Genomic DNA, 108075 nt, shown 5'->3' with positions numbered 1-108075 from the left:
CGCGCTTGGGGCACAATTTTCGCCATGACCCTCCTTGCCCCTTTCCCCGCGGGTCGCCCCCGCCGACTCCGCCGGGACGCCTTCACGCGCAACCTGGTGCGTGAGCATTCGCTCTCTTCCCATGACCTGATCTATCCGGTCTTCGTCCAGGAGGGTGAGAAGCGGCGCGACGCGGTCGCCTCGATGCCGGGCGTCGAGCGCCTGAGCCTCGACCTGCTGCTGCCGGTCGCCGAGCAGTGCGTGGCACTCGGGATTCCGGTCATGGCCCTGTTCCCGGTGATCGATTCCGGGCTCAAGACACCGGCCGGCGACGAAGCCTTCAATCCCGATGGCCTGATCCCGCGCGTCGTCGCCGCGCTCAAGTCGCGCTTTCCGGAACTGGGCGTGATGACCGACGTGGCGCTGGACCCCTACACCAGCCACGGCCAGGACGGGCTGCTCGACGACAGCGGCTACATCCTCAACGACCCGACCGTCGAAGTGCTGGTCAAGCAGGCGCTCGCGCAATCGCGCGCCGGCGTCGACATCGTGGCGCCGAGCGACATGATGGACGGCCGGATCGGCGCCATCCGCACCGCGCTCGAGGCGCGCGGCGACGTCCACACGCGGATCATGGCCTACAGCGCCAAGTTCGCGAGCGCCTTCTACGGCCCGTTCCGCGACGCCGTCGGCTCGGCCGCCAACCTCGGCAAGAGCAACAAGAAGGTCTACCAGATGGACCCCGGCAACAGCGACGAAGCGCTGCGCGAGGTCGCGATCGACATCGCCGAGGGCGCCGACATGGTGATGGTGAAGCCCGGCATGCCCTACCTGGACATCGTGCGCCGGGTGAAGGACGAGTTCCGCGTGCCGACCTTCGCCTACCAGGTCAGCGGCGAGTACGCGATGCTGAAGGCGGCGGCGCAGAATGGCTGGCTGGACCATGACGCGGTGATGCTCGAAAGCCTGCTGGCCTTCAAGCGCGCCGGCGCCGACGGCGTCCTCACCTATTTCGCGCTGGACGCTGCCAGGCTGCTCAAAAAGTCCTGAGACCGGCCGCTTTCATGCGCATCTTCAAGATCGACGGCACCCAGGTCACCGAGCACGACGCCCTGGCCCCGATGGCCGCGCCCGGCGCCTGCGAGCGGGGCTACCTGTGGCTGTCGCTGACGCGCGAGGAGTTCCAGGCCTCGCTGCCGCAGGTGCAGGAGGTGCTGCAGTCGCTGTGCGGCACCCTGCTGCTCGACCTGCACGTGAGCGACCTGGTGAACGACCAGCTGCCCTCGCGCTTCGACTACACCTCGCAGTACGACCTGATGGTGTTCCGCCGGCTGGCGGCCGCCAATGGCAAGGAGCCGGCGCCGAAGGCCGACGCCTCCCCGCGGGGCGGTCCGCCCGTGCTGCGCCGGGTCGACACGCGGCCGGTGGGCTTCGCGGTGTTCGACCGGGTGCTGCTGTCGGTGCACCCCGAGGACGGCTCCGTGCGCGACACCTTCGCCGCCAAGCTGCTGGCGGCAGCGGCACCGGACGGCCGCGGCGCGGTCCCGGCGCTCGATGTCCGCGCCGTCTCGGCGCGCCTCCCTTCGGGGCCGGCCGACCTGATGCTGCGGGTGATCAACCAGATCGTCGACGCCTACCTCGACCTGCGGCGCGAACTGACCCGCCAGCTCGACCACTGGCAGGCCGAACTGATCGACCCGCACAGCCGCTTCACCAACTGGAGCGCGCTGATGGATTCACGCCAGTCGCTCTACCACCTGGACGAGATCTGCGAGGACCAGCGGGCGGCCATACAGGACTGGATCGACTCGCTCGAGACCCTGCCGGCGCCCGCCGGCGCCGGCGAGCAGCGCGAACGCGAGCTGATCATGGTGCGCAGCCGCGACGTGCTCGAACACATCGAGCGGGTGGTGCACCACGTGCGGCGCCTGGAGCAGAACGCCGAGACCGCGGTCCAGATGCATTTCAGCGTCCAGGGCCATCGCGCCAACGACATCATGCGGGTGCTGACCGTGCTGACCGCCGTCTTCCTGCCGCTCAACCTGATCGCCGGTATCTTCGGCATGAACTTCGAGTTCATCCCCCTGGTGCACAAGGCCGACGGCTTCTGGATCGCGATGGGTTCGATGGGCGCGATCGCGATCGCGCTGGTCCTGATCTTCTGGCGCAAGCGCTACCTGGCAAGAACCCGATAAGAGAACCACCGCAAAACGGAAAAAGCCCGGCGAAGCCCGGGCTTTGTTCGTGAAACACCGCGGAACCGGCTTCGCCGGGCCGCAGGTGTTGCCCCCGGCGAGGGGGCTGAGGAGCCGCGGCTCCAAGCCTGCCTGCGCAGGCTTGGACGGCTCCGAAGGGCCGCTGCGTCTGGCAGCGACTCGAGGCGGCTACACGCAGTGAGCCAACCTGGGGGAGTACTTACTTCCCCGCTTGAACGCGCGGCTCGGCCGTCTTGTTCATGGTCGAGATCACGCGGCTGTTGACGCGCGAGCCGGCGCTCACGTTCTGGTCGGGTGCGTTGGCGGTGGCAACGGCCTGGGCGCGCACGGCTTCCGTGTTGGCGACCGAGTTGAACGGTTCGGCGCCGCGCGAGCCGCGCACCACGTTCTGGTTCGGAGCGGCCGCGGTGCGGGCGGCTTCGGCGCTGACTTCGTCGCGGCTCTTGGCCGAAGCGCCGGCGTGCACGCCTTGGTAGGCTTCGGCGTGTGCGCCTGCGGCGGCGAGGAAGGACAGGGCGGCAGCGGCGAGGATGCGGGAGGTCTTCATTTCAAGTTCCTTGGGTTTCGTCGGATTTGTTTTCAAACCAGGCTCGCTGTCGCTGGCCTGTGCGGGCTAGTGTCCAGGCGAATCCCTAGGGGAAAACACCAGAAAAAGAGACACCGAGTTTCCTTATTCGAAACAATGAAGATTCCCCAGGCACCCAAGGAAAAAGCCGGCCCGCACTTTCGCGCGGCCGGCCCTTGGCAAGACAAGAATCGGATCAGAGGCCGGCTTGCTGCGTCACCGGGCGGGTGATGTTGTATTGCGACGGCACCACGCTGTTCACGAATGCCTTGCGGTCCAGGTTCTGGTTCGGCTCGTGCGCGGTGGCGACGGCTTGCGACTGGATCACGGCGCGGTCGGCCGATGCGGTGAGCGCCGGGGCGACGCGCGAAGACACGCCGTCGGCGTACGGGTTTTCGCTGCGAGCAGCGACCACGGCCTGGGCATTCACCTCGGCACGGCTGTTGGCCGACACCGGGGCTTGCACGCCCTGGTAGGTTTCGGCCTGGGCACCGGCGGCGGCCAGGATCGACAGGGCGGCGGCGGCGATGATCTTCGAGGTCTTCATTTCGATGTCTTTCATGGAGTGAGGAGAGCCTTGGCTCAGTGGGATAGAGTTTGCCTCGGATTTATAGGTAGAAACCCTATGAAATTGAATCAAGGTGTTCATCAAATCGAAACAATGGAGTGCCATGGACGGTCTCGAACTGCTCAAAACCTTTCGTGAGGTCGCCTTGCGCGGCAGCTTCTCGCGCGCTGCCACGTCGCTCGGGATGTCCAAGGCCAACGCCAGCAAGTACGTGGCGCAGCTGGAAACCCGCTTCGGTGTCCGGCTGCTGAATCGCTCGACGCGCTCGGTCAGCCTGACCGATGCCGGCCACCTGCTGCTCGAGCGCAGCAAGCCCCTGCTCGAAATGATCGAGCGCACCGAGTCCGAGCTGCAGGGCCACGCCGGCCACCCGCGCGGCCGGCTGCGGGTGACAGCGCCGCATGGGCTGGGCAGCAGCAGCTTTTCGGGACTGATCGGCGAGTTCATGGTCACCTACCCCGACGTGCACGTGAGCCTGCACCTGAGCAACCGGGTGATCGACCTGGTGGAGGAAGGCGTCGACATCGCCTTGCGGCTGGGCCGCATCCGCGACGAGAACGTGATCGTCCGCCGGCTGCGCCTGATGGACCTGGCGCTGTGTGCCACACCGGGCTACTGGGCCCGCCGCGGCATGCCGAAGAAGCCCGACGACATGCGCCGGCACGATGTCCTGACCTACTCGCTGGCCGCCGGCGGGCCGCAGCTGCCGTTCGAGGTCGACGGCCAGCCCTACAGCGTGCCGGTGACCAGCCGGATGGACGCCAACGACGCCGCGCCGCTGATCGGCGTCGCGCTGGCCGGGCTCGGCGCGATCTGCGTGCCGGTCATGATGGCGCAGTCGCACATCGAGCGTGGCGCGCTGGTGCCGGTGCTGAAGGATTTCATGCCGCGCGATCTCTGGCTGTACGCGGCCTATTCGCAGCGCCGCCACAACAGCGCCGCGCTGCGGGCGCTGCTGGATTTCCTCGAGGCCCGGGTGCGCGACCCCGAGCCGGTCACTTGATTCCGAACAGCCCCGCCGCGTTGCCCCAGGCGATGCGCTGCGCGACCTCGGACGGCAGGTCGCCGAGCCAGGTGCGGTAGCCGCGCATGATCTCGTCGTAGGCGCTCCAGCGCTGGTTGACCCAGGTGTCGGAACCGACCAGGAAGCGCTCCGGGTACTTCAGGATCAGCGCCCGCCATTCGGGGCACAGCGTGCCGCCGTCGCAGGTGAGGCCCGGCCGGTACGACAGCTCGCCCATCAGCAGCGGATAGCGCTCGAGCAGCGCCTGGACGCGCGCGACCGGCGGCCCGCCGATGCCGGTGTGGGCCCAGATCAGGCGCAGCGACCGGCCCCGGGACGGCGCGTTGGCCATCAGCAGGTCGATCGCCACGTCGTCCACGTGCGCCAGCACCGCCAACTGCCGCTGCTCGGCCAGCGCGATCAGCTTGCGGGCCACCGGCCCGTTGGCGTTGGCACTGTCGTAGAGATGGAATTCGCCCAGTCCACGGTAGGGTCCGCTCGCCGTGCCGCGGGCCAGTTCGGCCTGCACCATCTCGTAGATGCTGTCGTCGCGAAACCAGTTGTCGTAGTCGTCGCGGTGGCGGTAGAGCCGCACGAAGGGCACCACCGTCACGTCGGCGGCGCGCGTCTCGCGGGCGGCCGCGAGCGTCTGGGTGCCGGCGTTGGGGCGCGAGTTGGCGACGATCGCCCGAACGCCGTTGCGCTGCATCCGGGCCAGCGCTTCGGCCGGCGGATAAGGCCCGGCGTGGCCGTCCCAGGCTTCCTGGTTGTAGTGCAGGTGGGTGTCGAACAGTGGGCCGGCGTAGTCGGCCGCCCCTGCGCAAGGTGCCAGCAGCGCCGCCGCCAGGGCGAGCGTTGCGAAGCGAAGGCGCCCGCCAGCCACGGCCCGCGCGCCGCTCAGCCGAGGTGCTTGGCGAAGAAGGCCAGCGTGCGCTCCCTGGCGAGCTTGGCGGCCCCCGCATCGTAGGAACCGCGCTGGTCGCAGTTGAAGCCGTGGCCGCATTCGTAGACATGCACCTCGACCTCCGGATGCGCCTTCTTGAAGGCGTCGACGGTGTCGAGCGGAATCCAGTGGTCGTTGTTGCCGAAGTGGGCCAGCACCGGCACCTTGGGCTTGCGCGCCGTTTCCTCCGGGCTGGTCATGCCGCCGCCGTAGTAGGGCGCGGCCGCCGACAGGCCCGACACCTCGGCCGCCGCGCGCCAGGTCAGCAGCCCGCCCCAGCAGTAGCCGACGATGCCGACCTTGCCGGCCTTCGACGCATAGTCGACCGCCGCCTGCAGGTCCTGCAGCACGCCCGGTGCCGGCAGCGCCTCGACCGCGGTCTTGAGGCCGAAGCCGTTCTTCATGTCGTCCTCGGTGTAGCCCAGCTCGACGCCCTGCTGCACGCGGTGGAAGGTGGCCGGCGCGACCGCCAGGTAGCCTTCGGCCGCGTAGCCGTCGGCGACCGAGCGGATGTGCGAATTGACGCCGAAGATCTCCTGGACGACCACCACCGCGCCCTTGGGCTTGCCCGCCGGCTCGGCGACGTAGGCGGGAAAGGTGAAGCCGTCTTTGGCGGTGAGATCGATGAATTGACCCATGGTCATGCTCCTTGAGAGGTTGGTTGTTGTTTCAATGCGCGTTCGACGAAATCGAGCCGGTCCTGGCCCCAGAAGATCTCGCCGTCGATGACGTAGCTGGGGGCGCCGAAGACCTTGCAGTCGATGGCCTCCTGGGTGTATTCCTCGTAGCGCTCCTGCACCGCCTGGCTCTGCGCCTGGTCGACCCGGCGGGCGTCGAGCCCGCATTCTGCCGCCAGCGCCTCCAGCACTTTCGGGTCGGCGATGTTGCGCTCCTGGACCCAGACCGCGGCGAACACCGCGCCGCACAGCGACATGGCCCGCTCGGTGCCGTCGTGCACGTCGGTGGCGATGATGAGGCGGGCGGCGTCGTCGCTGGCCACCGGGAAGAACTTGGGCTTGGGGTTGAGCTCGATGTCGAGGTGCTTCGAGAAGCGCGCCAGGTCGACCAGCCGGTAGGCCTGCCGCTGCGGCGCCCGCTTGCCGAGCGGCAGGCCGCCCGAGACCGGGAACACGGAGCCGAAGTCGATCGGCCGGACGCGCACGGCGGCGCCGGCGGCCTTGGCGATGGCGGCGAAGCGCGCATGCCCGAGGTAGGTCCAGGGGCTGTGCGGCGTGAAGTAGTAGTCGATGGTGCGGCTCAAGAGCGTCTCCTCGATGATGTAATCCGACGCAGACGGTTTTAACTGACGCACGGCTTCCGTGCAGGAGGTGGGTTTTGGACCAGGTACTCCTGATCACCGGCGCCAGCCGGGGCATCGGCGCGGCGACCGCGCTGCAGGCCGCGCGCCGCGGCTGGGCCGTGGCGGTCAACTATGCCAGCAACTCGCTGGCCGCGGACGAAGTGGTGCGCAGCATTCGCGCCGCCGGCGGCACCGCGATCACGGTCCAGGCCGACGTCGGCGACGAGGCCCAGGTGATCGCCATGTTCGAGAAAGTCGACGCCAAGCTGGGCCGCCTGACGGCGCTGGTCAACAACGCCGGCGTGGTCGACATGCAGGCCCGGGTCGACCAGATGAGCGTGGCGCGGCTCGAGCGCATGCTGCGCATCAACGTGATCGGCAGCTTCGTCTGCGCCCGCGAGGCGGTGCGGCGCATGAGCACCCAGCACGGCGGCCGCGGCGGCGTGATCGTCAACCTCTCGAGCGCGGCCGCGCGGCTCGGCTCGCCGGGGCAGTACGTGGACTACGCCGCCAGCAAGGGAGCCATCGAGAGCTTCACGGTCGGGCTGGCCAAGGAGGTGGCCGGCGAGGGCATTCGCGTCAACGCGGTGCGCCCGGGCCTGATCGACACCGAGATCCACGCCTCGGGCGGCCTGCCCGACCGCGCCTTCCAGCTCGCCGCCACCGTGCCGATGAAGCGCACCGGCAGCGCCGACGAGGTGGCGAACGCCATCGTCTGGCTGCTGTCGCCCGAGGCCAGCTATGTGACGGGAACCGCCCTCGACGTCACGGGTGGTCGCTGATGGCCACGCCCGCGATGGACATGATCAAGCCGCTGATCACGCTGCTGGCCATCGTGAACCCGCTGGCGATCGTGCCTTTCTTCATCCACTACACGCAGGGCTGCACCGACCTCCAGCGCAAGCGCACGGCCTGGGTGTCGGCCTTCAGCGCCTTCGTCGTGATCGCGGTCAGCGCGCTGCTGGGGCTGCAGCTGCTGTCGTTCTTCGGCATCTCGATCGCGAGCTTCCAGGTCGGCGGCGGCATGCTGCTCCTGATCAGCTCGCTGTCGATGCTGAACGCCGAGCCGGCGGAGTCCAAGACCAACAAGGACGAGATCCGCGCCACCGAGGTCAAGGCCTCGCTCGGCGCCTCGATCGCGGTCGTGCCGCTGACCATCCCGCTCCTGACCGGCCCGGCCACGATGTCGACGGTGGTCATCTTCGCCGACCGCACGCAGCATGTCTGGGAGCTGGCGATCCTGGTCGGCTACGGCGTGGTGATCGGCCTGGCGACCGGCGTCACCTTCTCGCTGGCCGAGCCGATCGCGCGGGTGCTCGGCAAGACCGGCATCAACGTGATGACACGGCTGATGGGCCTGATCCTCGCGGCGCTGGCGGTCGAGGTGATGGCCGACGGACTGGGCACCCTCTTCCCGGTGCTGCACCGCGCGGCCTGAAGCGCTACAGCGCGACCAGCCGCGGCGTGATCGCGTCGCCCTCGATGCGCAGTTCGGCGACCGAGATCGGCAGCTTGAAGCGGCGCGGACCGGCGCTGCCCGGATTGAGGTAGAGCACCGGGCCGCGCTGCTCGGCCAGCGGGCGGTGCGAATGGCCGCTGACCACGACCTGGATGCCGGCGGCCACGGGATCGATGCGCAACAGCGCCAGATCATGGATCGCGAACAGCCGCAGGCCGCCCACTTCCAGCAGCGCCGTCTCCGGCACGCCAACGGCCCAGGCGGCGCCGTCGTTGTTGCCGCGCACCACGGTCAGCGGTGCGATCGCCGCCAGGGCGTCGAGGATGCGCGGATCGCCGATGTCGCCCCCGTGCACGATCCGGTCGCTGCCCTGAAGGAAGGCCAGCGCCTCGGGCCGCAGCAGCCCGTGGGTGTCGGAGATCACGCCGATGCGCATGCGGCCGCCGACGGCTCGGGTTTCAGCGGGCCTGGTCGACCCAGGCCACCAGCTCGGCCACCACCGCATCGCTGGCCGCGGCCAGCGCCTTGACGCCGCCGGGACCGTCGGCGGTCGGGGCCGGCTTGCGGGCGGTGAAACTGCGCTGGGCCAGCACCCGGTCGCCGCCGGGCTGGCTGCGGGTCAGGGTGGCGCTCACGCGGACCAGCCCGACGCTGCGCTCCGGCGATTCGAAGTACTGGCTGAACTCCTCGAGCGTCACGCGCAGGGAATCGGGCAGGCGGCCTTCGGTGCGGGCGATGGTGGCGCTCTCCTCGGGGCCGAGCACCGTATGGCCGGCCGACAGCCCTTCGCGCAGCCGCTGGCGCAGCAGCTGCGCCGGCGGCTGGCTCCAGCGCGACTGGCCGTAGGGTCGCAGTTCGTTCGAGTCGGCGTAGCCCAGGCGGTACAGCAGCTGGGTGCCGTCGAGCCGCGAATTGGCATCGACCTCGGCCAGCGCGATCATCGGCAGGGCGCGCGGCGCCGAGCCGGCGGCGCTGGCCGGCGGCGCGGCCGGCGCCGCCAGGCCGGGTCCGAAGTCGTAGAGGGCGGCGCGCGCGGGCTTGTCGGGCAGCGCGCCGCAGCCGGCCAGGCAGATCGCCGCCGCGAGGCCGGCCAGGGAGTTCTTCAGGGTCATGGACGTCATGGAAGGGGCCTTCACGGACTGGCGGACGCCGCCGGCGCCGAAAAGCCGGGCTCGCCCGGGCCGGCGACCACGCCGCCGTTGCCGAACAGCAGCGATTGCGGGTTGTCGCTGATGCCGTCGGCGGCGCGGCCGAGCCGGCGCACCGCGCGCGAGGTGTCGTCGGCGACCCGGTTCACGCGCGGCAGGGTCGCGTTGTTGAACGAATCGACGGCCAGGGCCAGCGACCTGGTGCCGTCGCCGAGGCGCTCGATCGGGCCGTCCTTGGCATTCAGGCGGGTCGCGGTCGCGTTGAAGCTGTTGGCGACCCGCGAGATGTCGGTGGCCGCGCCCTTGACCGCGACCATGGTGTCGCGGGTGCGGTCGACCAGCGGCGGCAGCGCCTTGAGCGCCGGGTTGAGCCCGGTCTTGACCGTGTTGTCGAGCGACTTCGTGAGCTGGTTGGCGCTGGTCGCGGCGGCCGCTATGTTCTCGAGCGCGTCGGCGATGCGGTGCTGGTTGTCGTCGCCGAGCAGCAGGTTGACCTTCTTGGTGACCTCCTCGACGCGGCCGAGAATGACCTCGCCACGGTCCTGCAACTGGGCCAGCAGCGAGGGCTTGAGCGGGATGCGCGGCGGATTGGCGTTGTCGGGCTGCAGCGAGACCTGCGATTCGCCCTTGTCGTCGAGCGCGATGAAGGCCAGCCCGGTGACGCCCTGGTAGCTCAGCGTCGCGAAGGTCGAGGTGGTGAGCGGCACCCGCTCGTCGACCGAGATGCGCACCCGCACGTTGCCCTTGACCTTGGGGTCGAAGTCGATCGAGCTGACCCGGCCGACCGCGATGCCGCGGTAGCGCACCATCGCCTGCGGCTGCAGGCCGCTCACCGCATCGCGGGTGGACAGCTCATACACGTTGCGCACCGTGTCGTCGCGCGTGAGCCAGACCACCAGCGCGACGAGCACGGCGACCAGGCCGAGCACGAAGGCCCCGGCGGCGATGGCATGGGACTTGTTTTCCATGGCGGCTACCTTTCAGACAGCGGGACCGGCCGGCTGGCGGCCCCTTCGTGCAGTGCTTCCATGGCGCGCTGGCCGCGGCCACCGAGGAAGTACTCGTGGATGAACGGATGCGGATAGGCGATCACGTCGCGGGTGGTCCCGGAGACGATCACCTTCTGGTCGGCCAGCACCGCGATCCGGCTGCTGAGGTCGAACAGGGTGTCGAGGTCGTGCGTGATCATCACCACCGTGAGGCCGAGCTCGCGGTGCAGTCCGCGCAGCAGGTCGCAGAAGCCGTCGGCGCTCTCGGGGTCGAGCCCGGCGGTCGGCTCGTCGAGCAGCAGCAGGGGCGGATCCATGATCAGCGCGCGCGCCAGCGCCACCCGCTTGATCATGCCGCCCGACAGGTCGGACGGGCTCTTGGTGGCCTGCTGCGGACTCAGCCCGACCATCTGCAGCTTGACCAGTGCGGCATCGCGGATCAGGTCGTCGGGCAGCAGCTTGAGTTCGCGCAGCGGGAAGGCGATGTTGTCGAGCACGCTGAAGGCCGAGAACAGCGCCCCGTGCTGGAACAGCATGCCGACATTGGCGGCGCCCATCGCGCTGAGCCGCGCGGGGGCGTGGCCGAGCACGGTGACCTCGCCCTTGGTCGGATGCTCGAGCCCGAGGATCTGGCGCAGCAGCACCGTCTTGCCGGTGCCGGATCCGCCGACCAGCGACAGCACCTCGCCGCGCACGATCGTCAGGTCGAGGTCGCGGTGCACCACCTGGTCGCCGTCGGGCGACCTGAACACGGTCCAGAGCTTGCGGATCTCGACCACGCGCTCGGCGTCAGGCGGGATGATGAAGGTCATCAGCGCAACCCCACGCCCTTGAACAGCACCGCGAACAGCGCATCGACCAGGATCACCACCGTGATCGAGGTCACCACCGAGGAGGTGGTGCCGCGGCCCAGGCTCTCGGTGTTGGGTTTCACCTTCATGCCGAAATAGCAGCCGATCAGCGCGATCAGGATGCCGAACACCGCCGACTTGGACAGCGCGAGGTACAGGTTGGACATCGGCACCGCGCGCGGCAGCGCCGACAGGAAGTAGGCCGGCGAGATGTCGAGCGACAGGTCGGCCGCGATCATGCCGCCGAACAGCGCCGCCATCGAGGTCCACATGCTGATCAGCGGCATCGTGATGGCCAGCGCCAGCACCCGCGGCATCACCAGCCTGAAACCGTGCGGGATGCCCATCACGCGCATCGCGTCGAGTTCCTCGGTGACCCGCATGACGCCGATCTGCGCCGTGATGGCCGAGCCGGAGCGGCCGGCGATCAGCACCGCCGCCAGCACCGGACCGAGTTCGCGGATCAGCGACAGGCCGAGGATGTTGACGATGAAGGTCTCGGCGCCGTACTGGCGCAATTGCTGCGAGGTCAGGTACGCCAGCACCACGCCGATCAGCAGGCCGACCAGCGCGGTGATCGGCAGCGCCGTGGTGCCGAACTGGTAGATCTGGCCCGAGAAGTCGCGCCACGGGCCGCGCAGCGGCGCCCGCAGCAGCTTGCCGACGTCGAGCACCAGCTGGCCGATGAGGCCGAGGAAATCGCGCGCCACGAACATCATGCGCGTCCCGTTGTGGGCGAAGTGCCTGAAGCGCTCGGCGAAGGTCACCGTGGGTTCGACCGGCGGGCTGCAGGTGTAGAGCGCGACTTGGTCCAGCACCGCCTTGTGCTGCGAATCCATTTCGAGCCGCGCCGGCCAGGCCTGGCCCCAGTGGTTCCACAGCAGCTGGGCGCCGATGTGGTCGAGCTGCTCGATCGGCCGCAGGTCCCAGGGCCGGCCCTGCTGCGCCGGCACGCCCTTGAGACTGTCCGACAGCGTGGTCCAGGCCGGCATCGACGACATCGCCAGCACGGTCCAGCGGCCGCTGGCGACGGCCCAGCGCCCGCCCGCCTGCTCGCGTTCGTCGACGCGCGGCTGCGTGCCCTGCGCTTCTTGCGCTTCGGCGGGCATCGGCGAATCGGTCGGCATGAGGGCGGCGGCAGGCGTAGAGCGAACGGAAGAACGCAGCATCGTAACCGGGTGCGTCTGCGCCCACGCTCCGGATTTCCGCCCCCGCGCGTAGGCGTTTCGCGCAACCCCCGGCGCTTTGCCACAATCGGCGGCTGGGCCGGATGGCCGCCGATTTCGATTTTTCTTCCCCCACTCGCCGGCGGCGCCGGCAGGAGAACGCCATGCAGATGAGCAAGACCCCGATCCACCATTTCGTCGGTGGCCGCATCGCGGCCCCCCAATCCTCGCGCACCCAGGATGTCTTCAACCCCGCGACCGGCGCCGCCACCGGCAGCGTCGCGCTGGCCAACCGCGCCGACGTCGATGCCGCGGTGGCCGCCGCCCAGGCCGCCTTCCCGGCCTGGGCCGACACGCCGCCGATCCGCCGCGCCCGCGTGATGTTCAAGTTCCTCGAGCTGCTCAACAAGCACAAGGACGAGCTGGCCCACCTGATCACGGCCGAGCACGGCAAGGTCTTCACCGACGCCCAGGGCGAGGTCACCCGCGGCATCGACATCGTCGAGTTCGCCTGCGGCATCCCGCAGCTGCTCAAGGGCGACTTCACCGACCAGGTCTCGACCGGCATCGACAACTGGACCCTGCGCCAGCCGCTCGGCGTGGTGGCCGGCATCACGCCCTTCAACTTCCCGGTGATGGTGCCGATGTGGATGTTCCCGGTGGCGATCGCGGCCGGCAACACCTTCGTGCTGAAGCCCAGCCCGACCGACCCGAGCCCCTCGCTGCGCATGGCCGAGCTGCTCAAGGAGGCCGGGCTGCCCGACGGCGTCTTCAACGTCGTGCAGGGCGACAAGGAGGCGGTCGACGCGCTGCTGGAGCACCCCGACGTGAAGGCCATCAGCTTCGTCGGCTCGACCCCGATCGCCAACTACATCTACGAAACGGGCGCCCGCCACGGCAAGCGCGTGCAGGCGCTCGGCGGCGCCAAGAACCACATGGTGGTGATGCCCGACGCCGACATCGAGCAGACCGTCGACGCCCTCATCGGCTCGGGCTACGGCTCGGCCGGCGAGCGCTGCATGGCGATCTCGGTGGCGGTGCTGGTGGGCGACGTGGCCGACCGCGTGATGCCGCTGCTGACCGAGCGGGCGAAGACGCTCAAGGTGCTCAACGGCACCAACCTGGCCGCCGAGATGGGCCCGATCGTCACCCGCGCCGCGCACGAGCGCATCACGGGCTACATCGCCCAGGGCGAGAAGGAAGGCGCCAAGCTGGTGGTGGACGGCCGCGGCTTCGACGCCAGCGCCGCCGGCGAAGGCTGCGACGAGGGCTTCTGGATGGGCGGCACGCTGTTCGACCACGTCACGCCCGAGATGCGGATCTACAAGGAAGAGATCTTCGGCCCGGTGCTGTCCTGCGTGCGGGTGCACGACCTCAAGGAGGCGGTGGACCTGATCAACGCCCACGAGTTCGGCAACGGCGTCTCCTGCTTCACGCGCGACGGCAACGTAGCGCGCGAGTTCAGCCGGCGCATCCAGGTCGGCATGGTGGGCATCAACGTGCCGATCCCGGTGCCAATGGCCTGGCACGGCTTCGGCGGCTGGAAGAAGAGCCTGTTCGGCGACATGCACGCCTACGGCGAGGAAGGCGTGCGCTTCTACACCAAGCAGAAGTCGATCATGCAGCGCTGGCCGGAGAGCATCGGCAAAGGGGCCGAGTTCGTGATGCCGACCGCGAAGTAGGCCGCGCCCGCCGCCGGCGGTGGCCGCATCCCCCATAACGACAAGAGACAAGCAAGACCAGAATGAGCGACACCACCTTCGACTACATCGTGATCGGCGGCGGCACCGCCGGCGCGCTGATGTGCAACCGCCTGACCCGCAGCAAGCAGCAGCGCACCCTGCTGATCGAGGCCGGCCGCAAGGACGACTACCACTGGATCCACATCCCGGTGGGCTACCTCTACTGCATCGGCAATCCGCGCACCGACTGGCTCTACAGCACCGAGCCCGATGCCGGGCTGAACGGCCGCACGCTGCGCTACCCGCGCGGCAAGACGCTGGGCGGCTGCTCGAGCATCAACGGCATGATCTACATGCGCGGCCAGTCGCGCGACTACGAGAACTGGGCCGCGCTCACCGGCGACGACACCTGGCGCTGGAACAACGTGCTGCCGGCCTTCAGGCAGCACGAGGACTACTACCTCGGCGCCGACGAAATGCACGGCGCCGGCGGCGAATGGCGGGTCGAGAAGCAGCGCCTGCGCTGGGACATCCTCGACGCCTTCGCGCAGGCCGCGCAGGAGGCCGGCATCCCGCACAGCAGCGACTTCAACCGCGGCAGCAACGAGGGCGTGGGCTACTTCCAGGTCAACCAGAAGGACGGTTGGCGCTGGAACACGGCCAAGGCCTTCCTGCGGCCGACCTGCTACGGCCGGCCCAACTTCGAGATGTGGGTCAATGCCCACGTGACGAAGCTGATCGTCGAGACCCAGGCCGACGGCAGCCGGCGCTGCACCGGCGTGCAGGTCTGGGACGGCCACGAGATGGTCACGGCGCACGCCACGCGCGAAGTGCTGCTGTGCGCCGGCAGCATCGGCTCGCCTCAGCTGCTGCAGCTCTCGGGCATCGGCCCGGCCGACCTGCTGCGCCAGCATGGCATCGAGCTGGTCGCCGACCTGCCGGGCGTCGGCGCCAACCTGCAGGACCACCTGCAGATCCGCGCGGTCTACAAGATCAAGGACGCGCCGACCCTCAACGTGCTGGCCTCTTCGCTCTATGGCAAGGCGAAGATCGGCATGGAATACCTGTTCAAGCGCAGCGGCCCGATGAGCATGGCGCCGTCGCAGCTCGGTGCCTTCACGCGCAGCTCCCCCGAGCACGAATGGCCGAACCTCGAGTACCACGTGCAGCCGCTGTCGCTCGATGCCTTCGGCGAGCCGCTGCACAGCTTCCCGGCCTTCACCGCCAGCGTCTGCAACCTGAACCCGACCAGCCGCGGCACGGTGCGCATCAAGAGCGGCAAGTTCAGCGACGCACCGGCGATCGCGCCCAACTACCTGAGCACCGACGAGGACCGCAAGGTGGCGGCCGATTCGCTGCGCGTCACGCGCCGCATCGCGGCCCAGCCCGCGCTCGCCAGATATGCGCCCGAGGAATGGAAGCCAGGGGTGCAATACCAGAGCGACGAGGAGCTGGCGCGGCTGGCCGGCGACATCGCGACCACCATCTTCCATCCGGTGGGCACCACCCGGATGGGCGCCGACGGCGACCCGATGGCGGTGCTCGATTCGCGGCTGCGGGTGCGGGGCATCCAGGGGCTGCGGGTGGTCGACGCCGGCGCCATGCCGACCATCACCAGCGGCAACACGAACAGCCCGACATTGATGATGGCCGAGAAGGCGGCCGGCTGGGTCCGCGAAGCCGCGGTGTGACTTGGCGGTGTATCAATTAGTTTCCGTTGGCGGGTAATCCCCGATGCACTGCCAAGGTGCGCCGAATTAAAGTATCGGTACTCGCAAACGGGCCAGCCCGCAGCGCGGGGGACCGAGGAGACAATCTTTCGGAGAACCAGAAAAAGATCACACAAGGCATCCGCACGAGATGCCGTTTTTTTGACAAGGCGCCGCTGGTCGGCGCCTTTTCTTTGGGCGATCGGCAAGCGGGGCTGCCGAGGGTGCGCTATCAAATCAATAGCAACCCGGAATGAGACAATCCCGCCCGCATGGAAACTCTGGTGCTGACCCTCGCCTCGCTGTTCGCGGGTTTCATCGATTCCATCGTCGGCGGCGGCGGCCTGATCCTGGTGCCGGCGCTGTTCAGCGTGCTGCCGGGCACCGCCCCTGCCACCCTGCTGGGCACCAACAAGAGCGCCTCGGTCTGGGGCACGGCGGCGGCGGCCGCGCAGTTCCATCGCCGGGTCGGCCTGCGCTGGCGCAACCTGCTGCCGGCCGGGGTGCTGGCCTTCGCGGGCTCGCTGGTCGGTGCCTGGGCCGTGACGGTGGTGCCGGGCGAGTTCCTGCGCAAGCTGCTGCCGGTGATCCTGGTCGCGCTGCTGGTCTACACGCTGGCGCGCAAGGACATGGGCGTGCACCATGCGCCGCGCTTCAGCGGCCGCGCCGAACTGCTCGCCACCGCCACCATCGGCGCCCTGCTCGGCGTCTACGACGGCTTCTTCGGGCCCGGCACCGGCAGCTTCTTCGTCTTCCTGTTCGTGCGCTGGCTGGGCTACGACTTCCTCAACGCGGCCGGCTCGGCCAAGCTGCTCAACGTCATGACCAACCTGGGGGCGCTGCTGCTGCTCGGGCTCAAGGGCCACGTGCTGTGGCAGCTGGGGCTGACGATGGCGGTGGCCAACGTGGCCGGCAGCGTGGTCGGGGCCCGGGTCGCCATCAAGCATGGCGCCACCTTCGTGCGCAAGGTCTTCATCGGCGTCGTCGCCGCGCTGATCCTGAAAACGGCGTACGACGCCTTCCTGCGCTGACGGTTCAGGGTGCGGCCGCGCTCTGGGTGGCGCTGCCGGCGGGCGGCCACGCGACTTCGCTGGCCACCCGGGGCTTGCCGATCGGCGCCGTCGCCTTGCCGATCTGGATCGCCGCCATGTCGGCCTCGCTCGGGTACTGGTTCATGAGCCAGTAGTCGAACACCCGGCGCGCGATCGGGGCCGCGGCGCCGGCGCCCCAGCCGGCGTTCTCCACGATCAGGGCGACCGCGATCCTCGGGTCGTTGACCGGCGCGAAGGCCATGAACAAGGCGTGGTCGCGCTGGTGCTCTTCGAGCGCCTTGGCGTTGTACTTGGTGTTCTGCGCCTGCGTCACGGCCTGGGCGGTGCCGGTCTTGCCGGCCGCCTGGTAGGCGGCGCCGGCGAACACGCCGCGCGCGGTGCCGCCGGTGACGACCGCGGTCAGGCCCTCTCGGACCACGGCGATGTCGGCCGGCCGGTAGCCGAGGTTGATGGCCGGCGGCTGCTCGACCGGCTTGACCTCGCCCGTGACGGTGTCGCGGATGCCGAGCACCAGGTGCGGCTTGTGCTTGATGCCGCCGTCGGCCACGATCGCCGTGGCCTGCGCCAGCTGCAGCATCGTGAACGCGTTGTAGCCCTGGCCGATGCCGAGCGAAATGGTCTCGCCCGCATACCACTTGCGCTGCTCGGGCCGGCGGTAGGCATTGCGCTTCCACTCGGTGCTCGGCAGCACGCCGCGCACCTCGCCGCCGATGTCGATGCCGGTGATCTGGCCGAAGCCCAGCGGCTTCATCGCGTCGTGGATCAGGTCCACGCCCATCTCGTTGGCCAGCGAGTAGTAGTAGATGTTGCTCGACAGCTGGATCGAGCGGCGCATGTCGACATTGCCGATGTTGCCCTCGGGGCTGCCGAAGCGGTGGCCGCCGAAATTGAAGTAGCCGGGGTCGTTGACCAGCACGCTGGGACCGCGCTTGCCGGTCTGCAGCGCCGCCAGCGCCATGAAGGGCTTGTAGGTCGAGCCCGGCGGGTAGGTGCCGCGCAGCGCCCGGTTGAGCAGCGGCTTGTCGAGCGATTCGCTGAGCTCCTTCCAGCTCTCGACGTCGATGCCCTCGACGAACAGGTTGGGATCGAAGGTCGGCTTGCTCACGAAGGCCAGGATCTCGCCGGTCTTGGGATCGAAGGCGACCAGCGCGCCGCGGCGCTCGCCGTACATGTCCTCGACCAGCTTCTGCAGCTTGATGTCGAGCGACAGCATGACCGTGTTGCCGGGCGTCGCCGGATGGGCGGCCAGCCGGCGCACCGCGCGGCCGCCGGCCGAAGTTTCCATCTGCTCGACGCCGGTCTGGCCGTGCAGCGTCTTCTCATAGCTCTGCTCGATGCCGAGCTTGCCGATGTACTCGGTGCCCTTGTAGTTGGCGAGGTCCTCGTCCTCCCAGTCTTCCATGGCCGTCTTCTCGGCCTGGTTGATGCGGCCGATGTAGCCGAGCACGTGGCTGGCGAGCTCGCCGTGGGGGTAGTTGCGGAACAGCCGGGCCTTGATCTCGACGCCCGGGAAGCGGTAGCGCTGGGCGGCGAAGCGGGCCACCTCCTCGTCGCTCAGGCGGGTGCGGATCGGCACCGAGTCGAAGCTGCGCGAGTCTTCGCGCAGCCGCTTGAAGCGCCGGCGGTCGCGCGGCGAGATCTCGAGCACCTCGGTCAGGGCGTCGATCGTGTCCTCGAGGTTGCCGGCCTTGGACGGCGTGATCTCGAGCGTGTAGGCCGAATAGTTGGATGCCAGCGTGATGCCGTTGCGGTCCAGGATCAGGCCGCGGTTCGGCACCACCGGGACGATCGCGGTGCGGTTGCTTTCGGCCTGCTCGGCGAGGTCCTCGTGCCGCACCACCTGGAGGTAGCCCAGCCGCGCGCAGAGCAGCCCGAAGCAGACCAGCACGACCGCGCCGATCACGAACACCCGCCGCCGGAAGCGGGAGAGGTCGGCGGCAACGTTGCGGATCTCGGTCATTTGGGAACTGGAGCTTAGGCCGCCGATCGGCCGCAGGCAATGGGCTGCGGAACGGCGGCGGGCAGGCTGTCAGAGTGGTCTGTTGGCGTCAGGTTCCGGCGTCCGGCGCTGCGGCGCCAAAAGAACCAGGCTGACCAGCGGCCACAGAGCCGCCTCCAGCGCCGGTGCCACCAGCAGCGACCAGCCGGGGAAGGCGCCGCCGCCGATCATCCGGATCGCGAGCTCGATCAGGTGCGACAGCGCGAACAGCGGCAGCACCTGCAGGGCCTGCGAGACCAGCGGGAACCACAGCAGGCGCCGGTGGATCATGGTCGCCAGGAAGCCGAGCGTGGTGTAGGACAGCGCATGCTGCCCGAGCATGGCGGCCTGGTGCACGTCCATCAGCAGGCCGAATACGAAGGCCGCGCCGATGCCGATGCGCGCCGGCTGGTGCACGCTCCAGAAGACGATCACCAGCGCCAGCAGGTCGGGCGTCCAGGCGGCGCGGCCGATCGGCACCATGTTGACCAGCAGCGCGACGACCAGGCTGGTCCACATGAACAGCGGGCTGACGGGCAGCAAGAGCTGCTGCTGGCCGGGGCGCATGATCATCGCGGACCCGCTTCCTTCTTGTCGGCCTTCTTGGCGGCCTTGGCGTCCGCCTTGGCATCGGCCTTGGCATCGGCCTTGTCGGCCTTCTTCTTGGCGGCGACCGCCGAGGGCGTGTTGGCCGGCGTCGGCTTCGGCACCGACTGGGACCCCGTGGGCGCCAGCACCAGCACGTAGCGCGCGGCCGTGACCTTGGCCAATGGCTCGCAATGGATGCGGGCGAAGGCCGAATCGGCACGGCGCTCGATGCGGTCGATCCGGGCCACCGGCAGGCCCGGCGGGTAGACCCCATCGACGCCGCTGGTGGTCAGCACGTCGCCTTCCTGGACATCCGAATTGGCCTGCATGAAGCGCAGTTCGAGGCCGCCGCCATGGGCGCTGGCATCGCCGAAGGCGACGCTGCGCGCACCGGTTCGCACGTTCTGGACCGGGATCGCGAGATCGCGGTCGATCACCAGCGTGATCTCGCTGGAGAACGGCTGCACCTGCGTCACCTGGCCCAGCACGCCGTGCTCGTCGATCACCGGCGAGCCGGCCGCGATGCCGTTCATGAGGCCCTGGTCGATCACCAGCTTGCGGGTGTAGGGGTCGGCGGCGTCATACAGCACCTCGGCCGCCCGGCCCGGCGTCTGCGTCACCTGGCGCAGCTCGAGCAGCGAGCGCAGCCGGGCGTTTTCCTGGGCCAGCGTGTCGGCCTGGCTGGCGCGCTCGGACTGCAGTGAGAGCGCCTTGCGGGCCTCGGCCTCGTTGCCCTGCGCGGTCTGCAGGTCTTCGAGGTAGCGGCCGCCGCCGACCACCAGCTGCACCGGCTTGAGCGCCAGCCACTGCACCGGATACAGCACCGTGCCGATCGCCAGCCGGATCGGCTGCACGAGGTGGAAGCGGGCGTCGGCCACCATCAGGAACAGCGCCAGCGCGCTGAAGAAGATCAGTTTGCTCAGCGCCGACGGCCCCTGGTTGAAGAGGGGCGGGGCGGTGCGGTCCAGAGTGCCGAGCGGCATGACGCGTTATGCCACGAGAGCTGCGCTGTTTGAAGGGTTGAAGGGGGTTGCGGCGAATCCGGCGCCGCCGGATCTTCACTCGCTGGTGAAGATGCTCCCGAGGCGGTCCATGCGCTCGAGGGCGATGCCGCAGCCGCGCACCACGCAGGTCAGCGGGTCTTCGGCCACCAGCACCGGCAGGCCGGTTTCCTCGGCCAGCAGGCGGTCGAGGTCGCGCAGCAGCGCACCGCCGCCGGTCAGCATCATGCCGCGCTCGGCGATGTCGGCGCCCAGTTCGGGCGGCGTCTGCTCGAGCGCGTTCTTGACCGCGGACACGATGTTGTTGAGCGGATCGGTCAGGGCTTCGAGCACTTCGTTGCTGCTGATCGTGAAGCTGCGCGGCACGCCTTCGCTCAGGTTGCGGCCCTTGACTTCCATCTCCTTGACTTCGGAGCCCGGGAAGGCCGAGCCGATGTTCTTCTTGATGACTTCGGCCGTCGGCTCGCCGATCAGCATGCCGTAGTTGCGGCGGATGTAGTTGATGATGGCCTCGTCGAAGCGGTCGCCGCCGACGCGCACGCTGCCCTTATAGACCATGCCGCCGAGCGAGATCACGCCGACTTCGGTGGTGCCGCCGCCGATGTCGACCACCATCGAGCCGCTGGCCTCGGACACCGGCAGGCCGGCGCCGATCGCGGCGGCCATCGGTTCTTCGATGAGATAGACCGAGGTGGCGCCGGCGGCTTCGGCCGCGTCCTTGATGGCGCGGCGCTCGACCTGGGTCGAGCCGCACGGCACGCAGATGATGATCCGCGGGCTCGGCGTGAGCAGCGAGCGCGGGTGCACCATCTTGATGAACTGCTTGATCATCTGCTCGGTGATGACGAAATCGGCGATCACGCCGTCCTTCATCGGCCGGATGGCCTCGATGTTGCCGGGCACCTTGCCGAGCATCGCCTTGGCCTCGCGACCCACGGCCTGGATCACCTTCTTGCCGTGCGGACCGCCTTCGTGGCGGATCGCGACGACCGAGGGTTCGTCGAGCACGATGCCCTTGTTGCGCGCGAAGATCAGGGTGTTGGCGGTGCCGAGGTCGATCGCCAGGTCGGTAGAAAAATACCGACGAAAAGCTCCAAACATTGTGGAATCCTCTGGGGCACGGCATGCGCGTCGGCAGGCCGTCGCCTTATTTTTGGTCGTGTGACGGGTGGTTTGAAAGGTTTTTGCGGCAAAAGCCGGCGCGTTCGCGGGGGTTGCGGCAAAGGCGGGATAATAACCGAATCCCCTGACAGCTCCGCGTTTCCGAGCCCTTTTGCGGGGTGCGAAAGTACCTCGATTCGGTCCGGAAACGCCAATTTTCGATGTCCCTCACCTCCACAGATATCGCCCGCATTGCCTCGCTGGCGCGGCTCCAACTGGCCCCCGACGAAAGCGAGCGGATGCGCGGCCAGATCAACGGCTTCTTCGACCTGGTCGAGCGCATGCGCGCGGTCGACACCACCGGCGTCGAGCCCCTGGCCCACCCGGTCGCCGCGATCGAGGACATCACGCTTCGCCTGGCCGAAGATGTGGTGACCGAGCCCAACAACCGCGAAGCCAACCAGCGCAGCGCGCCGGCGGTCGAGAACGGGCTGTTCCTGGTCCCGAAGGTGATCGAATGAGCGCCGAACTGCACCAATTGGGCGTGGCCGGGCTGGCCGCGGCCCTGCGCGAGCGCAAGGTTTCGGCGGTCGAGGCCGCCCACCACCACCTGTCGCGGATCCGCGCCCACCAGGATCTCGGCGCCTTCGTCGCGATCGACGAACAGCTCACGCTGTCCCAGGCCCGAGCCGCCGACGACCGCATCGCCGCCGGCTCGGCCGCGCCCCTCGAAGGCGTGCCGATCGCCCACAAGGACATTTTCGTCACCGCCGACCTGCCGACCACCGCCGGCTCGCGCATCCTGGCCGGCTACCGCTCGCCCTTCGACGCCACCGTGGTCCGCAAGCTGGGCGAGGCCGGCGCCGTGACGCTGGGCAAGCTCAGCTGCGACGAGTTCGCGATGGGCTCGGCCAACGAGAACGTCGCCGTGCCGGCCATCGGCTTCGACCACGCGGTGCCGGTGCGCAACCCCTGGGACACCGGCCGCATTCCCGGCGGGTCCTCGGGTGGCAGCGCCGTGGCCGTGGCCGCGAGGCTGGCACCGGGTGCCACCGGCACCGACACCGGCGGCTCGATCCGCCAGCCGGCCTCGTTCTGCGGCGTCACCGGCATCAAGCCGACCTACGGCCGGGCCTCGCGCTACGGCATGGTCGCGTTCGCGTCCAGCCTCGACCAGGCCGGCCCGATGGCCCGTTCGGCCGAGGACTGCGCCCTGCTGCTGTCGGCCATGTGCGGGCCGGACCCCGAGCGCGACTCGACCTCGCTGGCCCGCCCGGCGGAAGACTTCTCGCGCCAGCTCGCGGGCTCGCTCGACGGCCTGCGCATCGGCGTGCCGAAGGAGTTCTTCGGCGAAGGCGTGGCGCCGGGCGTGCGTGCCGCGGTCGATGCCGCGCTGGCCGAATACGAGAAGCTCGGTGCCCGCCGAGTCGAGATCACGCTGCCGCGCACCGAACTGTCGATCCCCGTCTACTACATCATCGCGGCGGCCGAGGCCTCGAGCAACCTGAGCCGCTTCGACGGCGTCAAGTTCGGCCACCGGGCCAAGAACTACCGCGACCTGGCCGACATGTACGCCCAGACCCGCGAAGAGGGCTTCGGCGACGAGGTCAAGCGCCGCATCATGATCGGCACCTACGTGCTCTCGCACGGCTACTACGACGCCTACTACCTGCAGGCGCAGAAGGTGCGCCGCATGATCGCCGACGACTTCCAGCAAGCCTTCGCGCAATGCGACGTCATTGCCGGCCCGGCCGCGCCCAGCGTGGCCTGGAAGCTCGGCGAGCACGGCGATGATCCGGTGGCCGACTACCTGGCCGACATCTTCACCCTGCCCGGCTCGCTCGCCGGCCTGCCCGGCATGAGCGTGCCGGCCGGCTTCGACGGCGGCCTGCCGGTCGGCCTCCAGCTGATCGGCAACTACTTCGCCGAGGCGAAGCTGCTCAACGCGGCGCACGCCTTCCAGCAGGCCACCGACTGGCACCTCCGCACCCCGGGAGGCTATTGACATGACGCAGCAGCAACAAAGCACCACCGAACAACTGCAGGCCGGGCGGCCGACCGGCCCGCTGGTCCGGGGCTACGAAGTCGTGATCGGCTTCGAGACCCACGCCCAGCTCTCGACCGCCTCGAAGATCTTCAGCCGTGCCTCGACCGCCTTCGGCGCCGAACCCAACACCCAAGCCTGCGCGGTCGACCTGGCGCTGCCGGGAACCCTGCCGGTGATGAACAAGGGCGCGGTCGAGCGCGCCATCAAGCTCGGCCTCGCGCTCGGCTCGACGATCGCGCCGCGCAGCGTCTTCGCGCGCAAGAACTACTTCTACCCCGACCTGCCCAAGGGCTACCAGATCAGCCAGTTCGAGATCCCCGTGGTGCAGGGCGGCTCGGTGAGCTTCTTCGTCGGCGACGAGCCCAAGACCGTGCGCCTGGTGCGCGCGCATCTCGAAGAAGACGCCGGCAAGTCGCTGCACGAGGACTTCGTCGGCCAGTCGGGCATCGACCTGAACCGCGCCGGCACGCCGCTGCTCGAGATCGTGACCGAGCCCGACATGCGCTCCACCGCCGAGGCCGTGGCCTATGCGCGCGAGCTGCACAAGATCGTCACCTGGATCGGCATCTGCGACGGCAACATGCAGGAAGGCAGTTTCCGCTGCGACGCCAACGTGTCGGTGCGCAGGCCCGGCGACAAGCTCGGCACCCGGCGCGAGATCAAGAACCTGAACAGCTTCAAGTTCATGCAGCAGGCGATCGACTACGAGATCCGCTGGCAGATCGAGGAGATCGAGGACGGCCGCACGGTCCAGCAGGCCACGGTGCTGTTCGACCCCGACACCGGCGAGACCCGCGCGATGCGCACCAAGGAAGACGCCGCCGACTACCGCTACTTCCCCGACCCCGACCTGCCGCCGCTGGCGATCGCCGCCGACTGGATCGAGCGCGTGCGCGCCGAAATGCCCGAGCTGCCGCGCGCGATGGCCGAGCGCTACGTGCGCGAGCATGGGCTGTCGGACTACGACGCCGCCCAGCTCACCCAGAGCCCGGCCCTGGCAGCCTACTTCCAGGGTGCGGTGGCCGCCGGTGCCAACGCCAAGCTGGCGAGCAACTGGATCACCGGCGAGATCGCGCGGCGCCTGAACCAGCAGGACATCGCGATCACCGAGGCCCCGGTGACGGCGCCGCAACTGGCCGGGCTGGTTGCGCGCATCGGCGACGGCACGATCTCCAACAATGCGGCGCGGCAGGTGTTCGACGCCCTCTGGACCGGCGAAGGCCAGGACGTCGATGCGGTCATCGAGGCCAAGGGCCTGAAGCAGATGAGCGATTCGGGCGCGCTCGAAAAGATCATCGACCAGGTGCTCGCGACCAACGAGAAGAACATCGCCGAATACCGCGCCGGCAAGGACAAGGCCTTCAACGCGCTGGTCGGCCAGGTCATGAAGGCCAGCCAGGGCAAGGCCAACCCGGCGCAGGTCAATGCGCTGCTGAAGTCGAAACTGGGCTAGCTAGCCCTGGGGCGGCTCACTTCGACTTCTGGGCCGCAGACGTGTTCGCGGCCCAGAGCGGCGCGAGCTTGGCCTGCTCCTCGTCGAAGCGCGCATTGACGCGCTTCTTCTCGTCTTCCTGCTCGCCGATGAAGCGGTTCTGCACTGCCACGCTGCGGGCGATGTCCTCGGTCCGGCGCCGCAGCGCGTCGGGCGCCTTGGCCGGGTCTTTCTTGTAGAACTCGAGCTCGTCGTCGACCCGCTTGCGGTCCTCGCCGAGTTCAACCAGCCGCTTGCGGGCGGCCTGGATCACGACGTCGATCTGCACCAGCGCCTCGGCGCGCTCCCGGTCGTGGGCCGCGGGGTTCGGGTAGCGCACCAGCAGGGCGCGCTCGCGCCGCCGCTCCTCGACCAGCCGGGCCGCCTGCAGCTGCGCCGCCCGTTCGCGGTCCTCGCGCTCGGCCTGCTCGCGCGCCGTGTAGGAGGGCTCGACCATGCGGCGGGTGGTGCCGCTCGGATTGAGTTCGCGCTGCTCGCGGTCGAGGCAGTCGGGAATCGGACGGTCGGCGGTGATCGTCCTGCCCTTGGCGTCGGTGCAGCTGTAGATGCCCGCGGCATTGGGCGCCCCGCGCGCGCCAGACCCCTGTTGCGCGTGCGCCATGCCGGCTGCGGCCAGCGAAAGGACCAGGAATGCCTTCAGTGCTTGGGTGCTCGCCAACATCAGTCCTTCAGACGGGTTGAATCAGCCCGCGCCGTAACGCGCCCGGTACGCCAGCACGTTCTGGCGGTGGGCGCCCAGTTCGTCGTCCGCGCGGCCTGACAGATACTGTAACAAGTCGTCAAGCGTTGCGATGGAAATAACTGCAAGGCCGAGCTGATTGCGTACATATTGCACAGCGCTGTGGTCCACGTCGGCGCCGTTCTCGGTCGCCTTCTCCTGCCGGTCGAGCGCGATCGCGACCGCGTGCGGGGTCGCGCCGGCGGCGCGGATGGCCGCGATCGACTCGCGCACCGCGGTGCCGGCCGACATCACGTCGTCAACGATCAGCACCCGGCCCTTCAGCGGGGCGCCGACCAGGGTCCCGCCCTCGCCGTGGTCCTTGGCTTCCTTGCGGTTGTAGGCGAAGGGCACGTTGCGGCCGCGGCGCGCCAGTTCGGCCGCCACCGTGGCGCCCAGCGGAATGCCCTTGTAGGCCGGGCCGAAGATCATGTCGAACTCGAGCCCGCTGGCGATCAGCCGGTCTGCATAGAATTCCGCCAGCCGGGCGAGCTTGGCGCCATCGTCGAACAGGCCGGCGTTGAAAAAATAGGGGCTGATGCGGCCGGCCTTGGTCTTGAACTGACCGAAGCGCAGCACCCCCGACTCCAGCGCGAACTGCACGAAAGCCTGCGCCAGTGCGCCGCCCTCTTCAATCTTCTCAGCCATAGGAATTCCTCGTGTTCAAACTGACCAGCCTCAACCTCAACGGCCTGCGATCGGCTGCCACCAAGGGCGTCGCCGATTGGGTCGGCGGACTGGGGCCGGATTGTATTTGCATGCAGGAGATCCGGGTCCAGGCGAGCGACATCGAGGGCCGCTTCGAGGAGATGGCGGGGCTCAAGGGGCACTTCCACTTCGCCGAGAAGAAAGGCTACGCGGGCACAGCGATCTACACGAAGCATGCGCCCAGCGACGTGGTGGTGGGCTGGGGCGACGCCGAGTTCGACGCCGAGGGCCGCTACCTCGAACTGCGCTTCGACACCCCGAAGCGGAAGCTGTCGATCATCAGCTGCTACTTCCCCAGCGGTTCTTCGGGCGAAGAGCGGCAGGCGGCGAAATTCCGCTTCCTGAAGGGCTTCTTCCCGCACCTGAACGCGCTCAAGCGCGAGCGCGAGTTCGTCCTCTGCGGCGACATCAACATCGCCCACAAGGAGATCGACCTCAAGAACTGGCGCGGCAACCAGAAGAACAGCGGCTTCCTGCCGGAGGAGCGGGCCTGGATGACGAAGCTGCTCGACGCCGGCGCCGATGGCGCGGGGCTGGTCGACGTCTACCGGATGCTCAAGCCCGAGACCACGGGCGACGCCTACACCTGGTGGAGCAACCGCGGCCAGGCCTACGCGAACAACGTCGGGTGGCGGCTCGACTACCACCTGGCGACGCCGAAGCTGGCGGCGCTGGCGCGCGAGGAGCAGATCTTCAAGACGATCAAGTTCAGCGACCACGCGCCGATCACGGTGGACTACGACTTCACGCTGTAGACGACGCTCAGCCTCGGCGTATCGGGGTGCGCCCCGCATGGCGCGCCATATGCACCTGATGCAGCGTGATCTTGCGCACCTCGGCCTGGCTGGTCTCGATGTGGGCGCGCAGCAGCATCGCGGCCTGATCGCCGCGGTTGGCGCGGATCGCCTTCAGGATCTTGGCGTGCTCGTCGTAGGTGGCGTCGATGCGCGGTTGCTTGGTGAAGTCGAGCCGGCGAATGATGCGGATGCGGTCGGTCACGTCGCGGTGGACGCGGGCCATCTCGCCGTTGCCGGCGGCAGCGACCAGCGAACAATGGAAGGCCTCGTCCCACTGCGCCACCTGCACGGTGTCGGCGCTGCGCTGCGCCGCCGGCACGAGCCAGATTTCGGCCAGCGTGTCGAGCAGGCTGCGGTCGACGCGGTGGTCGCTTTCGCAGAGCCGGTGCACGGCGGTGGTCTCGAGCACCATGCGAAGGTCGTAGAGCTGCTCGAACTGGTCGAAGTCGAAGGGCAGCACGCGCCAGCCGCTGCGGAACAGCACTTCGACGAAGCCCTCCTGCTGCAGCCGGAAGAGCGCCTGGCGCACCGGTGTGCGCGAGACGCCGAGACGCTCGCTGATCTCGTTTTCGGTGAAGCGGTCGCCGGGGACCAGGCTGAATTCGGCGACGTCGCGCTTGAGCTGCGCATAGACCTCGTCGGCCCGGGTGCGGAACACGGGATCGATGGCGGGGGGCTTGGAAGGAATTCGAACGGTCGACACGTAGGCCATGTTAGTGGGTGCCGAGCGCGGCCAGCAAGGCGGCGCTGGGCGCGGTCCAGCCGACGATGCCGCCCTGGGCACGGATCATCTCGACAGCAGCCGCCTTGAAGGCCGGAAAGTAGCTTTCGGTGCAGTCTTCGAGCAGCAGGCAGTCGTAGCCGCGGTCGTTGGCCTCGCGCATGCTGGTCTGCACGCAGACCTCGGTCGTGACGCCGCCGAACAGCAGGTGGCTGATGCCGCGCCGCTTGAGCGTCTCGTGCAGGCCGGTCGCATAGAAGGCGCCCTTGCCGGGCTTGTCGACCACGATCTCGCCTTCGACCGGCGCCAGTGCGTCGATGATCTGGTTGCCAGGTTCGCCCATGACAAGGATGCGGCCCATGGGGCCGGCGTCGCCGATGCGCAATGTGGGGTTGCCGCGGTTGCGCTTGGCGGGGGGGCAGTCGGAGAGGTCGGGTTTGTGGGCCTCCCGCGTGTGGACGACCAGGCCGCCCGCGGCTCGCCAGGCTTCGAGGGTTGTCTTCGTCGCGGGGACGATGGCTTCGAGCAGCGAGACGTCGTTGCCCAGGGTTTCGCCGAAGCCGCCGGGTTCGATGAAATCCCTCTGCATGTCGATCAGGACCAAGGCGGTCTTGGTGAGGTCGAATTCGTAGGTAAAGGGCTGGGCTTCTATCTGCATTTCCTGGCTTTCGACGATGTTTGGTTGTGGGCTTGTGGGCGGCGATGGCAGGCGGTATGCCCTGGGCCGGCCGACGTCACCGGCCGCTTCGCGGCTGCCCTGCGCTGCTCGCGGTACGCGGGGTCCGCGCAAACACGCTCCGCTTCGCTCCACTCAAACAAGCGCGGCCCTTTTTCCGCGCACCGCTGCGCTGCTCGGCGGTGCCTCAACGGCCGGCCCAGGGCATACCGCCCGCCACCGCTGAAACGTCGGGGTTGCATCGGCGTTGGAGAAGTTTGGATTGTTCGCACACCCCTGCGCCCGGCATGCGGTGCGGGACGGGCGATCCCCTCTGCGCCGCTGAGGAGCGCAGCTTCAGGCGGAAAAAGGGCCGCGCGTGTTTGAGCGAAGCGAGTTTGCGCGGACCCCGCCTGAAGCGAGCACCGCAAGGAAGCCCGAAGGGCCGGCGCAGTGGGGTCGCACGGCCCGCACCGCGTGCCGGGCGCCCGCCCCAAAGACAAGGAAGACCTCATGCAGCCACCGGCGCATGTTGATGATCGCCCCCACCCATGTGCGCCCCAAGCACATGCCTTTCAGCAGTCGCAGCATCCGTCTCGTAAACCACCCGCCCCTCGCTCATCACCACGATCCGGTCCGCCATCTCCAGCAGTTCGTCGAGGTCCTCGCTGATCAGCAGCACCGCGCCCCCGCGGGCCCGCACCTGAACGATGCGGCTGTGGATTTCCGCCACCGCCGCGAAGTCCAGCCCGAACACCGGATTGGCCGCGATCAGCACGTTGATGTCGCCGGCCAGTTCGCGCGCCAGCACGGCGCGCTGCACGTTGCCACCCGACAGGCTGCGGATCGGCGCGCCCTCGCCCTGGGTCTTGACGCCGTATTCCGCGATCCACTCGCGGGCCCGGCTGCGCCACAGCGGGAAGTTCAGCACGTCGGCGCCGAACGCCGGCCAGGCCAGCGGCGGCTGGTCGAAATCGCGCAGCGCCATGTTCTCGGCCACGCTGAGGTCGCCGACGCAGGCATTGCGCAGCGGCTCCTCGGGCAGGCTGCGGACCTTGAGGCGGCGGTTCTCCTCGCGCCTGGCCTCGTAGGGTTCGCCCATGACCGTGACGCGACCCGCGAGCCGCGGCCGCTGGCCGACCAGGGCCTCGACGAGTTCACGCTGGCCGTTGCCCGACACGCCCGCGACGCCGAGGATCTCGCCCGAGCGCACCGACAGGCTCAGGTCGTGCACCGCCAGCGTGCCACGGTCGCCCAGCGCTCGCAGACCCTCGACTTGCAGCGCAATGGCGGCGTTGGCCGCGGTCGGCTGCATCGCGTGCAGCGCACGGCCGGTCGGCGCAGCGGTATCGCCTTCGGCGGGCGGCGGCGCCTCGCCCTCGCCCATCATCGCCGCCGCGAGCCGCGCCGGGTTGGTGTCGGCCACCTGGCAGTGATGCACCGCCTTGCCGCGCCGCAGCACCGTGACGCTGTCGGCATAGGCCATCACCTCGCGGAACTTGTGCGTGATGATCAGCACCGTGCACAGGCCGCTCTTGGCGAACTCGCGCACATGGCCAAGCACCTCGTCGGCCTCCTGCGGCGTCAGCACCGAGGTCGGCTCGTCGAGGATCAGAAGCCGCGGCTTCAGGTAGAGCTGCTTCAACAGTTCGAGCTTCTGCTTCTCGCCGGCCGCGAGTTCCGACGGCCGCACGTCGAGGTCGAGGCTGAAGGGCGTGGTCGCGAGGAAGTCCTTGAGTTCGGCGCGCTTGCGCTTCCAATCGATCAGCGCCGGCGTCTTGCCGCCGGCCAGCAGCAGGTTCTCGGCCACCGTCATGCCGGGCGCCAGCGTGAAATGCTGGTAGACCATGCCGATGCCGAGGGTGCGCGCCACCACCGGGTTGGCGATGTCCTGCTCGCGGCCGTCGATCAGGATCGCGCCCTCCTCGGCGCGCTGGAAGCCGGCCACGCATTTCACCAGCGTGCTCTTGCCGGCGCCGTTCTCGCCGAGCAGCGCGTGCACCGTGCCGGGTGCCACGTGCATGGTCACGCGGTCCATCGCGGTGAAGCTGCCGAAGCGCTTGGTCAGCTCGTAGGTGTCGAGCGCCAGCGCGCCGGTGGCGGCGGGTGCGGGGTGGACCGGTGCGATCATCGTGCGGCTCTCCGTTCTACTGGGCGGGCAGCGCGTCGAGCAGCGCCGCCGACGTCGCATGGGCGCCGAACACGCCGCCCTGCATGGTGATCATCTTCAGCGCCGCCAGGTGGTTGCCGTGGTCGGTGGCCGCGGTGCAGTCCGACAGCAGCAGGCATTCGAAGCCGCGGTCGTTGGCGTCGCGCATCGTGGTGTGGACGCAGACGTCGGTCGTGATGCCGGCAAGGATCAGGTTCTCGATGCCGCGCGTGCGCAGCACCAGTTCGAGGTCGGTCGCATAGAACGAACCTTTGCCGGGCTTGTCGATCACCACCTCGCCCGGCAACGGCGCCAGCGCCGGGATGATCTCCCAGCCCGGCTCGCCGCGCACCAGGATGCGTCCGCACGGGCCGTCATCGCCGATACCCACGCCGCCGGCGCCGATCTGCCGCGAGCGCCAACGCTTGTTGGCGGGCAGGTCGGCGAGGTCGGGGCGATGCCCTTCGCGCGTGTGGATGATGTGAAAGCCCAGCGGCCGCAGCCGCGCCAGCGTGCGTGCGATCGGTGCGATCGGCGCCTGCACCAGCGACAGGTCGTAGCCCATCACGTCGACATAGCCGCCCTTGCCGCAGAAATCGGTCTGCATGTCGATCACGATCAGCGCCGTGTTGTCGGGCCGGAGCGCGCCGTTGTAGGGCCAGCGGTACGGGTCGGCGGAAACGTAGGTGGTGCTCATGACGGTGAACCCGATGTCGGCGGCGCCTGCGGCACCAGGGGATGCGCCTCGGGGCCCTTGTAGTTGCGGACCGGCGTCGCGAAGCCGAAGCCGCTGCCGTCGGTGACCTTGACTTGCTCGCCCCAGGGCAGCCGGTAGCGGCCGGCCGCCATGTCCTGCATGTAGGTGTAGGGGCAGTCCTGCGCGCCGCCCTTCACCGCCACGTAGCCGCGGTGATAGAGCTGGTAGATGTTGTTCTCGACGCCCCAGCCGGTACGGGCTTCGCGCACCAGGTCGGGCCGCAGTTCGGCCGTGATGATCTCGTCGGGCCGGCCACCGCCCTCGACCAGCACGGTGCCGTCGAAGTTGCAGAACATGGCCTCGCCCATCGAGTCGAAGGTGCCGTCGCTGCCGCACATGCAGACGCTCGCCGTATACGCCAGGTTGCAGAAGGCGTTGGCCTGGTTGGTGACGCGCCAGGCATGACGGATCGGCGCCGTGTAGCCTGCTGTGCGAATGATGATCTCGGCCCCCTTGTAGGCGGCCTCGCGCGCCATCTCGGGCAGCATGCCGTCGTGGCAGATGATCAGCGCCAGCTTGCTGCCGTTGGGCCCGTCGCACACCGGGATGCCGAGGTTGCCCGGCTCCCAGGGCTCGACCGGGACCCACGGATGCATCTTTCGGTAGTAGAGCCGGATGGCGCCGTGGTCGTCGACGACCAGCCCGCTGTTGTACGGGTTGCCCCCGGGGTTGGCCTCCATGATCGAGAAGCAGCCCCAGATCCGGTTGTCGATGCAGGCCTGCCGGAAGGCCGCGACCTCGGGGCCGTCGAGCGAGCACATGATCTCGGGCGAGGTGTCCATCGACAACCCGTGCAGCGCGTACTCGGGGAACACGACGAGATCCATCGTGCCCTGGTTGCGGCGCGCCTTGGCGACCAGGTCGCAGATGCGCCGGGTCCGCGCCGCCAGGTCGGCCGGGGTCTTGACCACCGGCAGCTGCAGCTGCACCAGGCCGACGACCACGCCCCGCGCCGATTTGTTGAGACCACCGAGACCGCTCATCGATCAGCTTCCTTGCTTGTTCATCGTGTGGACGAGAGTTCGCCCGGGCTGCCGACCGCCACGCTGCCCGGCTTGCAGGTCAGCACCAGGATCACCAGCGTGAGCACATAGGGCACGGTGTTGAAGAGGTGGTAGCCCCAGCCGACGCCGATCGATTGCAGGGCCGGCCCGATCGCCCCGGCGCCGCCGAACAGCAGCGCCGCGCCGATGCAGCGCAGCGGGCTCCAGCGCGCGAAGATCACCAGCGCCACCGCGATCAGGCCTTGCCCGCTCGATATGCCCTCGTTCCAGCTGCCGGGATAGAACAGCGTGAGCGAGGCGCCGCCGAGTCCGGCGATGAAGCCGCCCGCGGTGGTGGCCGCGATGCGCAGTCCGGCCACCGAGTAGCCGAGCGCCCGCGTCGCATTGGCCGAATCGCCGGCCATGCGCACCAGCAGGCCGGCGCGGGTGCGCGCGAAGCCCCACCACAGGAACACCGCCAGCACGATGCCGACCGGCACCAGCGAGTTGACCTGCAGCGCCGAACGGATCACCGGGTTGTCGCTCCAGTCGCCGAGCGGGATCGCCGGCAGCTGCGGCGCCTGCGGCTGGATCAGCGGCTTGCCGAGATAGAAGGCCAGGCCGGTGCCGAACAGCATCAGCGCGATGCCGGTGGCGACGTCGTTGACGCGGTCGAGCGAGCACAAGAGGCCGTGGAGCAGCGCGAGCAGCGCGCCCGCGGCGCCGCCGATCAGCACGCCGAGCCAGGCCGAGCCGGTGAGCCAGGCGCCGCCGAAGGAGGCCATCGCCGAGAGCACCAGCACGCCTTCGAGGCCGAGGTTGATGCGGCCGGACTTCTCGGTCAGACACTCGCCGAGGCTGACGAAGAGAAAAGGCGCGCCGACCCGCAAGGCGCCGCCGACGATGCCCGCCACGAGCGCGATCCACTGGTCGGCGGTCATGGTGCAACCTCCGCGCTGCGCGCTGCGGTATTCGACTTGGGAGCGGCCCGGCGTCTCATGCGGGCTCCTTGGTCATGCGCGGCTGCACGGCGCGCGGCATGCGGTTCTTCAGCAGCGTCTTCCAGTCGATCATGCGCAGCCCTTCGCTCGCGAGGATCAGTACGAAGGCCATGCCCTGCAGCACCAGCACCGAGGCATCGGGCAGGCCCAGCCGGCGCTGCAGCAGGCTGCCCGCGGCGCCGAAGCCGCCGAACAGGATCGCCACCGGGATCACCGCCACCGGGTTGTGGCGTGCAATGAAGGACACCAGGATGCCGGCATAGCCGTAGCCCGCGATCAGCGACGCGTTGGCGTTGGTGTGCACCGCCGCCACCTCGACCGCACCGGCGACGCCCGCGCAGGCACCGCCGATCCCGCAGGCGGCCAGGATCAGCCCGCTGGCCGGCAGGCCCACCAGCTGCGCAGTGCGCGGATTGCCGCCGACCACCCGCACCGAGAAGCCCGATGCGGTGGCGCGCAGCCAAAGACCGGAGACCAGGCAGGCGACGATGCCGATCAGCAGCCCCCAATGCACGTCGGAGCCGCCGATGCCGCCGATCCCGAGCCCTTCGGCGATCGAGCGCGTGGCCGGCTTGTTGAGGCTGGCCGGATCGCGCAGCACGCCCTCGACCAGGTGCTTGAAGAGCCCGATCGCGATGTAGGCGAGCAGCAGGCTGCTGATGGTCTCGTTGATGCCGCGGTACTGGCGCAGCCAGCCCGCCAGCGCGATCCAGGCGGCGCCGGCCATGGCGCCGGCCACGCACAGGGCCAGCGTGCCGACGAGGTTCGCGGGCAGCGGCAGCGCGTAGGGCAGCGCCGCGGCGGCCAGCCCGCCGAGCACCAGCGCGCCCTCGCCACCGATGATCACCAGCCCGGCGCGCGCCGGAATCGCGACGCACAGCGCGGTCAGCATCAGCGGCGCGGCGCGCTGCAGCGTGTTCTGCCACGAGAACCAGTCGCCGAAGGCTCCCTTGAAGAGGATGACCCAGACCTCCAGCGGACTCACGCCGGCGAACCAGACGAAGACGCCGAAGAGCAGCAGTGCCGCCGCGATGGCGAACACCGGCAGCGCGATCTCTTTCAATGCGTTGCGCATCGTCGGCTCGCGGGTTGAAGGCGGTCGCCGGTCAGCCGACCGAACCCACCACGCCTTCGACGAGGTAGTTCATCTTCTCGAGCTCGAGGTCGGTCTGCTTGAGCGCCTTGCCGGCCGGGATCACGACCACGCCCTTGTTGTCCTTCAGCCCGCCGGTGAAGATGTCGAAGCTGCCCGCCAGCATCTTGGCCTTGATGTCGTCGGCGTTCTTCTTCGCCGCGTCGGTCACCATGGCGCCGTAGGGCGACATCTTCACGTAGCCTTCCTTGAGGCCGCCGCGCAGGAAGTTCGGATGCGGCTTGTCAGCCTGGGCCGCGTCGACGATGGTCTTGTAGGCCGTGATCCAGTTCCATTCGGCGCCGGTCAGGTAGGCATTGGGCGCGAGCTTGGCCTGGCTGGCGTGGTAGCCGCAGACCATCTTGCCGCGCTTGGCGGCCGTCTCGACCACCACCTTGGGGCCGTCCACGTGCATCGTGAACACGTCGCAGCCCTGGTCGGCCAGGCTGTTGGTGGCCTCGGCCTCCTTCACCGCCATCGACCAGTCGCCCGTGAAGATCACGCTGCAGGTGATGCCCGGCTTGACCGAGCGCGCACCGAGCGTGAAGGCGTTGATGTTGCGCAGCACCTGCGGGATCGGCTTGGCGGCGACGAAGGCGATCTTGTTGCTCTTGGTCATGTGGCCGGCGATCACGCCATTGAGGAACTGGCACTCGTCGATGTAGCCGAAGAAGCTGCCGACGTTCTTCGGGTGCTTGCCCTCGGTCCACATGCCGCCGCAGTGCGAGAAGCGGACATCGGGATTCTTCGGCGCCACGGCCAGGATGTGCGGATCGAAGTAGCCGAACGAGGTCGGGAACAGCAGCTTGGCGCCGTCCTGCGAAATCATCCCGGTCATGGTCTTCTGCACCGCCGCGGTCTCGGGCACGTTCTCTTCCTCTACCACCTTGAGGCCCGGCATCTTCTTGAGCTCGGCCGCCGCCAGCGCATGCGACTGGTTGTAGCCGTAGTCGTCGCGCGGGCCGACGTAGATCACGCCGACGGTCAGCGGCTTCTGGGCGTTGGCCAGCGCGCTCCAGCCGCCCAGCGTGGTGGCGGAGGCCAGGGCGGCCAGGGACTTGAGGGAATCGCGACGGTTGAACTGGCTCATGGTGCTTACTCCAGGTGATGGGTGAGGAATCAGGGGGCCGGGATGTCCTGTCTTGGATACAAGATGGTGTGCATAAACCGTACCAGCGCTTTGGCGGCCAAATCGGCCTGCGGCGCGCCAGCCTTGTGCGGCGCGCTCGCCACTGCGGCCCCGGCGCCCCGTCTTTGTGCTCGCGGGGCGCTTCGCATGTCAGGCCAGCGCCGCCACGGGCGCATGCACGAGCCCCGCGGATTCGAGCGCCGCGGCCACCCGCAGCACCAGGTCTTCGCGCCATGGCGCGGCGATCACCTGCACCCCGATCGGCAGGTCGGGGTGGGCGCCCCAGACCGGCACCGCGCACACCGGCAGGCCGATGCACGAGATCGGCTGGGTCAGCAGGCCCATGTTGGGCCGCACCGGCAGCCGGTGGCCGTTGATCTCGAAAAACTCGGCGCCGATCGGCGTCGCCGCCGAGGGCGTCGCGGCGGCCAGCAGGACGTCGTACTGCTCGAACACCCGCGCCACCTGCTCGGCATAGAGCCGCCGCACCCGCTGCGCGCGCGCCACCCAGGCGGCCGGCAGCAGCGCGCCGGCCAGGAAGCGGTCGCGCGACAGCGGCTCGAAGTCCGGCGCGCGGCGGCGCAGGTCGGGCAGGTGCAGCGCCGCGCCTTCGGAGTTGGTGATCAGGAAGGCCGCGGCCCGGCCGGCCTCGACCATCGGCAACTCGACCGTGCGGCTGGCGCCCAGCGCCTGGGCCACGGCATCGACCGCGGTCAGCGCCTCGGGCTGGGCATGCTGGCGGAAGTAGCCGCCGAGCACGCCGATCCGCAGGCCCTGCGTGCCCAGCGCCAGCGCCGCGGCGACCGGCTCGGCCGCCCGCTGCGCGCAGCCGGGGTCGTGCGGGCCGCGGCCCTCGGGGCCCTGCATCGCGTCGTAGGCCAGGGCCAGGTCGCGTGCCGAACGCGCGAACGGCCCCAGGTGGTCGAGGCTGGAGACGAACGGGAAGCTGCCGGTGCGCGGCAGCCGCCCGAACGTGGGCTTGAGCCCGAACACGCCGCACAGCGACGACGGCACGCGGATCGAGCCGTTGGTGTCGGAGCCCAGCGTGAGCGGCACCTGGCCGGCAGCGACCGCGGCGCCCGAACCGCCCGACGAGCCACCCGCGATGCGGGTCAGGTCGTGCGGGTTGTGGCAGGGGCCGACGTGGCTGTTCTCGGTCGTGAAGCCGTAGGCGTACTCGTCCATGTTGAGCGCGCCGACCAGCACCGCGCCGGCGCTCTCGAGCCGTCGCACCAGCGCCGCGTCGTCGCGCGGAGGCGTGTGCCCGCGTTCGATCTTGGAGCCCGCGAGGGTCGCGAGTCCGGCGATATCGAACAGGTTCTTGACCGCGAAGGGCACGCCCAGCAGAGGCAGTTCGCGCGTTCGCGGTCCGTTGGCAGAGGCCAGCGAGGCATCGACCTGCGCGGCGCGCCGAAGCGCCCGCTCGCGCAGCACCGCGGTGAAGGCGTTGACGCGGCGATCGGTGGCCTCGATGCGGTCCAGGCTGGCCTGCACCAGCGCCACCGCGCTGACCGCGTTGCTGCGGACCGCGGCGGCCATCGCGCAAGCATCCTGGCGCAGCAGATCAGATGCGCTCATTGCTCTTTCTCCCGCGGCGACACCGGCGCAAAACTCAGCGCCGGCTCGTCGCGCTCGCTGAGCGGCACGGCATCGACCAGCGCGGCGAACTCGGCCGCCAGCGCGAAGTAGCGCAGCACGCCGGGCCGGTGGTCGGACCTGAGCTTCAGGCCGAGCGCGGCCGCCGATGCATCGACATAGGCTTCGATCTCCGAAGGTGTCATGGCGGACCTCCTAGCGGCGTACTTCGCGCTGGAAGATTTCCAGGCTGAGTTTCTTCATGGCCACGAAGCTGGCGGAGCTCAAGGTCTCGAGCGTGCGCGGGCGCTGGTCGCGGTAGTCGAGGATCTCGGCCACCTTGGTCGGCCGCTTGGTCAGCAGCAGCACCTGGTCGGCGAGGTAGACCGCTTCCTCGAGGTCGTGCGACACCAGCAGCATCGTGGTGCCGGTCTTCATGAACACCTCCTGCAGCTTCTCGCGGATGAAGAGGGTCATCTCGAAGTCGAGCGCCGAGAAGGGCTCGTCGAGGAACAGCACCTCGGGGTTGGGCGCCAGCGCCCGCATGATCGATGCCGTCTGCTGCTGGCCGCCCGACAGCTCGTAGGGGTAGCGCTTGAGGTCGAACTTGACGTCGAAGGAGGCCACCAGTTCCTCCATGCGGCGATCGACCTCGGCCTTGGAGCGGCCTTCGAGCTTCAGCGGGTAGGCGATGTTGTCGATGGTCCGCATCCACGGGAACATCGCCTCGCGGTAGTTCTGGAACACGTAGCCGATCTTGGTGTCCTTGAGCGACTTGCCGTCGAACAGGATCTCGCCCGAATCGATCGGGATCAGGCCGGCGATCATGTTGATCAGGGTCGACTTGCCGCAGCCGTTGGGGCCGAACACCGAGACGATCTTCTGCTTCGGGATGTCGAGGTCGAAGTTCTCGTACAGCGGCCAGCCGGCGAAGTACTTGGTCAGCCCGCGGATCGTGATGTGGGTGCCGGCAGGGCCCGGAACGAAGGCCGGCTTCGGCACGTCGGCATAGACCGGGCCGTTGATGACGTTCTCTACGGCTGCTCTCATCTTCCGCTCCAGTGCACGATGCGGCGCTCGGCCACGAGGAAAAGAATGTTGAGCGCATAGCCGAGCGCGCCCGCCGCGATGATCGAGGCGTACATGTCCTTGACGTTCATCACCTGCTGCGAGTTGATGATGCGATGGCCGAGGCCGCTGTCGGAGCCGATGAACATCTCGGCCACGATCACGATCACCAGCGCCATCGAGACCGCCGAGCGCAGGCCGACGAAGGTCGGCTGCAGGCTTTCCCAGACCAGCACGTCGCGGAAGATCTGCCAGCGCGATGCACCCATCACCTTGGCCGCCATGACCCGCTGCTTGCGCGCGTTCATCACGCCGTAGGCGCTGTTGAAGACCACGATCAGCAAGGCGCCGAAGGCCGCGATCGCCACCTTGTTGACGTCCGAGACGCCGAAGATCATGAGGAACAGGGGAATCAGCGCCGACGAGGGCGTGGAGCGGAAGAAGTCGATCAGGAATTCGACGCTGCGGTAGGCCCGCTCGTTGCTGCCGAGCAGCACGCCCAGCGGTACGCCGACGACGGCGGCGATCAGGAAGGCCTGCAGCGTGCGCCAGACCGTGACCGCGAAGTCGCCCAGCAGGGCGCCGCCGGCCAGGCCCGACAGCAGCGTGACCAGCGTGTCGCCCGGCATCGGCAGCAAGATGGCCTTGATGAGCCCGAAGCGCACCACCAGGTCCCAGACGATGAACAGCACCACCGGGCCGATGAAGGGCAGCGCCTTGACCCAGTGCGACTCGCGCGGCGGCGCGGAGGCGGCAGCATTTGCAGCCGGAGGCGACCAGGGCGCCGCTGATGAAGGCGTGCTCATGACCTCAGCCCTTGTAGAGCATCGAGTCGACCATCAGGCGCGACGAGAAGATGCCCTTGTCCGAGAACAGGTCGAAGAACTTCTGGAAGTAGGCGATGTCGCCTTGTGTGAACTCGTTGTACATGGTGTAGGCCGCCAGCGGCACCTCGCCGGTCAGCGGGCCCTCGATCGCGGTGTAGCCCTTGAGGTACTGGCGCGCCTCGGCCGGCTTGCTGCGCACGAAGGCCACGCCCTGGCCGTAGGCGCCGATGAACTTCTTCGCCGCCTCGGGGTTCTTCTTGATCAGCGCCGAGGTCAGCGAGGCCGAGCCGCCGAACCACGGCGCCATCGGATCGCCCAGCACGTACTTGGCGATCACCCCGGCCTCGAGCACCCGCGTGCTGCCGTTGAGGCGGCCGATGGTGCCGGTCGGTTCCAGCGTGTAGCAGCCGTCGACCTGGCCGGCGGCGAGCGCCGCCACGTGCTGGCCGATCGGGAGCTCGACCACCGTGGCGCCAGTGGCGCCGCCGCGCTCGAGCACCGCCTTGGCCAGCGTCACGTTCTGGATGCCCGGGCCCGAGGCGACCCGCTTGCCCTTGAGGTCGGCCATGACCTTGGCGGTGCTGGCGGTCGGCACCAGCACCTGGTCGAGCACGTTCTTCACGTTGCTGGGGTTGGAGCAGAAGATCTTGAAGCTGCCCGGCGCGGCGATCTCGCCGATCGCGATGTTGGCCGAGCCGGTGCCGTTGGCGCTGCCGTCGCAGCGGTCGGCCAGCATCGCCTCCATGATCTGTTGCGCGCCGGCGTAGCGCTGCACCTCGACGTCGAGGCCTGCGGCCTTGAAGTAGCCCAGTTCGACGGCCGAGTAGAAAGGCAGGCCGGCCGCGATCGGCCAGTAGCCAATGCGGATCTTCGGCGCGCCCTGGGCCCGCACGATCGCAGGCGCGGCGAGCACGGCCAGGCCGGCCGCGCCGGCCTGCAGCAGCTGTCGCCGCGAGGCCGGGGCGGCGAGGGTCAGGGGTTTCTTGCTGAGGGCCATGGCGTACTCCGGATGAAAGATTGAGGAAGAGATTCAGGTCGGCGCTGCGCTGCGCGCCGCGATGTAGGCGCGCCAGCCGCCGAGCGCGGTGATGTCGTCGGCGCCGGCCACCGCCAGCGCCTCGCAGACGAAGCCCTGGACGCTGCGGCCGTCGGCCAGCCGCAGGCTGCCGATGCCGAGCGGCGCCGGGATCAGGGCGACGAAGCTGCCGTAGTGCGCGAGCGGCATCTCCCAGATCTCGAGCGCGATCGCCGCGCCCTCGCCGGCCGCCACGCGCAGCAGGCCGGGCTTGGGCGGCACGGTGCCTGGCAACGCATAGAGGCGGTAGTCGGGCGAGGTGTGGGTGGCGGCGATCAGCCGGGCGCCGCGCTCTGTGAGCTGGCTGTTGAGCGGCATGCCCGACAGGTGGGCGCCGACCACCGCGACCTGCACGGTCGGCGGCGCCGCGATCAGCGGCAGCGGCTCGATCGCCGGCAGCGGCTCGCGGGTCGCGCCGAGCGGCAGCCCGGTGGCGTGATGGAAGCGCTGGCCCAGCTCGGCCAGCTGGAAGTCGCTGCCGGCGCGGCCGATCAGCGTGATGCCGAAGGGCAGGCCGTCGGCGCGCAGGCTGGCCGGCACCGAGATCGCCGCGTAGTCGAGCAGGTTCACGAAGTTGGTGTATTCGCCCAGGTTGCGATTGAGCACCACCGGGTCGGCCTGCATCGCCTCGATCGTGTAGTGGGCCGGCGCCGTCGGCACCGCCAGCACGTCGATGTCGTTCCACATCGCCGCGGCCTGCTGGCCGAGCGCCTGCAGCCGGGTGCGGGCGGTGACGAAATCGGCGGCGCTGTAGCGGCGGCCTTGCGCGAGGATGCTGCGCACCGGCTCCACCACCTCGGCCTCGTGGGTGTCGAAGAAATCGCGCACCGCGGCGTAGCGCTCGGCCACCAGCGCACTGTCGTAGAGCAGGGCCGCGGCTTCGGCCAGCGGCGCATAGTCGATTTCGATCGGTTCGCCGCCGAGCGCGCACAACTGGCCGATGGCCTGTTCGAAGGCCGCCCGCGACAGCGTATCGCCGAAGAAGTTCAGCGTCGAAGGCACGCCGAAGCGGAAGCCCGCGGGCAGCGGCGCGGTGGCGAGCGCCAGGCTGCGGCCGTAGGGGTCCTCGGGGTCGAAGCCCATCGCCGCCTGCAGCACCCGTGCCGCCACCGCCACCGTGCGGGCGAAGATCGAGACGCAATCGACGCTCTGCGCCGCCGGCACCACGCCGCGGGCGCTGAGCAGGCCGCGCGAAGGCTTGATGCCGACGATGTTGTTGAGACCGGCCGGCACCCGGCCCGAGCCCGCGGTGTCGGTGCCGAGCGCGAAGTCGGCCTGCGCGGTGGCCACCACATAGGCCGACCCCGAACTCGACCCGCCCGAGACATAGCGCGGATCGAAGCTGTTGGGCACCGGCCCGTAGGGCGAACGGGTGCCGTTCAGGCCGCAGGCGAACTGGTCGAGGTTGGTCTTGCCGAGCAGCGACGCACCGGCGTCGAGCAGGCGCTGCACCACGTGGGCGTGGGCCGTCGGCGTGCGGGCGAAAGCCAGGCAGGCGGCCGTGGTCGGCACGCCGGCGACGTCGATGTTGTCCTTGGCGGCAAAGCGCAGGCCGGCCAGCGGCCCCGCGCCGGCACCGGCCAGCGGCGACGCGAGCCGCGTGATCCACGCCGCGCTCGCCCGTCCTTCCACCCGCGGCCCGGCATCGCCCGGGCGCACCGCCTGTTCATGCACCATCATCAAGCATCCTGTCTTGTGTACAAGATGCCTTGCAAAGGATGTGCCAGCCGCAGCCGCCGTAGGCGCGCGGCAACCTTAGACGGGGCTGCCTTCGGGGTCTTGTGGTGGCCGTGCCTGCCCCGCGTGGGCGCGTGGTTGAATGCGATGACGCAAATCCTTGGAGCGAGCGTGGCGACAGCAAATCCCGACAACGTGCTCTTCTTCATCCCGGACATCAGCGGTTTCACGAAGTTCGTGACCGAGACCGAAGTGAGCCATAGCCAGCACATCATCCAGGAACTGCTGGAGCTGATCGTGGACGCCAACCAGCTCGGGCTGGAGGTGTCCGAGTTCGAAGGCGATGCGGTGCTGTTCGTTCGTCCCGGCGCGCCGCCATCGCTGGACGAGCTTCTGGCGCAGGCACGGAAGATGTTCGTGGACTTCCATTCACACATCAAGCGGATCGAGATCATGCGCACCTGCACGTGCGGCGCGTGTTCCAGCGTCCATTGCCTGTCGCTCAAGTTCGTCGCCCATTTCGGGCCGGCCAGGACCATGCAGGTCAAGGGACATTCGAAATTCATCGGCAAGAGCATCATCGTCGCGCACCGGCTGTTGAAGAATCAGGTGCCCGAGTCCGAGTACCTGCTGGTGAGCGAGGAGACGCTGAACCAGCTGGCCGACGGCACCGCGACGACCTCGTCATTCCAGTGCGGGAACTGCAGCTACGACGAGATCGGGGAAGTGGCGTATCGGCACCATTCGATGGCGCCGTACCTGGCCGAGGCGAAGGCCACGGTCACCGCTTCCCCCACATGAAAAGCGCTTCGCCAGGCGCGAAGGCCCACCGGAGAAAGGCTTCGGTCCCGCAGCCGCCCCCGCGCATGCGGGAATAATGCGAGGCCTCAACCTCCGCCACCGAATGTCCGCACCCCAGGCTGCCGAAGCCCCTCCTTCCCTGCCCTGGCGCGATGCGCTCAAGGTCTATCTCGAACCCGCCTCGCTGCGCATGCTGGCGCTCGGCTTCTCGGCCGGCCTGCCGCTGCTGCTGGTGCTGGGCACGCTGAGCTTCCGGCTGCGCGAAGCCGGCGTCGACCGCTCGACCATCGGCTTCCTGAGCTGGGTCGGCCTCGCCTACGGCTTCAAGTGGGTCTGGGCGCCGCTGGTCGACCGCCTGCCCATACCGCCGCTGACCACCCTGCTCGGGCGCCGTCGCGGCTGGCTGCTGCTGGCGCAGCTGGCGGTGGTCGCCGGCCTGGCCGGGATGGCCTTCAACGACCCGCGCGACGGCCTGCCGCCGCTGGTCTGGTGCGCGCTGCTGACGGCCTTCGGCTCGGCCACCCAGGACATCGCGCTGGACGCCTTCCGCATCGAGTCGGCCGCCACCCGCAAGCAGGCCGCGCTGGCCGCCTGCTACCAGACCGGCTACCGGCTGGCGATGATCTGGGCCGGCGCCGGCGTGCTGTGGGTCGCTGCCTGGGTCGAACTGCCCGGCCTCGCGGGCTACCAGAACGGCGCCTGGAAGACCGCCTACCTCGTCATGGCGGCATCGATGGCGATCGGGGTCGTCACGGTGCTGCTGTCGCCCGAACCGGTGCGCGTCGCGCTGCCGAAACCGAAGAACGCCGGCGAATGGCTGCAGAGCGTACTGATCGAGCCGTTCGCCGACTTCATCCGCCGCTATCGCTGGCAGGCGGCGCTGATCCTGTCGCTGATCGCGGTCTACCGCATCAGCGACGTCGTGATGGGCATCATGGCCAACCCCTTCTACGTCGACATGGGCTTCACCAAGGACGAGGTCGCGACGGTCAGCAAGATCTATGGCGTCGTGATGACGCTGGCCGGCGCCTTCGTCGGCGGCGTGCTCTCGATGCGCCTGGGGGTGATGCGGGTGCTGATGCTGGGCGCGGTGCTGAGCGCCGCCAGCAACCTCCTGTTCGCCGGGCTGGCCTCGCGCGGGCACGACCTCACGGCGCTGGTGCTGGTGGTGTCGGCCGACAACCTGGCCGGCGGCATCGCCTCGGCGGCCTTCATCGCCTACCTGTCGAGCCTGACCAACATCAGCTATTCGGCCACCCAGTACGCCCTCTTCAGCTCGCTGATGCTGCTGCTGCCGAAATTCATCGCCGGCTACTCGGGGGTCTTCGTCGACGCCTTCGGCTACAAGGCATTCTTCATCGGCACCGCAGCGCTGGGGCTGCCGGTGCTGGTGCTGGTGGCGCTGGCATCGCGAGCAGCCGCGAACGGCAAGGCCGCCGGCAAGGCGGCCGACCAGGCGCCCGCACAAGGATCTGAATTGGCGCCATAATGGCTCCAATTTGGAGGGAACTGCATGGCCAACCTGTCAGTCAAGGACGTTCCGGATGACCTGGCCGAGCGGCTGCGTCAACGCGCGGCCCGCAACCATCGCTCGCTGCAGGGCGAACTGATGGCGATCATCGAGCAGGCGGTGCGCGACGCGGATGACGCGCCGCGGCCTGCATCCGCGCCGGCACAGGAGGTGGGCATGGGCTGGGGCGGCCGCGCCATCGTGCGGCGCGGCGGCAAGCCGATCGAGCAGATCGCCGCCGAGCACCGCGCCCGCTTCCCGTCCCCGATCGACGCCGGCCCGCTCGGGGTCGACATCGTCCGCGCCGACCGGGACGCCCGTTGAGCGCGCCTGCGCTTCACGTGGCCGAGCCGCCGGCCGCCTATCGCCTGCGCCCGCCGATGGTGGTGGACTGCAGCGCGATCGTTGCCATCTTGTTCGATGAACCGGCGCGCGACGCCGCGCTGGCGCGCCTGGCCGGCCATGCGCTGCATGCGCCCAACCTGCTCGACCACGAGATCGTCAGCGTCGCGCTCAAGAAGCGGCGGCAGTCCTGGCCCGCCGACTCCCTGGCGCTGGCGCTGGCCGACTACGCCGGCTACGCCATCGACCTGCACCCCGTCGATCTCGGCGCGCAGTACGAACTGGCCGTGCGCTATCAGCTTTCCGCTTATGACGCCGCCTACCTCTGGCTCGCAGCCGAGCTCAAGGCGCCGCTGGCCACCTTCGACGCCAAGCTCGCCGCCGCCGCGCAGGCGCACCTGAGCGCCCTGCCCTGAACCGCCCGGCGGTGCAAGGTCGAGGCCTTGGCCGACTGCGGTGGGCGCCGTGCTGCTGGTAGGCTGTCGTGTTTTGGCCATCACACCCCGCCCAACGTGACACCTTCACGCATCCCCCCCTTGAAGATCAGCGCCTTCACCGCGACCTCGGCCGTCGGTGTGGGCAAGACCGCCCTCGCCGACGCGCTCGCGCAATCGCGCAGCGGCCTGCGGGCCAATGACTTCGGCGCCTCGCCACTGCCGACCTGGATCGGCCGCGTGGACGGCCTCGAAGAACTGCGCCTGCCCGAGGAACTCGCCGCCTGGGATTGCCGCAACAACCGGCTCGCCTGGCTCGGCCTGCAGGCCGACGGCTTCATGGAAGCGGTCGCGGCCGCCCGCAAGCGCTACGGCCCGACCCGCATCGCGCTGATCCTCGGCACTTCGACCTCCAGCATCGGCGAGACCGAGCTGGCCTACACGCAACTGGCCGATGGCGCCTTCCCCGCCGACCAGCAGCGCCCCAAGGTGCACACGCCGCATTCGCTCTCGCTATTCGTGCAGCAGGCGCTGGGCCTCGAAGGCCCGTCCGAGACGATCTCCACCGCCTGTTCGTCCAGCGCCAAGGTGTTCGCCTCGGCCGAGCGGCTGATCCGCCTGGGCCTGGTCGACGCGGCCGTGGTCGGCGGCGTCGACACGCTGTGCGGCAGCGTGCTGTTCGGCTTCAACTCCCTCGAACTGGTGTCGCCCGAGCCCTGCCGGCCCTTCGACGCCGCGCGCAACGGCATCAGCCTCGGCGAAGCCGCGGGATTCGCGCTGCTCGAGCGCGGCCGCGGCCCGCTCGAACTGCTGGGCTACGGCGAGGCCAGCGACGCCCATCACATGTCGACCCCGCATCCCGAAGGCCTGGGCGCCGAAAAGGCGCTCGACGATGCACTGGCCCGCGCCGGCCTGGCCGCCGCCGCCATCGACTACATCAACATGCACGGCACCGCCAGCACCAAGAACGACGAGGTCGAAGGGGCCCTGGTGGCACGCCGCTTTCCCGGCACCACGCACGCCAGCTCGACCAAGGGCTTCACCGGCCACACGCTGGGTGCGGCCGGGATCGTCGAGGCCGTGATCAGCCTGCTGGCGATCGAGACCGGCCTCAAGCCGGGCAACGTCAACACCACCACGCTCGACGCCGAGTGCGGCCCGCAGATCAAGCTGCGGCCGGCCCGCGGCGAGGTGCGCCATGCACTGAGCAATTCCTTCGGCTTCGGCGGCAACAACTGCTCGCTGGTCTTCGGCAAGGGAGCCGCAGTATGACCACCACCTCCAAGACCCCTATGCTCTACATCGAGGGCCCGGCCTTCTGGGCCGCGACATTGCCGGGCTGGGAGATCGCCAGCGCAGTCTTCCGCGGCGACGGTGCACCGGCCGACCCACCGGCCAAGCGGCCATCGCCGCAGCTGCTGGCACCGGCCGAGCGCCGCCGTGCGCCCGACACGGTGGCGCTGGCGCTCGAGGTGGCGGGCGCCGCGGTCGCGGCCTCCGGCCGCAACCCGGCCGACCTGCCCTGCGTCTTCGCCTCGGCCCACGGCGACCTCGGCATCAACGACTACATGTGCGGCACGCTGGCGGCCGACCCGCTGCTGCTGTCGCCGATCAAGTTCCACAACTCGGTGCACAACGCCGCGGTCGGCTACTGGACCATCGGCACCGGCTGCATGGCGGCCAGCAATTCGCTCGCCGCCTACGAGAGCAGCTTCGCCTCGGGACTGCTCGAGGCGGCGGCGCAGTGCGCGGCCGACCACCGCGCCGTGCTGCTGGCCGGCTACGACATGCCGGCGGTGGGCGCGCTGGCCTCGGTGACCACCAGCCGCGAGATGCTGGCCGTGGCCCTGGTGCTGTCGCCGACGCGCAGCGCGCGCACCGTGGCGTCCTTCGAATGGTCGCTGGCGGCCGGCGCGCAGCCGGCGACGCCGGTACGCAGCGACGCGGCGCGCGCGCTGCAGGTCAACGCGATGGCCGACGCGCTGCCGCTGTTCGAGGCACTGGCGCGCGGCGAATCCGAATCGCTGACGCTGCCGCTGTCGGCCACGCTGTCGCTGCAGGTCCAGCTGCAACCCGAACTCCAGCTCGAAGCGCTGAGCTGACGGCCATGGACCCGAGCCGCCCCGCGCACGACGTCGCCATCATGGGCGGCGGTCTGGCGGGGCTGACGCTGGCGCTGCAGCTGCGCCAGCGCTTTCCCGGCATCGATGTCGTGGTGCTCGAGCGGCGCGCCCATCCGGTGCCGCACGCGGCCCACAAGGTGGGCGAATCCTCGGTCGAGATCGGGGCCCATTACTTCGACACGGTGCTCGGCCTCAAGCCGCACCTGCACGGCGCCCAGCTGCGCAAGTTCGGCTTCCGCTTCTTCTTCAGCGAAGGCCGGCGCGACATCGACCAGGTGACCGAGATCGGCGCCAGCCGCTACCTCTCGGTGCCGAGCTACCAGATCGACCGCGGCATCTTCGAGAACTTCCTGGCCGAGGAGGCCGCGCGCCAGGGCGTGCGCTTCATCGACGGCGCGACCGTGCGCCGCATCGACCTGGCCGACGACGCCAGCGCGCCGCACCGCCTCGAATGGTCTGACGGCGAGCGCACGCAGGCGCTGCACACCCGCTGGCTGGTCGACGCCTGCGGCCGCGCCGGCATGCTCAAGCGCAAGCTCGGCCTGCAGCAGCCCAACGCGCACGAATGCAACGCGGTGTGGTTCCGCATCGGCGAACGCATCGCGATCGACGACTGGTCGGACGACCCCGGCTGGCGGGCACGCTGCGAACCCGGTTCGCGCTGGCTGTCGACCAACCACCTGGTCGGCGCCGGCTACTGGGTGTGGCTGATCCCGCTGGCCTCGGGCTCGCATTCGGTCGGCATCGTGGCCGACCCGCGGCTGCATCCGCTCGAACGCATGGACAGCTTCGAGCGCGCGATGCAGTGGCTCGAGACCTGGCAGCCGCGCCTGCACGATGCGCTCGCCGACAAGCGCCACCTGCTGCAGGACTTCGCCTTCCTGCGCAACTTCTCGTACGGCTGCAAGCAGGTGTTCTCGGGCCGGCGCTGGGCGCTCACCGGCGAGGCCGGGCTGTTCCTCGATCCCTTCTATTCGCCGGGCAGCGACTTCATCGCGTTCGGCAACACCTACATCTGCGACCTGGTCGCGCACGACCGCGCCGGCCATGCACTGGAGGCCCGGGCCCGGCTCTACGACCAGATCTACCACTCGTTCTACGAGAGCACGCTGGCGCTCTACACCGACCAGTACCCGCTGTTCGGCGACCCGGAGGTGCTGCCGGCCAAGGTCATCTGGGACTACACCTACTACTGGGGCGTGCTGGCGCAGATCTTCTTCCAGCAGCGGCTCACCGACCTGCCCGTGCTGGGGCGGGTGCGCGACGAGCTCCAGCACTGCCAGCAGCTCAACCTCGCGGTGCAGTCCTTCTTTCGCGCCTGGTCGGCCGTCAGCCATCGGCGCAACCCGGCCGTGATGCTCGACCACGCCGCGCTGCCGTGGTTCGCGGAGCTCAACCGCAGCCTCAACGACCGGCTGGACGACGACGCCTTCGTGCGCCGCATGCACCAGTCGGTCGACCGGCTGACGGCCCTGGCCGTCGAGCTGCTCGGACGCGCGACGCGCGACCATCCGGGCCTGGACGGGGCGGCGCTGGCCGCCCTGCTGGCGCGGGCGCCTGCGGCGGCCGAGGGCACGCAGACCGAGACGCTGCTGTTTGCACCCGCATGAAAACGAAACCGCCGTCACCAAGGTTTACCCAACTTTACGAAGCGTTCAAGCCCACGCGACCGCGTGGGACCAAGCTACCCACCTGAGCACAACCACCGTGGCACGCCGCACGGAGACCTACCGATGAGCACCCCCCAACTCCTGATGATCGAAGACGACGCCCGCCTGGCGCAGATGGTGGGCGAATACCTGACCCAGTCGGGCTTCGGTTTCGCGCATGCCCTCGACGGCGCGAGCGGACTCGAGCTGCTGCAGCAGCGCTCGCCCGACCTGGTGATCCTCGACCTGATGCTGCCGGACACCGACGGCCTCGAAGTCTGCCGCCGCATTCGTGCGCTGCCCGGCAGCCAGGCCAAGGTGTCGGTGCTGATGCTGACCGCCAAGGGCGACCCGATGGACCGCATCATCGGCCTGGAGATCGGCGCCGACGACTACCTGCCCAAGCCCTTCGAGCCGCGCGAGCTGCTGGCGCGCATCCGCGCCGTGCTGCGCCGCCGCGGCGAAACCCCGAGCGAGGCCGAAGGCCCGGCCGTCATGCACTTCGGCTCGCTGGACATCGATCGCAACGCCCGCAGCGTCACGGTCGCCGGTGAGCCGGCCGACCTCACCTCCTACCAGTTCGACCTGCTGGTGGCGATGGCCGAGCGCGCCGGCCGCGTGCTCACCCGCGACCAGATCATGGAGGCCGTGCGCGGCCGCGAACTCGAGGCCTTCGACCGCTCGATCGACGTCCACATGGGCCGCATCCGCGCCGCGATCGAGGTCGACGCCAAGAACCCCAAGCGCATCCTCACCGTGCGCGGCGTCGGCTACGTCTTCGCCAAGCAGCAGGACTAGGGCGCGGGCGCCGACATGCTGCTCAACCTCTACCGCCGCCACCTCTACGTCCGTATCTGGCTGGCGGTGGTGGCCGGCGTCTTCATCCTCACGCTGACCGCCAACTGGATCGTGCGCGAGGCGGCCGAGAGCGAGCGCGAGCGGCTGGCGCCCCTGCCGCGCGAAGTCGCGGTGCTCGATTCGAACGACAAGCCGATCGGCTCAGGCACGGCCACCCGCGTGCCTGGCGCCGGGCTCACCTTCGACGTCACGCTCGACGACGGCCGCGCCCTCACCATGCAGGTGGCGCCACGCGGCCGCCCGCCGGGCCCGCCGCCGGGCATCCTGGCCTGGCGCACGCCCTTCGGCCTCGGCTGGATGGTGGCGATCGTGGGCTTCATCGTCGCGCTCGGCGTCTATCCGATCGTGCGCCGGCTCACCAAGCGGCTCGAACTGCTGCAGCGCGGCGTCCAGCGCTGGGGCGAAGGCGACCTGTCGGTGCGCGTGCCCGAGGAAGGGCAGGACGAAGTGGCCGACCTCTCGAACGGCTTCAATGCCGCGGCGGCCCGCATCGAACAACTGGTGCGCTCGCACAAGTCGCTGCTGGCCAATGCCTCGCACGAACTGCGCTCGCCGCTGACCCGCATCCGCATGAGCCTCGAGCTGATGGGCGACCGGCCCAACCCGGGCGCGCGCGAAGAGATCTCGCGCAACATCGCCGAGCTGGACCAGCTGATCGACGAGATCCTCCTGGCCAGCCGGCTCGATGCCAAGGAGGCCGATATGGGCACCGTCGAGACGGTCGACCTGACCGGCCTCGCGGCCGAGGAGTGCGCCCGCGTCGATGCCGACCTCGAGGTCAAGGAAGGCACCGACAGCAGCGCCCTGACAGTGCTCGGCGTGCCGCGTCTGCTGCGCCGCGCGATCCGCAACCTGCTCGAGAACGCCGGGCGCTACGGCGCCGGACAGACCAGCGTCGAGATCGGCAGCCGTGCCGGCCAGACCGAGATCCGGGTCAACGACCGCGGGCCCGGCGTGCCGGTGACGCAGCGCGAGCGCATCTTCGAGCCCTTCTACCGGCTGCCGGGCGCCAGCGAGCGCAACGGCGGCGTCGGGCTCGGCCTGGCGCTGGTGAAATCGATCACCGAGCGCCACGGCGGCAGCGTGCGCTGCGAAGACCGGCCCGGCGGGGGTGCGAGCTTCGTGATCACGTTGCCGCACTAGGCGCGCCCTTCCTGCCGGGACGCAACGCCGTCGGGCCCGCCTGCGCCGGCCTCTAAAATCCGCCCCCTATGCAGAGATCGCACATCGTTCGCGCCGCAGCCATGTTCTGGGGGCTCACGGTGTTCATGCCGGTCGGCGTGACCTATGTGTCCTTCCTGCTGCTGATGGTCGCGCTGCTGGTCGCCGGCGGCTGGCGCGAGCGGGCCCTCCGCTTGCGCGGCAACCCGATGTGGTGGCCGGTGATGGCCTACGTGGTCTGGACGCTGGCCGTGCTCGCGCTGGAGCCGCACTACCCCGAGACCGGCTCCAACCTGTTCCACGGGCTGCGCATCGCGGCCACCATCCTGATGGCCCTGGCCCTGACCCGCGACGAGGCGATCTGGGCCGTGCGGGGCTTCTGGATCATCGGACTGGTGAACATCGTGATGATCGCGCTGTACTACTCGGTGGGGTTCCCGATGCTGGAGCCCTGGCGCGGCGTGCTGATCCTGATCGGCAACAAGTCGATCAGCAACGCGCTCCTGTTCACGATCATGGCCGCCACGGCCGCGGTGTACGGACTCCAGGCGCTCGCCGGGCATCGCCGCTGGCAGGCCATCGCCGCGTTCGCGCTGGTGCCCGCCGTGATGGCGATCATCACCTTCAGCCTGCCCTCGCGGACCTCGCTGCTGGCGCTGCTGCTGGTGATCCCGGCCGCCTGCGTGCACCAGTGGCGCCGCCAGCTCAAGGTGCTGGCCCTGGTGCTGATGGCCGGCGGCGTGATCGCGGCCGGCGTGCTGTGGAACTCACCCGTGGTGCAGCAGAAATTCGCGGTCGGCATCCAGGAGATCGAGGCCGCCCAGGCCGGCGAGATCTCGGAAGCCAGCTGGGTGGTGCGCTACTACATGTACCGCGACACCGCCCGCATGATGATCGACCGGCCCTTCGCCGGCTGGGGCATCGGCGGCTGGACCGAGCAATGGCACCTGCGCGGCCCCAAGCTGCTCGACTACAAGAACATGCCCCACAACGACTTCCTGTGGATGGGCGCTCAAAGCGGCTTTCCCGGCGCGCTGAGCCTGCTCGTCATCATGGGGGTGGCGGTCTGGATCGCCTGGCGACGGGACGACTTCGCCGGCCGGCAGGCCTTCGTCGCGACCCTCGTGATGCTGATCGCCACCAGCGTGAACTCGGCCTTGCGCGATGCCCAGATCGGGCTCGCGCTGCTGTGGGTGGCGATGGTCTACCTGCGGCTGGCGCAGGCGCCGGGGGACTCGTGGCGCGGGCTGCTGCCCTCGGGCGCCCGTTCGTAGCCCACGAAGGGGCCGAAGAACACCATCTCGCGATCGAGGCCGGCCTCGATGTCGTCCTGCTTCGGGAGTTCGTCGATGAATTCGGGCCACGACTGCGCGACATGGCGCGACCACTCGCGCGGGTCGAGCCGGCTGATCGGGCCCTGGGTGGCCAGGAACTCGAAGCCCTTCGAGGTCAGCTTGCTGACCGCGAGCCGGGTGGCTGACTCGGGGTCCGGCGCCGTCGCGTAGGCCGACACGTAGGCACCCGCGAGGGTCGACGGCAGGGTGCCGTTCGAGCCCCGGCCGAGCTTGACGTTGACCAGGAACAAGCCCCGCACGGAAACCCCGGAAGGCTCAGTGGTGGCTGCCGGCGGCTTCGCCCGCCTTGAGGCGGTAGACCGTGCCGCAATAGGGGCACTTGGCCTCGCCGGTGCGCGCGACGTCGAGGTAGACCTTGGGATGCGCGCTCCAGAGCTGCATGTCGGCCTTGGGGTTCGGGCAGAACACGCCGCCCTGGTCGTTCAGGTCGCGGGCGAGGAGTTCGATGGTGCTCTTGGGGGTGGACATCGCTTTTTCAGACCTTGGTGAGCCAGTGGGCGTACTTGGGATTCTTGCCGTTCACGATGTCGAAGAAGGCGCTCTGGATCTTCTCGGTGATGGGCCCGCGCGATCCGATGCCGATCTCGACGCGGTCGAGTTCGCGGATCGGCGTGACCTCGGCCGCGGTGCCCGTGAAGAAGGCTTCATCGGCGATGTAGACCTCGTCGCGCGTGATGCGCTTCTGCACGACTTCGATGCCGAGGTCCTTGCAGATGTGCAGGATGGTGTTGCGCGTAATGCCGTTGAGCGCGCCGGCCGACAGGTCGGGCGTGTAGACCACGCCGCCCTTGACCACGAAGATGTTCTCGCCCGCGCCTTCGGAGACGAAGCCGCTGGCATCGAGCAGCAGCGCTTCGTCGTAGCCGTCGTCGAGCGCTTCCATGTTGGCCAGGATCGAGTTGCTGTAGTTGCTGACCGCCTTGGCCTGCGTCATCGTGATGTTGACGTGATGCCGCGTGTAGCTCGAGGTCTTGACGCGGATGCCGCGCTTCATGCCCTCTTCGCCCAGGTAGGCGCCCCAGGCCCAGGCCGCGACCATGGCGTGGATCTTGTTGCCCTTGGGGCTGACGCCCAGCTTCTCGGAGCCGATCCAGACCAGCGGCCGCAGGTAGCAGCTGTCGAGCTTGTTCTCGCGCACCACCTGCTTCTGGGCCTCGTTGACCTGTTCCTGGCTGAACGGGATCTTCATGCGCAGGATCTTGGCGCTGTTGAACAGCCGCTCGGTGTGCTCGGCCAGCCGGAAGATGGCGGTGCCGTTGACCGTGTTGTAGGCGCGCACGCCCTCGAAGACGCCGCAGCCGTAGTGCAGCGTGTGGGTCAGCACGTGGATCTTGGCGTCGCGCCAGTCCACGAGATCGCCGTCCATCCAGATCTTGCCGTCACGATCGTCCAGTGCGGGGGGCAGTGCGCTCATGTCTTTGTCCTTCAACCGGGGGTATGTCGAAAAAGCTTTCGATTTTACGGCGGCGGGCCGCCAGCGTCGGGCCGACAATGGCGGGTTTTGCCAACCAGCCAGATAAAAGGGTTTCAGTGTCCGTCTTCAAGAACGTCATCGTCTACCGCATCGAAGCCACGTGGTCGCAGTCGCTCGACCAGGTCGAGCAGGGGCTGGCCACGCAGCGCTTCGTCCCCTGCAGCCCATCGCAGGAAAAGGCCACCGGCTGGGTCGAGCCCCGCGGCCAGGAACACGGCCCGCTGGCCGAATCGGTCGGCGGCCAGTGGCTGCTCGAATACATGGTCGAGACCAAGACCCTGCCGGCCTCGGTGGTGCGCCGCAAGGTCGATGAGCGCGCCGCCCAGATCGAGGCCACCACCGGCCGCAAGCCCGGCAAGAAGGAAAAGAAGGAACTCAAGGAAGACGTCACCCACGAACTGCTGCCGCTGGCCTTCACGCGCCATGCGCGGGTCGCGGTGTGGATCGACCCCACGGCCCGGCGCCTGGTCGTGAATTCAAGCAATGCTGCGCGCGCCGACGAAGTGGTTACCAGCCTCGTCAAGTCGCTCGACGGCTTCGCGGTGGCGCTGGTCAACTCCCAGGTCGAGCCGGCGGCGGCGATGTCCGAATGGCTGTCCAGCCAGGAGCCGCCGGCGGGATTCACGATCGACCGCGAATGCGAGCTCAAGGCCACCGACGAATCGAAGGCCGTGGTGCGCTACGCCAAGCACCCGCTGGACATCGACGAGGTGCGCGAGCACATCGCCGCCGGCAAGCGCCCGACCCGGCTCGCGATGACCTGGGACGACCGGGTCTCGTTCGAGCTCACCGAGGGGCTCCAGATCCGCAAGATCGTGTTCCTGGAAGGCACGCTGGACGATGCGCCGGCCTCGTCGGGCAAGGAAGACGATTTCGATGCCAACGCGGCAATCGCGACCGGGGAGCTGGGGCAGCTGGTGCCCGAACTGCTGGAGGCCCTGGGCGGTGAGATGAAGCTGGGGACCGCGGCCGCGGAACCGGCCGCCGCAGCCCCCGCCAAGGCCGGCGCCGAAGAAGCGCTGGTCGACGACTCAGCGCCGTTCTAGGGCCGGCAAGCTCAGACCGGCGGGCGCAGCGCGTCCGCCGCGCCGGGCTTGACCGCATCCGCGCTCGGTGCGTCCGCCGCGGCTTCGTCCTCGGCCACCTCCGGCCGGGTCAGCTTCCACTCGACGAGCTTGCCGCCCGCGAAGGTGCAATCGACCCAGGAGCCGCCGGCATCGGTCCAGCGGAACAGTTCGGGCTGCGTGTCCTTCGGCGAACGCAGTTCGCCGAGCGCGCGCGTCATCGCGATCACGTGCAGCAAGGTCGCCTTGGGCTTGAGCTTGGCATTGAGCATCACGGCGCTGGCGACGGTGCCGATCGGCCGGTCGGCCGCGCGCTTCAGGACCTGCATCGTGCGGTTGAAATGCATCAGCAGGAACATGACGATCGCGCCACCGACCAGTGCCACGCCGCCCCAACCGTAACTGCGCCAGGCCAGGCCGAGCAGCACCAGGCCGCCGACGGGAACGAGGAGTCTTCCGAAATTCATGGGGTGGATTGTCGCTCGGTCGCCCGGCGGCTTGACCGCCGCGCCCGCGCCCCCGAGACTTCCGCGATCACGGCAACTCCGACAACGATGCGTCTGGCTCGCGCGCTCCTGCTCCCGATGGCGTTTTGCGCGATGTCCAGCGGCTGCGCGCTGCTGCAGGCCGACAGCCACATGAAGCGGCTCGGCGAGGCGATGTACTTCACCGGCATCGTCGAGACCGAGAAAGAAGCCCGGGGCCCCATCGTCGTCGTGCTGTACAAGCTCGACAACCCGCCCGAGCCGGTGTTTCTCGACGTCGTTCCGCGCACGCGAGGCGTCTACCACCTGGCGGCCCCGCCGGGCCGCTACGGCATCCTCGCGTTCGAGGACGTCAACCGCGACCTGGCCTACGAAGCCGGCGAGCCCGCCAGCCTCTACGAGGGCACCGCCCTCCCACTGACAGCGGTCGACGAGCCGCCCACCGCCGCGACCGGCCTGGGCCGCATCCGGATCGCGTCCAAGCCGCCCGACGTCGCCCTCCCGGCCATCTTCGGCGATGCCTACGCCGCACTGGCCAGGCGACGCAACGAAGAGTTCGGCGCCCCCGCCCTCATCGACGAAGGTCGGTTCGCGCCGGGACGGGTGCGCGAGGGCATGTTCCAGCCCCTGCGCTTCCTCGAGGAGGGCCGCGCGGGCCTCTTCTTGCTCGAGCCCTTCGACCCGAAGCGCGTGCCGGTGATCTTCGTGCACGGCATCGGCGGGTCGCCGCGCGACTGGGAATACGTCATCGAGCATCTCGACCGCACGCGCTTCCAGCCCTGGGTCTTCTTCTACCCCTCGGGCGTTTCCATCGGGCTGTCGACCCTGCTGCTCAACAACGCGGTCGACGAGCTGCACTACCGGTACGCCTTCCCGACCAGCATCGTGGTCGCCCACAGCATGGGCGGCGTGGTGGCGCGCGGCACCTTGAACGTCATCCAGCGCGAGGGCCGCACGCCGCCGGTGCACCACGTGGTGACGATCTCCACGCCGTGGGAGGGCCACGCGGCGGCGCGCTGGGCGGACATCGGGCCGACGCGCGTGCCCGGATCGTGGCTCGACATGGCGCCCGACTCCCCGTACCTTCGCGAATTGGCGGTGGTGCCGCGGCCGGCCGACATCCGCTACACGCTCTTCTTCGGCTACAGCGGCCGCTCGCGCTTCGTCTCCGGCAACAACGACGGCGTGGTGTCGATGCAAAGCATGCTGGGCGGCGGCATGCAGTCGCGGGCCGATTTCGTCTACGGCTTCGACGAGGACCACAGCTCGATCCTGCAGTCGAAAGAGCTGGTCGACATGCTCGTGCAGCGAATGCGGCAAGAGCTGGAGCGCCTGCCGCGCCGATGAGCCTCAGCGCCGACGCAGGAACACGTGCGTCGCGCGTTCGCCGGCGATGCTCTCGGAGACCTCATAGCCCAGGCCCGGCAGGTCGAGCCCCTGGAACAGCGCCTCTCCGGCGCCGAGCAGCACCGGCCGGACGGCCAGGTGCAGTTCGTCGATCAGCCCGGCGGCCAGGTACTGCCGCACGGTGGACACGCCGCCGCCCAGGCGGACATCGAGGCCGCCCGCGGCCGCCCTGGCCTGCTCGAGCGCGGCGTGGATGCCTTCGGTGACGAAGCGGAACTCGGTGCCACCGGCCATCGCCAGCGGCGCGCGCGGATGGTGCGTGAGCACGAACACCGGCGTGTGGTACGGGGGCTCGTCACCCCACCAGCCCTTCCAGCTGTCGTCCGGCCACGGGCCGCGCACCGGGCCGAACATGTTGCGCCCGAGGATCCAGGCGCCGATGCCCTCGAAGCCCTGCTCGGCCATGCGGTTGTCGATGCCGGTCTCGCCGCCCGCCTGGCTGCCCTGCATGGTCTGCCACAGGCGCGTGGGGAAAAACCACTCCATCAGCTCGGGGCCGCGCAGCCCGAGCGGATTCTGGAGATCCTGGCTCGGTCCGGCGCCGTAGCCGTCGAGGGACACCGCGAAACTGCGGACGCAAAGCTTGGCCATCGGATGTTTCCTCGGGTTCAGGCGCGCGAGACCTCGATGCTGTAGAGGCCCCAGGGGCACAAGGCAAAGCGCTCCTTGAGCGGCTTGTCCTTGAAGGCGGCCAGCGTGTCGGCCTCGTAGATGGCCCATTGCGGGCCCAGCCCGCCCAGGGCGAGAGGCTTGCCGTCCATCTCGGTGGCCACGATCATGCGCCAGCTGCGCGCGTCGGCCAGGCGCAGCGGCACCACGTAGCCGTCGACCGCCCGCAGGCCCAGCATCACGTCGCCGGTGACCCCCGCGACCTCCAGCACGCTGGCCAGCAGCGGTCCGGCGAGCGCATGCAGCCTGGCGTCGTATTCGAGCGTGGCCTTGATGCCGACCGCCGGCAGGCGGCCCAGCGCTTCGGCGTCCAGAACATAGGCCCGGTCGAACTTGACGCCGTGCTTGACCATCAGCTGGTCGAGCGCCGGATCGACCGGCCCCCGGTTGGTCTTGCCGACCATTCCGCTGACGGTCAGCAGGCCCGGACCGCCTCGCGCCGGCTCCGCCGCCGACACGCCGGCCACGGGCCACAGCCCGGCGAGCGCCGCGCTGCCCAGGAAATGTCGTTTGTCCATCGGACGATTGTGAAGCGATGCGCCCGCCGCCGTCCACCACGTTCGCGGTAGCCTGTCGCCATGGATTCCCTGATCTCCGCTTCGGCGCGGGCGCTCGCCGCCGGCGATGCGCTCGGTGCCCTCAAGCGGATCGCGCTGCGCGACGACCCGCCGGCGCTGGCACTGCGCGGCATCGCCATGGCCCAGCTCGGCGAGCACCCGCGGGCGCGCGAGCTGCTCCGGCTGGCGGCCCGCGGCTTCGGCGCCCACGAAGCGCTGGCGCGGGCCCGCTGCGTGGTCGCCGAGGCCGAAGTGGCGCTGGCGATGCGGGACCTCGGCGGCTCGCCGCGCGCGCTGTCGGCGGCGGCGGCCACGCTCGACGCGCATGCCGACCCCGCCAATGCCCTGCAGGCGCGGCTGATCGCGGCGCGCCGGCTGCTGCTGCTCGGCCGCCTCGACGAAGCGACGGCAGCGCTGGCCCAGCTGGATGCCCAGGGCCTGCCGGCGTCGCTGGCGGCGGTGGCCGAGCTGGCCGCCGCCGAGCTGGCGCTGCGCTCGCTGCGCATCGGTCCGGCGCAGGCGGCGCTGGCGCGCGCCGACGAGGCGGCCGGCCGCGCGCGCGTGCCGGCACTGCTGGCCGAGGTGGCGGAGGCGCGGGCGGCGCTCGAACATCCGGCCGCCCGGCGCCTCTCCCGCGACGGCGAAGAGGCGCTGCGCCTCGGCGAGGTCGCGGCCCTGCTGGCCTCGGGCGCGCTGGTGATCGATGCCTGCCGCCACGGACTGCGCACCCGCGACGACTGGCTGCCGCTGACGCGCCGGCCAGTGCTGTTCGCGCTGGCGCGCACGCTCGCCGAGGCCTGGCCCGACGCCGCCGATCGGGAAGCCCTGATCGCGGACGCGTTCCGCACCCGCCGCCCCGACGAGACGCACCGGGCGCGGCTGCGGGTCGAAATCGGGCGCCTGCGGGCACTGGTCGCGGCGCTGGCGCAGATCGAGGCCACCCCGCGCGGCTTCGTCCTGAAGCCGCGCGACCAGCGCCCGGCCGTCGTGCTGGCACCGCCCATCGACGGCGACCAGGCCTCGCTGCTGGCGCTGCTGTCCGACGGCGCGGCCTGGTCGACCTCGGCCCTGGCGCTGGCGCTCGGGGCCAGCCAGCGCACCGTCCAGCGCGCCTTGGCCGAGCTCGAGGCCGAAGGCCGTGTGCGCTCGATCGGGCAGGCCCGGGCGCGGCGCTGGCTGTCGCCGCCGCTGGCGGGTTTCACGACGATCTTGTTACTCCCCACCGCGCTCCCGATTGAATAGAGTCGTCCCAAGGCCCCGGTTCGAGGCCCTTCACAAGGAGCCAGAGCAATGACCCGCCAGACAGGCAACGAGAGTCCCCAGGCCACGGTGCAAGCGGCCGAAATCGTGCGCGAGTACGGCCCGTTCCCCGGTGCCGACAAGGTGAACGGCGTCACCCACGACGGCCGCCACGTGTGGGCCGCCACCGGCGCCCGGCTGGTCGCCTTCGACCCCGCCAGCGGAGAACCCACGCGCACGCTGGAACACGCCTGCGATGCCGGCACCGCCTTCGACGGCACCTATCTCTACCAGATCGCCGAGTCGCGGATCGACAAGATCGACCCGGCCACCGGCGAGGTGGTGGCGTCGATCCCGGCCCCCGGCCATGGCTACGACTCGGGGCTCACCTGGGCCGAGGGCAGCCTGTGGGTGGGGCAATACCGCGATCGCAAGATCCACCAGATCGACCCGGCGACCGGCGCGGTCAAGCGCACCATCGAGTCGAACCGCTTCGTCACCGGCGTGACCTGGGTCGACGGCGAGCTCTGGCACGCCACCTGGGAAGGCGACGAGAGCGAGCTGCGCCGCATCCACCCGCAGAGCGGCGCGGTGCTCGAGCGGCTCGAGATGCCGCACGGCGTCGGCATCAGCGGGCTCGAGTCGGACGGTGCGGATCTCTTCTATTGCGGCGGCGGCAACAGCGGCAAGGTCCGCGCGGTGCGCCGCCCGGCGTCCACGCGCAAGGCCGGGACGGCCGCCAACTGAATCCCCGGGAGCACACCATGAACACCGCCACCGCCGAGATCAGCACCACCCACCATCCCGTCGTGTCGAGGGACCGATGGCTCGCCGAGCGCAAGCTGCTGCTGGCGCGCGAGAAGGAAATCACCCGGCTGCGCGACCAGCTCGCCCGCGAGCGCCGCGCGCTGCCCTGGGTGCGCATCCAGAAGGACTACGCCTTCGACACGCCCGAGGGCCGGCGCACGCTGGCCGAGCTGTTCGAAGGCCGCCGCCAGCTGCTGGTTCAGCACTTCATGCTCGGCCCGGGCTGGGCCGAGGGCTGCCCGAGCTGCTCGTACATGGCCGACCACCTCGACGGCATGCAGGTGCACCTGATGCAGCGCGACGTCACGCTGCGGGTGGTGTCGCGCGCACCGCTGGCCGAGATCGAGCGCTTCCGCGCCCGCATGGGCTGGCGGTTCCAGTGGGTGTCTTCGCACGGCAGCGACTTCAACCGCGACTTCGGCGTCTCGTTCACGCCGGAAGAGATCGCCAGCGGCAAGGTCCGCTACAACTACGTGACGCAGGCCTTTCCGGCCGAGGAGGCGCCCGGGATCAGCGTGTTCTACAAGGACGACGCGGACCAGGTCTTCCACACCTACTCGACCTACGGGCGCGGGGTGGAAGTGATGATGGGAACCTACGACCTGCTGGACCTCACGCCCAAGGGTCGCGACGAACACAACCCGGGCCACACCATGGACTGGGTGCGCCACCACGACCGCTACGACACCGCCGCGGCCGGGTCGTGCTGCGCCTCGCACCCTTGAACAGGCGAGCGGATCATGGCAAGCCTCTGGCCATGGCTGGCGATCGCCGGCATCGGCGCGCTGCACGGCCTGAACCCGGCCAACGGCTGGATGCTCGCGGCCGCCTGGGGCCTGCGTTCGCATGACCGGGCGCAGGCGCTGCGGGCCCTGCTGCCGATCGCGGCCGGGCATGCCGCATCGGTCGCGCTGGTGGCCGCGGCGGTGGCGTTCGGCCTGTCCCTGGACCGCCAGCTGCTGCAGGCCCTGGCGGGCGGCGCGCTGGTGCTGGTCGCGGGCCTTCGGCTCTGGCGCCGCCGGCCCGCCCGGGCCTGGGCGCCGGCCGGGCATGCCGGGCTGGCGCTGTGGTCGTTCATGATGTCCACCGCCCATGGCGCCGGCCTGATGCTGGTGCCGGCGCTGATGCCGCTGTGCATCGGCGCCGCGCCAGGCAGTGGCACCGGCGCGGCCGGGCCGCTGGCGCTGGCCCTGGCCGCCGTCGGCGTCCACGGCGCCGCGATGCTGGCCGTCACCGGTCTGCTGGCCAGCGGGGCCTGCCGCGGCTACGACACCGCGGCCGGCTGGCTTCGGCCCCTCTTCAACCGGGTTGCTTGGTGGTGCGCAGGTAGGGCTTGATGGTCTTGAAGCCGGGGAAGGCCTTCTCGGCCTCTTCGTTCGTGACCGCGGTCGTGATGATCACGTCCTCGCCGTTCTTCCAGTTGACCGGCGTCGCCACCCGGTGCTTGACGGTCAGCTGCATCGAGTCGAGCACGCGCAGGATCTCGTCGAAGTTGCGGCCGGTGGTCATCGGGTAGGTCAGCATCAGCTTGATCTTCTTGTCCGGCCCGATGATGAACACCGAGCGCACCGTGGCGTTGGTGGCGGCCGTCCGGCCGTCGGAGGTGCCCGGCTCCTCGGCCGGCAGCATGTTGTAGAGCTTGGCCACCGCCAGGTCGGTGTCGCCGATCATCGGGTACTTGACGACCGCGCCCTGGGTCTCCTCGATGTCGGCGACCCACTTGCCATGGCTGTCGACCGGATCGACCGACAGGCCGATGAGCTTGCAATTGCGCTTGGTGAACTCCGGCTCGATCTTGGCCATGTAGCCCAGCTCGGTGGTGCACACCGGCGTGAAATCCTTGGGATGCGAGAACAGGATCGCCCAGCTGTCGCCGATCCACTCGTGGAAGTCGATGCTGCCTTGCGTGGTGAGGGCCGTGAAATTGGGGGCGGTGTCGTTGATGCGAAGGGACATGGCTGGCTCCAGTGGTTCGGGTTCGAATGGGGGACCGAATCGAAGCATAGCGCGACAGCGGGCGACGGGAAACCTGTCCTTTGCTGCTAGGGCGTGTTCACACTATTCCAGGGATCGCGTTGCCCGGGCAACCCGAAGGGAAGGCATGCCAAGGCGTGCCACTCCGCGTTGCACTCCTTGCATGTGCCAACGCACGTGCGGCGTCGCGCGCCTTGATTGGCCCGCCTTGGCATGCCTTCGCGACCCTGGAATAGTGTGAACACGCCCTAGCCGAAGGTGAACACGTACGCCTGCGCACCCGGCTCGATGAACTCGATCTCGAAGCTGCGCTCCGCGCTGCCCGCGCGCTGGCGCACGAGCTGGTAGAGCCGCTGGCGGTCGATCGTGCCGCGCCCCTGCGCGTCGGTGTCGAAGCCATGGTCCGCGAGCGGCGGCCGGCCGTCGACGCGCACCTGGAAATGCACCGGCCGGCCGTCGGCCGCGGGGCCCAGCACGAGGTGCAGGTCCCGGGCCTGGAAGCGATAGGCGATGCGCCCGTGCGCCGCCGCCGAGACGACGCGATCGCGTTCGGCGGTCCACTGGCCGTCGAGCGTCCAATGGTCCCGCGCCAGCGATGCGACGCCGCTGTAGGCACGCGCGCGATCGCGTTCGAGCCGCCCGGGCGACGCGAAGCCGTCGGCACGCTCGTACCCCAGGTAGGACTCCTCCGAGAGCGCGGGTGTCGGCGCCGCGGCCGCCTCGACGCCCTGCCCCTGCGGCGACACCACGCCGGACGGAACCACGCCACCGGCTTCGGCCAGCAGCTGCTGGATCAGCTGCTCCGCGCGCTGGTAGCCGCCCTCGCCGAACTGATGGTCGCGCACCCGGCCTTGCGCGTCGATGAAATAGAACGCCGGCCAGTACTGGTTGCCGAAGGCGCGCCACACCGCATGGTCGCTGTCGACGGCGACCGGAAAGCCGATGCCCAGGTCGGCGACCGCGCGGCGCACGTTCTCCGGGCGCTTCTCGAACGCGAACTCGGGCGCGTGCACGCCGACGACCACCAGGCCGGCATCGCGGTACTTCTGCGCCCAGGCCCGCACGTAAGGCAGTGTGCGCAGGCAGTTGATGCACGAGTAGGTCCAGAAATCGACCAGCACCACCTTGCCGCGCAGGCTCTCGGGCGTCAGCGGCCCGGAGCCGATCCACTCGGTCGCCCCGGCCAGCGAGGGAAAGTCGCCTTCGGACAGGACGCGCGGGGCGGACAGGTCGACGCGCTGCGCCACGGGCGACGCCGGGGGCGGGCCCGGCCGGACCCGTTCGACCAGCGACTGCTCCAGCCCGGCGGGCGCCGCGAACGAGATCCGGCTCAGCAGGCGGGTGTCGATGCCGGTCGCAATCAGCGCCACGCCGACCAGGATGCCGGCGCCGGCAACGCGCCGGATCGCAGCACCCGACAAGGCCGTTCTCTTGACCAGCGGCCGCAGGCGTCCGCCGAGCACCAGCGCGGCCGCCAGGGAAGTGCAGGCGCCGGCGGCATAGGCGAGCAGCAGCAGCGAGGTGGTGGCGCTGGCGCCGTTCAGGGTCGCGCCGGCCAGGATCAGGCCGAGGATCGGACCCGCGCAGGGCGTCCACAGCAGGCCGGTCGCAAGGCCCAGCAGCGCCGACGACAGCAGGCCGGAGCGCCGCGCCGGATCGCCTTGCGGCCCCGCGGACAGGCGCTGGCCGAGCGCGACGAAGGGCCGGCCGAGCGCATCGGCCAGCGGCGGCCACAGCAGCGCGCAGCCGCACAGGGCGATCCATGCGATGGCCGCGAAGCGACCGTACTCGTTGAGGGCGACCGCCCAGGCGCCGCCGATCGCCGCCAGCGAGGCCACGCCCGCGAAGGCGAGCGCCATGCCAGCCAGCATCGGCAGGCCGTGCGATGCGAACGGCCGCCCGGCGCGCGAGAACACGAACGGCAGCACCGGCCACACGCAGGGGCTGGCGATGGTGAGCACGCCGCCGAGATAGGCCACGGCGGCGAGGGTCACGCTCACACGTGCCCCGCGGCGAGCGCCAGGACGGCGTCGGTGAACGCCTGCGGCGCTTCCTGCGGCAGGTTGTGGCCGCCCTGCACCACCCGGTGCGAACGCGGCCCGCTGAATTTCGCCGCCTGCGCCCGGCCATCGCCGGCCGGCACGATACCGTTGGTGGCGCCGTCCATCGTGATCGTGGGCACGGTGATCACCGGCTGCGTCGCGAGCCGTCGCTCCCACGCGTCGTATTGCGGCTGGCCCGGCGCCAGGCCCAGGCGCCAGCGGTAGTTGTGGATCACGATGTCGACGTAGTCCGGGTTGTCGAACGAGGCCGCGCTGCGCAGGAAGGTCGCTTCGTCGTAGTCCCACTTCGGGGAGTTGTTCGTCCACAGGATCCGGGCGATGTCGCGCCGGTTCGCCTGCAGGCCTGCGCGGCCGCGCTCCAGCGCGAAGTAGTACTGGTACCACCAGTCGTGCTCGGCCTTGGCCGGCAAGGGCATCGCGGCGGCGGCGAGGTTGGTCACGATGTAGCCGCCGACCGTGAGCAGGCCCAGGCAGCGCTCGGGCCAGAGGGCGGCGATCACGCAGGCCGTGCGCGCACCCCAGTCGTAGCCGACCATCAGGGCACGCTCGATGCCGAGGGCGTCGAGCAGCGCGATCTGGTCGAGCGCCACCGCCGATTGCTGGGCATTGCGCGGCGCCTGCGGGTCGATGAAACGGGTCGTGCCGTGGCCGCGCAGGTGCGGCACGATCACGCGGAATCCGCGCGCCGCGAGCAGCGGCGCGACCTCCGCATAGCTGTGGATGTCGTAAGGATAGCCGTGCATCAGCAGCACCGGCGTGCCGTCGCGCGGGCCGGCTTCGTAGTAGCCGACATCGAGTTCGCCGGCGCGGATCTGCCGGATCGGCTCGAGCTGCCGGGGCGCGGCGCCGGGGCCCGCCGCCGGCTTGCCCGACGGCGGCGTGGCGGCCTCGGCGAATGCCGGGAGAAGGGATTCCGCGAGGGCGATGCCGGCGGCAGCGCTGCCGAGGAAGGCCCGGCGTTGCAATTGGAAGGCTTCGGACATGAGGTTCTCTCCGTGATTCGACGAAGCGAATTCTTCGCCGTTCTGGCTGTTCGACCAACAGCATTTTTTTAACCACTTCGTTGCCTGTTGGGCAACACTACGGTGATGCGAGAAATCAACCAGAAACGCCTTCGCTACTTCCGCGAGGTGCTCGTCCACGGCTCGATCCGCGGCGCCGCGGACGCCCTCGGCACCGCCCCCTCGGTGATCACCCGGCAGGTCGCGCTGCTGGAGGAAGAGCTCGGTCTGACCCTGTTCGAGCGGCAGGCGCGGGGCGTGGCGCCGACCGACGCCGCGCAGCACCTGCTCGAATACTGGCGTGGCTGCCAGGCCCACCAAGAACAGCTGGCCGAGCGGCTGCGCGCGATCGAATCGCTCGAAGCCGGCAGCGTCAGGATCGTCGCCAGCGAGGGCTTCATCGACGGCTTGATGGAGCAGGTCGTCGCCGCCTTCTGCGCCGCGCATCCGAAGCTGGCGGTGATGGTCGACGCCTCGCCCGCCAACGAGCTGGTGCGCGCCGTCGTCGACGACGAGGCCCACATCGGCATTGCCTACAACCCGCCGGCCGAGCCCGGGCTCGAGACCGTCGCCAGCGCACCGGCGCCGGCCAGGCTGCTGGTGCGGGCGGGGCATCCGCTGACCCGGTTGTCCGGGCCGCTCCACCTGCGGCAGATCGCCGGCTATCCGCTGGGCCTGATGCCGCCCGGCTACGGGGTCGGCCTGCTGGTGGAGATGCTCGAATACGCCGAGAACCTGAAGCTGCACATCACGCTGCGCAGCAACTCGGTGGTCGGCCTCAAGCGCTTCGTGCGCAGCACCGACGGCGTCACGATCATCGGCGCCGGGCTGGCGGCGGCCAAGGAGATCGCGGCCGGGCATCTGGTGGCGCTGGAGCTGGCGCACCCGCTGTGCCGCTCGGCACAGGTCAGGCTGGTGGTGCGCCGCGGCCGGCCGCTGTCGGTCGCGGCGGGCAGCCTGCTGGGCGAGATCCGGACCGGGTTCTCCGCCTTCCAGGGCCGGCCGACACGCGCGCGTGCCTGAGCCAGGTCACCAGCTGTTGCGCAATTCGCGCAGCTTGGTGAACACCGTCTTCGGGTCCGGCTGGTCGGGAAGATCGGGGAAGGCCTCGCGCAGCGCAGCGATGACGCTCGGGCTGCTCAGGCGCAGGAAGGTGTTGATCTGCTTTTCTTCCTGCAGCGTCGTGACCCGGGCCGTCGCCGGGTCCTGCGCGGCCACCTGCGGCAGCAGCGCCTGGGCGGCCGCGTTGTCGGGCTCGCGCGCGAGCGTGAAGCGCAGGTTGTTCTCGATGTAGTCGTGGCCCGGGTAGACGCGCGTGTCGGCGGGCAGCTTGGCGAGCTGGTCGACGAAGGTGGCGTAGAGGTCCTCGACGTTGCCGCCGTTGTGGCAGTTGCCCGCACCGGCGTTGAACAGCGTGTCGCCCGAGAACAGGGCCGGGCTGTCGGTGTGGGAGCGCAGGCAGATGTGGCACATGGTGTGGCCGGGCGTGTCGAGGCATTCGAGTTCGACGGTCCGGCCGACCTTGATCACGTCGCCGGCCTTGACGCCGCGGTCCACGCCGGCGATGCGCGAGCCCGACTGGTGGTGCGCGATCAGCTTGGCCCCGGTCGCCGCCACCACGGCCGCATTGCCGCCGGTGTGGTCGTGGTGCTCGTGCGTGTTGAGGATCTGCGTGATCTGCCAGCCCTTGTCCTTGGCGGCGGCCAGGCATTTCTGGTGGTCCAGCGGATCGATGGCCAGGGCCTCGCCGCTCTCCGGGCAGACGATCAGGTAGTTGTAGTTGCGGTAGGCGTTGCCGGTCCAGATGCGCTCGACGATCATGGGGATGCTCCAGGCTGTCAAAGAGATACGAGGCGGGAGCATACGTCGGCCGCCTGGACGCTGCGGGCGAAGGGGCAAGCCCCTCGCCCGCCCTCGCTCGCTCAGAAGCGGTCCGCCAGCCCCATCGCCGGATCGCTGACCGAATGCCGGCCGGTCTCCAGCCGGCCGGCCAGGCGGCGGTAGAAGGCCGGGTCGGCATCGCAGGTGACGACGAAGTCGTACCACTGGCCGCTGGCGTCCAGGCTCCAGCGCATGCGGGTGTCGTCGCCGCCCTTGACCCGGACGCTCCACGAGCCGTCCTTGTTGCCGTTGTAGCGACCGCGCTCGTCGCGGTCGTCGTTGCCATGGCCGTGGTCGTCGTGGCGGTCCTTGCCGCCGCCCTCGAAGGCCTCGGGTCGCGCATAGAGCTTGTTGGACTGCACGGTGAAGTTGCAATCGCGGCGGCCGTCGTTGCGCAGCTGCAGGTAAAGGTCGCCTTGGCGCCGCTCGTAGCCCACGCGGATCTCCGGCAGTGCCACGCCGCCGGCGCGCAGCCGGTTCAGGTCGCCCTTGAAGTGGCGGTGGAAGCCGTTCGGCCCCAGCACCCAGAGGTCGTACAGGCCGGCGTCGTCGGTCATCGACGCCCAGTCGCCGGCCAGCTGCTTGCCGGGCTCGACCACGTAGCGGCGCGGCAGCCGGTCCGACAGGTGCAGCTTGTCGTAGACGTGGAACACCGCGGCGGCCCGGCCGCTGTTGGCGAACAGCAGCTGCACGCGGCCGTTGAGCGCGTCGGTGCGCGCGCTGGCGTGAAGCTCGTAGGGCAGCGCCCGCGAGGGCCGCACGCCGGTGGCCTGCACCGGCAGCGCGGCATCGGCGGTCGGGGTGATCTTCGGCAGCGCCTGCTGCGCGGCGGTCAGCGCGTCGGCGTCGCCCTTGGTCGTGTGCCCGGCCAGGGTCGGCAGCGGCTCGTTGTTGGGGCGCTCGAAATTGAAGGCGCTGGTGAGGTCGCTGCAGACGGCGCGGCGGTACTTGCTGATCTGCGGCTCGACCACGCCGAAGCACTTCTCGAGGAACATCAGCGTCGACGTGTGGTCGCAGACCTGCGAGTTGACCCAGCCGCCGCGGCTCCAGGGCGAGACCACCCACATCGGCACCCGCGGGCCGGGGCCGTAGGGCCGGCCGTCGACCGCGGGCTGGCTGGTGGTGGCGGGCGCGAAGTCGTGGTACTCGACCGCCACATCGGCAGCGGCCAGCGTGCAGGCGCCGGCCAGCGTGCCGTCGGCATTGCGCGAAGGCACGGCCGGCGACGGCAAGTGATCGAAGAAGCCGTCGTTCTCGTCGAAGTTGACCAGCAGCACGGTCTTGCTCCAGACCTCCGGGTTGGAGGTCAGCGCATCCAGCACCTCCTGCACGTACCAGCCGCCCTTGGCCGGGCTCGACGGCCCGGGGTGCTCGCTGTAGGCCGATGGCGAGATGATCCACGACACCGCCGGCAGGGTGCCGTTCCTGATGTCCTCGCGGAAGGTCTCCAGGAAGCCTTGCGGCATGGTGTTGCCGAAGCCCTTGGCCAGCGGGCTGAGCGCATCGTCGACCGACGCGTCGTAGAGCGGGCCGGCGGCATCGACCGGCTGCGTGATGTCGGTGGCCGCCACGTAGACCGGGCGCCGCGCTGGCGGCATCTGCTCGATGGCGGCGCGCCAATGGCGGAAGCCCATCATCTCGTTGCAGCCGTAGTTGTCGATCAGGCTCTGGTAGACCTTCCACTTGACGCCGGCCTTCTCGAGCCGGTCGGCATAGGTGGTCCAGGTCCAACCCTGGGTCGACGGGCCGATGTCGTTGCCGCCGTTGAACTGGTTGTTCAGCGCCGCCACCTGGACCTTGCTGCCGTCGACCGGGCTGATGCCGTTCGGGCCGTTGGTGCCGCTCCAGTAGAACAGGCGGTTCGCGATGGTGCCCGTGTGCATGCCGCAGTGATAGTGGTCGCACAGCGTGAAGGCTTCGGCCAGTGCCCGCTGGAACGGGACTTCGGCGCTGTCGTAGTAGCCCATCGACAGCAGGTTCTTGGCATCAGGCCACTTGAACATGCGGCCGTGGTCCCACGCCGCCTGCGAATCGGCCCAGGTGTGGGGCGTGCTGCCGGCGCGCTGCGCGTTGCCCTTGCTCTCGTCGAGCCGGTAGGGCACGTAGGTGCTCGGCGGCGTGGTCTTGGTATAGCTTTGGTAGAAGACGTTCTTGCCGTTGGGCGCCGGGACCGCCATGCGGTCGCCATAGCCGCGCACCCCCTTGAAGGTGCCGAAATAGCTGTCGAAGGAACGGTTCTCCTGCATCAGCAGGACCACGTGCTTGACGTCCTTGATGGTGCCGGTGTCGTGATGGGCGGGGATGGCCAGCGCACGGCGGATGCTGGGCGGAAAGGCGGCCAGCGTGGCGGCGGCGATGCCGGTGGTGGCGGAACTCTGGAGGAAGTTGCGGCGTGAGGTCATGTCAGGGCGAGTGTCGGGGAATATCAAGCGGGTTCAGGGGGCGTAGCTGACGCTGGGCTGGCTGCTCGCGTCGGAGGAGGCCGTCGAAGCGGTGTCGGTCGTGGCCTTGCCGCTGGTGCCGGCCGCGGCGGCCGACGTGCCGGTGCCCGCGCTGCCGCTGCTGCCGCCGCCGCAGGCGGTCAGGGCGCAGGCCAGGGTCGAGAGCGCAGCCAATGCGCGAAAGGTGGGCCATGGGTACATAGGGGAACACTCCGTGTCTTGGAATCGTGGGGCGATCGAAGACTAGGCAGGCGCCGTGACGTCGCGATGAAGCGACGATGACATCGCACCGCGCAGGCTAAGATCTGCGCCTCTTTCAACCACCGACCGGAGGTCACCATGGAAAGCCACATCGCCCCATCCATCGCGCTCACCCGGTCCGTCGCGTCCCACCTGGCTGGCTGAAGCTGGCGGCCCCGCGCCGCTGCCCCCGTCGCATCGCCTCGAACCGCCTGAGTTCCAGCTGCCGCCGCCGGCATGTGCCGGCAGCGGCCCTGTCGTCTTTTGAAATCAAGGCAACCCCATGTTTGGAAACGAAAGAGATTCGACCGCGGTCCGCTTCTTCGATCCCGAGGCCGCTTCACCCGAGGACTGGACGCGGCTGCACGCGTTCCGCCGCGCCCGCCACGCCGAAGACCTTCCCGGCGAGCCGGTGCTGCCCGACGCGGACTTCGAGCGCGAGTTGCGCCTGCGCCGCCCGCTCGGCGAGTCGCGCCGCTTCATCGCCACCCGGCAGGGCGAATTCGTCGGCAACCTGATCCTGATGTTTCGCCGCGACGGCTCGCCCGGCTGCGAGGACTTCGCGGCCCACGTGGATGCGGCCGGCGGCGTGCTGCGTGGCTATCGCCGCCAAGGCATCGGCAGGGCGCTGGCCAGGACGCTGCTCGCGTTCATGCAGGCGCAGGGCCGGACGACCGCCACCTTCAAGGTGCACCTGCCCGATGGCAACGCGTTCATGGCGGCACTCGGCGCCGTCGGCAAGTACCACAGTGCCGAGAACCGGCTGCGGCTCGATGCACTCGATTGGCCGTCGCTCGCGCGCTGGCGCGAGGCGGTGCCGCTGGCCGCCGACGGACTGCGCTGGGAGGTGCACGCGGGGCAGGTGCCGATGGCACGGCTGGGCCAGTTGATGGCGCCCTTCTCGGCGCTGATCAACGAGCAGCCGCTCGACGCGCTGGAGGTGCCGCGCATGCGCTACGAGTTGCCGGGCTACGTGACCTGGTACGAGGACATGGACCGCCGGGGCGGCGAGCACTTCCTGGTGCTGTTGTGCCACGGCGAGGAAGTGGCCGCGATGTGCGATGCGAGCTGGGACGCGCGCTTTCCGGAACGCGTCTACCAGCAGCTCACCGCCGTGGCCCGGCCCTGGCGCGGGCGTGGCCTGGCCAAGGCGGTGAAGGCGGCGATGCTGGAGCTCGTCCACGCGCGGCACCCCGGCGTTCGAACGATGATCACCCACAACGCGCACGCCAATGCGCCCATGCTGTCGATCAACCAACGCCTGGGCTTCGCGCGGCATCGCGACGACCGCACCTACCAGCTCGACCGCGCGGTGCTGGCGTCGGCCCTGGCGCGCTAGGGTCGTGGCGCGCGCCCGCGCAGCCGCAGCAGGATCGCCGCGTTGTCGAGTTCGCCCTCGCCCTGCGCCACGGCCTCCTCCAGCAGCTGCGCGTGGACACGCGAGAACGGCAGCTCCAGCGCGGCGGCACCGGCACTGTCCAGCATCAACCGCACGTCCTTCAGGTGCTGGCGGATGCGCGAGCGCGGCGCGAAGTCGCCTTCGACCATCAGCGGTCCCTTGATCCTGGCCGCCTCGGAACTCGCCGGGCTGGCCAGCACCAGTTCGAGGAACCGGCGGGGGTCGAGGCCCAGGCTCTGCGCGAAGGCCAGGCCCTCGGCGAAGACCGCGCGGTTGAGGCCCAGCACGAGGTTGGTGGCCAGCTTGGCCTTGGCGCCCATGCCGGGCGCACCGACATGGATCCAGCGGCTGGCGAGTGCCGACAGCACGGGCGCCGCCCGGGCCACGCCGGCGTCGTCGGCGCCGACGAGGGCCGTCGCTTCGCCCTCGCCGATCTGCTGGCTCGAGCCAGAGAGCGGCGCCTCGACCAGGTCGATGCCGCGCGCATGCAGCCGGCGCCCCAGCGCCACCAGCAGGTCCGGCGAACCGGTGGAACAGTCGATCACCAGGCCAACCCGGCTGCCAGGCCCCAGCAGCCCCGGCTCGCCTTCGAGCACCTGGAGCGCGCCGTGGGTGTCGAACACGGCGAGCACCACGGTGTCGACCGAGCGGCCCAGCGCCGGCAGCGAGCCGGCGCCCTCCCCGCCCGCGGCCTCGAAGGCCTGCACCGCCTCCGGCCGCAGGTCATGGCCCAGCGTGCGCCAGCCGGCCGCGCGCAGGCGCAGGCCCAGGGCCTGGCCGACCAGGCCGAGGCCGACGATGCCGATGGTCGGGGAGGGCATGTTCATCCTAGGTGCTCCACCACGTGTCGCATGACCCGTGACGCATGAAACCGGCGCAGCCAAACGCCAGGGATACCGCGGAACCGGCTTTGCCGGGCCGCTGGTATCGCCCCCCTGGAGGGGGGAGGCGCCGCAGGCGCATCGGAGGGTGTTTCATTCATGCCTCCAGCGAGGCGCCGCCGCAGACCTGGATGTCCTGCCCGGTGATCGCCGCGGCGAGCGGCGAGAGCAGGAAGGCCACCAGCGCCGCGACCTCCTCGGGCCGGATCAACCGCCCCATGGGCGTCAGCCGGGGCTGCGACGACTGGCGCCGCGGGTCCTGCAGCATGGCGGTCTCGGTGGCCGCCGGCGAGACCACGTTGACCGTGACGCCCGCGGCTGCGACCTCCGCCGCCCAGCTGCGCGCCAGCGAAACCAGGGCCGCCTTGGTGGCCGCGTACTGGCTGCGGCCGGCGATGCCGCGCGCCACCCGGCTGCCCACCAGCACCACCCGCCCGCCGCCGGCGCCCACCATCCGGGGCACCAGCCGGTCGGCCAGGCGGGCGGCGGCGTCCACGTGCAGCCGCCACATCTGCTCGCCCGCGGCGACGTCGAGCTGGCCCAGCCGGCCGACGCGCAGCACGCCGGCCGCGTGCACCAACGCCTGCACCGGGCCCTGCGCATGCAGAGCGGCCTCGGTCGCCGTGGCGTCGCACAGGTCCAATTCGACCGAACCGAAGCGGCTGTGCTCGATCTGCGCCGGCGCGCAGTCGAGGCCGGTCACCGACCAGCCCTCCGCCAGCAGCGCACGGCTGATGGCCAGCCCGATGCCCGAGCTGCTGCCGCTCACCAGCGCCCGCCGTTCCTCACTCGACACGGATCTGCCCTTCGGTGATGATCTTCTGCGACTTGGCCATGTCGGCCGCCTGGAAGCGGGCGAAGTCCTCCACCGAGCCCGGCGTGAAGACCAGCCCCTGCTGCGTGAAGCGCTCGCGCAGCTCCGAGGCCAGCGCCTTGTTCACTTCGGCGTTGAGCCGCTTCACGATCTCGGGCGGCGTCTTGGCCGGCGCCCAGAAGCCGTACCAGCTGTAGAACTCGAAGCCCGGCAGGCTCTCGGCCACGGTCGGCACCTCCGGCAGGCTGGCGGCGCGCTTGTCCGAGGTCACGGCGATCACCCGCAGCATGCCCGAGCGGTGGTATTGCAGCGAGCCGAGGATCGGGTCGATGAAACCGCCGATCTGGCCCCCGATCAGGTCCTGGAAGGCCGGCGCCGTGCCCTTGTAGGGCACCACCAGGTAGTCGATGCCGGCCGAGCGCTTCAGCAGCTCGGTGGCCAGGTGCCCGGCCGATCCGATCGAGCCGACGGCGAAGGTCATCTTGCCGGGATTGGCCTTGGCATAGGCCTGCAGCGAGGCGATGTCGGTCACCGGCAGGCTCTTGCTGATCGCCACCGACAGCGGCGCCTTGGCGACCAGCGCCACCGGCGCGAAGTCCTGCGTCACCGCATACGGCACCGACTTCATGGTCATGGGCGCGGTCACGAAGGTGGAGGCGTTGAACAGCAGCGTGTGGCCGTCCGCCGCCGCCTTGGCGACCTGGTCGGCACCGATCACGCCGTTGCCGCCCGCCCTGTTCTCGATCACGAAGGGCTGGCCGAGCTGGTCCTGCAGCTTCTGGGCCACGGCGCGCCCCAGGGTGTCGAGGGTGCCGCCGGGCGGGAACGGAATGATCACCCGCACCGGGCGCGAGGGATAGGTCTGGGCCGACGCCGACCAGGCGCAAAGGCCCAGCACGACGGCGCCGAGCAGGCGGGTGGCGATCTTCATCCTGTTGTCTCCTGTTGGGTCGGCGCGTCCCGCGGAAGGCGCGCCGTGGTCCTAATCTAGGAACGCGAGGCAATCAGGTCAAATAATGTTTTCTGACATCGCCATCAATTCAACTGATACCGTATCGCATGGACCAGCGACAGATCCAGTACTTCGTCTGCCTCTACGAAGAGGGCTCGGTGACCCGGGCCGCCCAGCGGCTGCATATCGTGCAGCCGGCGCTGAGCATGCAGATCGCGAAGCTCGAAGAGGAGCTGGGCCGCCAGCTGTTCGTGCGCGGCAGCAAGGGCATGACGCCGACCGAGCATGCCACCCACATGTACGCCTTGTTCCTGCCCGTGCTGGCGGATTTCGAGCGGGCGCGGGCCCAGCTGCTCGCGACCAGCAGCGAACTGGCCGGGCACGCGCGCATCGGCCTGCCGGCCAGCATCGCGCAGGACATCCTGGCACCGGCGCTGCTCGCGTTCTCGTCCCGGCACCCGCAGGTGCGCGTCTCGGTGACCGAGGCCTACACCGAGGCGCTGGTGCAGGGCGTGGCCGCGGGCCAGCTCGACGCCGCGATCGTCAACAAGCCGCGGCGGCTGATGCTGAAGGCGCAGCCGGTGCTGCGCGAGGGCCTGGTGCTGGTCACCGCCGCCTCGCACCGGCCCCTGCCGGCCCAGGTCGGTTTTCGCCAGGCCGTGAAGATGCCGCTGGTGCTGCCGACGCGCCAGCACGGCCTGCGGGCGATCGTCGAGAGCGCCTGCGAGGCCACCGGCCTGCAGCTGCACTGCGCCTGGGAGATCGATTCGCTGGGCGCGATCATGCAACTGGTGCAGCAGCGGCCCGAACTCGCCTCGCTGCTGCCGCGCACCGCCGTGCGCAGCCGGCTGGCGGAGGGCAGCCTGCGGGCGCACCGGGTGGTCGGCCCGGCGCTGGCGCGCGAGCTGGTTTGCGTCTCGCATCCGACGCGGCCGGTCGCGCCGCCGGCGGCCGCCTTTCTCGAGGTGCTGATCGGGCAGATCCGCGAGAGCGGCGGGCGCTGAGGCCTACTTGGCGAGCCGGGCGGCCGTGTCCGCCGTGCCGACCCAGCGGCTTATCTTGCTGCCGTCCTTCCAGCTGAAGACCTGGACCCATTCGGTCTCGTGCACCTTGCCGTCCGGGCGCGCCCGGCCCTTGGTGCGGCCCAGCACCGTCACGTGACCGGGGCCTTCGAGGAACTCGCGCGGCTCGAACTCCAGGATCTCGTCGGCCTGCGCCAGCTTGCCGAAGAACTCGGCCACCTGCTGCTTGCCCCTGCAGGTTCCGCCGTAGGGCGTGCCGGTTTCCGGGCTGGCCAGGAATCGCCATTCCACGTCGTCGGCAAGGAGCTCGAGCAGCGCCGGAATGTCACGGCGGCCGAACGCGGCGTAGCCCTGCTTCGCAATCTCGGTGGGAGTACCCATGGCGACTCTCCTTGCAGATTTGAGGGGCGAGCATTTTAGTACTTCATTCGAGAGCTGGCGGCATCGTCACAAGCGGCTGTCGAAGGTGAGGCGAGAGAAACGACGGCTGCCTCCATGCCGGCGATCGGCCTTCTCTTCCGGCACGACCGAGGCATTCAATGCGTCCGCGACATCCGTGAGCTTCTGCAAGGTGGCATCGAATTTCCGAAGCTCGGCAGGCGACAGCGCGCCGAGCACCATGTTGTTGAACGCCACGGATTTCGGAAACAGCTCGTCATGGATGGTTCGTCCGGCGGCGGTGAGCGAAATCCTCGAGCGGCGCTTGTCGGTCGCAACGATCTGGCGCGTCACCAGCTTCTTTTCGGTCAGGTCGGCAATGTGGCGTGAGATTCGCGCGCGTGTGAGATGGGCACGTTGCGCCAGCGCAGAGGGAGACAGGCCGTCTTGCGACGCGAGCATGCAGATCAACCGCCATTCGCGCCGGGTGATGCCATAGCGGCCTTCGCACAGCTTCGTGACCATGGCGCCACTGCTGGCGAGCAGGCGACTGAGCTTGTAGTTCAGGAGGTCCTCGACGACGACAGGCTGGGCGAACGACATGACAGCAAGGCCTTCGCGACGGAATCTCGAGACGATTCCGATCGATGGTTGTATAGAAGAACTACCGCATCGACTCCTAGACTCGCCCGCAACTTCCATGACGAAAGGGCGATTGGTGATGATTCAGCAGCTTGAGCGCGGTGCCAGAGTAGCGGGTTCCGACGTTTTTGATTTGAGCACATCGTGGCGGGGCTACCGCATCAACAAGATGTGCAATGCGCTGTCGCAGGCGCAGAACCGCGACGCCTACGCACAGGACGAGGAAGCCTTCATGGCGGCCTACTCACTCACGGACGACGAGAAGGAGCTGGTGCGCAAACGCGACTTCCCGGGCCTCCTGGCCGCCGGCGGAAACATCTATTTCCTGATCAAGCTGGGCGTGGTGACGCGCAACGGGCTCTATCACATGGGTGCCCAGATGCGTGGCGAAAGCTACGAGCAATTTCTCTCCACCCGCAACCAGAGAGAGGCCGTCTGATGGGACGCATCGTTGCAGGGATCGGAACCTCCCACGTGCCTTCGATCGGCGGGGCATACGACCGGGGTCGCGACAGCACGCCGGCCTGGAAGCCGCTCTTCGACGCCTACGTGCCGGTGCGCGCCTGGCTGAAAGAGATGGAGGTGGACGTCGCCATCATGGTCTACAACGATCACGGCGCGGATTTCTTCTTTGACAAGTATCCGACCTTTGCGGTCGGCTGCGCGGAAAGCTACGCCATTGCCGACGAAGGCTTCGGCGTGAGGCCCTTGCCGGTCATTCCGGGGGACCTCGAGTTCTCGCAGCATCTGTGTCGCTCGCTGGTCTACGACGAATTCGACATCACCGTCTGCCAGGAGATGCGCGTCGAGCACGGCTTCCTGGTGCCGATGCACCTGTGCTTCGAACACGGCGAGACCTGGCCCGTGCCGACGATCCCGATCGCCGTGAACGTGTTGCAGCATCCATTGCCGACTGCGCGCCGTTGCCATCGGCTGGGCCAGGCGATCCGCAGTGCGGTCGCGTCTTTCAAGCCCGACATCCGCGTGGCAATCATCGGCACGGGCGGCATGTCGCACCAGTTGACCGGCACAGAGTTCGGCGCCATGCACAGAGAGAACGACCTGGACTTCCTGGAGCGTATCGAGTCCGACCCCGAAAGCCTGCTGCAACTCACGCACCAGCAACTGATGGAGAGATTCGGAGTGGAAGGCATCGAACTGATCATGTGGCTCGTGATGCGCGGCGCGTTGCCCGACAACGTGCGTCGGATCCATCGCAACTACTACGCGCCGATGACGACCGGCATGGGTCTGATCACGCTGGAGGGGGACGCATGAACCGCACACAGGTAGGTATCGTCGGGGCGGGTCCGGCGGGATTGATGCTCTCCCACATGCTCCACATGGAGGGGATCGAATCGGTGATCATCGAACGCGCCGGGCGCGAACATGTGCAAGGTCGGCTGCGAGCCGGGGTCCTCGAGCATGGCACCGTCGAGATGCTCAGGGAGTTCGGCCTTGGCGGTCGCATCGCCAGCGTCGGCCTGGAGCAGCACGCCATCGACTTCCGTTTCGGTGGCGAGTCGCATCGAATCGACTTCCACGAAGCCACCGGCGGACGCAGCGCGTGGGTGTATCCGCAGCACGAGGTGGTCGCCGACCTGATGGCTGCCCGGCTGCGCGCAGGCGCCGAATTGCGCTTCGATACGCCGGTCGAGCGCATCGAAGGCATCGATACCGCTCGCCCCGTGCTGCACTACACGCAGGACGGCGCGCCGCGCGAACTGCATTGCGATTTCGTGGTCGGTTGCGACGGGTTTCGCGGGATCAGTCGTGGGGCGATACCGCCCAGCGTGCTCAAGACCTACGACCGGGTGTATCCGTTCGGCTGGCTGGGCATCCTTGCGGAAGCGGCGCCCTCGACCAACGAAGTGGTCTGGGGCTGCGACGAAGGCGGGTTCGCGATGCAAAGCATCCGCTCGCCCAGCGTGACCCGGCTCTACCTTCAATGCGAGCCGGACGAGAACCCGGACAACTGGTCGGACGACCGCATCTGGTCCGAGTTGCACCAGCGCCTGGATGTGCCGGGCATGCCACCCATCAACGAGGGGCGGATCATCCAGAAGGGTGTCACCGCCATGCGCAGCTTCCAGTCGGAGCCCATGCAGCACGGCCGACTGTTCCTGGCCGGCGATGCCGCGCACATCGTGCCGCCCACGGGCGCCAAGGGTCTGAACTCTGCGATGGCTGACGTCAAGGTGCTGGGCCGGGCGTTGACCGCGTACTACCAGCGTGCGGACGAAGGCCGTCTGGCAGGCTATTCGCAGACCTGCCTGAAGCGCATGTGGCTGGTGCAGCGCTTTTCTGGCGGGCTGTGCACCATGGTTCATCGGTTCTCGGGCGACAGCGTTTTCGCGCAGCGCCTCAAACGTGCAGACCTCAACTACATGACCGGCACGCCAGCCGGGCGCCTTCAGTTCTCCGACAACTTCACCGGCCTGCCCATCGAGGCTTGAACGTCTCGAGACGCGTTCGTCATTCGACGACCACGACCTCTTCGAGCAATGGCGCCGCACTGACCAGGGCCAGTTCGATCGCCGTGATCACGAAGGGCGCGACACCCGGCGCCCGGAAGTCGAGCAGCAGCCTGCTTGCATGAATGGTGGCTTCGTTGGCATGCAGGAAGGCGACGATCTGGTCCCTCAGGGCGATCGGGTCCTCGGCGGCGCGCACCAGCGCGCGCGGAACGGCGCTCACCGGTGCCCGCGGGTGCAGCGAGCCGGGTTCGCCCAGCCGGTTGACGTCGTCCGCGAAGTCGCTCAGGGTCGTGCTGTCGATGCCGTATTCCCGCGCGTACGTGCTCAGGGGCGCCAGGCCGCCCTCGGCGTAGGTGAGAACGTGGAACTCCTTGCGGCGGGGCCAGATGGCGGCCTGCGTGGTCCGCTCGATGCCGAAGGCAGAGCCGGCCTCCTGCGGCTGCCGCGGCGGCGCGCGCAGGCGGATCGACGTCGGCGACAGCACCTCCACCGAGATCGATGCCGACACCGTGGCCGCCGCCTGGAACCAGTTGCGAAGGCCGACCCCGCCCATGATCCGTGGCGTTCCGTTGGTGTTGGCGCGGCGGTTGATGGTGCCGAGGATCGGCTGCGGATCGTCGCCCAGGAACATCTCGAGGGTCTCGCCGTCCTGGCCCAGCAGGCGCTGGGCCGCAACGCCGACATTGAAGAAGCCCTGCGCGAAGTAGGTGGGCTGGAGGATGAAGGTGAAGCCGCCGACGGCGGAGGCCGCGGGCTCGGCCCCGTCCTCCTCGCCGCGGGCGCGCTCCTCGGGTGTCTCCGGGGGATGGATGCCATCGTCCACCTGGCCGCCATTCCAGGGCGGATCGATCACTTGGATGAGGTCGTCCTCCAGGGCGGCGGCCAGGTTCAGGTGGAACTGGCCATAGTGCAGCAGGCCGTTGTCGGGCAGGGCCAGGATCTCGACCGCCGAGCCGCGCTCGAGCAGGGCCCGGATGTTCTTGTGGTTGCGGGCGTTGGTGCTTTGCGTCGGCGCCGGCCGTCGGTAGCCGGCCATGCGCCTGGCCAGCGGCTGCACCGTCTTGCCGACGTACATGACCTGGCCGTCGCAGACGAACGCATAGAGGATATTGCGCTGGGTCGAATGCCGCGCCAGTGAAAAGTCCAGCGCACCGCCGTCCAGGAGCCAGTGCCCTGCAGGGTCGAAGCCGATCTCGAGCAATCTGTTCATGCGGGTGCCCCTTGAATCCGACGGCCGGCGGGCCGGCGCAAGCGTACGCCAAACAGCCGCCGGGTTGGCGCAGAATGCTCCGCCCGCGCAGCAAAAAAAACGGGCTCGCGGATTCATCACCTCGAGACAAGGAGACGATCATGGCATTCAATGGTTCGGCCATCGCGGCAGTTCTGGACGCAGCAGTCGCCAAGGGCGCCCTGCACGGCGTGGCGGCGGTGGTGGTCGATCGCAACGGCCAGCTGTTCCATCACGCCGCCGGCGAGGCGAACGAAGGCAGCATGTTCCGCAATGCGTCGATGACCAAGGCGGCGGCCACGACGGCGGCGCTGCAGCTCATGGAGCAGGGGCGGCTCGGCCTCGATGCCACCGTCGAATCGATCCTGCCGGAGTTCGGCCGGTTGCTGGTGCTCGACGGCTTCGACGGCGACACGCCGCGCCTGCGGCCCCCCGCCAGCCAGGCCACGGTGCGCCAGCTCATGACGCACACGGCCGGGCTGGGCTACTTCTTCACCAACGAAAAACTGCTGCGCTACCACGCGCTGACGGGTGAGCCGAACCCGTTGTCGGGCCTGAAGCGCAGCCTGTCGGCGCCGCTGGTCAACGACCCGGGCACCGCCTGGGAGTACGGCGTCAACACCGACTGGCTGGGCCTGATCGTCGAAAAGATCTCGGGCCAGAGCCTGGGCAGCTACCTGCGCCAGTTCGTCTGGGGGCCGCTCGGAATGAACGACTCGACCTTCGCACCCAGCCCCGAACAGCGCGAGCGCCTGCTGCGCGTGATGCAGCGCCAGCCCGACGGCAAGCTCGCGCCCTCGGCGCTCGACCTGCCCGCCAGCTCGGAATGGGAAGCCGCCGGCCACGGCTCCTATGGCACGGCGCAGGACTATGGCCGCTTCGTGCAGGCCTGGCTCAACGATGGCGCCGGCATCCTGAAGCCGGCCACGGTCGAACTGGCGCTGCAGAACCACATCGGACGGATCCAGCTGCCGGCGCTGATGAAGTCGACCGTGCCGGAACTGTCGAACGACGTGCCCGCACTGCCGGTCCCGCAGGGCTGGGGCCTGGGCTTCCATCTGACCTTGGCCGACCTGCCGGGCATGCGCAGCAACGGCACCGGCGACTGGGCCGGTGTCTTCAATTCCTACTACTGGATCGACCGCGCGAAGGGCATCGGCGGCGTGCTGATGACGCAGCTGCTGCCTTTCTTCGACATGCCGGTCGTCGAGACGCTGATGGGTTTCGAGCTGGGGGTGTACCAGCAGGTGGGCGCGGCCGTGCCCGCGGCCTGAAGCATGAAGACCCAGTACTACACCGCCTGCAGCCTGGACGGCTTCATCGCCACGGACGACCATTCGCTGGAATGGCTGTTCCCGCTCGGCGACATCAACGACACCAGCTACCCCGTTTTCATCCAGGGCGTCGGTGCACTCGCGATGGGATCGTCGACCTACGAATGGATGCTGCGCCACGTCGTCGGGGCGGGGGCCGCGTGGCCCTACACGCAACCCGCATGGGTGTTCAGCAGCCGCGCGTTGCCCGGCGTTCCCTCGGCGCCCATCCACTTCGTCCGAGGCGATGTGCGGCCGGTGCACGATGCCATGAAAAGGGCCGCCGGGGGCAAGAACATCTGGCTCGTCGGCGGCGGCGACCTGGTCGGGCAGTTTCATGACGCCGGGCTGCTCGACGAAGTCATCGTCCAGGTCGGATCCGTGACGCTGGGCTCGGGCAGGCCCCTGCTTCCGCGTCGCATCGTGTCGCCGTCCTTGCAACTCACGGCGGCGAAGTTCGTCGGGCCGGGCTTTGCGGAGCTCACCTACTCGGTGCCTTCGGGCGCAGCCCCATCCAGACAGCCAAGCTGATATATCCCATGGTCACCTGCTACCTGCGCTACCTCATCGATCCGTTCAAGCTCGAGGAATTCGAGCACTACGGCAAGCTGTGGATTCCCCTGGTCGAGAAGTTCGGCGGCCAGCACCATGGCTATTTCTTGCCATCGGAAGGCGCGAACAACATCGCGCTCGCGATGTTCACGTTTCCAAGCCTTGCGGCGTACGAGGAATATCGCACCTTGTCCGCGGCCGACGCAGAGTGTCAGGCTGCCTTCAAGTACGCGGAAGACACGCGCTGCATCCTCAGCTACGAACGCAGCTTCTTCAGGCCTGTCTTCGGGTGAGGGCCTGCGGCAGACGGTGAACTCCGAGGTCATCCCCGCGTAGCGGCGCGCCCGCCCCGCGTCTCGCTGCAACCCCATGTGAGCGCTTGTCAGCGATTGCCTCACGCGATCGCTTCGCTGCGGCCTACGGGCGCCGATGCACGCGCGATCTGAAATGCTGCATCTCCGGCGGGAGCCACGCGCGGAGGGCGCGAGTGGCTTGCCGGGCTCAAGGAGCTAACCATACGCGATGCCACCTGCCCGAGTGCCCCGGAGAAGGAGCCCGCCTCCGGCGACCTGCGCTATGCGGAGACGAGCAGGCGCGGCTATGTCATCATCACGCTGACGCCCGCCGAGGTCCTCGCCGATTTCATGGAATTCAGCACCGTGCTGAGTCACGACTACGGCACTCGGACCTCGATGAGCCTTCATGCCCTGCCGGGCGCCATCGGCCTTGATGTGCTGCCCGCTTAGCAGGAAAGGAGGTCCATGATCGAACGCATTTTCTGGATTGCCCTGTGGCTGGTCTGCGGAATGTTGGCCGCCTACGAGATCGGCCTGCGCAACACAGCGGTCGAAAGCGACCCCGCCTTGGCGGTGTTCTACGCGGCGGTGGGTGCGCTGGGGCTCTGGATGATGGTCCGGCGCGCGGTGCGTGCAAGGCGCCCGTCGCGTCTGCTGCTCCCATTGGCGCTGAGCCTCGGCGGTCCGGCCGCCGTCGCCTGGCTCATCCGCCAGGGGAAGCCTGCGCCGGAATGGATCGGCACCCTCTTCGGTGCGTCCACATTTCTTGCTTTCTCCGGCTGCGTCATCGTGGTCGGGATGATCATTGCGTGGCGGCGGCGCGAGTCGGATCGCGATCGACGCCACAGGGAGATGCGGGAGTCGGCACGACAGCGGTTGGAGGAGCGGCCGTCTTCGGGGCCGATGCAGGAGTTCACCGACGAGCTTGAACATCCTCCTGCGGTGGATGACGCGGACTTGCTGCCTGCGCGAACAGTGAAGCGCTGAGGTGGGGCCCGGCCGTGCTCGGCCGCAGCGGGTAACCTCCATGCAAATGAGCCAGCCAGAACCTCGCCCCGCCTCCGTCTGGAACCGCTTCTGGTCTCCGAAGAGCTTCCTCGAGCGGTTTCCGCCCGAGGCCTCCGACGAAGAGGCAGAAGTCATCGCGCAACGCAACGATCTCTGGCTCAAGACCTACATGGACATGTACATCCTCCGCTGGGGCGCGCTATGGGCGGCCTCGGTGGTGGTGGCGCTGCTCCTGCTGGAAGCGGGGGGCCTGCTGTTCGGATTGGCCCTGGCGGTGAACCTCGCGGCGTTGGTGGGGCTGGCGGGGATGATCGCGACCTATAGGCGGGCGGCGCGGGCTGTGGTGGACCGGACTGGGAAACTCAAGTAAGGCGTTCCCGTTGATCGTCTGAGTTCATTCGCGGCAAGCAGGCGGCCTTACAGCTCGGCCCTGCGACCAGGCCGTAGGCCATCCGCCTACTTGGACAAGAAACTGGTGCACCACTGCTGCTCGCAGGGCACGCCGGCGTGATTGCCGTCCATTTGAGTGCCGGGACAATTCTTCAGGAAGAACTTGGCCTCGCTGCAGGATGTCATCTGCGAGCAATGGGTCCGACCGTCGCATCGGTAACCGCCCACCACCGGCTCGGCGATGACGGCCTCCGCAGCCGGCAGAGCGGCAGCCGGCGCAAGCCGCGCCGCGTGACGTTGGTATTGCGAATAGCCGTAGGCCCCGATGACGACCACGATCACGAAGCCGATGAGAGCGCCGATCGGCGAGCGTCTTCCGACAGCCGTAGACCGCGATGGCGAACGCGGATATGTGGACGGCCTGCCGAGTGCTTCCCGATAGACGTTCACCGCTTGCGGCCTCCCGTCCTTGCCGCGACCCAGTTCGTAGGTGACCGTCTCGCCCACCGTGGGCCGGGATCCGTCCCTTGGGAGCGCGCTGATGTGGACGAACAGTTCGCGGCCGCCGTCTCGCGGCGCGATGAAGCCGAAGCCACGCTCGTCGTTCCAACTTCTGAGTTTTCCGGTGAGTGCCATGTTCGACCAAGCGTTGTTGCAGGAGATACCAGCGCCGCAAAACTATACCGACAGTTTCCGGCGCGCTCTCGACCGGGAGGTGGGCGTACGTCAACGGACGCCGTACGGCGCGAACACCTCCACAGTCCAGTCGACAAAGGCACGCAGCTTGGCGCTCGGGTGCCGACTGGACGGGTAGGCTATCGACACGGGCATCGGCGGCGGTTCCCAGTCGGCCAGCAACTCGACCAGTGCCCCACTCTCGACGTGTGGCTGCGCCATGAACGCAAAGGTCTGCGCCACGCCAAGCCCAGTCAGTAGCGCCGTCAGGTGGGCCGTGCTCTCGTTGACCGCGATGACCGCATGCCCGTTGATCTCGATGCGCTCTTCGCCGCGCTCGTAGTGCGGAGGAATGTAGCGCCCCGTACGCGACGAGAAATAGCTCACCACCCGGTGTCCGTCGAGCAGGTCGGCCGGCGTCGCGGGCACGCCGTGGCGCTTCAGGTAGTCAGGCGTCGCGCAGGTCATGTAGGACATCTGAGCGACGCGACGTGCCACCAGCGACGGGTCGCTCAGCACCCCGCCGCGAAGCACGCAATCCACCCCTTCGCCGATCAGGTGGACCGGCCGGTCACCCACGCCGAGTTCGAGCAGGATGTCCGGGTAGCGTGCGTGAAACGCCGGCAGCCTGGGGATCAGGATTCGGTTGGCCAGCGAGGAGCCGATGTCCACACGCAGCCGGCCTCTGGGACGGGTCTGTGCATTCGTGACATCGGCCTCGATGTCGTCGATCTCGTCCAGCACCCGCAAGATGCGCTCGTAGTAAGCCGCGCCCTCGGGCGTCACCGTGACACGTCGCGTCGTGCGCTGCAGCAGCTTCACACGCAAGTGGCTCTCCAGTTGCTGAACGAGCTTGGTCACGCTGGGCTTCGGCAACTGCAGCAGATCGGCCGCCCGCGTAAAGGTGCCGGCTTCGACGACCCGGGCGAAAACGCGCATGGCTGCGATCTGGTCCACCGCCAGATTATTGGCGATCTGGAAATAAACATGTCCCGCTCACCATCTTGGTCGCCTCGGGGTCGAAGCCGACACTTGCCGGCAAGCGATCCAAGCCCTATCGCGAAGCCACTGGCGCAGGACGCACGCAAGCGTTTGCGCTCCAACCACAGGGCCAACCAGCCGAAAAGGAAATATCGAAATGACCACCAAGATCCAACAAGTTCTCATGACGGGCAAGACCCATACGACGGCCAGCCGCCGCGCAGGCGACCCGCGCGGCGACGAGCGCGTCGACATCCGGATGTCGACGCCCGGCGAGGCCGGCAATGACATCGTGCTTGAGGCGACCCCGCTGCATCCCACCGCAGAACAGTTGTTTGCCGGAGCCTGGTCGGCCTGCTACACCGGTGCGCTGGGCGTCGCAGCCAAGGCGAAGAAGGTGGCGCTGCCCGCCGACATGGCCGTCGACATCGAAGTCGACCTCGGCCAGACCGGCGGTGCGTACTTTCTCCAGGCTCGGATCGATGTGCGCATGCCCGGCGTCGCACACGACGTGGCCGAGGCCATCGCGCATGCAGCGCATCAGATGTGCCCTTATTCGAAGGCCGTCCACGGCAACATCGACGTCGCCACGAACGTGATTGCCGCGGAAGCCCTGGCTGCGCAATAACTCGGCCTCGTCAGAAACCGAAGCTCGCTGTCGACTCGACAGCGAGCGCGACGAACCACTCATCCTTCCGGAGAAAACAATGTCCAAGCCCCTCTCTGACAAAGTAGCCCTCGTCACCGGCGGTTCACGCGGCATCGGTGCCGCCATCGCGCGCCGCCTGGCGCACGACGGCGCCGATGTCGCCATCAGCTATTCGGCCTCTGCCGACCGCGCTGAAGCGCTGGTCAAGGAACTGCAGGAACTGGGCGTGCGCGCCGCAGCCTTGCGGGCCGATCAAGCCGATCCGCTGCAGGTCGAGGCGCTGGTCAACGACACCGCTCGCCGTTTCGGCAGGCTCGACATCCTCGTCAACAACGCCGGCGTGTTCGTGGTCGGCCAGGTCGGCGCGCCAGACAGCAACGTCGCCGCCCTGGAACGCCAGTTCGCCATCAACGTCGGCGGCGTGGCCGCTGCCGTGCGTGCCGCAGTCCCACTCATCAGCGACCATGGCCGCATCATCTCGATTGGTTCCGGCGCCGCCGATCGCACGCCCTGGCCAGGTGTGGCCGACTATTCGGCGACGAAGGCAGCTGTATCCGCCTACACCCGCGGCTGGGCGCGCGACCTCGCCCCACGCGGCATCACCGTCAACACGGTGCAGCCAGGCTCGATCGACACCGAGATGAACCCGCAGGACGGCGACTTCGCCGCCGTGCAGAAGGCAGCCATTCCGCTCGGCCGCTATGGCCGGCCCGAAGAGATCGCGGCGGCGGTCGCCTTCCTCGCTAGCCCCGACGCCGGCTTCATCACGGGCATTTCGCTCGATGTTGACGGAGGCGCTTCGGCCTGATCGCCAAAGCCGGCAACAGGAGGGGCTTCCCTTGCTCGTGCAGAGGGCAAAAAGCGTGATATTTCGCGTTCGCCCAGGATTTGTGGGGGAACTCGGCCGCCATCGAGGCGATTCGCCGCCCGTTGCCGATAGGATCAACGCACCTCCTCGAAGCCAACATGACTACGCGCAACACCGAAACAATCCTGCGCACCTACGGCTTCTGGATTCTTTCCTCGCTGCGCGACGAGTGTCGCGAGTTCCTTGAGGCGAACACGCTCAGGGAACTGATCGAGAGCCCAGGAAATCTACGGTCGACAGCGCTGTTTCGCGATCAGGCGGACGGAACGGTCGAGGTAGTGATCCTGGCGTTGTGGGACTCGATGGAGAGCGTCAAGAAGTTCCTCGGCAAGCAGGACTTGCGCAAGCCCAGGATCGATCCGATGGTCCACGCCAAGATTTTCGACCGTGAGCCTTATGTGCGGCAGTACTCGCTTTCGGACCCCGACGCGCTTGCGCTGATCCCGCCGAGTTGGAGATAGGCTGACGGGTGCTTTCGAGTGCCCACAGCAGAGGACTGCCCGCAGCCAGCTGAACGGCATCGCGCCCACAGAATTGGGGATTCGGGCACCGGCGCTCGTGCCTAGCCTACTCGGCGCTGCAACAACCGGCCCAGGCGCGCCTGCGGGCCCCAATTTCCATCGAGGAGGAGCAAGTCGATGTCCGCAAACCCGAACATGAGCTGGAATGCCTTCGATCTCTGGCGCCAGTGGATGCAACAGCCATCTGGTGCCTTCGTCCAGCCCATACTGCCGGGCTGGTCGCTGAACATCAACAGCAACAATTCCACGGCACCCGAGACCGAGGTCGACATCATCGCCAAGCACAGCTACGGTCGCCAGATCGGCCGCATCTCGGATGCTCTTCGCGTATTGATCCAGGATGCGCACCCCGAGCCGCCCGAGACCGGACCGCTGAAGGACTTCTTGACGATGTGGAACGAAATCGAGAAAGTGAAGCTCGAAGGTGCGGCGGAACGACTCGGGCGGATTGCCTCCGACCTGGCGTTGCTGAAGGACAAGGACCGCGACCGATACCTGAGGCTGCGCGATGCCTTGGGGCGGGCGCTGAAGCAAACCGAATGAGCATCAACGAGATTGTTTCTGGCAACCGACTTTCGGTCGAATCGCAACCCGCTTCCCGCCTCACGCGCTGGTGCGCGCTGGGATGCGCCGCCCTCGTCCTGGCGACGGGTGTCGCCTCTTGGACAGGCACCGCAAGCTATGAACAGCAACTCGCCGACATCCTCACCGTGCGCGGGTTTTCCGAGGACGCTTACGGCGCCCTCCGCGAGTCGCCGCAACTGAGGCAACTGTTTCTCGACGCAGCCGGTGACCGCGAGCTCACGCTCAAGCTGGAGCTCGCGCTGCTGAAGTACCCAGGCCGCGCGCGAAACGTGCTCGAAGCCTTTGGCAGCGATCCACGGTTTCAGGAAGTCCTGCGCAGGCATGGGGAGGTCGTGATACCGGTCATCGACTATTTCATGGTCAATGACATCGCTACGCTGTGGGCGATGTCGAAGATGGCGCCTGCCTGGGAATCCATCGCCAAGATGTTTCGAGGCGAGGCGTCTCAGCCGGGCGATCAAGAGAGGCTCGTCTATGGCCCCCGGCTTCGAGGCATTTCCGCGATCGAGACCATCCTCGCCGATGGACACCACTTCCTGGGGCAGTTCGTTCTTGACAAGAACAATCAGCCGCAGCGCGTCCAGACGGACCGGGTGCTCGAGACCCTCAAGGATCTTCTTGCGGGCGGCCTCGGCGGTCTCGAATCCAAATACCGCAAGGGCGATGACATTTCGATGACCGATGTCGCCTGGGCGGGCGCCGATGTCCTGTCGGTCCTCGGCGCGACCAAGGCGGTGGCGTTTCTCGGCAAGGCCGCTGTTCCGGGCAAGGCAGTCGAAGAGGCCGCGGTCGTCGGCCGCCGCACCTCGCTGATGGGCAGCAGTGTTCTGCTCGGCGAAAGGGTCGGTGCACGCGTGGCGAAACTGGGTGCCACGCTGGCGTCGGTCTACCTCGTCGTGCGTCACCCAAGCCTGCTCAGCGGCGTCTTCGGCGCACTGGGAAAGCTGATTGGGATTCCGGCGTGGATCGCCATCCTGGCTGGCTGGTGGGGCGTCGCGCTGGCCGCCATGCTGCTGATCCTTCCCGTGCTGCGCGGCGTGACGCTGCTGATCCCGCCGATCCGGTGGATCGCCAGTGCCGCGACGTGGATGCTCCCCAAGAAATCTCAGGCGGATTTGAATGCGGGCGCGGCTTCGATGTAGTTCGAGGCTGGCGTCGATGATTCCAAGGGCATCGTCATCCCTCCCTCGTGATGAACGTCCAAAGTCGGTTGGATCATTCAGCCTGCCTTGCGTCGTCCTCCCATCACCACAAGCGCGACGCCACCCATCACCAGCGCAATGCCAACCAGGGTTACCGGCGCTGGTACTTCCTTCAGGAAGAGCATGCCGATCAACACGGCAAAGCCCGGTGCGAGAGCGCCGAAGATCGCAGCCCTGGGCGCACCCAGCCGGCGCACGGCCTCCGTGTAGAAGTACATCCCCAGGATGGCCACCGCGATCCCCTGCGCGAGCACCTGGAACGCCACGGCCGCAGGCGGCGCCGAGAAGAGGTTAGGCTTCAGCCAGATGAAATAGACGGGTGCGAACAAGACGGCGGAACACACGTTCACCAAAGCAGTCGCATGCCAAGGGCTGACGCCGGAACGCCGCTGGGCAATCGTGAAGCCGGCAAAGCACAGGCCGGCCAGCAGAAACAACAAGTCACCCCGCCATTCGCCCGCCGCCCGGTTCGCGAGCAATGCATAGCCGCCGATGCAGAACACGCCTGCCACGACCACCACCATGCCTGCCAACTGCGGCTTCGCGAACCGCTCTCCGAAGAAGAGACCGGACAGCACCGCGACCCAGATCGGCATGGTGCCAATCATGAGCGTGGCGACATGCGATGCAGGCGCAAACTGCATGCCCACCGACCCGAGCATCATGAAAGGAACGCCCGCACCGAGCACCATCACGAGCATTCGCACGACGCCGATTCTTTCGATCCCGAAGCCGTTTCGAACCAAGATCGGCCATAGCAAAAGCGCCGAAACACCGAAGCGCAGGAAGGTCACGTCGTGCGGCCCCAGCGTGGTGGTGACGGCAAAGCGCGTGGCGACCGACCAACTCGACCAGATCAGTGCGACAGCCAGGCCGCAGAGCACCCCAAGGATGATGGCCCGTCGACCGGCGGAGCCGGCCTGCAATTGATTGAGTACCGCGGCCACCTCATCTTCCCTTGCGCAAGAGCTTGATGATTCCGATGGCGTCGTCCTGCGCTTGCCCGGCCGCCATCGCCTCGGCGAACAACGAGTGATTGACCGTGGCGATCGGCAGCCACACGCCACGTTGAGCTGCCTCCTCGCAAACCAGACCGATGTCCTTGGCCACGTGGCGAATGGGCGCCTGCTGCGTGAAGTCGTCCGCCACCAGCTTGGCGACCTTGGAACGCAACACGTCGTTGGCAAGCGGCCCCGCCTGGGCCATCTCCAGGAACAGCGGCACGTCGAGGCCGATGCCTGCGGCGAAGTGCGTTGCCTCGGAGATCGCCTCGAAGCATGCGATCAGCAAGAGTTGATTGGCGAGCTTCATCCGCATGGCGGTCGGGACCGGCCCGCAGCGCACCGTCTTCTTGCCGACGGCATCGAAGATCGACTGGACGTCGTCGATATGGCTTTCTTCTGCAGCCGACGCCAGGATGACGAGTTGCGCCGTCTCCGCTGGCTGCCTGGAACCCGAAACGGGAGCCTCGACGTAGCGCGCCGACGGCTTCGAGGCTCTTGGCAAGCTCGACTGAATAGGCCGGCGCGACAGTGGCCATCAACACGATGGTCTTGCCCCTCACCGGCGCCCGGATCGCGCCTTGCGGCGTACGCTGCAACGCCTGGTCGACTTCCAGGTGACTGGGCACCATGAGGATGACCACCTCGGAAACCTCGATGACTTCGCGAGCGGACTCTGCAACCTGGATGCCCAATGGCCTCAGCGGATCGCATCGGCTGGGTGTTCGGTTGTAGACCGAGACGCCATGCCCTGCCTTGTGGAGATTTCTAGCCATGGGTTCGCCCATGACACCGACGCCGACTATTCCAACTTTCATGTGAGAGCTTTCCTTTGCCGCTTTAGCGGACCGATTTGGGCTGTACTCACTTTAGGCAAAACCCCACTTTCTAGAAAACGAGTTATCGAGAACGAAAAGTTCGGAACGGGCGATGTATGGAGCTATCTGATCTTCAAGTGTTCAGGGCAGTGATCAAGGCCGGCGGCATAGCGCGCGCAGGGGAAGTGCTGCATCGTGCTCAGTCGAGCGTGTCCGCGCGCATTCAGGTGCTGAGCTGGGCGTGGAGCTGTTCACGCGGGAGGGCCTCAAGATGCATCTCTCGCCGTCTGGCCGAATCCTCGCGACCTACGCGGACCGGCTGCTGGATCTGGCCAGCGAGGCCGCGAGTGCGGTTCGGATGGATCGGCCCATCGGCGTGATGCGGCTTGGCGCCATGGAGAGCACGGCGGCGGTGCGCCTGCCGGAGCCGCTCGGTCGATTTCACGAGCGCTACCCGGAGGTCGCGCTGGAGCTCTACTCAGGGAATCCACAGCAGCTGATCGACCAGGTTGTCGATGGCAGTCTCGATGCGGCACTCATCGCGGAACCGGTGACGGACCGCAGGCTGGCGTCGATGGTCATCTATGACGAGGAGCTGGTCATCGTGGCCGAGTCGAAGCACGCCACGATCTCGGGGCCGAAGGACCTGTCTTCGACAACGATACTTGCCTTCCATCCAGGCTGCCCGCATCGCAAGCGACTCGAAGACTGGTTTGCGCGCGCGCACGTAACGCCGGAGCGCATCGTCGAAGTCGCCTCGTACAACCTCATCCTCGGCTGCGTCGCGGTCGGCATGGGCATCGCGCTGTTGCCTCGCAGCGTGCTCCAGGTCTATGCGGAGCGCGATCGGCTGAGCGTTCACAAGCTTCTCTCGACATTCGGGCATGCGAAGACCTGCCTGATCTGGCGCAAGGAGGCGCCTCAGGCGAATGTTCTTGCGCTGTCCTCGGTGCTGCTCGAACAGAGCAGAACTCAGCCTGCGACCAGCGAAGCGAAATCGCAACCAAGGTGAACTCGATCCGATCGGTCACGCGTGCTCTCGAGGGCGTCGAAGCGCCGCCAATGGCCGCTCACACGGGCACCGCATTCGCCACGGCAGGCGGCGGCGCATCAGTGCCTTCGCGCATTCGTCCATCAGCGCCCAGCTGCGGATATCTGCCGCCTATTCTTTGCCCTCATGGGAAAGTCAGGTCCAAACCGAGGATCCTGCCAAGCCCGAAGGTCAGGAGCAAGATGCCCAGGAGCGACAGCGCGAAGATTGCGGCCACCTTGCCGCCCGCGCGCAGCACCGCGCCGCGCTTCTCCGTCCCCTTCTCCTTCTTTCCTCGTTCGTAATGCCACTTGATGGCGAGGAACATGCACGTGACGAACGCGAGAACCTTGAACGTAACAAAGACTATAGGTACCCAATCCATTGTTTCGAGTATTTCCAGGTTATCCCAATACCATCTATCGTGAGCAGCACGACGTCAAATCGTGTCTGTCACCGCGGCTTCTCGTGGCCGCCCGACGCGATAGCCGCTTTGCGCGTGACCGATAGTCTCGCGATAAACGTCTGGTATGCATAGGTTCAGAATCCGTGAATTTCACCATATCAGACGACCTGTGCCCGCAACGCGATATGAGCTCTACGCTGAGGAAGTCACCCAGCAAATTGGCACTGGTCAGCTGAAGGCTGGCGACCGGCTTCCATCGGTGCGAGAAGCAAAACAGGCCCGGACCTTCAGTGCTTCGAGGGTGTTTTCGGCCTTCTACCTGCTGAGCTCCGGCACATGGAAGACTGGCTCGGCCTCTTCATGCAGCCACGCCAATAGCCGTCGAGCCAATCGCTGCGCGCTGCCGGAACGCACTCGGGGACATTCCATGGCTCTCCCGAAACACGCGCGAAAAATGGCTCATGTTCACGAAGCCGTGAGACATGGCAATCTGCGTCAAGGACTCCATCGACCGCGCCGGATTGCTCAGGCTGGCTGTGACGCGTTCCAGTCTTCGTCTGGCGATGTAGTCCGCCAGCGAATCCTCTTCGTTGGCCCACAACCGCTGCAGATGGCGCGTCGACACTCTCATCTCCGCTGCCACCGAGGCGGCGCTCAGTTCGTCGCTGTCGATGTTCCTGTCCACGCAGTACCTCGCCTGCAGAACCAAACGCTCGCGATGTTCCGTTCGCTGAACGCTGCTTTCCTGTAGCGCCTCCTGGGCTGTTGCTCCCAGCAACGACCCCAGTTGCCGCATCGCCGCGTCAGCCGTCTTTGCATTTGCGGTCATCCGTTGCTTCATCAAGGCCAAGACGTAGGCCCTGACGAGCGGGGCCATCCCGCTCTCGCCACTGAAGGTGCGGGCAGCAAGTCGCTTCAGCACGGTCCTGTTGCAGCCCATCTGCTCCACGGGTATCCGGAAGCTGGCGATCTGCATGCCTACAGGAATCTGCAATTCGTAGGGTCTGTCCGCGACGCAAATCGAGAAATCTCCTGGCCTCAGCACCCCTTCGTTGCCAAGTTGGGCGACGTGCATTTCGCCCCGCACAAGGAGATTCAGAACGACAGCATCGGACGGTTCGCTATCGACCGCCCTGACCAAGCGGCGCACCGACATCTTTCCGACGCGAATGGCGTTGGCCGAGCCGGCCGAACACGAAAATCCATCGAGCGTGCAGAGGAGGTCTCGGCCGGCATCAGTCCTGCATTCGAGTTCGACGACCTGCTTGCGGACCACTTCGTTCCAGAACTCGGCGCGATCGGCGGGACGCTCGCGCGATGTGTCGGCGCGTACAAAGATGATGCCGGGCTGCGGTATCTGCACCATTTTGAAACCTCGTGATGGCAAAGGGTGAGGGCAACGACGTCCACGCAACGAGTGTGCCGACAAGTCGGCTGCGGCAAAGCCATTGTTCGCAGTGAGCACAGCCGCGGCGGCGCTGGCATTCGATCATCTCGGCCGTACTTCGTCAACGTTCGGCAAACCTTCTGGAGCCATGCACATGAGCAGTCCCGTCCGCACCCAATACAAGGTCGCCGCCGTGCAGGCAGCGCCTGAGTTCCTGAACCTCGACAAAGGCATCGACAAGTCGATCCGCTTGATCGAAGAGGCAGCCAAGGCCGGCGCCGACCTGATTGCATTCCCGGAGGTTTTCCTGCCGGGATACCCATGGTGGATCTGGCTGGACTCGCCCGCGTGGGGCATGCAGTTCGTGCAACGCCATTTCGAGAATGCACTGGTCGTAGGCAGCCCGCAGTGGCAGCGCCTTTGCGACGCGGCGGCGCACAACGGCATCTTCGTCGTCCTTGGCTTCTGCGAGCGCTCGGGCGGGACGCTCTACATCGCGCAAGCCATCATCGATGACCAGGGCAAGGTGGTCGCGACGCGTCGCAAGCTGAAGCCGACACACGCCGAGCGCACCGTGTACGGCGAGGGCGACGGCAGCGATCTGGCAGTGCATGACACCACGCTCGGCCGCATGGGTGCTCTGTCGTGCGCGGAGCACATCCAGCCGCTTTCCAAGTACGCCATGTTCTCGCAGCACGAGCAGATTCATATCGCGGCTTGGCCCAGCTTCTCGGTTTACCGAGGTGCGGCGTTCCAACTCAGCGCCGAAGCCAACCTCGCGGCGAGCCAGGTCTACGCGCTGGAAGGCGGTTGCTACGTCGTGGCGCCATGTGCCACCGTGTCCAAGGAAATGATGGACATGCTGGCAGACACGCCAGCCAAACGACAGCTGCTGCTGGAAGGTGGAGGCTACGCCCAGATCTTCGGGCCTGATGCCAAGCCCATGTGCGAACCTCTGTCGGAAACCGCCGAAGGTCTGCTCTACGCTGACATCGATCTAGGATTCATCGGCGTGGCCAAGGCCGCCTATGATCCGACCGGCCACTATTCGCGGCCGGACGTGGTACGGCTTCTTTTCAACAAGAAGCCAGCAACTCGGGTTCATGCATTTGATCCCGAGTACACGGAGGTCGGCGGCGTGGACGAGGCGCCCCGCTAGCTGCCGGATCGTCGTTGGGTTGTCTGATGCGCCCACAGCAACCCAGCGGGCAGCCATTGCTGCCTTCCGCACGGCGACGGTCTACGGCTCAGTTCGGCCAGGAGCGGCCGGTCGGCCGCGCCGCAGAACTTGCCAGATACCCAACGTTCGCGGGGCACTCATTAGCGACAGCGGCTCGTCAATCTCGCGGCAGAAGCCACCGCAAGGATCAGACTCACGAAATGACTTCGTCAGCCCGCAAGAGCGCGCTCCGCGGGATGGTCAATCCGATTGTTCTGGCAACCTTCAGATTGACAACGAACTCGAGCTTCGTCGGCTGTTCCAACGGCAGGTCACCGGGCTTTGCGCCGTTGAGTATCTGCGCCGCAATCTCTGCCACGCGACGGAACATCGCTGCGTAGTCAGGGCCATAAGACAGGAGACATCCAAAGCCGCGATAGTCGACCATCACGGGCACCCGATGCGATGCCTCGAAGGCAACCCAGTCGTCTCGTAACTTCGCGTTGATCTGATTCGCAGCCAAGAGTACTCCGTGAGCCTGTTGGCTCCCGATCGATGCCATTGCCGACGAGAAATCTGCAGCCGCGTTGATGTCCAGCGGAATCATTGCGATTCCGAGCGATCGGGCGCTTTCACGGTAGCCCTCGAAAGCCGCGTCGTAACTTGCGCGGCTAACTCCCGACAGCCTTGCGCATTCCGGGCAGCGGGCAAATGCGATCTTGGAGACAGTCGGGACCGCGGCCTTGAACAACTCGATCCGTTTTGGCACGAGGTCGCCAGCGAAGTTCGACATTCCCGTGACCTGCCCGCCCGGATGTGCAAAGCTCGCGATGAGACCCGTACTCAGCGGATCGGTGATGCCCCACGTGACTACTGGAATGTCGCGGCTTGCCTCGACCACGGCACGTGCCGCCGTCGCAGTGCCGGTAACCACCAGGTCGATACCCCTGTCTCGCATCTCAACAGCGAACTCAGCGTAGCGTTCACTCTTTCCCTCCGCGTAGCGCCAATCGATGGTCAGATTCCTGCCTTCCGCAAAGCCGAGCTCAGCCAGTCGGTTGATGAATGCCGCATTGATACGATCATCTTCTGCGGAGTTCTTTGCGGTGAGCCCGAACCAGGCGATGTGATACGTCCGGCCCCGAACCTGGGCCAGCGCCGTGGTCCCAAGGGCGCAAGCGAAGCCAGAGATGATCCGACGACGGTCAATCATGCCCCACCTCCTAGCAGTCTTGAATCCGCCCCCGAATTGGGAGGCGGTGACACTGAATCATGCCAACCCAGCTACCCGCAGGTCAAGGAGAGCAATGGTGCCGGCGGCGAAGGCATTGAGCGTCCTCTGCCAGAGCGGGTCGACCGTCCGCAACGGGCCCACCTGCGCCATCCACGGGTCGCAAGCGACCGGCAGCAACCAGTCTTCAGCAGACATTTCGAAGCCGCCCTCCCCGCGGCTCCGCTCAACTCAGGCCCGACGCGGCACTATTCCCCCAGTCTTCACCCGCACCTCATCAATCGCACCCCTCAACGTCAGAAGATGCCGTTCCATATCAGCATTGAGCACCGTCACCGGCCCCCGCAGTTCAACCGGCTCGATGTGAAATTCATCGATGCCCCTCAGTGGGTAGCGGGGCGACAGGAAGCTCTGCAGGCATTCGTAGGCACGGAACGAATCCTTCAAATCGCAGAACGCGATCTCGACGTCCGAGATGTCTATCTTTTCCGCCTTTGAAGTCGCAGAAATCGATGGAGATTTTGGATCGACGATTGGCACCCGAGACCGCTTCGCAGCGACTGCTCCGGCCTTTACCGACTTGGAGATCTTCGAGGAGTGCGCGAGCGCGCGAGCAGACGTAGCCATTTTTTCGGCCTCCCTAGTGAATGCAGACTTGCCTCACCCGCCGCCTCCAAAATCAAACGAAGGCGGCGGCTCGAACGGGTTGGAAGACCGGGGACATTCTTACGAAAAAACCGGCAGGGCTTGCGCCCTCCCGCCCGAGCCGCCAAAAAGGGGCCGAGCGGCGAGAAGCCGCAGGCCCAAAGGGCAACTGCGGCTTCCGCCATAAGAATGTCATTCGCGGGCTTCCAAACCCGATCACGCCGTTGCCGACGCGACTCGCGCAGTATGCCGACGCTCTTGCCGCAGATGCACGCATTCAAGCACCGACTAGATCCGAACTTTCGCCCGAATTTTCGGCACCCACCTTCCGCTCCATCAACTGGCAGGCATCGCCCTAACCAGCAGCCGCCAAAGCTGCTCATCAAAGTCCCGGTCCACCGCCGCCTGCCCCGTGCGCACGACGACAAGCTTGCGGCTCGGCACGACAAACAGTTTGCGGTCCAGCGCGCCCATCGCAGCCACCATGTCCGTGGGAGCAGCCGCGACCAACGGACCGGGCCGACGCCGCGCATTGGCGCCCACACCCACGGTTTCAGCGCCACCGTTGAGCCACCAAAGCCGTCCATAGGAAGGATTCGTCTTCGTCGGCACGAAAAGCGCATCGACCTGCGCCTTGGAGATCACGCGCGCGCCCGCATCAGTTACTCCGCCATTCAACACGACCTGCCCCATGCGGGCGATGTCCCCCGGCGTCGTCACCAGGCCAGTCGGGTTGCCGACATCCGCTATCAACGCCGGCCGCTTTCGCCAAGCCGTGTCATTCATGCCGGCGGGGCGCGCGAGCCAGGCTTGCGTGATCTCGGCCAGCGGCTGCTTCGCCGCCGCTTCGAGCACCGGTTTCATCACCGCGTAGCCCGGCGTGTTGTAGAAGAACTTCGTGTCCGGCGCCGCGTCGAATCCCAGGTCTTCCTTCAACCCCGAATTCATCTCCATCAGGTTGCGCACGGCAATCGCGGCCTCCTGCTGCGGCGTCGCCTTCGACCAGCCAGCGCCGATGTACGACGACACGGGCCGCGACACATCCAGCAAACCCTTGTCGACCGCGATGCCGGCGAGGATCGCGACGAAGCTCTTCTGCTGCGAGGCGACGTCCTCCAGCGTTGCGCCATCCGCCACCGTGCCGTGCACGAAGGCGGCGCGGAATCCCCTGGCATTCGCGGCTGGCGGCCAGAGTTTCTCGGCGATGAGCTTGTCGTCCTGGATGATGACCAGGCCGGTCGACTTCTGGCGGGCGACATAGTCGATCAGCGCGTCCAGCGCCGCGGCGTTCCAGCCCGCGGCGACGGGTTCGACGCGGGCCGGCTCGGCGCGTGGCGCGCCGGCCGGCATCGCGATGGCGCACAGCGTGGCCAGCGCCACCGCGCAGAGGGCCGCCAGCGATCTGCGCACGGCGCCGCTCGCCCTCAAGCCAGCTTGAAAGGCAGCTCCCGCACCGACTTCCCCGTGATCGCCGCCACCGCATTCGCGAACGCCGGCGCCAACGGCGGCAAGCCCGGCTCGCCCATCCCCGTAGGCGCATCCGCACTGGGGACAGTGAACACCGCGATCTGCGGCATGTCCGTCATCCGCGGCACCACGAAGTCGCCGAAGTTGCTCTGCTGCACCACGCCGTCCTTCAAGGTGATCGCCGCGCCCGGCAGGCACATCGACAGCGCCATCACCGCGCCGCCCTGCACCTGCGCCTCGACGCTCTTCGGGTTGACCACCAGGTTGCAGTGCACGCCCGCCGTCACGTTGTGCAGCGTGGGCGTGCCGTCCTTCACCGAGGCTTCGACCACATAGGCCACCACCGAGTCGAAAGACTCGTGCACCGCCACGCCCCAGGCCCGGCCGGCTTCGAGCTTCTTCTTGCCGTAGCCGGACTTGTCGACCGCCAGCTGCAGCGCCGCCTTGTGGCGCGGGTGCTTGTCGCCGATGAGCTTCATGCGGTAGGCGACCGGGTCCTGCTTGGTGGTGCGCGCGATCTCGTCGAGCAGCGTCTCCATGACGAAGGCCGTGTGGGTCGAGCCCACGCTGCGCCACCACAGCACCGGCACGTTGAGCTTGGGGTGGTGCACCGTGAGCCGCATCGGCAGCGCGTACGGCTCCTTCATGCCCTCGACCGCGGTGGCGTCGATGCCGTCCTTGACCATCATCGGCTCGAACATGCTGCCCATCAGCAGCGACTGGCCGACGATGACGTGGTCCCAGCCCGTGACGTTGCCCTGCGCGTCGAAGCCGATCTTGGCAGTGTGCAGGTGCATCGGGCGGTAGTAGCCGCCCTTGATGTCGTCCTCGCGGCTCCACAAGGTGCGGATCGGCGCCTTGATGCCCGCCGCCTGCGCGGCCTTGACCACGCCGCAGGCCTCGACCACGAAGTCGCTGGTCAAGAGGCCGCGCCGGCCGAAGCCGCCGCCCGCCATCTGCACGTTGACCTTGACGTTCTCGGGCGGCACGCCCAGCACCTTGGCGGCCGCCATGCCGTCGATGCCCGGCATCTGCGTGCCGGTCCACACGACCGCCTTGCCGCCGACCAGGTGGACGGTGCAGTTGAGCGGCTCCATCGGCGCATGCGCCAGGTAGGGGAAGACGAACTCGGCATCGATCTTGTGCGGCGCGCCGGCGATCTTCGAGACGTCGGCGTCGTACTTGCGCGCGCCGGGCTTGGTGGCGAGCTCGCGGTACTGCACCAGCTGCTTCTCGCTGTCGACCTTCTCGACGCCGCTCGCGTCCCATTCGATCTTCAGCGCATCGCGGCCCCGCTTGGCGGGCCAGTAGCCATCGGCGACCACGGCCACGCCTTCGGCGCCGCGGTCGAGCGGCACGCGCAGCACGGCCCTGACGCCCTTGATCGCCTTCGCGGCGCTGTCGTCCACCGACTTGAGCTTGGAGCCGAACACCGGCGGATGCGCCACCACGGCGGTCAGCATGCCGGGCAGCTTCATGTCGATGCCGTAGTCCTGGTGGCCGCTGGACTTGGCCTTCGCATCGAGCCGGCCGGTGGGCTTGCCGATGAGGCGGAAGTCCTTCGGGTCCTTGAGCTTGACCGTCTCGGGCACCGGCTGCTTCATCGCCGCTTCGGCCAGCTCGCCGTAGCCGAGCTTCTTGCCCAAGGGGCTGATGACGAAGCCGTCGCGCGTCTGCAGCGAGGCCGGGGCGAGCTTCCACTGGGCCGCCGCCGCGCCGACCAGCATGGCGCGCATGCGGGCGCCGAGTTCGCGGTACTGGGTGTACGAGTTCTTGATCGAGCCCGAGCCGCCCGTGATGTGCATGCCGAAAGCGGGGTCGACGTAGGCCGGGTCGTTGCTGCCGTGCACGCTCTTGACCTTCGACCAGTCGGCGTCGAGTTCTTCGGCCAGGATCATCGGCAGGCCGGTCTGCACGCCCTGCCCGAAGTCGAGCCGGTTGATGGTGATGGTGGTGGTGCCGTCGCGGTCGATGTGCACGAAGGCAGCCGGCTGCTGCAGCGGCTTCAGGCCTGCGGCGGCCTTGGCGGGTGCTGCTGCAGCAGCGCTCTTGCTGTCGTCCTGCGCCAGCACGGCCGCCGGAAAGACGCCGAGCGCGAAGCCGCCCGCCGCCGTGAGCTTGAGGAAGCTGCGGCGCGGGAGGCCCTGGGGTTCGGCTTGTTCATCGTCGCGCGTGGTCATCAGCGCGCGAAGGTTGGCGGGCAGCTCGAAGGTGGTTGGGTCGAAGTTCATGGTGGTGATCCCCTTGTCCTTCAAGCCAGTGCCTTGGCGGCGTCGGCGACCGCGGCGCGGATGCGCGCGTAGGTGCCGCAGCGGCAGATGTTGCCGGCCATCGCCGAATCGATGTCGGCATCGCTGGGCAGCTTGCCCGGCGCGACCGTCTTGAGGAAAGCCGTGGCCGACATGATCTGCCCGCTTTGACAGTAGCCGCACTGCGCCACGTCATGCTTGACCCAGGCGGCGCTCACGGCCTTGCCGACCTTGTCGCTGCCGTCGGTGACGGCCTCGATGGTGGTGATCTTCTGGCCCGCCGCGGCCGAGATCGGCGTGATGCACGAGCGGATCGCCTGGCCGTTGAGGTGCACCGTGCAGGCCCCGCACAGCGCCGCGCCGCAGCCGAACTTGGTGCCGGTCATGCCCAGCGTGTCGCGCAAGGCCCAGAGGATGGGGGTGGAGGGGTCGGCGTCGACCTGCCGGTCCTTGCCGTTGATGCTGAGGGTGGTCATGGTGGGGTTCTCTTCTTTTGGGTGAACAAATGTTCGGCTAAACGATAGACCTGTAGCTGGGGCGGGTCAAGAGGTTTCAGGCTTTGATGCCGTCCCAGCAGAGGCCGAAGGCCATCGCCAGGTTGGCTTCGGTGCGCTGGAGGGCGCCCGAGCGAAGCAGGTTGGCGGTCTCGCGCACCGAGCCGCCGAAGCTGTTGATGAGCAGCACGGTCGGCACGTCTTTCAGGATCTGCTGCGACTTGGCGGCCTCGATCAGGTCGATCCAGCCCTTGATGAGCCGAGCCGAGAGGTTGCGGCTCTCTTCGCTGAACCAGGGGGAGTTGTAGTACTGCTCGATGAAGACGACCTGCGCATAGTGCGTGAGGCGGTGCTCGAGCCAGTTCATCCACATGTGCTGGAAGCGGCTGCGAAACGGCGCCTTCGGGTCGTCGCCGTGCATGAGACTGGCGGTGGTCGAGGTCTTGGCCTGCTCGTAGAGCGCGACCATCAGATCTTCCTTCGACTTGAAGTAGACGTACAGCGTGCCCGTGGCCAGGCCCGCCTCGCGCGCGATGGCCGCCATGGTGAGGCCGCTCAGGCCGGTCTGCTCGACCAGCGTGAAGGTGGCCTCGGCGATGGCGCGGAGCTTTTCTTCGTCCTTGGGTTTCACGGGGGCGATCTTAGTGCTTTATGGCGTTTTGGTGAATGATTATTCACTCAAAGGGTAACAATGGGCACCGCCTGCCAGAGCCACAATCGACGCCGAATTCGTCGAAAGGAACCGCATGGCGATGTCGAACGAAGCGGTGGTCGTCAGCCAGGCCGTCGATGCCCCGGCCGACGTGGTCTACGCCTTCGCCCGCCAGATGGACAAGCTGCCGCTCTGGGCATCCGGCCTGGCCAAGGGCATCGCTCAGCGCGGCGGCGAATGGTTCGCCGACTCGCCGATGGGCGAGGTCAAGGTGGCGATGGCGCCCGTCAATGCCTTCGGCGTGCTCGACCATGACGTCACGCTGCCGAACGGCGTCAGCGTCCACAACGCGTTCCGGGTCACGCCCTGCGGCGACGGCAGCCTGCTGAGTTTCGTGGTCATTCGGCCGGCGGACGCCACCCTGCAGAGCTTCGAGGCGGACATCGCGCATGTGCGCCGGGACCTCGCCGCGTTGAAGCAACTGGTCGAGCGGCAGCACCCATGACCGCCTCGATCCGGATCACCACCCAGCGGCTGCAGCTTCGCGAATGGAAGGAGTCCGATCGCGAGCCGTACGCCGAGATGAACGCGGACCCGATGGTCATGCGCTTCTTCGCCAGCGTGATGACGCGCGAGGCCAGCGATCGCGAGCTGGACGGCTGGCAGGCCGGCTTCGACGCCCGGGGCTGGGGCAACTGGGCGGTGGAGACGCGCGAGTCCTTGGGTTTCATCGGCTTCATCGGCCTGTCAATATCGCGCCGGGCCCTGCCCTTCATGCCGTGCGTGGAACTCGGCTATCGCCTGGCCCGGTCGCATTGGGGCAAGGGCTACGCCACCGAGGGTGCCAAGGCGGCGCTGCACGTGGCCTTCGAGCAGCTTCGGCTCGAAGAGATCGTGTCGTTCACGCCGCTGGTCAACCTGCCCTCGCGCGCGTTGATGGAGCGCGTCGGCATGACCACCCACGCCGACGAGGATTTCGACCACCCCAATCCGGCCTTGCCGGAGGGCGAGTTGAAGCGGATGTGCCTGTACCGGCTCGGCCGCGAGACCTGGCTGCGCAACCAGCCGGCTTGAGGCTGCCGGATGCCGGCGCTTCAATTCGGAATGTTCGGCTCGACCAACTGGGCCAGCGATACGAGCGATTCCTGCCAGCCCAGGTAGCACATCTCGACGGGAATCATCTCGGGGATGCCTTCCTGCACGATCGCCACGTCAGTGCCGCAGGACACGGCGGTGAGGGTCACGGTGGTCTTCATGGTGCCCGGCAGGTTGGGGTCGTCGAAGCTCGCGTCGTAGGCGATGCGCTGGCCGGGCACGAGTTCGAGGTACTTGCCGCCGAACGAGTGGCTGTGGCCGCTGCCAAAGGTGGTGAAAGACATGCGCCAGGCGCCGCCGACCACGGGCTCCATGCTGTGGACTTCGCCGGTGAAGCCGAAGGGCGGCAGCCAGCGCTCGAAAGCCTTGGGTTCGACGAAGGCGCGGTAGACCCGCTCGGGCGGGGTGCGCAGCACGCGGTGCAGACGGACGGTGTTGGTAGCCATGGTTGCGTTCTCCTGGATGTGCAGAGGATGACCCTCGATGGGTACGTCGGACGAGCCTGCGGAAAATCGACATGGCGCAGGACCCGGGAAAACCCGAAACGGCAGGCTGGCTACCTCTTGAGCTTGTCGCGCAGGGCCTTCGACAGCGCAGACGCCGCGACAGAAAGGCGCGCGACAGCGGACTGATAAACCACACCGTCCTCTCGCTTGTCGACGGCCACGACGGTCACCAGCAAGTGGTCGTCCTCGACCGAATAGACCAAGCGCACCCCTTGCTGTCGGAGCTTGATCTTGTAGCAGCCGGCGAGCGGCCCGTGCAACTCTCCGCCAGGAACATGGGGGTTGTCGAGTCGCTTGGCGAGCAGTTTCTTGAGGTTCGCCTGAACGGAGCCATCGAGCTTGCGCCACTCGTCCAGGGCCTCCGGCATGAAGCGAAGCTTGTATTTGTGCTTCGACTTCCCCTCAGAGGTCGTCAATGTCGACCTCGACGGCGCGCGACTTCTCGGCCAAGCGGCTGATCGCCTTGCGGTACAGATCCTGGTCGGCGAGCTCCTCCATCATGGCCTCGAACAGACGGGGTTCGACCATGTAGAACGCGGCGCGATTGTGGTTGAGCACTGCCACGGGACGGTTGTTCGCCTCCCTGAGAACCGCAGCCGGATTCTTCTTGAACTCGGACATGCTCACGGCGACATCGGCAAGGATCACTTCCATAAATAGCTCCGTATTTGGAGCTATTTATAGCTCCGTACAAGACCTTGGTCAAGCACAGCGGGCTCGGGACGCGACGTCTGACGTTCGGTTTTCCCGAAAGCCAGCATCGCCATCCGACGGCTACCCCAAACGATCCGCCGACCCCACACTTCGTACATCTGTTCAATCCACCTCGCCAATCAAAGGATCCACCATGAACCGTCTCGAAGGAAAAGTCGCCCTCATCACCGGCGCCAGCGCTGGCATCGGCCATGCCACCGCCAAGCTCTTCGCGGCCGAAGGCGCCCGGCTGGTCGTCGGCGCACGCCGGGCGGCCGAGCTCGACCAGCTGGTGGCCGAGATCCGCGCCGCCGGCGGACAGGCCGTCGCGCTCGCCGGCGACGTGCGCTCGGAAGACTACGCACGCGCCCTGGTCGCGCTGGCCGTGTCGACCTACGGCCGACTCGACGTCGCCTTCAACAACGCCGGCACCCTGGGCGAAGGCGGTCCCAGCACCGGCGTCAGCGAAGCCGGCTGGACCGACACCCTGGCGATCAACCTGACCGGCGCCTTCCTCGGCGCCAAGCACCAGGTCGCGCAGATGCTGGAGAACGGCGGCGGGTCGGTGATCTTCACCTCGACCTTCGTCGGCCACAGCTTCGCCTTCCCCGGCGTGGCCGCCTATGCGGCAAGCAAGGCGGGCCTGATCGGTCTCACCCAGGCGCTGGCCGCCGAGTACGGCCCGCAAGGCGTTCGCGTCAATGCGATCCTGCCGGGCGCGGTCGACACCGACATGTACCGCACGATGAACGACACCAAGGAGTCGCAGTCCTTCATCACCAACCTGCACGCGCTCAAGCGCGTCGCGCGGCCCGAGGAGCTGGCGCGCTCGGTGCTGTACCTGGCCTCGGACGACTCTTCCTTCGTCACCGGCACCGCATCGCTGGTCGACGGCGGTGCCTCCATCACCCGCACCTGAAGCAGCGAATGCGGCTCCTTGGCGCCCGGCCAGCAGGAAAGACTAAAGTGCTTGCCGTGCGTCACAACAAGGACCCTGGGCATGGTGAAGCTGGATGGCATGGCCACCTTCGTGGCGGTCGCGGAGTCTGGCTCCATCAGCGAAGCATCGCGGCGACTGAACTTCTCCAAGTCGGTCGTCAGCGAGCGCCTGGCCGACCTTGAGAAAGAGCTCGGCGTCCGGCTGCTGCATCGCTCGACCCGCAAGCTCACGCTCACCGAAGACGGCGCCACCTTCCTGGCGCGGGCCTCGGCCATCATGCGCGAGATCGAGGAGGCCACCGCCGAGCTGGCGCAGCGGCGCGGCACGCTGGTCGGGCCCCTCCGGATTTCCGCGCCGGTCACCTTCGGGCGCATGCATCTCGGTCCGGCGCTCTATCCGTTCATCGCGGCCCATCCGGGCGTCGAGCTGACGCTCGAACTCGACGACCGGAGAGTCGATGCCGCATCGGACGGCTACGACGGCGTGGTCCGCAACGGGCCCCTGACCGATTCGCGCCTGGTGGCCTGGACGCTGGCCCGCAGCCGCCGCGCGCTGGTCGCCTCGCCGGACTACCTGGCGCAGCACGGCCGGCCATCGAGCGCCGAGGACCTGCAGCGCCATCGCGGCGTCTTCTATACGAACCGCGGCGCGGCCGACTGGCAGTTCCGCCGCGATGGCGAGCTGGTGTCGGTGCGCGCCTCGCGCGCCCTGCGCGTGAACAACGGCGACATGATGCGCGACGCCTGCGAGGCCGGCCTGGGCATCGCGCTGCTGCCCACCTTCATCGTCGGCGAGTCGCTGCGTGCCGGCAGGCTGGCGGCCATCGACATCGGCCTGCCGTCGGAGGAAGAGTTCCTGTACGTGGCGCATCCGGAAGGGCGCTCGCCCTCGGCCAAGCTGCGGGCCATGACGGATGCGCTGAAGGCCGCTTTCGGGGATCCACCGTATTGGGATTCGGACGGCTGACGGCCGCCAGGGCGGCGCCTACTGCAGCTGCCGCACGATATCCAGCGCCTCTTCGATCCGCTCCACCGCATGGATCGTCAGGCCCTCGATCTCCTTCGTGCCCTTGCGCGGCGCATTGGCCTTGGGCACCACCGCCACGCTGAAGCCCAGCTTGGCCGCCTCGCGCAGGCGCTCCTGTCCGCGCGGCGCCGGCCGGACCTCGCCGGCCAGGCCCACCTCGCCGAAGGCGATGAAGCCCTTGGGCAGCGGCTTGCCGCGCAGGCTGGACGTGATCGCGAGCATCACGGCGAGGTCGGCCGCGGGTTCGCTGATGCGAACCCCGCCGACCGCGTTGACGAACACGTCCTGGTCCATGCAGGCCACGCCCGCATGCCGGTGCAGCACCGCCAGCAGCATCGCCAGCCGGTCGCGGTCCAGGCCGACCGACAGCCGCCGCGGACTCGGCCCGCCGTTGTCGACCAGCGCCTGGATCTCGACCAGCATCGGCCGGGTTCCCTCCAGCGTGACCAGCACGACGCTGCCAGGCACCGGCTCGGCGTGCTGGCTCAGGAAGATCGCGCTCGGGTTGGCCACGCCCTTCAGGCCGCGCTCGGTCATCGCGAAGACGCCGATCTCGTTGACCGCGCCGAAGCGGTTCTTGATGGCGCGCACCAGCCGGAAGCTCGAATGCGTGTCGCCCTCGAAGTACAGCACCGTGTCGACCATGTGCTCCAGCACGCGCGGCCCGGCCAGCGCGCCCTCCTTGGTGACGTGGCCCACCAGCACGATGGCGGTGCCACTGGCCTTGGCGAAGCGCGTGAGGTGCGCGGCGCATTCGCGCACCTGCGCCACCGAGCCCGGGGCCGAGGTGAGCTGGTCGGAGTAGACGGTCTGGATCGAGTCAATCACCGCGATCGCCGGGCGGTGCGCGTCCAGCGTGGCGATGATCTTCTCCAGCTGGATCTCGGCCAGCACCTGCACCTGCGAATGGTCGAGGCCGAGCCGGCGCGAGCGCAGCGCCACCTGTGCGCCGCTCTCCTCGCCCGTGACGTAGAGCGCGTTGCGCCCGGCGTGCTGCAGCGCGTCGACCGCCTGCAGCAGCAGGGTCGACTTGCCGATGCCGGGGTCGCCGCCGATCAAGGTCACGCCGCCGTCGACGATGCCGCCGCCCAGCACGCGGTCGAGCTCGTCGATGCCGGTGGGCGTGCGGGCGATGTCGGTGGCTTCGATCTCGGACAGGGTCGCGAGTTCGGCCGAGCCGGCCAGCGAGGAGAACTGGGTGCCGAAGCGGTTGTTGGCCGGAGCGCCCGGGGCGGGGCCGACCTGTTCGATCAATGTGTTCCAGGCGCCGCAGCTCGGGCATTTGCCGAGCCACTTGGGGCTGGTGCCGCCGCATTCGTTGCAGACGAAGAGGGTTTTTTCCTTGGCCATGGGGGGTGAGTGTAGGGATGCGTCGCGGGCGCTCCGGGCAGACAATGCGGGCGGACTTGCAAGGAGCCCGACATGACCCCGACCCTGACGCTCGTGATCTACATGGCCATCCTGACCTGGCTCGCCCTGCTCGTGGCCAGCCTCATCCGGGTCAAGGGCTGGACGCCTTCGGGCACCCTGCTCGCGCTGGGCAACCGCGAGAACCTGCCCGCGGCCACGCCGATCGCTGGGCGTGCCGAGCGCGCGGCCCGCAACATGCTCGAGAACTTCGTGCTGTTCGCCGCCATCGCGCTGGTGGCGCATGCGGCGGGCGCGACCAGTCCGAAGGTGGCGACGGGCGCGCAGATCTTCTTCTGGGCCCGGGTGCTGTACCTGCCGGTCTACTGCGCCGGCATCACCTATCTGCGCACGGCGATCTGGGTGGTCAGCGTCGTGGGGCTGGCGATGATGGTCCTGGGCCTGCTTTGACCCGCAACCGCCCGGCAGCGGCTCAGCCCTGCCTGCGCCGCCCGCCGCGGTCCCCGTGGCGCGGAATCCAGTAGCCCAGCGTCGCCGCCGCGGCCAGGGCCATCAGCCCGACCACCGCGATCCCCGAAGCCAGCGACAGGCTGGCGGCCAGGAAGGACAGCAGCGCCGGGCCGCAGGATGAGCCGATGTCGGACATCAGCCGCCACACGCCCAGGAAGTGCGCGCGCCCGTGGCGTGGCGAGTGGTCGGCGCCGACGGTCATGATGATCCCCGAGCCGATGCCGTTGCCGAAGCCGATGGCCAGCGCCGCGCACAGCAGCGTCAAGGCGCCGGTGGTCAGGGGCATCAGCAGCATCGCCAGCCCCATGATCAGCATCGACGGCACCGCCACCCAGACCCGGCCCTTCAGGTCCATCACCTTGCCGGCCGGGTAGAACACCAGCATGTCGATGCCGCCGGCCAGCCCGTAGATCAGCGAGGCCACCGAGGGCGCCAGCGCCAGGTGGTCGGCCCACAGCGGGATCACGGCCTGGCGCGATGCGCGCACGGCGCTGATCAGCACCACGCCGATGCCGAGGGTCAGGAAGACGTGCTTGTGGTCGCGCAGGGTCGAGGCGATGGTCGGCGCGGCCGCCGGCGCATGCCCGGGCGGCAGCGGCGGCGCCTCGAGATCCGGAATGCGCGCACCGACGATGGCCGCCCCCATGGCGCCGACGATGCCGACGACATAGGCCGCCTGCAGGCCGAAGCCATGCACCGCCGCTGCCGCCAGGAAGGGGCCGATGAACATGCCGATGCGCATCACGCCACCCAAGGTCGACAGCGCGCGCGCACGGTAGGCGATGGGCACGGCCTCGGTCATGTAGCTCTGGCGCGCCAGGTTGTAGATCGCCTGCGACATGCCGACCATGAAGCAGCCGGCCCCGAACAGGACCAGGTGCGAGGTGCCGAGGCACAGCGCCATGCCGAGCGCGCTCCAGACGCCAGCCGCGACGATGGCCCAGCGCTCGCCCCAGCGCATCGTGATGAGCGAGGCCGGGATGTTGTTGAGCAGCGAGCCGATGCCGATCAGCGCGACCATCAGCGCCGCCATCGGGACGGAGGCGCCCAGGTCGCGCGCCGTGAGCGGCACGATCGGCAGGATGGCGCCCTCGCCGATGCCGAACAGCAGCGACGGCCCGAAGGCCGGGACGGCGATGCGACGCAGGGAGAACGAGGACGACGAGGCAGGCGAAACGGCGGACGGGGATGGCATGCGCGGAGGGGTTCGGGTGGGTGGCC

At 68.4% G+C, this 108075-nt stretch carries 116 protein-coding genes and 2 pseudogenes; 52 read left to right on the top strand and 66 right to left on the bottom strand.

Features of this window, described 5'->3' with window-relative positions; genetic code table 11:
- Positions 1-24 precede the first annotated feature (24 nt).
- Both hemB and QTI68_RS12470 read left to right on the top strand, forming a co-directional pair.
- Complete coding sequence (gene hemB / locus QTI68_RS12475) at positions 25-1029, top strand: porphobilinogen synthase (RefSeq protein ID WP_286521853.1); 1005 nt, start codon at positions 25-27, stop codon at positions 1027-1029.
- A 14-nt stretch (positions 1030-1043) separates the two neighbouring features.
- On the top strand, positions 1044-2174 hold the full coding sequence (locus tag QTI68_RS12470; RefSeq protein WP_286521852.1) for a magnesium transporter CorA family protein: 1131 nt from the start codon (positions 1044-1046) through the stop codon (positions 2172-2174).
- Between the two features lie 220 nt (positions 2175-2394).
- Here the strand turns inward: QTI68_RS12470 and QTI68_RS12465 are convergent, their stop codons facing one another.
- A complete protein-coding gene (locus tag QTI68_RS12465; RefSeq protein WP_286521851.1) occupies positions 2395-2742 on the bottom strand; it encodes a DUF4148 domain-containing protein in 348 nt (115 codons plus the stop codon).
- 214 nt (positions 2743-2956) lie between these two features.
- On the bottom strand, positions 2957-3307 hold the full coding sequence (locus QTI68_RS12460) for an alpha/beta hydrolase (RefSeq protein ID WP_286522270.1): 351 nt from the start codon (positions 3305-3307) through the stop codon (positions 2957-2959).
- A 124-nt stretch (positions 3308-3431) separates the two neighbouring features.
- On the opposite strand from QTI68_RS12460, the gene QTI68_RS12455 reads away from it, so the two are divergent.
- Positions 3432-4331, top strand: coding sequence for a LysR family transcriptional regulator (locus QTI68_RS12455; protein ID WP_286521850.1), 900 nt, complete (start codon positions 3432-3434; stop codon positions 4329-4331).
- Here QTI68_RS12455 and QTI68_RS12450 read toward each other — a convergent pair.
- From QTI68_RS12450 to QTI68_RS12440, 3 genes are read right to left on the bottom strand one after another with little or no spacing between them, the layout of a single operon-like run.
- Positions 4324-5178, bottom strand: coding sequence for an amidohydrolase family protein (locus QTI68_RS12450; RefSeq protein WP_503011677.1), 855 nt, complete (start codon positions 5176-5178; stop codon positions 4324-4326). The two genes, QTI68_RS12455 and QTI68_RS12450, sit on opposite strands and share 8 nt — an antisense overlap.
- Before the next feature lie 50 nt (positions 5179-5228).
- Positions 5229-5912, bottom strand: coding sequence for a dienelactone hydrolase family protein (locus QTI68_RS12445; protein ID WP_286521849.1), 684 nt, complete (start codon positions 5910-5912; stop codon positions 5229-5231).
- A 2-nt stretch (positions 5913-5914) separates the two neighbouring features.
- Positions 5915-6535 carry a 2-hydroxychromene-2-carboxylate isomerase gene (locus QTI68_RS12440; RefSeq protein WP_286521848.1) on the bottom strand — a complete coding sequence of 207 codons (621 nt, stop codon included), beginning with the start codon at positions 6533-6535 and terminating at the stop codon, positions 5915-5917.
- A gap of 74 nt (positions 6536-6609) precedes the next feature.
- Here QTI68_RS12440 and QTI68_RS12435 point away from each other — a divergent pair, with 74 nt between their 5' ends.
- A complete protein-coding gene (locus tag QTI68_RS12435) occupies positions 6610-7356 on the top strand; it encodes an SDR family oxidoreductase (protein WP_286521847.1) in 747 nt (248 codons plus the stop codon).
- The gene (locus QTI68_RS12430; protein WP_436411671.1) at positions 7356-8012 is read left to right on the top strand and encodes a MarC family protein; all 657 of its coding nucleotides are present in this window, start codon (positions 7356-7358) and stop codon (positions 8010-8012) included. The genes QTI68_RS12435 and QTI68_RS12430 overlap by 1 nt, the downstream gene beginning before the upstream one ends.
- Positions 8013-8016: 4 nt before the next feature.
- On the opposite strand, the gene QTI68_RS12425 is transcribed toward QTI68_RS12430, so the two are convergent.
- Genes QTI68_RS12425 through QTI68_RS12405 form a run of 5 tightly spaced genes read right to left on the bottom strand, consistent with a single transcriptional unit; the run spans position 8017 to position 12148 of the window.
- The gene (locus tag QTI68_RS12425) at positions 8017-8469 is read right to left on the bottom strand and encodes a metallophosphoesterase family protein (protein WP_286521846.1); all 453 of its coding nucleotides are present in this window, start codon (positions 8467-8469) and stop codon (positions 8017-8019) included.
- Positions 8470-8491: 22 nt separating this feature from the next.
- Complete coding sequence (locus QTI68_RS12420) at positions 8492-9154, bottom strand: ABC-type transport auxiliary lipoprotein family protein (RefSeq protein WP_286521845.1); 663 nt, start codon at positions 9152-9154, stop codon at positions 8492-8494.
- Between the two features lie 11 nt (positions 9155-9165).
- Positions 9166-10149: an MlaD family protein gene (locus QTI68_RS12415; RefSeq protein ID WP_286521844.1), complete on the bottom strand. Its 984-nt coding sequence runs from the start codon at positions 10147-10149 to the stop codon at positions 9166-9168.
- 5 nt (positions 10150-10154) lie between these two features.
- Positions 10155-10982: an ABC transporter ATP-binding protein gene (locus QTI68_RS12410; protein ID WP_286521843.1), complete on the bottom strand. Its 828-nt coding sequence runs from the start codon at positions 10980-10982 to the stop codon at positions 10155-10157.
- The gene (locus tag QTI68_RS12405) at positions 10982-12148 is read right to left on the bottom strand and encodes an MlaE family ABC transporter permease (protein ID WP_286521842.1); all 1167 of its coding nucleotides are present in this window, start codon (positions 12146-12148) and stop codon (positions 10982-10984) included. Before QTI68_RS12405 ends, QTI68_RS12410 begins: the two co-directional genes overlap by 1 nt.
- A 203-nt stretch (positions 12149-12351) precedes the next feature.
- Between QTI68_RS12405 and QTI68_RS12400 the strand changes: the two genes are divergently transcribed.
- From QTI68_RS12400 to QTI68_RS12390, 3 genes are all read left to right on the top strand, one after another.
- The gene (locus QTI68_RS12400; RefSeq protein WP_503011662.1) at positions 12352-13869 is read left to right on the top strand and encodes a CoA-acylating methylmalonate-semialdehyde dehydrogenase; all 1518 of its coding nucleotides are present in this window, start codon (positions 12352-12354) and stop codon (positions 13867-13869) included.
- Between the two features lie 62 nt (positions 13870-13931).
- Complete coding sequence (locus QTI68_RS12395) at positions 13932-15560, top strand: GMC family oxidoreductase (RefSeq protein ID WP_286521841.1); 1629 nt, start codon at positions 13932-13934, stop codon at positions 15558-15560.
- Between the two features lie 290 nt (positions 15561-15850).
- On the top strand, positions 15851-16609 hold the full coding sequence (locus tag QTI68_RS12390; protein WP_286521840.1) for a sulfite exporter TauE/SafE family protein: 759 nt from the start codon (positions 15851-15853) through the stop codon (positions 16607-16609).
- Positions 16610-16613: 4 nt separating this feature from the next.
- Here the strand turns inward: QTI68_RS12390 and mrdA are convergent, their stop codons facing one another.
- The 4 genes from mrdA to QTI68_RS12370 all read right to left on the bottom strand — a co-directional run bounded on the left by mrdA (position 16614) and on the right by QTI68_RS12370 (position 21298).
- On the bottom strand, positions 16614-18590 hold the full coding sequence (mrdA, locus tag QTI68_RS12385; RefSeq protein ID WP_286521839.1) for a penicillin-binding protein 2: 1977 nt from the start codon (positions 18588-18590) through the stop codon (positions 16614-16616).
- Positions 18591-18659: 69 nt separating this feature from the next.
- Positions 18660-19181, bottom strand: coding sequence for a rod shape-determining protein MreD (gene mreD / locus QTI68_RS12380; RefSeq protein WP_286508399.1), 522 nt, complete (start codon positions 19179-19181; stop codon positions 18660-18662).
- On the bottom strand, positions 19178-20179 hold the full coding sequence (gene mreC / locus QTI68_RS12375; RefSeq protein ID WP_286521838.1) for a rod shape-determining protein MreC: 1002 nt from the start codon (positions 20177-20179) through the stop codon (positions 19178-19180). Before mreC ends, mreD begins: the two co-directional genes overlap by 4 nt.
- A 75-nt stretch (positions 20180-20254) precedes the next feature.
- The gene (locus QTI68_RS12370) at positions 20255-21298 is read right to left on the bottom strand and encodes a rod shape-determining protein (RefSeq protein WP_077002382.1); all 1044 of its coding nucleotides are present in this window, start codon (positions 21296-21298) and stop codon (positions 20255-20257) included.
- Between the two features lie 221 nt (positions 21299-21519).
- On the opposite strand from QTI68_RS12370, the gene gatC reads away from it, so the two are divergent.
- Genes gatC through gatB form a run of 3 tightly spaced genes read left to right on the top strand, consistent with a single transcriptional unit; the run spans position 21520 to position 24798 of the window.
- Complete coding sequence (gatC, locus tag QTI68_RS12365) at positions 21520-21819, top strand: Asp-tRNA(Asn)/Glu-tRNA(Gln) amidotransferase subunit GatC (protein WP_286508401.1); 300 nt, start codon at positions 21520-21522, stop codon at positions 21817-21819.
- Complete coding sequence (gene gatA, locus QTI68_RS12360) at positions 21816-23303, top strand: Asp-tRNA(Asn)/Glu-tRNA(Gln) amidotransferase subunit GatA (RefSeq protein ID WP_286521837.1); 1488 nt, start codon at positions 21816-21818, stop codon at positions 23301-23303. The genes gatC and gatA overlap by 4 nt, the downstream gene beginning before the upstream one ends.
- Before the next feature lies 1 nt (position 23304).
- Positions 23305-24798, top strand: a complete 1494-nt coding sequence (gene gatB / locus QTI68_RS12355) for an Asp-tRNA(Asn)/Glu-tRNA(Gln) amidotransferase subunit GatB (protein WP_286521836.1) — start codon at positions 23305-23307, stop codon at positions 24796-24798.
- A 16-nt stretch (positions 24799-24814) separates the two neighbouring features.
- Here gatB and QTI68_RS12350 read toward each other — a convergent pair whose 3' ends face one another.
- Positions 24815-25498 (bottom strand): DUF4124 domain-containing protein, encoded by a 684-nt coding sequence (locus QTI68_RS12350; protein ID WP_503011661.1) that lies wholly within the window; start codon positions 25496-25498, stop codon positions 24815-24817.
- A gap of 21 nt (positions 25499-25519) precedes the next feature.
- The gene (gene pyrE, locus QTI68_RS12345) at positions 25520-26203 is read right to left on the bottom strand and encodes an orotate phosphoribosyltransferase (protein ID WP_286521835.1); all 684 of its coding nucleotides are present in this window, start codon (positions 26201-26203) and stop codon (positions 25520-25522) included.
- 11 nt (positions 26204-26214) lie between these two features.
- Between pyrE and QTI68_RS12340 the strand changes: the two genes are divergently transcribed.
- Complete coding sequence (locus QTI68_RS12340) at positions 26215-27018, top strand: exodeoxyribonuclease III (protein WP_286521834.1); 804 nt, start codon at positions 26215-26217, stop codon at positions 27016-27018.
- 7 nt (positions 27019-27025) lie between these two features.
- Here QTI68_RS12340 and QTI68_RS12335 read toward each other — a convergent pair whose 3' ends face one another.
- From QTI68_RS12335 to atzF, 14 genes are all read right to left on the bottom strand, one after another.
- On the bottom strand, positions 27026-27772 hold the full coding sequence (locus QTI68_RS12335) for a GntR family transcriptional regulator (RefSeq protein WP_286521833.1): 747 nt from the start codon (positions 27770-27772) through the stop codon (positions 27026-27028).
- 1 nt (position 27773) lies between these two features.
- The gene (locus tag QTI68_RS12330) at positions 27774-28439 is read right to left on the bottom strand and encodes a cysteine hydrolase family protein (protein ID WP_286521832.1); all 666 of its coding nucleotides are present in this window, start codon (positions 28437-28439) and stop codon (positions 27774-27776) included.
- A gap of 508 nt (positions 28440-28947) precedes the next feature.
- Positions 28948-30567 (bottom strand): ABC transporter ATP-binding protein, encoded by a 1620-nt coding sequence (locus tag QTI68_RS12325; protein WP_286521831.1) that lies wholly within the window; start codon positions 30565-30567, stop codon positions 28948-28950.
- Between the two features lie 16 nt (positions 30568-30583).
- The gene (gene biuH / locus QTI68_RS12320; RefSeq protein ID WP_286521830.1) at positions 30584-31282 is read right to left on the bottom strand and encodes a biuret amidohydrolase; all 699 of its coding nucleotides are present in this window, start codon (positions 31280-31282) and stop codon (positions 30584-30586) included.
- Positions 31279-32325 (bottom strand): formamidase, encoded by a 1047-nt coding sequence (locus QTI68_RS12315; protein WP_286521829.1) that lies wholly within the window; start codon positions 32323-32325, stop codon positions 31279-31281. The genes biuH and QTI68_RS12315 overlap by 4 nt, the downstream gene beginning before the upstream one ends.
- 20 nt (positions 32326-32345) lie before the next feature.
- Positions 32346-33266, bottom strand: a complete 921-nt coding sequence (locus QTI68_RS12310; protein ID WP_286521828.1) for an ABC transporter permease — start codon at positions 33264-33266, stop codon at positions 32346-32348.
- 55 nt (positions 33267-33321) lie between these two features.
- Positions 33322-34401: an ABC transporter permease gene (locus QTI68_RS12305; RefSeq protein WP_286521827.1), complete on the bottom strand. Its 1080-nt coding sequence runs from the start codon at positions 34399-34401 to the stop codon at positions 33322-33324.
- 31 nt (positions 34402-34432) lie between these two features.
- Positions 34433-35548 carry a BMP family ABC transporter substrate-binding protein gene (locus QTI68_RS12300; RefSeq protein WP_286521826.1) on the bottom strand — a complete coding sequence of 372 codons (1116 nt, stop codon included), beginning with the start codon at positions 35546-35548 and terminating at the stop codon, positions 34433-34435.
- Positions 35549-35737: 189 nt separating this feature from the next.
- The gene (locus QTI68_RS12295) at positions 35738-37165 is read right to left on the bottom strand and encodes an AtzE family amidohydrolase (protein ID WP_286521825.1); all 1428 of its coding nucleotides are present in this window, start codon (positions 37163-37165) and stop codon (positions 35738-35740) included.
- On the bottom strand, positions 37162-37368 hold the full coding sequence (locus QTI68_RS12290; protein WP_286521824.1) for a DUF4089 domain-containing protein: 207 nt from the start codon (positions 37366-37368) through the stop codon (positions 37162-37164). The genes QTI68_RS12295 and QTI68_RS12290 overlap by 4 nt, the downstream gene beginning before the upstream one ends.
- Before the next feature lie 10 nt (positions 37369-37378).
- Positions 37379-38212 carry an ABC transporter ATP-binding protein gene (locus tag QTI68_RS12285; RefSeq protein ID WP_286521823.1) on the bottom strand — a complete coding sequence of 278 codons (834 nt, stop codon included), beginning with the start codon at positions 38210-38212 and terminating at the stop codon, positions 37379-37381.
- A complete protein-coding gene (locus QTI68_RS12280; RefSeq protein WP_286521822.1) occupies positions 38209-39036 on the bottom strand; it encodes an ABC transporter permease in 828 nt (275 codons plus the stop codon). The genes QTI68_RS12285 and QTI68_RS12280 overlap by 4 nt, the downstream gene beginning before the upstream one ends.
- A 4-nt stretch (positions 39037-39040) precedes the next feature.
- A complete protein-coding gene (locus tag QTI68_RS12275; protein ID WP_286521821.1) occupies positions 39041-40054 on the bottom strand; it encodes an ABC transporter substrate-binding protein in 1014 nt (337 codons plus the stop codon).
- 33 nt (positions 40055-40087) lie between these two features.
- Positions 40088-41812 (bottom strand): allophanate hydrolase, encoded by a 1725-nt coding sequence (atzF, locus tag QTI68_RS12270; RefSeq protein ID WP_503011660.1) that lies wholly within the window; start codon positions 41810-41812, stop codon positions 40088-40090.
- A gap of 168 nt (positions 41813-41980) precedes the next feature.
- Between atzF and QTI68_RS12265 the strand changes: the two genes are divergently transcribed.
- From QTI68_RS12265 to QTI68_RS12220, 10 genes are all read left to right on the top strand, one after another.
- Entirely contained in the window at positions 41981-42610 is a 630-nt protein-coding gene (locus QTI68_RS12265) for a DUF2652 domain-containing protein (protein WP_286521820.1), read from the top strand.
- 103 nt (positions 42611-42713) lie between these two features.
- On the top strand, positions 42714-44099 hold the full coding sequence (locus QTI68_RS12260) for an AmpG family muropeptide MFS transporter (protein WP_286521819.1): 1386 nt from the start codon (positions 42714-42716) through the stop codon (positions 44097-44099).
- A gap of 24 nt (positions 44100-44123) precedes the next feature.
- Positions 44124-44444 (top strand): FitA-like ribbon-helix-helix domain-containing protein, encoded by a 321-nt coding sequence (locus QTI68_RS12255; protein WP_286521818.1) that lies wholly within the window; start codon positions 44124-44126, stop codon positions 44442-44444.
- On the top strand, positions 44441-44878 hold the full coding sequence (locus QTI68_RS12250; RefSeq protein WP_286521817.1) for a type II toxin-antitoxin system VapC family toxin: 438 nt from the start codon (positions 44441-44443) through the stop codon (positions 44876-44878). Before QTI68_RS12255 ends, QTI68_RS12250 begins: the two co-directional genes overlap by 4 nt.
- A 111-nt stretch (positions 44879-44989) precedes the next feature.
- Positions 44990-46168 carry a beta-ketoacyl-[acyl-carrier-protein] synthase family protein gene (locus QTI68_RS12245; RefSeq protein WP_286522264.1) on the top strand — a complete coding sequence of 393 codons (1179 nt, stop codon included), beginning with the start codon at positions 44990-44992 and terminating at the stop codon, positions 46166-46168.
- Entirely contained in the window at positions 46165-46998 is an 834-nt protein-coding gene (locus tag QTI68_RS12240) for a beta-ketoacyl synthase chain length factor (RefSeq protein ID WP_286521816.1), read from the top strand. The genes QTI68_RS12245 and QTI68_RS12240 overlap by 4 nt, the downstream gene beginning before the upstream one ends.
- A gap of 5 nt (positions 46999-47003) precedes the next feature.
- Positions 47004-48629 carry an NAD(P)/FAD-dependent oxidoreductase gene (locus QTI68_RS12235; RefSeq protein WP_286521815.1) on the top strand — a complete coding sequence of 542 codons (1626 nt, stop codon included), beginning with the start codon at positions 47004-47006 and terminating at the stop codon, positions 48627-48629.
- Positions 48630-48752: 123 nt separating this feature from the next.
- A complete protein-coding gene (locus tag QTI68_RS12230) occupies positions 48753-49466 on the top strand; it encodes a response regulator (RefSeq protein WP_286521814.1) in 714 nt (237 codons plus the stop codon).
- Positions 49467-49481: 15 nt separating this feature from the next.
- Positions 49482-50669 carry a sensor histidine kinase gene (locus tag QTI68_RS12225; protein WP_286521813.1) on the top strand — a complete coding sequence of 396 codons (1188 nt, stop codon included), beginning with the start codon at positions 49482-49484 and terminating at the stop codon, positions 50667-50669.
- Between the two features lie 68 nt (positions 50670-50737).
- Positions 50738-51961: an O-antigen ligase family protein gene (locus tag QTI68_RS12220; RefSeq protein ID WP_286521812.1), complete on the top strand. Its 1224-nt coding sequence runs from the start codon at positions 50738-50740 to the stop codon at positions 51959-51961.
- Here QTI68_RS12220 and QTI68_RS12215 read toward each other — a convergent pair.
- Genes QTI68_RS12215 through QTI68_RS12205 form a run of 3 tightly spaced genes read right to left on the bottom strand, consistent with a single transcriptional unit; the run spans position 51892 to position 53456 of the window.
- On the bottom strand, positions 51892-52281 hold the full coding sequence (locus tag QTI68_RS12215) for a hypothetical protein (RefSeq protein WP_286521811.1): 390 nt from the start codon (positions 52279-52281) through the stop codon (positions 51892-51894). The two genes, QTI68_RS12220 and QTI68_RS12215, sit on opposite strands and share 70 nt — an antisense overlap.
- Before the next feature lie 16 nt (positions 52282-52297).
- A complete protein-coding gene (locus QTI68_RS12210; protein WP_286521810.1) occupies positions 52298-52510 on the bottom strand; it encodes a zinc-finger domain-containing protein in 213 nt (70 codons plus the stop codon).
- Positions 52511-52517: 7 nt separating this feature from the next.
- The gene (locus QTI68_RS12205) at positions 52518-53456 is read right to left on the bottom strand and encodes a branched-chain amino acid transaminase (RefSeq protein ID WP_286374371.1); all 939 of its coding nucleotides are present in this window, start codon (positions 53454-53456) and stop codon (positions 52518-52520) included.
- A 116-nt stretch (positions 53457-53572) separates the two neighbouring features.
- Here QTI68_RS12205 and QTI68_RS12200 point away from each other — a divergent pair, with 116 nt between their 5' ends.
- Positions 53573-54562: a recombination-associated protein RdgC gene (locus tag QTI68_RS12200; RefSeq protein WP_286521809.1), complete on the top strand. Its 990-nt coding sequence runs from the start codon at positions 53573-53575 to the stop codon at positions 54560-54562.
- An 11-nt stretch (positions 54563-54573) separates the two neighbouring features.
- Here QTI68_RS12200 and QTI68_RS12195 read toward each other — a convergent pair whose 3' ends face one another.
- Positions 54574-55056, bottom strand: coding sequence for a glycerate kinase (locus tag QTI68_RS12195; protein ID WP_301813328.1), 483 nt, complete (start codon positions 55054-55056; stop codon positions 54574-54576).
- A gap of 123 nt (positions 55057-55179) precedes the next feature.
- On the opposite strand from QTI68_RS12195, the gene QTI68_RS12190 reads away from it, so the two are divergent.
- The gene (locus tag QTI68_RS12190) at positions 55180-56412 is read left to right on the top strand and encodes an esterase/lipase family protein (protein ID WP_286521807.1); all 1233 of its coding nucleotides are present in this window, start codon (positions 55180-55182) and stop codon (positions 56410-56412) included.
- A gap of 3 nt (positions 56413-56415) precedes the next feature.
- Here the strand turns inward: QTI68_RS12190 and QTI68_RS12185 are convergent, their stop codons facing one another.
- Both QTI68_RS12185 and QTI68_RS12180 read right to left on the bottom strand, forming a co-directional pair.
- Entirely contained in the window at positions 56416-57063 is a 648-nt protein-coding gene (locus QTI68_RS12185) for a dihydrofolate reductase family protein (RefSeq protein WP_286521806.1), read from the bottom strand.
- A 17-nt stretch (positions 57064-57080) separates the two neighbouring features.
- On the bottom strand, positions 57081-57659 hold the full coding sequence (locus QTI68_RS12180) for a putative pterin-binding protein (protein ID WP_286521805.1): 579 nt from the start codon (positions 57657-57659) through the stop codon (positions 57081-57083).
- A 60-nt stretch (positions 57660-57719) separates the two neighbouring features.
- Here QTI68_RS12180 and QTI68_RS12175 point away from each other — a divergent pair, with 60 nt between their 5' ends.
- From QTI68_RS12175 to QTI68_RS12160, 4 genes are read left to right on the top strand one after another with little or no spacing between them, the layout of a single operon-like run.
- Positions 57720-58940, top strand: a complete 1221-nt coding sequence (locus tag QTI68_RS12175; RefSeq protein ID WP_286521804.1) for a helix-turn-helix domain-containing protein — start codon at positions 57720-57722, stop codon at positions 58938-58940.
- A 48-nt stretch (positions 58941-58988) separates the two neighbouring features.
- Positions 58989-59684, top strand: coding sequence for a Vgb family protein (locus tag QTI68_RS12170; RefSeq protein WP_286521803.1), 696 nt, complete (start codon positions 58989-58991; stop codon positions 59682-59684).
- Between the two features lie 17 nt (positions 59685-59701).
- Entirely contained in the window at positions 59702-60469 is a 768-nt protein-coding gene (locus QTI68_RS12165) for a DUF899 domain-containing protein (RefSeq protein WP_286521802.1), read from the top strand.
- Positions 60470-60484: 15 nt separating this feature from the next.
- Positions 60485-61081, top strand: a complete 597-nt coding sequence (locus tag QTI68_RS12160; RefSeq protein WP_286521801.1) for a hypothetical protein — start codon at positions 60485-60487, stop codon at positions 61079-61081.
- Here QTI68_RS12160 and QTI68_RS12155 read toward each other — a convergent pair.
- From QTI68_RS12155 to QTI68_RS12145, 3 genes are all read right to left on the bottom strand, one after another.
- Positions 61044-61700 (bottom strand): peroxiredoxin, encoded by a 657-nt coding sequence (locus QTI68_RS12155; RefSeq protein ID WP_286521800.1) that lies wholly within the window; start codon positions 61698-61700, stop codon positions 61044-61046. The two genes, QTI68_RS12160 and QTI68_RS12155, sit on opposite strands and share 38 nt — an antisense overlap.
- Before the next feature lie 266 nt (positions 61701-61966).
- Positions 61967-63712, bottom strand: a complete 1746-nt coding sequence (locus QTI68_RS12150) for a cytochrome c biogenesis protein DipZ (RefSeq protein WP_286521799.1) — start codon at positions 63710-63712, stop codon at positions 61967-61969.
- A gap of 2 nt (positions 63713-63714) precedes the next feature.
- A complete protein-coding gene (locus tag QTI68_RS12145) occupies positions 63715-64764 on the bottom strand; it encodes an alpha/beta fold hydrolase (RefSeq protein WP_286521798.1) in 1050 nt (349 codons plus the stop codon).
- A 105-nt stretch (positions 64765-64869) separates the two neighbouring features.
- Here QTI68_RS12145 and QTI68_RS12140 point away from each other — a divergent pair, with 105 nt between their 5' ends.
- On the top strand, positions 64870-65805 hold the full coding sequence (locus QTI68_RS12140; RefSeq protein ID WP_286521797.1) for a LysR substrate-binding domain-containing protein: 936 nt from the start codon (positions 64870-64872) through the stop codon (positions 65803-65805).
- Between the two features lie 6 nt (positions 65806-65811).
- On the opposite strand, the gene QTI68_RS12135 is transcribed toward QTI68_RS12140, so the two are convergent.
- From QTI68_RS12135 to QTI68_RS12125, 3 genes are all read right to left on the bottom strand, one after another.
- Complete coding sequence (locus QTI68_RS12135) at positions 65812-66603, bottom strand: hydroxyacylglutathione hydrolase (RefSeq protein WP_286521796.1); 792 nt, start codon at positions 66601-66603, stop codon at positions 65812-65814.
- A gap of 101 nt (positions 66604-66704) precedes the next feature.
- The gene (locus QTI68_RS12130) at positions 66705-69065 is read right to left on the bottom strand and encodes a phosphocholine-specific phospholipase C (protein ID WP_286521795.1); all 2361 of its coding nucleotides are present in this window, start codon (positions 69063-69065) and stop codon (positions 66705-66707) included.
- A 33-nt stretch (positions 69066-69098) separates the two neighbouring features.
- Positions 69099-69305: a hypothetical protein gene (locus QTI68_RS12125; protein ID WP_286521794.1), complete on the bottom strand. Its 207-nt coding sequence runs from the start codon at positions 69303-69305 to the stop codon at positions 69099-69101.
- Positions 69306-69627: 322 nt separating this feature from the next.
- On the opposite strand from QTI68_RS12125, the gene QTI68_RS12120 reads away from it, so the two are divergent.
- A complete protein-coding gene (locus tag QTI68_RS12120) occupies positions 69628-70683 on the top strand; it encodes a GNAT family N-acetyltransferase (RefSeq protein ID WP_286521793.1) in 1056 nt (351 codons plus the stop codon).
- Here QTI68_RS12120 and QTI68_RS12115 read toward each other — a convergent pair.
- The 3 genes from QTI68_RS12115 to QTI68_RS12105 form a co-directional block, all read right to left on the bottom strand.
- Positions 70680-71570: an NAD(P)-dependent oxidoreductase gene (locus tag QTI68_RS12115; protein WP_286521792.1), complete on the bottom strand. Its 891-nt coding sequence runs from the start codon at positions 71568-71570 to the stop codon at positions 70680-70682. The two genes, QTI68_RS12120 and QTI68_RS12115, sit on opposite strands and share 4 nt — an antisense overlap.
- Before the next feature lie 151 nt (positions 71571-71721).
- Entirely contained in the window at positions 71722-72420 is a 699-nt protein-coding gene (locus tag QTI68_RS12110; protein ID WP_286521791.1) for an SDR family NAD(P)-dependent oxidoreductase, read from the bottom strand.
- Positions 72410-73369: a Bug family tripartite tricarboxylate transporter substrate binding protein gene (locus QTI68_RS12105; protein ID WP_286521790.1), complete on the bottom strand. Its 960-nt coding sequence runs from the start codon at positions 73367-73369 to the stop codon at positions 72410-72412. The genes QTI68_RS12110 and QTI68_RS12105 overlap by 11 nt, the downstream gene beginning before the upstream one ends.
- Before the next feature lie 128 nt (positions 73370-73497).
- Between QTI68_RS12105 and QTI68_RS12100 the strand changes: the two genes are divergently transcribed.
- Positions 73498-74394, top strand: a complete 897-nt coding sequence (locus tag QTI68_RS12100) for a LysR family transcriptional regulator (RefSeq protein ID WP_286521789.1) — start codon at positions 73498-73500, stop codon at positions 74392-74394.
- A 3-nt stretch (positions 74395-74397) separates the two neighbouring features.
- Here QTI68_RS12100 and QTI68_RS12095 read toward each other — a convergent pair whose 3' ends face one another.
- Positions 74398-74793 (bottom strand): nuclear transport factor 2 family protein, encoded by a 396-nt coding sequence (locus tag QTI68_RS12095; protein WP_286521788.1) that lies wholly within the window; start codon positions 74791-74793, stop codon positions 74398-74400.
- Between the two features lie 66 nt (positions 74794-74859).
- Positions 74860-75393 carry a MarR family winged helix-turn-helix transcriptional regulator gene (locus QTI68_RS12090; RefSeq protein ID WP_286521787.1) on the bottom strand — a complete coding sequence of 178 codons (534 nt, stop codon included), beginning with the start codon at positions 75391-75393 and terminating at the stop codon, positions 74860-74862.
- A gap of 118 nt (positions 75394-75511) precedes the next feature.
- On the opposite strand from QTI68_RS12090, the gene QTI68_RS12085 reads away from it, so the two are divergent.
- From QTI68_RS12085 to QTI68_RS12075, 3 genes are read left to right on the top strand one after another with little or no spacing between them, the layout of a single operon-like run.
- Positions 75512-75871 (top strand): protocatechuate 3,4-dioxygenase, encoded by a 360-nt coding sequence (locus QTI68_RS12085; RefSeq protein ID WP_286522263.1) that lies wholly within the window; start codon positions 75512-75514, stop codon positions 75869-75871.
- Positions 75871-76710 (top strand): class III extradiol dioxygenase family protein, encoded by an 840-nt coding sequence (locus tag QTI68_RS12080; protein WP_286521786.1) that lies wholly within the window; start codon positions 75871-75873, stop codon positions 76708-76710. The genes QTI68_RS12085 and QTI68_RS12080 overlap by 1 nt, the downstream gene beginning before the upstream one ends.
- Positions 76707-77888: a 4-hydroxybenzoate 3-monooxygenase gene (locus QTI68_RS12075; protein ID WP_286521785.1), complete on the top strand. Its 1182-nt coding sequence runs from the start codon at positions 76707-76709 to the stop codon at positions 77886-77888. The genes QTI68_RS12080 and QTI68_RS12075 overlap by 4 nt, the downstream gene beginning before the upstream one ends.
- A 19-nt stretch (positions 77889-77907) precedes the next feature.
- Here the strand turns inward: QTI68_RS12075 and QTI68_RS12070 are convergent, their stop codons facing one another.
- On the bottom strand, positions 77908-79119 hold the full coding sequence (locus QTI68_RS12070; protein ID WP_286521784.1) for a GIY-YIG nuclease family protein: 1212 nt from the start codon (positions 79117-79119) through the stop codon (positions 77908-77910).
- Between the two features lie 140 nt (positions 79120-79259).
- Here QTI68_RS12070 and QTI68_RS12065 point away from each other — a divergent pair, with 140 nt between their 5' ends.
- The 5 genes from QTI68_RS12065 to QTI68_RS12045 all read left to right on the top strand — a co-directional run bounded on the left by QTI68_RS12065 (position 79260) and on the right by QTI68_RS12045 (position 82676).
- The gene (locus QTI68_RS12065) at positions 79260-80411 is read left to right on the top strand and encodes a serine hydrolase domain-containing protein (protein WP_286521783.1); all 1152 of its coding nucleotides are present in this window, start codon (positions 79260-79262) and stop codon (positions 80409-80411) included.
- 3 nt (positions 80412-80414) lie between these two features.
- Positions 80415-80981, top strand: a complete 567-nt coding sequence (locus tag QTI68_RS12060) for a dihydrofolate reductase family protein (protein ID WP_286521782.1) — start codon at positions 80415-80417, stop codon at positions 80979-80981.
- A gap of 8 nt (positions 80982-80989) precedes the next feature.
- Positions 80990-81295 carry an NIPSNAP family protein gene (locus QTI68_RS12055; protein ID WP_286521781.1) on the top strand — a complete coding sequence of 102 codons (306 nt, stop codon included), beginning with the start codon at positions 80990-80992 and terminating at the stop codon, positions 81293-81295.
- 468 nt (positions 81296-81763) lie between these two features.
- Complete coding sequence (locus tag QTI68_RS12050; protein ID WP_286521780.1) at positions 81764-82285, top strand: hypothetical protein; 522 nt, start codon at positions 81764-81766, stop codon at positions 82283-82285.
- Between the two features lie 40 nt (positions 82286-82325).
- Positions 82326-82676 (top strand): hypothetical protein, encoded by a 351-nt coding sequence (locus tag QTI68_RS12045; RefSeq protein WP_286521779.1) that lies wholly within the window; start codon positions 82326-82328, stop codon positions 82674-82676.
- A gap of 86 nt (positions 82677-82762) precedes the next feature.
- On the opposite strand, the gene QTI68_RS12040 is transcribed toward QTI68_RS12045, so the two are convergent.
- Together QTI68_RS12040 and QTI68_RS12035 are read right to left on the bottom strand one after the other, a co-directional pair.
- A complete protein-coding gene (locus QTI68_RS12040) occupies positions 82763-83332 on the bottom strand; it encodes a cold shock domain-containing protein (protein ID WP_286521778.1) in 570 nt (189 codons plus the stop codon).
- A gap of 90 nt (positions 83333-83422) precedes the next feature.
- Positions 83423-84328, bottom strand: coding sequence for a LysR family transcriptional regulator (locus tag QTI68_RS12035; protein ID WP_286521777.1), 906 nt, complete (start codon positions 84326-84328; stop codon positions 83423-83425).
- A gap of 181 nt (positions 84329-84509) precedes the next feature.
- Here QTI68_RS12035 and QTI68_RS12030 point away from each other — a divergent pair, with 181 nt between their 5' ends.
- From QTI68_RS12030 to QTI68_RS12010, 5 genes are all read left to right on the top strand, one after another.
- Entirely contained in the window at positions 84510-84980 is a 471-nt protein-coding gene (locus QTI68_RS12030; protein ID WP_286521776.1) for an Ohr family peroxiredoxin, read from the top strand.
- The gene (locus QTI68_RS12025; protein WP_353506424.1) at positions 84952-85809 is read left to right on the top strand and encodes an SDR family NAD(P)-dependent oxidoreductase; all 858 of its coding nucleotides are present in this window, start codon (positions 84952-84954) and stop codon (positions 85807-85809) included. The genes QTI68_RS12030 and QTI68_RS12025 overlap by 29 nt, the downstream gene beginning before the upstream one ends.
- A 158-nt stretch (positions 85810-85967) precedes the next feature.
- Entirely contained in the window at positions 85968-86330 is a 363-nt protein-coding gene (locus QTI68_RS12020; protein WP_286521775.1) for a hypothetical protein, read from the top strand.
- Positions 86331-86507: 177 nt separating this feature from the next.
- Positions 86508-86933: a hypothetical protein gene (locus QTI68_RS12015; RefSeq protein WP_286521774.1), complete on the top strand. Its 426-nt coding sequence runs from the start codon at positions 86508-86510 to the stop codon at positions 86931-86933.
- Positions 86930-88117 (top strand): hypothetical protein, encoded by a 1188-nt coding sequence (locus tag QTI68_RS12010; RefSeq protein ID WP_286521773.1) that lies wholly within the window; start codon positions 86930-86932, stop codon positions 88115-88117. The genes QTI68_RS12015 and QTI68_RS12010 overlap by 4 nt, the downstream gene beginning before the upstream one ends.
- 77 nt (positions 88118-88194) lie before the next feature.
- Here the strand turns inward: QTI68_RS12010 and QTI68_RS12005 are convergent, their stop codons facing one another.
- Both QTI68_RS12005 and QTI68_RS40150 read right to left on the bottom strand, forming a co-directional pair.
- Positions 88195-89124, bottom strand: coding sequence for a DMT family transporter (locus tag QTI68_RS12005; protein WP_286521772.1), 930 nt, complete (start codon positions 89122-89124; stop codon positions 88195-88197).
- Between the two features lie 4 nt (positions 89125-89128).
- A pseudogene (locus QTI68_RS40150) lies at positions 89129-90046 on the bottom strand (NAD(P)-binding domain-containing protein); the annotation flags it as partial.
- A 66-nt stretch (positions 90047-90112) separates the two neighbouring features.
- Between QTI68_RS40150 and QTI68_RS11995 the strand changes: the two are divergent.
- Together QTI68_RS11995 and QTI68_RS11990 are read left to right on the top strand one after the other, a co-directional pair.
- Positions 90113-90178, top strand: a pseudogene (locus QTI68_RS11995) (hypothetical protein); the annotation flags it as partial.
- Between the two features lie 59 nt (positions 90179-90237).
- Positions 90238-91008 (top strand): LysR substrate-binding domain-containing protein, encoded by a 771-nt coding sequence (locus QTI68_RS11990; RefSeq protein WP_286521770.1) that lies wholly within the window; start codon positions 90238-90240, stop codon positions 91006-91008.
- A gap of 163 nt (positions 91009-91171) precedes the next feature.
- Here QTI68_RS11990 and QTI68_RS11985 read toward each other — a convergent pair whose 3' ends face one another.
- Together QTI68_RS11985 and QTI68_RS11980 are read right to left on the bottom strand one after the other, a co-directional pair.
- Complete coding sequence (locus tag QTI68_RS11985) at positions 91172-91411, bottom strand: hypothetical protein (RefSeq protein ID WP_286521769.1); 240 nt, start codon at positions 91409-91411, stop codon at positions 91172-91174.
- Positions 91412-91790: 379 nt separating this feature from the next.
- Positions 91791-92798 (bottom strand): helix-turn-helix domain-containing protein, encoded by a 1008-nt coding sequence (locus QTI68_RS11980; RefSeq protein ID WP_286521768.1) that lies wholly within the window; start codon positions 92796-92798, stop codon positions 91791-91793.
- A gap of 175 nt (positions 92799-92973) precedes the next feature.
- On the opposite strand from QTI68_RS11980, the gene QTI68_RS11975 reads away from it, so the two are divergent.
- Positions 92974-93978, top strand: coding sequence for a carbon-nitrogen hydrolase family protein (locus QTI68_RS11975; RefSeq protein WP_286521767.1), 1005 nt, complete (start codon positions 92974-92976; stop codon positions 93976-93978).
- 214 nt (positions 93979-94192) lie between these two features.
- Here the strand turns inward: QTI68_RS11975 and QTI68_RS11970 are convergent, their stop codons facing one another.
- The 7 genes from QTI68_RS11970 to QTI68_RS11940 all read right to left on the bottom strand — a co-directional run bounded on the left by QTI68_RS11970 (position 94193) and on the right by QTI68_RS11940 (position 100695).
- Complete coding sequence (locus tag QTI68_RS11970) at positions 94193-95191, bottom strand: ABC transporter substrate-binding protein (RefSeq protein WP_286521766.1); 999 nt, start codon at positions 95189-95191, stop codon at positions 94193-94195.
- A gap of 57 nt (positions 95192-95248) precedes the next feature.
- Positions 95249-95407: a hypothetical protein gene (locus tag QTI68_RS11965; protein WP_286521765.1), complete on the bottom strand. Its 159-nt coding sequence runs from the start codon at positions 95405-95407 to the stop codon at positions 95249-95251.
- Between the two features lie 33 nt (positions 95408-95440).
- Complete coding sequence (locus tag QTI68_RS11960) at positions 95441-95749, bottom strand: hypothetical protein (RefSeq protein ID WP_286521764.1); 309 nt, start codon at positions 95747-95749, stop codon at positions 95441-95443.
- Positions 95750-96190: 441 nt separating this feature from the next.
- A complete protein-coding gene (locus tag QTI68_RS11955) occupies positions 96191-97264 on the bottom strand; it encodes a serine hydrolase domain-containing protein (RefSeq protein WP_286521763.1) in 1074 nt (357 codons plus the stop codon).
- A gap of 14 nt (positions 97265-97278) precedes the next feature.
- On the bottom strand, positions 97279-99552 hold the full coding sequence (locus QTI68_RS11950) for a xanthine dehydrogenase family protein molybdopterin-binding subunit (protein ID WP_503011659.1): 2274 nt from the start codon (positions 99550-99552) through the stop codon (positions 97279-97281).
- A 20-nt stretch (positions 99553-99572) separates the two neighbouring features.
- Positions 99573-100046: a (2Fe-2S)-binding protein gene (locus tag QTI68_RS11945; protein ID WP_286521762.1), complete on the bottom strand. Its 474-nt coding sequence runs from the start codon at positions 100044-100046 to the stop codon at positions 99573-99575.
- A gap of 76 nt (positions 100047-100122) precedes the next feature.
- Positions 100123-100695 carry a TetR/AcrR family transcriptional regulator gene (locus QTI68_RS11940; protein ID WP_286521761.1) on the bottom strand — a complete coding sequence of 191 codons (573 nt, stop codon included), beginning with the start codon at positions 100693-100695 and terminating at the stop codon, positions 100123-100125.
- 115 nt (positions 100696-100810) lie between these two features.
- On the opposite strand from QTI68_RS11940, the gene QTI68_RS11935 reads away from it, so the two are divergent.
- Complete coding sequence (locus QTI68_RS11935; protein WP_286521760.1) at positions 100811-101221, top strand: SRPBCC family protein; 411 nt, start codon at positions 100811-100813, stop codon at positions 101219-101221.
- Positions 101218-101790 carry a GNAT family N-acetyltransferase gene (locus QTI68_RS11930; RefSeq protein ID WP_286521759.1) on the top strand — a complete coding sequence of 191 codons (573 nt, stop codon included), beginning with the start codon at positions 101218-101220 and terminating at the stop codon, positions 101788-101790. Before QTI68_RS11935 ends, QTI68_RS11930 begins: the two co-directional genes overlap by 4 nt.
- Positions 101791-101810: 20 nt before the next feature.
- Here the strand turns inward: QTI68_RS11930 and QTI68_RS11925 are convergent, their stop codons facing one another.
- From QTI68_RS11925 to QTI68_RS11915, 3 genes are all read right to left on the bottom strand, one after another.
- Positions 101811-102257, bottom strand: a complete 447-nt coding sequence (locus tag QTI68_RS11925) for an SRPBCC family protein (RefSeq protein WP_286521758.1) — start codon at positions 102255-102257, stop codon at positions 101811-101813.
- Positions 102258-102367: 110 nt separating this feature from the next.
- Positions 102368-102685: a type II toxin-antitoxin system RelE family toxin gene (locus QTI68_RS11920; RefSeq protein WP_286521757.1), complete on the bottom strand. Its 318-nt coding sequence runs from the start codon at positions 102683-102685 to the stop codon at positions 102368-102370.
- 34 nt (positions 102686-102719) lie between these two features.
- Positions 102720-102971: a type II toxin-antitoxin system Phd/YefM family antitoxin gene (locus tag QTI68_RS11915; RefSeq protein ID WP_286521756.1), complete on the bottom strand. Its 252-nt coding sequence runs from the start codon at positions 102969-102971 to the stop codon at positions 102720-102722.
- Between the two features lie 193 nt (positions 102972-103164).
- Here QTI68_RS11915 and QTI68_RS11910 point away from each other — a divergent pair, with 193 nt between their 5' ends.
- On the top strand, positions 103165-103929 hold the full coding sequence (locus tag QTI68_RS11910; protein WP_286521755.1) for an SDR family oxidoreductase: 765 nt from the start codon (positions 103165-103167) through the stop codon (positions 103927-103929).
- An 81-nt stretch (positions 103930-104010) separates the two neighbouring features.
- On the top strand, positions 104011-104916 hold the full coding sequence (locus QTI68_RS11905; RefSeq protein WP_286521754.1) for a LysR family transcriptional regulator: 906 nt from the start codon (positions 104011-104013) through the stop codon (positions 104914-104916).
- An 18-nt stretch (positions 104917-104934) separates the two neighbouring features.
- Here QTI68_RS11905 and radA read toward each other — a convergent pair whose 3' ends face one another.
- Entirely contained in the window at positions 104935-106326 is a 1392-nt protein-coding gene (gene radA, locus QTI68_RS11900; RefSeq protein ID WP_286521753.1) for a DNA repair protein RadA, read from the bottom strand.
- Positions 106327-106398: 72 nt separating this feature from the next.
- On the opposite strand from radA, the gene QTI68_RS11895 reads away from it, so the two are divergent.
- Complete coding sequence (locus QTI68_RS11895) at positions 106399-106794, top strand: MAPEG family protein (protein ID WP_286521752.1); 396 nt, start codon at positions 106399-106401, stop codon at positions 106792-106794.
- Between the two features lie 22 nt (positions 106795-106816).
- Here QTI68_RS11895 and QTI68_RS11890 read toward each other — a convergent pair whose 3' ends face one another.
- Positions 106817-108049 (bottom strand): MFS transporter, encoded by a 1233-nt coding sequence (locus QTI68_RS11890; RefSeq protein ID WP_286521751.1) that lies wholly within the window; start codon positions 108047-108049, stop codon positions 106817-106819.
- Positions 108050-108075: the final 26 nt, after the last annotated feature.

Source organism: Variovorax sp. J31P207 (assembly GCF_030316965.1).
GTDB classification, from domain to species: Bacteria; Pseudomonadota; Gammaproteobacteria; order Burkholderiales; family Burkholderiaceae_C; genus Variovorax; species Variovorax ginsengisoli_B.
Note: the sequence above shows the minus strand (reverse complement) of the source record. Positions and strands in the feature narration are given on the sequence as shown.

What these genes read in the sequence shown, in the direction of transcription:
- QTI68_RS12140 (WP_286521797.1), top strand. Translation starts at nt 64,870, where the DNA reads ATGCGAGAAATCAACCAGAAACGCCTTCGCTACTTCCGCGAGGTGCTC.
- QTI68_RS12445 (WP_286521849.1), bottom strand. Translation starts at nt 5,912, where the DNA reads ATGGGTCAATTCATCGATCTCACCGCCAAAGACGGCTTCACCTTTCCC.
- QTI68_RS11930 (WP_286521759.1), top strand. Translation starts at nt 101,218, where the DNA reads ATGACCGCCTCGATCCGGATCACCACCCAGCGGCTGCAGCTTCGCGAA.
- QTI68_RS11950 (WP_503011659.1), bottom strand. Translation starts at nt 99,552, where the DNA reads ATGAACTTCGACCCAACCACCTTCGAGCTGCCCGCCAACCTTCGCGCG.
- QTI68_RS12170 (WP_286521803.1), top strand. Translation starts at nt 58,989, where the DNA reads ATGACCCGCCAGACAGGCAACGAGAGTCCCCAGGCCACGGTGCAAGCG.
- QTI68_RS12370 (WP_077002382.1), bottom strand. Translation starts at nt 21,298, where the DNA reads ATGTTTGGAGCTTTTCGTCGGTATTTTTCTACCGACCTGGCGATCGAC.
- QTI68_RS12130 (WP_286521795.1), bottom strand. Translation starts at nt 69,065, where the DNA reads ATGACCTCACGCCGCAACTTCCTCCAGAGTTCCGCCACCACCGGCATC.
- atzF (WP_503011660.1), bottom strand. Translation starts at nt 41,812, where the DNA reads ATGATGGTGCATGAACAGGCGGTGCGCCCGGGCGATGCCGGGCCGCGG.
- QTI68_RS12210 (WP_286521810.1), bottom strand. Translation starts at nt 52,510, where the DNA reads ATGTCCACCCCCAAGAGCACCATCGAACTCCTCGCCCGCGACCTGAAC.
- QTI68_RS12205 (WP_286374371.1), bottom strand. Translation starts at nt 53,456, where the DNA reads ATGAGCGCACTGCCCCCCGCACTGGACGATCGTGACGGCAAGATCTGG.
- radA (WP_286521753.1), bottom strand. Translation starts at nt 106,326, where the DNA reads ATGGCCAAGGAAAAAACCCTCTTCGTCTGCAACGAATGCGGCGGCACC.
- QTI68_RS11925 (WP_286521758.1), bottom strand. Translation starts at nt 102,257, where the DNA reads ATGGCTACCAACACCGTCCGTCTGCACCGCGTGCTGCGCACCCCGCCC.
- QTI68_RS12400 (WP_503011662.1), top strand. Translation starts at nt 12,352, where the DNA reads ATGCAGATGAGCAAGACCCCGATCCACCATTTCGTCGGTGGCCGCATC.
- QTI68_RS12175 (WP_286521804.1), top strand. Translation starts at nt 57,720, where the DNA reads ATGGATTCCCTGATCTCCGCTTCGGCGCGGGCGCTCGCCGCCGGCGAT.
- mrdA (WP_286521839.1), bottom strand. Translation starts at nt 18,590, where the DNA reads ATGACCGAGATCCGCAACGTTGCCGCCGACCTCTCCCGCTTCCGGCGG.
- QTI68_RS11980 (WP_286521768.1), bottom strand. Translation starts at nt 92,798, where the DNA reads ATGGTGCAGATACCGCAGCCCGGCATCATCTTTGTACGCGCCGACACA.
- QTI68_RS12090 (WP_286521787.1), bottom strand. Translation starts at nt 75,393, where the DNA reads ATGTCGTTCGCCCAGCCTGTCGTCGTCGAGGACCTCCTGAACTACAAG.
- QTI68_RS11970 (WP_286521766.1), bottom strand. Translation starts at nt 95,191, where the DNA reads ATGATTGACCGTCGTCGGATCATCTCTGGCTTCGCTTGCGCCCTTGGG.
- gatC (WP_286508401.1), top strand. Translation starts at nt 21,520, where the DNA reads ATGTCCCTCACCTCCACAGATATCGCCCGCATTGCCTCGCTGGCGCGG.
- QTI68_RS11895 (WP_286521752.1), top strand. Translation starts at nt 106,399, where the DNA reads ATGACCCCGACCCTGACGCTCGTGATCTACATGGCCATCCTGACCTGG.
- QTI68_RS12295 (WP_286521825.1), bottom strand. Translation starts at nt 37,165, where the DNA reads ATGAGCGCATCTGATCTGCTGCGCCAGGATGCTTGCGCGATGGCCGCC.
- QTI68_RS11935 (WP_286521760.1), top strand. Translation starts at nt 100,811, where the DNA reads ATGGCGATGTCGAACGAAGCGGTGGTCGTCAGCCAGGCCGTCGATGCC.
- QTI68_RS12350 (WP_503011661.1), bottom strand. Translation starts at nt 25,498, where the DNA reads ATGTTGGCGAGCACCCAAGCACTGAAGGCATTCCTGGTCCTTTCGCTG.
- mreC (WP_286521838.1), bottom strand. Translation starts at nt 20,179, where the DNA reads ATGCCGCTCGGCACTCTGGACCGCACCGCCCCGCCCCTCTTCAACCAG.
- QTI68_RS12460 (WP_286522270.1), bottom strand. Translation starts at nt 3,307, where the DNA reads ATGAAGACCTCGAAGATCATCGCCGCCGCCGCCCTGTCGATCCTGGCC.
- QTI68_RS12230 (WP_286521814.1), top strand. Translation starts at nt 48,753, where the DNA reads ATGAGCACCCCCCAACTCCTGATGATCGAAGACGACGCCCGCCTGGCG.
- QTI68_RS12315 (WP_286521829.1), bottom strand. Translation starts at nt 32,325, where the DNA reads ATGAGCGGTCTCGGTGGTCTCAACAAATCGGCGCGGGGCGTGGTCGTC.
- QTI68_RS12055 (WP_286521781.1), top strand. Translation starts at nt 80,990, where the DNA reads ATGGTCACCTGCTACCTGCGCTACCTCATCGATCCGTTCAAGCTCGAG.
- QTI68_RS11905 (WP_286521754.1), top strand. Translation starts at nt 104,011, where the DNA reads ATGGTGAAGCTGGATGGCATGGCCACCTTCGTGGCGGTCGCGGAGTCT.
- QTI68_RS12125 (WP_286521794.1), bottom strand. Translation starts at nt 69,305, where the DNA reads ATGTACCCATGGCCCACCTTTCGCGCATTGGCTGCGCTCTCGACCCTG.
- QTI68_RS11975 (WP_286521767.1), top strand. Translation starts at nt 92,974, where the DNA reads ATGAGCAGTCCCGTCCGCACCCAATACAAGGTCGCCGCCGTGCAGGCA.
- QTI68_RS12325 (WP_286521831.1), bottom strand. Translation starts at nt 30,567, where the DNA reads ATGATCGCACCGGTCCACCCCGCACCCGCCGCCACCGGCGCGCTGGCG.
- hemB (WP_286521853.1), top strand. Translation starts at nt 25, where the DNA reads ATGACCCTCCTTGCCCCTTTCCCCGCGGGTCGCCCCCGCCGACTCCGC.
- QTI68_RS12405 (WP_286521842.1), bottom strand. Translation starts at nt 12,148, where the DNA reads ATGCCGACCGATTCGCCGATGCCCGCCGAAGCGCAAGAAGCGCAGGGC.
- QTI68_RS12425 (WP_286521846.1), bottom strand. Translation starts at nt 8,469, where the DNA reads ATGCGCATCGGCGTGATCTCCGACACCCACGGGCTGCTGCGGCCCGAG.
- QTI68_RS11985 (WP_286521769.1), bottom strand. Translation starts at nt 91,411, where the DNA reads ATGGATTGGGTACCTATAGTCTTTGTTACGTTCAAGGTTCTCGCGTTC.
- QTI68_RS12040 (WP_286521778.1), bottom strand. Translation starts at nt 83,332, where the DNA reads ATGGCACTCACCGGAAAACTCAGAAGTTGGAACGACGAGCGTGGCTTC.
- QTI68_RS12280 (WP_286521822.1), bottom strand. Translation starts at nt 39,036, where the DNA reads ATGAGCACGCCTTCATCAGCGGCGCCCTGGTCGCCTCCGGCTGCAAAT.
- QTI68_RS12290 (WP_286521824.1), bottom strand. Translation starts at nt 37,368, where the DNA reads ATGACACCTTCGGAGATCGAAGCCTATGTCGATGCATCGGCGGCCGCG.
- QTI68_RS12455 (WP_286521850.1), top strand. Translation starts at nt 3,432, where the DNA reads ATGGACGGTCTCGAACTGCTCAAAACCTTTCGTGAGGTCGCCTTGCGC.
- QTI68_RS12285 (WP_286521823.1), bottom strand. Translation starts at nt 38,212, where the DNA reads ATGAGAGCAGCCGTAGAGAACGTCATCAACGGCCCGGTCTATGCCGAC.
- QTI68_RS12330 (WP_286521832.1), bottom strand. Translation starts at nt 28,439, where the DNA reads ATGCAGATAGAAGCCCAGCCCTTTACCTACGAATTCGACCTCACCAAG.
- QTI68_RS12095 (WP_286521788.1), bottom strand. Translation starts at nt 74,793, where the DNA reads ATGGGTACTCCCACCGAGATTGCGAAGCAGGGCTACGCCGCGTTCGGC.
- QTI68_RS12065 (WP_286521783.1), top strand. Translation starts at nt 79,260, where the DNA reads ATGGCATTCAATGGTTCGGCCATCGCGGCAGTTCTGGACGCAGCAGTC.
- QTI68_RS12010 (WP_286521773.1), top strand. Translation starts at nt 86,930, where the DNA reads ATGAGCATCAACGAGATTGTTTCTGGCAACCGACTTTCGGTCGAATCG.
- QTI68_RS12235 (WP_286521815.1), top strand. Translation starts at nt 47,004, where the DNA reads ATGGACCCGAGCCGCCCCGCGCACGACGTCGCCATCATGGGCGGCGGT.
- gatB (WP_286521836.1), top strand. Translation starts at nt 23,305, where the DNA reads ATGACGCAGCAGCAACAAAGCACCACCGAACAACTGCAGGCCGGGCGG.
- mreD (WP_286508399.1), bottom strand. Translation starts at nt 19,181, where the DNA reads ATGATCATGCGCCCCGGCCAGCAGCAGCTCTTGCTGCCCGTCAGCCCG.
- QTI68_RS12185 (WP_286521806.1), bottom strand. Translation starts at nt 57,063, where the DNA reads ATGGCCAAGCTTTGCGTCCGCAGTTTCGCGGTGTCCCTCGACGGCTAC.
- QTI68_RS12240 (WP_286521816.1), top strand. Translation starts at nt 46,165, where the DNA reads ATGACCACCACCTCCAAGACCCCTATGCTCTACATCGAGGGCCCGGCC.
- QTI68_RS12115 (WP_286521792.1), bottom strand. Translation starts at nt 71,570, where the DNA reads ATGAACATGCCCTCCCCGACCATCGGCATCGTCGGCCTCGGCCTGGTC.
- biuH (WP_286521830.1), bottom strand. Translation starts at nt 31,282, where the DNA reads ATGAGCACCACCTACGTTTCCGCCGACCCGTACCGCTGGCCCTACAAC.
- QTI68_RS12155 (WP_286521800.1), bottom strand. Translation starts at nt 61,700, where the DNA reads ATGTCCCTTCGCATCAACGACACCGCCCCCAATTTCACGGCCCTCACC.
- QTI68_RS12310 (WP_286521828.1), bottom strand. Translation starts at nt 33,266, where the DNA reads ATGACCGCCGACCAGTGGATCGCGCTCGTGGCGGGCATCGTCGGCGGC.
- QTI68_RS12165 (WP_286521802.1), top strand. Translation starts at nt 59,702, where the DNA reads ATGAACACCGCCACCGCCGAGATCAGCACCACCCACCATCCCGTCGTG.
- QTI68_RS12120 (WP_286521793.1), top strand. Translation starts at nt 69,628, where the DNA reads ATGTTTGGAAACGAAAGAGATTCGACCGCGGTCCGCTTCTTCGATCCC.
- QTI68_RS12100 (WP_286521789.1), top strand. Translation starts at nt 73,498, where the DNA reads ATGGACCAGCGACAGATCCAGTACTTCGTCTGCCTCTACGAAGAGGGC.
- QTI68_RS11890 (WP_286521751.1), bottom strand. Translation starts at nt 108,049, where the DNA reads ATGCCATCCCCGTCCGCCGTTTCGCCTGCCTCGTCGTCCTCGTTCTCC.
- QTI68_RS12180 (WP_286521805.1), bottom strand. Translation starts at nt 57,659, where the DNA reads ATGGACAAACGACATTTCCTGGGCAGCGCGGCGCTCGCCGGGCTGTGG.
- QTI68_RS11915 (WP_286521756.1), bottom strand. Translation starts at nt 102,971, where the DNA reads ATGGAAGTGATCCTTGCCGATGTCGCCGTGAGCATGTCCGAGTTCAAG.
- QTI68_RS12135 (WP_286521796.1), bottom strand. Translation starts at nt 66,603, where the DNA reads ATGATCGTCGAGCGCATCTGGACCGGCAACGCCTACCGCAACTACAAC.
- QTI68_RS12105 (WP_286521790.1), bottom strand. Translation starts at nt 73,369, where the DNA reads ATGAAGATCGCCACCCGCCTGCTCGGCGCCGTCGTGCTGGGCCTTTGC.
- QTI68_RS12255 (WP_286521818.1), top strand. Translation starts at nt 44,124, where the DNA reads ATGGCCAACCTGTCAGTCAAGGACGTTCCGGATGACCTGGCCGAGCGG.
- QTI68_RS12300 (WP_286521826.1), bottom strand. Translation starts at nt 35,548, where the DNA reads ATGAGCCAGTTCAACCGTCGCGATTCCCTCAAGTCCCTGGCCGCCCTG.
- QTI68_RS12225 (WP_286521813.1), top strand. Translation starts at nt 49,482, where the DNA reads ATGCTGCTCAACCTCTACCGCCGCCACCTCTACGTCCGTATCTGGCTG.
- QTI68_RS12335 (WP_286521833.1), bottom strand. Translation starts at nt 27,772, where the DNA reads ATGGCCTACGTGTCGACCGTTCGAATTCCTTCCAAGCCCCCCGCCATC.
- QTI68_RS12465 (WP_286521851.1), bottom strand. Translation starts at nt 2,742, where the DNA reads ATGAAGACCTCCCGCATCCTCGCCGCTGCCGCCCTGTCCTTCCTCGCC.
- QTI68_RS12070 (WP_286521784.1), bottom strand. Translation starts at nt 79,119, where the DNA reads ATGAACAGATTGCTCGAGATCGGCTTCGACCCTGCAGGGCACTGGCTC.
- QTI68_RS12080 (WP_286521786.1), top strand. Translation starts at nt 75,871, where the DNA reads ATGGGACGCATCGTTGCAGGGATCGGAACCTCCCACGTGCCTTCGATC.
- QTI68_RS12190 (WP_286521807.1), top strand. Translation starts at nt 55,180, where the DNA reads ATGTCCAGCGGCTGCGCGCTGCTGCAGGCCGACAGCCACATGAAGCGG.
- QTI68_RS12020 (WP_286521775.1), top strand. Translation starts at nt 85,968, where the DNA reads ATGACTACGCGCAACACCGAAACAATCCTGCGCACCTACGGCTTCTGG.
- gatA (WP_286521837.1), top strand. Translation starts at nt 21,816, where the DNA reads ATGAGCGCCGAACTGCACCAATTGGGCGTGGCCGGGCTGGCCGCGGCC.
- QTI68_RS12160 (WP_286521801.1), top strand. Translation starts at nt 60,485, where the DNA reads ATGGCAAGCCTCTGGCCATGGCTGGCGATCGCCGGCATCGGCGCGCTG.
- QTI68_RS11920 (WP_286521757.1), bottom strand. Translation starts at nt 102,685, where the DNA reads ATGCCGGAGGCCCTGGACGAGTGGCGCAAGCTCGATGGCTCCGTTCAG.
- QTI68_RS12305 (WP_286521827.1), bottom strand. Translation starts at nt 34,401, where the DNA reads ATGCGCAACGCATTGAAAGAGATCGCGCTGCCGGTGTTCGCCATCGCG.
- QTI68_RS11910 (WP_286521755.1), top strand. Translation starts at nt 103,165, where the DNA reads ATGAACCGTCTCGAAGGAAAAGTCGCCCTCATCACCGGCGCCAGCGCT.
- QTI68_RS12220 (WP_286521812.1), top strand. Translation starts at nt 50,738, where the DNA reads ATGCAGAGATCGCACATCGTTCGCGCCGCAGCCATGTTCTGGGGGCTC.
- QTI68_RS12430 (WP_436411671.1), top strand. Translation starts at nt 7,356, where the DNA reads ATGGCCACGCCCGCGATGGACATGATCAAGCCGCTGATCACGCTGCTG.
- QTI68_RS12085 (WP_286522263.1), top strand. Translation starts at nt 75,512, where the DNA reads ATGATTCAGCAGCTTGAGCGCGGTGCCAGAGTAGCGGGTTCCGACGTT.
- QTI68_RS12410 (WP_286521843.1), bottom strand. Translation starts at nt 10,982, where the DNA reads ATGACCTTCATCATCCCGCCTGACGCCGAGCGCGTGGTCGAGATCCGC.
- QTI68_RS12260 (WP_286521819.1), top strand. Translation starts at nt 42,714, where the DNA reads ATGTCCGCACCCCAGGCTGCCGAAGCCCCTCCTTCCCTGCCCTGGCGC.
- QTI68_RS12395 (WP_286521841.1), top strand. Translation starts at nt 13,932, where the DNA reads ATGAGCGACACCACCTTCGACTACATCGTGATCGGCGGCGGCACCGCC.
- QTI68_RS12015 (WP_286521774.1), top strand. Translation starts at nt 86,508, where the DNA reads ATGTCCGCAAACCCGAACATGAGCTGGAATGCCTTCGATCTCTGGCGC.
- QTI68_RS12275 (WP_286521821.1), bottom strand. Translation starts at nt 40,054, where the DNA reads ATGGCCCTCAGCAAGAAACCCCTGACCCTCGCCGCCCCGGCCTCGCGG.
- QTI68_RS12075 (WP_286521785.1), top strand. Translation starts at nt 76,707, where the DNA reads ATGAACCGCACACAGGTAGGTATCGTCGGGGCGGGTCCGGCGGGATTG.
- pyrE (WP_286521835.1), bottom strand. Translation starts at nt 26,203, where the DNA reads ATGGCTGAGAAGATTGAAGAGGGCGGCGCACTGGCGCAGGCTTTCGTG.
- QTI68_RS12060 (WP_286521782.1), top strand. Translation starts at nt 80,415, where the DNA reads ATGAAGACCCAGTACTACACCGCCTGCAGCCTGGACGGCTTCATCGCC.
- QTI68_RS11965 (WP_286521765.1), bottom strand. Translation starts at nt 95,407, where the DNA reads ATGTCTGCTGAAGACTGGTTGCTGCCGGTCGCTTGCGACCCGTGGATG.
- QTI68_RS12030 (WP_286521776.1), top strand. Translation starts at nt 84,510, where the DNA reads ATGACCACCAAGATCCAACAAGTTCTCATGACGGGCAAGACCCATACG.
- QTI68_RS12050 (WP_286521780.1), top strand. Translation starts at nt 81,764, where the DNA reads ATGATCGAACGCATTTTCTGGATTGCCCTGTGGCTGGTCTGCGGAATG.
- QTI68_RS12045 (WP_286521779.1), top strand. Translation starts at nt 82,326, where the DNA reads ATGCAAATGAGCCAGCCAGAACCTCGCCCCGCCTCCGTCTGGAACCGC.
- QTI68_RS12145 (WP_286521798.1), bottom strand. Translation starts at nt 64,764, where the DNA reads ATGTCCGAAGCCTTCCAATTGCAACGCCGGGCCTTCCTCGGCAGCGCT.
- QTI68_RS11945 (WP_286521762.1), bottom strand. Translation starts at nt 100,046, where the DNA reads ATGACCACCCTCAGCATCAACGGCAAGGACCGGCAGGTCGACGCCGAC.
- QTI68_RS12420 (WP_286521845.1), bottom strand. Translation starts at nt 9,154, where the DNA reads ATGACGTCCATGACCCTGAAGAACTCCCTGGCCGGCCTCGCGGCGGCG.
- QTI68_RS12390 (WP_286521840.1), top strand. Translation starts at nt 15,851, where the DNA reads ATGGAAACTCTGGTGCTGACCCTCGCCTCGCTGTTCGCGGGTTTCATC.
- QTI68_RS12470 (WP_286521852.1), top strand. Translation starts at nt 1,044, where the DNA reads ATGCGCATCTTCAAGATCGACGGCACCCAGGTCACCGAGCACGACGCC.
- QTI68_RS12415 (WP_286521844.1), bottom strand. Translation starts at nt 10,149, where the DNA reads ATGGAAAACAAGTCCCATGCCATCGCCGCCGGGGCCTTCGTGCTCGGC.